General features: G+C 45.0%; 100 protein-coding genes, 2 pseudogenes and 2 riboswitches (2 of these 104 only partly in view). Of the genes and pseudogenes, 83 read left to right on the top strand and 19 right to left on the bottom strand.

Going from position 1 to position 115,343, the window contains the following annotated elements; translation table 11 throughout:
• From M1D59_RS21725 to M1D59_RS21700, 6 genes are all read left to right on the top strand, one after another.
• Window positions 1–183 carry the 3' end of a LacI family DNA-binding transcriptional regulator gene (locus tag M1D59_RS21725; protein WP_458117694.1) on the top strand. Its footprint begins 810 nt before the window's first position, so 183 of the gene's 993 nt are visible here — the last part of the coding sequence; its start codon lies beyond the left edge, outside the window; its stop codon occupies window positions 181–183.
• A 142-nt stretch (window positions 184–325) separates the two neighbouring features.
• Window positions 326–1,594, top strand: coding sequence for a sugar ABC transporter substrate-binding protein (locus M1D59_RS21720; protein ID WP_448155821.1), 1,269 nt, complete (start codon window positions 326–328; stop codon window positions 1,592–1,594).
• 81 nt (window positions 1,595–1,675) lie between these two features.
• Window positions 1,676–2,932, top strand: coding sequence for an ABC transporter permease subunit (locus M1D59_RS21715; RefSeq protein WP_458117693.1), 1,257 nt, complete (start codon window positions 1,676–1,678; stop codon window positions 2,930–2,932).
• A 3-nt stretch (window positions 2,933–2,935) separates the two neighbouring features.
• Window positions 2,936–3,775, top strand: coding sequence for a sugar ABC transporter permease (locus M1D59_RS21710; RefSeq protein ID WP_020453574.1), 840 nt, complete (start codon window positions 2,936–2,938; stop codon window positions 3,773–3,775).
• Window positions 3,776–3,810: 35 nt separating this feature from the next.
• Window positions 3,811–5,865 carry a beta-galactosidase gene (locus tag M1D59_RS21705; protein ID WP_026580391.1) on the top strand — a complete coding sequence of 685 codons (2,055 nt, stop codon included), beginning with the start codon at window positions 3,811–3,813 and terminating at the stop codon, window positions 5,863–5,865.
• Window positions 5,866–5,968: 103 nt separating this feature from the next.
• The gene (locus M1D59_RS21700) at window positions 5,969–7,243 is read left to right on the top strand and encodes an arabinogalactan endo-1,4-beta-galactosidase (RefSeq protein WP_458117692.1); all 1,275 of its coding nucleotides are present in this window, start codon (window positions 5,969–5,971) and stop codon (window positions 7,241–7,243) included.
• A 162-nt stretch (window positions 7,244–7,405) separates the two neighbouring features.
• On the opposite strand, the gene ald is transcribed toward M1D59_RS21700, so the two are convergent.
• Entirely contained in the window at window positions 7,406–8,536 is a 1,131-nt protein-coding gene (gene ald / locus M1D59_RS21695) for an alanine dehydrogenase (RefSeq protein ID WP_020453571.1), read from the bottom strand.
• Between the two features lie 313 nt (window positions 8,537–8,849).
• Between ald and M1D59_RS21690 the strand changes: the two genes are divergently transcribed.
• Together M1D59_RS21690 and M1D59_RS21685 are read left to right on the top strand one after the other, a co-directional pair.
• Window positions 8,850–10,274, top strand: coding sequence for an alanine/glycine:cation symporter family protein (locus M1D59_RS21690; protein WP_023856858.1), 1,425 nt, complete (start codon window positions 8,850–8,852; stop codon window positions 10,272–10,274).
• Between the two features lie 162 nt (window positions 10,275–10,436).
• The gene (locus tag M1D59_RS21685) at window positions 10,437–12,122 is read left to right on the top strand and encodes a methyl-accepting chemotaxis protein (protein WP_023856859.1); all 1,686 of its coding nucleotides are present in this window, start codon (window positions 10,437–10,439) and stop codon (window positions 12,120–12,122) included.
• A 28-nt stretch (window positions 12,123–12,150) separates the two neighbouring features.
• Here the strand turns inward: M1D59_RS21685 and M1D59_RS21680 are convergent, their stop codons facing one another.
• Window positions 12,151–12,537 (bottom strand): YxeA family protein, encoded by a 387-nt coding sequence (locus M1D59_RS21680; RefSeq protein ID WP_020453568.1) that lies wholly within the window; start codon window positions 12,535–12,537, stop codon window positions 12,151–12,153.
• Window positions 12,538–12,718: 181 nt separating this feature from the next.
• On the opposite strand from M1D59_RS21680, the gene M1D59_RS21675 reads away from it, so the two are divergent.
• From M1D59_RS21675 to M1D59_RS21640, 8 genes are all read left to right on the top strand, one after another.
• Window positions 12,719–13,426: a response regulator transcription factor gene (locus M1D59_RS21675; protein ID WP_023856861.1), complete on the top strand. Its 708-nt coding sequence runs from the start codon at window positions 12,719–12,721 to the stop codon at window positions 13,424–13,426.
• On the top strand, window positions 13,423–14,430 hold the full coding sequence (locus M1D59_RS21670; protein WP_020453566.1) for a sensor histidine kinase: 1,008 nt from the start codon (window positions 13,423–13,425) through the stop codon (window positions 14,428–14,430). The genes M1D59_RS21675 and M1D59_RS21670 overlap by 4 nt, the downstream gene beginning before the upstream one ends.
• A gap of 91 nt (window positions 14,431–14,521) precedes the next feature.
• On the top strand, window positions 14,522–15,286 hold the full coding sequence (locus M1D59_RS21665; protein ID WP_020453565.1) for an ABC transporter ATP-binding protein: 765 nt from the start codon (window positions 14,522–14,524) through the stop codon (window positions 15,284–15,286).
• Window positions 15,261–17,147 (top strand): FtsX-like permease family protein, encoded by a 1,887-nt coding sequence (locus M1D59_RS21660; protein WP_020453564.1) that lies wholly within the window; start codon window positions 15,261–15,263, stop codon window positions 17,145–17,147. Before M1D59_RS21665 ends, M1D59_RS21660 begins: the two co-directional genes overlap by 26 nt.
• Before the next feature lie 179 nt (window positions 17,148–17,326).
• The gene (locus M1D59_RS21655; protein ID WP_020453563.1) at window positions 17,327–18,415 is read left to right on the top strand and encodes an acyltransferase family protein; all 1,089 of its coding nucleotides are present in this window, start codon (window positions 17,327–17,329) and stop codon (window positions 18,413–18,415) included.
• Between the two features lie 183 nt (window positions 18,416–18,598).
• Window positions 18,599–18,826, top strand: coding sequence for a FeoA family protein (locus tag M1D59_RS21650; protein WP_020453562.1), 228 nt, complete (start codon window positions 18,599–18,601; stop codon window positions 18,824–18,826).
• The gene (gene feoB, locus M1D59_RS21645; protein ID WP_458117691.1) at window positions 18,823–20,835 is read left to right on the top strand and encodes a ferrous iron transport protein B; all 2,013 of its coding nucleotides are present in this window, start codon (window positions 18,823–18,825) and stop codon (window positions 20,833–20,835) included. The genes M1D59_RS21650 and feoB overlap by 4 nt, the downstream gene beginning before the upstream one ends.
• Before the next feature lie 15 nt (window positions 20,836–20,850).
• Entirely contained in the window at window positions 20,851–21,003 is a 153-nt protein-coding gene (locus M1D59_RS21640) for a FeoB-associated Cys-rich membrane protein (protein ID WP_023856865.1), read from the top strand.
• Window positions 21,004–21,027: 24 nt separating this feature from the next.
• Here the strand turns inward: M1D59_RS21640 and M1D59_RS21635 are convergent, their stop codons facing one another.
• Both M1D59_RS21635 and M1D59_RS21630 read right to left on the bottom strand, forming a co-directional pair.
• Entirely contained in the window at window positions 21,028–21,396 is a 369-nt protein-coding gene (locus M1D59_RS21635; RefSeq protein WP_101561280.1) for a VOC family protein, read from the bottom strand.
• 617 nt (window positions 21,397–22,013) lie between these two features.
• Window positions 22,014–22,973 (bottom strand): iron-hydroxamate ABC transporter substrate-binding protein, encoded by a 960-nt coding sequence (locus tag M1D59_RS21630; protein ID WP_020453558.1) that lies wholly within the window; start codon window positions 22,971–22,973, stop codon window positions 22,014–22,016.
• Window positions 22,974–23,146: 173 nt separating this feature from the next.
• Between M1D59_RS21630 and M1D59_RS21625 the strand changes: the two genes are divergently transcribed.
• The 4 genes from M1D59_RS21625 to yidA all read left to right on the top strand — a co-directional run bounded on the left by M1D59_RS21625 (window position 23,147) and on the right by yidA (window position 26,423).
• On the top strand, window positions 23,147–23,608 hold the full coding sequence (locus tag M1D59_RS21625) for a hypothetical protein (protein ID WP_020453557.1): 462 nt from the start codon (window positions 23,147–23,149) through the stop codon (window positions 23,606–23,608).
• Window positions 23,609–23,755: 147 nt separating this feature from the next.
• The gene (locus tag M1D59_RS21620; RefSeq protein ID WP_020453556.1) at window positions 23,756–24,406 is read left to right on the top strand and encodes an MtnX-like HAD-IB family phosphatase; all 651 of its coding nucleotides are present in this window, start codon (window positions 23,756–23,758) and stop codon (window positions 24,404–24,406) included.
• Window positions 24,406–25,455 (top strand): iron-containing alcohol dehydrogenase family protein, encoded by a 1,050-nt coding sequence (locus M1D59_RS21615; protein ID WP_026580381.1) that lies wholly within the window; start codon window positions 24,406–24,408, stop codon window positions 25,453–25,455. Before M1D59_RS21620 ends, M1D59_RS21615 begins: the two co-directional genes overlap by 1 nt.
• A 155-nt stretch (window positions 25,456–25,610) precedes the next feature.
• Window positions 25,611–26,423, top strand: a complete 813-nt coding sequence (gene yidA, locus M1D59_RS21610; protein WP_026580380.1) for a sugar-phosphatase — start codon at window positions 25,611–25,613, stop codon at window positions 26,421–26,423.
• Window positions 26,424–26,455: 32 nt separating this feature from the next.
• Here yidA and M1D59_RS21605 read toward each other — a convergent pair whose 3' ends face one another.
• A complete protein-coding gene (locus tag M1D59_RS21605; protein WP_020453553.1) occupies window positions 26,456–27,994 on the bottom strand; it encodes an ABC-F family ATP-binding cassette domain-containing protein in 1,539 nt (512 codons plus the stop codon).
• Between the two features lie 430 nt (window positions 27,995–28,424).
• Between M1D59_RS21605 and htpG the strand changes: the two genes are divergently transcribed.
• The gene (htpG, locus tag M1D59_RS21600; protein WP_023856871.1) at window positions 28,425–30,305 is read left to right on the top strand and encodes a molecular chaperone HtpG; all 1,881 of its coding nucleotides are present in this window, start codon (window positions 28,425–28,427) and stop codon (window positions 30,303–30,305) included.
• A 51-nt stretch (window positions 30,306–30,356) separates the two neighbouring features.
• On the opposite strand, the gene glpT is transcribed toward htpG, so the two are convergent.
• The 4 genes from glpT to M1D59_RS21580 form a co-directional block, all read right to left on the bottom strand.
• Window positions 30,357–31,715, bottom strand: coding sequence for a glycerol-3-phosphate transporter (glpT, locus tag M1D59_RS21595; RefSeq protein WP_020453551.1), 1,359 nt, complete (start codon window positions 31,713–31,715; stop codon window positions 30,357–30,359).
• 22 nt (window positions 31,716–31,737) lie between these two features.
• Complete coding sequence (locus M1D59_RS21590; RefSeq protein ID WP_020453550.1) at window positions 31,738–32,631, bottom strand: glycerophosphodiester phosphodiesterase; 894 nt, start codon at window positions 32,629–32,631, stop codon at window positions 31,738–31,740.
• Window positions 32,632–32,876: 245 nt separating this feature from the next.
• Window positions 32,877–33,812: an aldo/keto reductase gene (locus M1D59_RS21585; RefSeq protein WP_020453549.1), complete on the bottom strand. Its 936-nt coding sequence runs from the start codon at window positions 33,810–33,812 to the stop codon at window positions 32,877–32,879.
• A gap of 83 nt (window positions 33,813–33,895) precedes the next feature.
• Window positions 33,896–34,660 (bottom strand): DeoR/GlpR family DNA-binding transcription regulator, encoded by a 765-nt coding sequence (locus tag M1D59_RS21580; RefSeq protein WP_023856873.1) that lies wholly within the window; start codon window positions 34,658–34,660, stop codon window positions 33,896–33,898.
• A gap of 469 nt (window positions 34,661–35,129) precedes the next feature.
• Here M1D59_RS21580 and iolA point away from each other — a divergent pair, with 469 nt between their 5' ends.
• The 15 genes from iolA to M1D59_RS21505 all read left to right on the top strand — a co-directional run bounded on the left by iolA (window position 35,130) and on the right by M1D59_RS21505 (window position 51,886).
• On the top strand, window positions 35,130–36,599 hold the full coding sequence (iolA, locus tag M1D59_RS21575; RefSeq protein ID WP_458117690.1) for a methylmalonate-semialdehyde dehydrogenase: 1,470 nt from the start codon (window positions 35,130–35,132) through the stop codon (window positions 36,597–36,599).
• 68 nt (window positions 36,600–36,667) lie between these two features.
• A complete protein-coding gene (iolB, locus tag M1D59_RS21570; RefSeq protein WP_020453546.1) occupies window positions 36,668–37,483 on the top strand; it encodes a 5-deoxy-glucuronate isomerase in 816 nt (271 codons plus the stop codon).
• A gap of 27 nt (window positions 37,484–37,510) precedes the next feature.
• Window positions 37,511–38,488 carry a 5-dehydro-2-deoxygluconokinase gene (iolC, locus tag M1D59_RS21565; RefSeq protein ID WP_020453545.1) on the top strand — a complete coding sequence of 326 codons (978 nt, stop codon included), beginning with the start codon at window positions 37,511–37,513 and terminating at the stop codon, window positions 38,486–38,488.
• 31 nt (window positions 38,489–38,519) lie between these two features.
• Window positions 38,520–40,433 (top strand): 3D-(3,5/4)-trihydroxycyclohexane-1,2-dione acylhydrolase (decyclizing), encoded by a 1,914-nt coding sequence (gene iolD, locus M1D59_RS21560; protein ID WP_025810536.1) that lies wholly within the window; start codon window positions 38,520–38,522, stop codon window positions 40,431–40,433.
• Between the two features lie 13 nt (window positions 40,434–40,446).
• Window positions 40,447–41,349: a myo-inosose-2 dehydratase gene (iolE, locus tag M1D59_RS21555; RefSeq protein ID WP_035338067.1), complete on the top strand. Its 903-nt coding sequence runs from the start codon at window positions 40,447–40,449 to the stop codon at window positions 41,347–41,349.
• Window positions 41,350–41,361: 12 nt separating this feature from the next.
• Window positions 41,362–42,666, top strand: a complete 1,305-nt coding sequence (locus M1D59_RS21550) for an MFS transporter (protein WP_020453542.1) — start codon at window positions 41,362–41,364, stop codon at window positions 42,664–42,666.
• Between the two features lie 23 nt (window positions 42,667–42,689).
• Entirely contained in the window at window positions 42,690–43,724 is a 1,035-nt protein-coding gene (locus tag M1D59_RS21545) for a Gfo/Idh/MocA family protein (protein WP_020453541.1), read from the top strand.
• A 23-nt stretch (window positions 43,725–43,747) separates the two neighbouring features.
• Window positions 43,748–44,614: a sugar phosphate isomerase/epimerase family protein gene (locus M1D59_RS21540; protein ID WP_023856874.1), complete on the top strand. Its 867-nt coding sequence runs from the start codon at window positions 43,748–43,750 to the stop codon at window positions 44,612–44,614.
• 66 nt (window positions 44,615–44,680) lie between these two features.
• The gene (gene iolI / locus M1D59_RS21535; protein WP_023856875.1) at window positions 44,681–45,517 is read left to right on the top strand and encodes a 2-keto-myo-inositol isomerase; all 837 of its coding nucleotides are present in this window, start codon (window positions 44,681–44,683) and stop codon (window positions 45,515–45,517) included.
• Between the two features lie 21 nt (window positions 45,518–45,538).
• Entirely contained in the window at window positions 45,539–46,417 is an 879-nt protein-coding gene (fba, locus tag M1D59_RS21530) for a class II fructose-1,6-bisphosphate aldolase (protein WP_023856876.1), read from the top strand.
• Window positions 46,418–46,624: 207 nt separating this feature from the next.
• Window positions 46,625–47,563 carry a DMT family transporter gene (locus M1D59_RS21525; protein WP_026580373.1) on the top strand — a complete coding sequence of 313 codons (939 nt, stop codon included), beginning with the start codon at window positions 46,625–46,627 and terminating at the stop codon, window positions 47,561–47,563.
• Window positions 47,520–48,797, top strand: coding sequence for an ATP-grasp domain-containing protein (locus tag M1D59_RS21520; RefSeq protein WP_026580372.1), 1,278 nt, complete (start codon window positions 47,520–47,522; stop codon window positions 48,795–48,797). Before M1D59_RS21525 ends, M1D59_RS21520 begins: the two co-directional genes overlap by 44 nt.
• A gap of 1 nt (window position 48,798) precedes the next feature.
• Complete coding sequence (locus tag M1D59_RS21515) at window positions 48,799–49,365, top strand: prephenate dehydratase domain-containing protein (RefSeq protein ID WP_020453535.1); 567 nt, start codon at window positions 48,799–48,801, stop codon at window positions 49,363–49,365.
• Window positions 49,362–50,600 carry a DUF6421 family protein gene (locus tag M1D59_RS21510; RefSeq protein WP_458117689.1) on the top strand — a complete coding sequence of 413 codons (1,239 nt, stop codon included), beginning with the start codon at window positions 49,362–49,364 and terminating at the stop codon, window positions 50,598–50,600. The genes M1D59_RS21515 and M1D59_RS21510 overlap by 4 nt, the downstream gene beginning before the upstream one ends.
• Complete coding sequence (locus M1D59_RS21505; protein ID WP_025810541.1) at window positions 50,597–51,886, top strand: valine--pyruvate transaminase; 1,290 nt, start codon at window positions 50,597–50,599, stop codon at window positions 51,884–51,886. The genes M1D59_RS21510 and M1D59_RS21505 overlap by 4 nt, the downstream gene beginning before the upstream one ends.
• Before the next feature lie 30 nt (window positions 51,887–51,916).
• Here M1D59_RS21505 and M1D59_RS21500 read toward each other — a convergent pair.
• The 5 genes and pseudogenes from M1D59_RS21500 to M1D59_RS21480 all read right to left on the bottom strand — a co-directional run bounded on the left by M1D59_RS21500 (window position 51,917) and on the right by M1D59_RS21480 (window position 58,906).
• Window positions 51,917–54,044: pseudogene (locus M1D59_RS21500) on the bottom strand (cellulose biosynthesis cyclic di-GMP-binding regulatory protein BcsB).
• Between the two features lie 5 nt (window positions 54,045–54,049).
• Window positions 54,050–55,312 carry a glycosyltransferase family 2 protein gene (locus M1D59_RS21495; RefSeq protein WP_023856882.1) on the bottom strand — a complete coding sequence of 421 codons (1,263 nt, stop codon included), beginning with the start codon at window positions 55,310–55,312 and terminating at the stop codon, window positions 54,050–54,052.
• The gene (locus M1D59_RS21490; RefSeq protein ID WP_458117688.1) at window positions 55,305–57,035 is read right to left on the bottom strand and encodes a DUF2334 domain-containing protein; all 1,731 of its coding nucleotides are present in this window, start codon (window positions 57,033–57,035) and stop codon (window positions 55,305–55,307) included. Before M1D59_RS21490 ends, M1D59_RS21495 begins: the two co-directional genes overlap by 8 nt.
• On the bottom strand, window positions 57,025–57,864 hold the full coding sequence (locus M1D59_RS21485; protein WP_448155853.1) for a diguanylate cyclase domain-containing protein: 840 nt from the start codon (window positions 57,862–57,864) through the stop codon (window positions 57,025–57,027). Before M1D59_RS21485 ends, M1D59_RS21490 begins: the two co-directional genes overlap by 11 nt.
• Entirely contained in the window at window positions 57,845–58,906 is a 1,062-nt protein-coding gene (locus M1D59_RS21480; RefSeq protein ID WP_458118065.1) for a lipoprotein YdaJ, read from the bottom strand. Before M1D59_RS21480 ends, M1D59_RS21485 begins: the two co-directional genes overlap by 20 nt.
• Window positions 58,907–59,419: 513 nt before the next feature.
• On the opposite strand from M1D59_RS21480, the gene M1D59_RS21475 reads away from it, so the two are divergent.
• The 28 genes and pseudogenes from M1D59_RS21475 (at window position 59,420) to M1D59_RS21340 (ending at window position 87,510) form a co-directional block, all read left to right on the top strand.
• Window positions 59,420–60,358, top strand: a complete 939-nt coding sequence (locus M1D59_RS21475) for a sugar-binding transcriptional regulator (RefSeq protein ID WP_020453527.1) — start codon at window positions 59,420–59,422, stop codon at window positions 60,356–60,358.
• A gap of 125 nt (window positions 60,359–60,483) precedes the next feature.
• Complete coding sequence (gene deoC / locus M1D59_RS21470; protein WP_020453526.1) at window positions 60,484–61,155, top strand: deoxyribose-phosphate aldolase; 672 nt, start codon at window positions 60,484–60,486, stop codon at window positions 61,153–61,155.
• Window positions 61,156–61,236: 81 nt separating this feature from the next.
• Window positions 61,237–62,418 carry a NupC/NupG family nucleoside CNT transporter gene (locus tag M1D59_RS21465; protein WP_023856885.1) on the top strand — a complete coding sequence of 394 codons (1,182 nt, stop codon included), beginning with the start codon at window positions 61,237–61,239 and terminating at the stop codon, window positions 62,416–62,418.
• Window positions 62,419–62,448: 30 nt separating this feature from the next.
• Entirely contained in the window at window positions 62,449–63,750 is a 1,302-nt protein-coding gene (locus tag M1D59_RS21460) for a pyrimidine-nucleoside phosphorylase (protein WP_456283069.1), read from the top strand.
• 161 nt (window positions 63,751–63,911) lie between these two features.
• Window positions 63,912–64,178, top strand: coding sequence for a hypothetical protein (locus tag M1D59_RS21455; protein WP_026580364.1), 267 nt, complete (start codon window positions 63,912–63,914; stop codon window positions 64,176–64,178).
• A 354-nt stretch (window positions 64,179–64,532) separates the two neighbouring features.
• Entirely contained in the window at window positions 64,533–64,925 is a 393-nt protein-coding gene (locus tag M1D59_RS21450; protein ID WP_023856887.1) for a DUF5082 domain-containing protein, read from the top strand.
• 9 nt (window positions 64,926–64,934) lie between these two features.
• The gene (locus M1D59_RS21445; protein WP_020453522.1) at window positions 64,935–65,204 is read left to right on the top strand and encodes a YwqI/YxiC family protein; all 270 of its coding nucleotides are present in this window, start codon (window positions 64,935–64,937) and stop codon (window positions 65,202–65,204) included.
• Window positions 65,205–65,221: 17 nt separating this feature from the next.
• The gene (locus M1D59_RS21440; RefSeq protein WP_456283070.1) at window positions 65,222–66,814 is read left to right on the top strand and encodes a ribonuclease YeeF family protein; all 1,593 of its coding nucleotides are present in this window, start codon (window positions 65,222–65,224) and stop codon (window positions 66,812–66,814) included.
• A 15-nt stretch (window positions 66,815–66,829) separates the two neighbouring features.
• Window positions 66,830–67,609: a hypothetical protein gene (locus tag M1D59_RS21435; RefSeq protein ID WP_026580362.1), complete on the top strand. Its 780-nt coding sequence runs from the start codon at window positions 66,830–66,832 to the stop codon at window positions 67,607–67,609.
• Between the two features lie 824 nt (window positions 67,610–68,433).
• Entirely contained in the window at window positions 68,434–69,879 is a 1,446-nt protein-coding gene (locus M1D59_RS21430; protein WP_458117687.1) for a DEAD/DEAH box helicase, read from the top strand.
• 110 nt (window positions 69,880–69,989) lie between these two features.
• On the top strand, window positions 69,990–71,399 hold the full coding sequence (locus M1D59_RS21425; protein WP_458118064.1) for a glycoside hydrolase family 43 protein: 1,410 nt from the start codon (window positions 69,990–69,992) through the stop codon (window positions 71,397–71,399).
• Window positions 71,400–71,532: 133 nt separating this feature from the next.
• The gene (locus tag M1D59_RS21420; protein WP_458110611.1) at window positions 71,533–72,522 is read left to right on the top strand and encodes a choloylglycine hydrolase family protein; all 990 of its coding nucleotides are present in this window, start codon (window positions 71,533–71,535) and stop codon (window positions 72,520–72,522) included.
• A gap of 81 nt (window positions 72,523–72,603) precedes the next feature.
• The gene (locus tag M1D59_RS21415) at window positions 72,604–73,083 is read left to right on the top strand and encodes a hypothetical protein (RefSeq protein WP_231005418.1); all 480 of its coding nucleotides are present in this window, start codon (window positions 72,604–72,606) and stop codon (window positions 73,081–73,083) included.
• A gap of 329 nt (window positions 73,084–73,412) precedes the next feature.
• Complete coding sequence (locus tag M1D59_RS21410) at window positions 73,413–75,263, top strand: beta-glucoside-specific PTS transporter subunit IIABC (protein ID WP_458110613.1); 1,851 nt, start codon at window positions 73,413–73,415, stop codon at window positions 75,261–75,263.
• A gap of 40 nt (window positions 75,264–75,303) precedes the next feature.
• Window positions 75,304–76,713 (top strand): glycoside hydrolase family 1 protein, encoded by a 1,410-nt coding sequence (locus tag M1D59_RS21405; protein ID WP_458110614.1) that lies wholly within the window; start codon window positions 75,304–75,306, stop codon window positions 76,711–76,713.
• Between the two features lie 107 nt (window positions 76,714–76,820).
• Window positions 76,821–77,507 carry a response regulator transcription factor gene (locus M1D59_RS21400; RefSeq protein ID WP_020453510.1) on the top strand — a complete coding sequence of 229 codons (687 nt, stop codon included), beginning with the start codon at window positions 76,821–76,823 and terminating at the stop codon, window positions 77,505–77,507.
• Window positions 77,508–77,512: 5 nt separating this feature from the next.
• Entirely contained in the window at window positions 77,513–78,517 is a 1,005-nt protein-coding gene (locus M1D59_RS21395; protein WP_144499084.1) for a sensor histidine kinase, read from the top strand.
• Between the two features lie 101 nt (window positions 78,518–78,618).
• Complete coding sequence (locus M1D59_RS21390) at window positions 78,619–79,380, top strand: ABC transporter ATP-binding protein (protein WP_020453508.1); 762 nt, start codon at window positions 78,619–78,621, stop codon at window positions 79,378–79,380.
• Window positions 79,370–81,310 carry an ABC transporter permease gene (locus M1D59_RS21385; RefSeq protein ID WP_096748408.1) on the top strand — a complete coding sequence of 647 codons (1,941 nt, stop codon included), beginning with the start codon at window positions 79,370–79,372 and terminating at the stop codon, window positions 81,308–81,310. The genes M1D59_RS21390 and M1D59_RS21385 overlap by 11 nt, the downstream gene beginning before the upstream one ends.
• Before the next feature lie 438 nt (window positions 81,311–81,748).
• Complete coding sequence (locus tag M1D59_RS21380; RefSeq protein ID WP_026580359.1) at window positions 81,749–82,510, top strand: hypothetical protein; 762 nt, start codon at window positions 81,749–81,751, stop codon at window positions 82,508–82,510.
• Between the two features lie 181 nt (window positions 82,511–82,691).
• A complete protein-coding gene (locus M1D59_RS21375; protein ID WP_458117686.1) occupies window positions 82,692–83,384 on the top strand; it encodes a DUF7003 family protein in 693 nt (230 codons plus the stop codon).
• A gap of 23 nt (window positions 83,385–83,407) precedes the next feature.
• Window positions 83,408–84,082: pseudogene (locus M1D59_RS21370) on the top strand (DUF7003 family protein).
• Window positions 84,045–84,431 (top strand): hypothetical protein, encoded by a 387-nt coding sequence (locus M1D59_RS21365; RefSeq protein WP_306453686.1) that lies wholly within the window; start codon window positions 84,045–84,047, stop codon window positions 84,429–84,431. The pseudogene M1D59_RS21370 and the gene M1D59_RS21365 overlap by 38 nt, the downstream one beginning before the upstream one ends.
• Window positions 84,407–85,165, top strand: a complete 759-nt coding sequence (locus tag M1D59_RS21360; protein WP_458117685.1) for a hypothetical protein — start codon at window positions 84,407–84,409, stop codon at window positions 85,163–85,165. Before M1D59_RS21365 ends, M1D59_RS21360 begins: the two co-directional genes overlap by 25 nt.
• 14 nt (window positions 85,166–85,179) lie before the next feature.
• Window positions 85,180–85,653, top strand: coding sequence for a hypothetical protein (locus M1D59_RS21355; RefSeq protein ID WP_458117684.1), 474 nt, complete (start codon window positions 85,180–85,182; stop codon window positions 85,651–85,653).
• A gap of 190 nt (window positions 85,654–85,843) precedes the next feature.
• Entirely contained in the window at window positions 85,844–86,197 is a 354-nt protein-coding gene (locus tag M1D59_RS21350; protein ID WP_026580354.1) for a YxiJ family protein, read from the top strand.
• A gap of 25 nt (window positions 86,198–86,222) precedes the next feature.
• Complete coding sequence (locus tag M1D59_RS21345; RefSeq protein WP_245117641.1) at window positions 86,223–86,960, top strand: DUF2750 domain-containing protein; 738 nt, start codon at window positions 86,223–86,225, stop codon at window positions 86,958–86,960.
• Between the two features lie 82 nt (window positions 86,961–87,042).
• Complete coding sequence (locus M1D59_RS21340) at window positions 87,043–87,510, top strand: DUF2716 domain-containing protein (RefSeq protein WP_145654619.1); 468 nt, start codon at window positions 87,043–87,045, stop codon at window positions 87,508–87,510.
• 43 nt (window positions 87,511–87,553) lie between these two features.
• On the opposite strand, the gene M1D59_RS21335 is transcribed toward M1D59_RS21340, so the two are convergent.
• Window positions 87,554–89,695: an ArnT family glycosyltransferase gene (locus M1D59_RS21335; protein ID WP_458118063.1), complete on the bottom strand. Its 2,142-nt coding sequence runs from the start codon at window positions 89,693–89,695 to the stop codon at window positions 87,554–87,556.
• A 214-nt stretch (window positions 89,696–89,909) separates the two neighbouring features.
• On the opposite strand from M1D59_RS21335, the gene yhfH reads away from it, so the two are divergent.
• The 3 genes from yhfH to aceA are packed head-to-tail and all read left to right on the top strand — an operon-like array spanning window position 89,910 to window position 92,965.
• Window positions 89,910–90,047: a protein YhfH gene (gene yhfH, locus M1D59_RS21330; protein ID WP_023856901.1), complete on the top strand. Its 138-nt coding sequence runs from the start codon at window positions 89,910–89,912 to the stop codon at window positions 90,045–90,047.
• Between the two features lie 42 nt (window positions 90,048–90,089).
• Window positions 90,090–91,679 carry a malate synthase A gene (gene aceB, locus M1D59_RS21325; RefSeq protein WP_458117683.1) on the top strand — a complete coding sequence of 530 codons (1,590 nt, stop codon included), beginning with the start codon at window positions 90,090–90,092 and terminating at the stop codon, window positions 91,677–91,679.
• 14 nt (window positions 91,680–91,693) lie between these two features.
• Window positions 91,694–92,965, top strand: a complete 1,272-nt coding sequence (aceA, locus tag M1D59_RS21320) for an isocitrate lyase (RefSeq protein ID WP_105981315.1) — start codon at window positions 91,694–91,696, stop codon at window positions 92,963–92,965.
• 50 nt (window positions 92,966–93,015) lie between these two features.
• Here the strand turns inward: aceA and M1D59_RS21315 are convergent, their stop codons facing one another.
• Entirely contained in the window at window positions 93,016–93,174 is a 159-nt protein-coding gene (locus tag M1D59_RS21315) for a hypothetical protein (RefSeq protein ID WP_020453503.1), read from the bottom strand.
• A 204-nt stretch (window positions 93,175–93,378) separates the two neighbouring features.
• Window positions 93,379–93,483, top strand: a riboswitch (TPP riboswitch).
• Window positions 93,484–93,596: 113 nt separating this feature from the next.
• Here M1D59_RS21315 and tenA point away from each other — a divergent pair.
• The 9 genes from tenA (at window position 93,597) to M1D59_RS21270 (ending at window position 104,619) form a co-directional block, all read left to right on the top strand.
• A complete protein-coding gene (tenA, locus tag M1D59_RS21310) occupies window positions 93,597–94,283 on the top strand; it encodes a thiaminase II (RefSeq protein WP_101561298.1) in 687 nt (228 codons plus the stop codon).
• Complete coding sequence (locus M1D59_RS21305; RefSeq protein WP_020453501.1) at window positions 94,280–94,879, top strand: ECF transporter S component; 600 nt, start codon at window positions 94,280–94,282, stop codon at window positions 94,877–94,879. Before tenA ends, M1D59_RS21305 begins: the two co-directional genes overlap by 4 nt.
• Window positions 94,854–96,446: an ABC transporter ATP-binding protein gene (locus M1D59_RS21300; protein ID WP_458118062.1), complete on the top strand. Its 1,593-nt coding sequence runs from the start codon at window positions 94,854–94,856 to the stop codon at window positions 96,444–96,446. The genes M1D59_RS21305 and M1D59_RS21300 overlap by 26 nt, the downstream gene beginning before the upstream one ends.
• The gene (locus M1D59_RS21295; protein WP_023856906.1) at window positions 96,443–97,177 is read left to right on the top strand and encodes an energy-coupling factor transporter transmembrane component T family protein; all 735 of its coding nucleotides are present in this window, start codon (window positions 96,443–96,445) and stop codon (window positions 97,175–97,177) included. Before M1D59_RS21300 ends, M1D59_RS21295 begins: the two co-directional genes overlap by 4 nt.
• A gap of 181 nt (window positions 97,178–97,358) precedes the next feature.
• Window positions 97,359–98,192 carry a BglG family transcription antiterminator LicT gene (gene licT, locus M1D59_RS21290; protein ID WP_023856907.1) on the top strand — a complete coding sequence of 278 codons (834 nt, stop codon included), beginning with the start codon at window positions 97,359–97,361 and terminating at the stop codon, window positions 98,190–98,192.
• Between the two features lie 311 nt (window positions 98,193–98,503).
• Window positions 98,504–100,363, top strand: a complete 1,860-nt coding sequence (locus M1D59_RS21285) for a PTS beta-glucoside transporter subunit IIBCA (protein ID WP_458117682.1) — start codon at window positions 98,504–98,506, stop codon at window positions 100,361–100,363.
• Window positions 100,353–101,771 carry a glycoside hydrolase family 1 protein gene (locus M1D59_RS21280; RefSeq protein ID WP_020453496.1) on the top strand — a complete coding sequence of 473 codons (1,419 nt, stop codon included), beginning with the start codon at window positions 100,353–100,355 and terminating at the stop codon, window positions 101,769–101,771. The genes M1D59_RS21285 and M1D59_RS21280 overlap by 11 nt, the downstream gene beginning before the upstream one ends.
• A 167-nt stretch (window positions 101,772–101,938) precedes the next feature.
• On the top strand, window positions 101,939–102,391 hold the full coding sequence (locus tag M1D59_RS21275) for an AraC family transcriptional regulator (protein WP_023856909.1): 453 nt from the start codon (window positions 101,939–101,941) through the stop codon (window positions 102,389–102,391).
• A 146-nt stretch (window positions 102,392–102,537) separates the two neighbouring features.
• On the top strand, window positions 102,538–104,619 hold the full coding sequence (locus M1D59_RS21270; RefSeq protein WP_458117681.1) for a catalase: 2,082 nt from the start codon (window positions 102,538–102,540) through the stop codon (window positions 104,617–104,619).
• A 45-nt stretch (window positions 104,620–104,664) separates the two neighbouring features.
• On the opposite strand, the gene M1D59_RS21265 is transcribed toward M1D59_RS21270, so the two are convergent.
• Window positions 104,665–105,858, bottom strand: a complete 1,194-nt coding sequence (locus M1D59_RS21265) for a nucleoside transporter C-terminal domain-containing protein (RefSeq protein WP_065644354.1) — start codon at window positions 105,856–105,858, stop codon at window positions 104,665–104,667.
• A 134-nt stretch (window positions 105,859–105,992) separates the two neighbouring features.
• Window positions 105,993–106,094, bottom strand: a riboswitch (purine riboswitch).
• A 527-nt stretch (window positions 106,095–106,621) separates the two neighbouring features.
• On the opposite strand from M1D59_RS21265, the gene M1D59_RS21260 reads away from it, so the two are divergent.
• The 7 genes from M1D59_RS21260 (at window position 106,622) to M1D59_RS21230 (ending at window position 113,966) form a co-directional block, all read left to right on the top strand.
• The gene (locus M1D59_RS21260; protein WP_020453491.1) at window positions 106,622–106,918 is read left to right on the top strand and encodes a DUF4176 domain-containing protein; all 297 of its coding nucleotides are present in this window, start codon (window positions 106,622–106,624) and stop codon (window positions 106,916–106,918) included.
• A 2-nt stretch (window positions 106,919–106,920) separates the two neighbouring features.
• Window positions 106,921–107,559, top strand: a complete 639-nt coding sequence (locus tag M1D59_RS21255; protein ID WP_020453490.1) for a hypothetical protein — start codon at window positions 106,921–106,923, stop codon at window positions 107,557–107,559.
• Between the two features lie 18 nt (window positions 107,560–107,577).
• A complete protein-coding gene (locus tag M1D59_RS21250; RefSeq protein WP_458117680.1) occupies window positions 107,578–109,014 on the top strand; it encodes an alpha/beta fold hydrolase in 1,437 nt (478 codons plus the stop codon).
• Window positions 109,015–109,024: 10 nt separating this feature from the next.
• Window positions 109,025–110,143 carry a hypothetical protein gene (locus tag M1D59_RS21245; protein ID WP_326455351.1) on the top strand — a complete coding sequence of 373 codons (1,119 nt, stop codon included), beginning with the start codon at window positions 109,025–109,027 and terminating at the stop codon, window positions 110,141–110,143.
• Window positions 110,144–110,195: 52 nt separating this feature from the next.
• Entirely contained in the window at window positions 110,196–111,392 is a 1,197-nt protein-coding gene (locus tag M1D59_RS21240) for a hypothetical protein (RefSeq protein ID WP_458117679.1), read from the top strand.
• A 105-nt stretch (window positions 111,393–111,497) separates the two neighbouring features.
• Window positions 111,498–112,640 (top strand): hypothetical protein, encoded by a 1,143-nt coding sequence (locus M1D59_RS21235; protein ID WP_458117678.1) that lies wholly within the window; start codon window positions 111,498–111,500, stop codon window positions 112,638–112,640.
• Window positions 112,641–112,787: 147 nt separating this feature from the next.
• Window positions 112,788–113,966, top strand: a complete 1,179-nt coding sequence (locus tag M1D59_RS21230; RefSeq protein ID WP_458117677.1) for a hypothetical protein — start codon at window positions 112,788–112,790, stop codon at window positions 113,964–113,966.
• Between the two features lie 205 nt (window positions 113,967–114,171).
• Here M1D59_RS21230 and galE read toward each other — a convergent pair whose 3' ends face one another.
• Together galE and M1D59_RS21220 are read right to left on the bottom strand one after the other, a co-directional pair.
• Window positions 114,172–115,167, bottom strand: a complete 996-nt coding sequence (galE, locus tag M1D59_RS21225) for a UDP-glucose 4-epimerase GalE (protein WP_458117676.1) — start codon at window positions 115,165–115,167, stop codon at window positions 114,172–114,174.
• Between the two features lie 30 nt (window positions 115,168–115,197).
• Window positions 115,198–115,343, bottom strand: the 3' portion of a protein-coding gene (locus M1D59_RS21220) for a glycosyltransferase family 2 protein (protein WP_458117675.1). It continues 853 nt past the right edge of the window; the window shows 146 of its 999 coding nt (coding positions 854–999); its start codon lies beyond the right edge, outside the window; its stop codon occupies window positions 115,198–115,200.

Genomic DNA, 115,343 nt, shown 5'->3' with positions numbered 1-115,343 from the left:
AGCATCAACAACATCAGTGTGGCGAAATACGTATCTCCGCCGCTGACGACATTCCATATCGATATTAAAGAACTTTGCAAAAACGCCATTGAATTGCTTCTTGAACAAATACTTGAAAAGAGAAAAGCTGTAAAAACGCTATATATCGGTGCAGAACTGGTGGTCAGGAAAAGCACCAATTAAAAAAGGCGCGGGCTGTTCAAAAGCCGCGCCTTTTTCGTAAAACATTTTACTATAGTCAGTAAAATAATTGTTTACACTTTTTCTTAGACATGCTATATTGTTTTTGTAAAACGCTTTCAATCCAATAAAAGGAATGAGACAAATGATGAATATGAAAAAATATGTTGGAATCAGCAGTGTGATTGCTCTCAGTTTGTCTTTAACTGCCTGCGGACCTAAAGAGAGCAGCAATGAAGCATCAGGCTCGAAGCAAAAGGAACTCGTGGTCTGGGAAGATAAAGAAAAAAGCGAAGGCATTAAAGATGCCGTTGCCCAGTTTGAAAAAGAGCACGGCGTATCTGTCAAAATCGTCGAAAAGCCTTACGCAAAGCAGATCGAGGACTTGCGGATGGATGGACCGGCAGGAACGGGGCCTGATGTGTTAACGATGCCTGGAGATCAAATCGGAACAGCGGTAACGGAAGGTTTGATCAAGGAATTAAAGGTGGACAAAGAAATCCAATCGATCTATACGGAACCGGCAATGAGATCCCAGGTGACAAACGGCAAGGTCTACGGCCTGCCGAAAGCGGTCGAAACGACGATGCTCTACTATAATAAAGATTTGATTTCTGAAAAAGAACTGCCGAAAACGCTGGATGAATGGTATGAGTATTCGAAAAAAACGGCTGACGGCAAAAAATTCGGCTTCCTGGCGCTGTTTGACCAGATTTATTATGCACAGAGCGTCATGGGAGGATACGGCGGCTACATTTTTAAGAGCGATGCAGACGGCACTTATGATCCGGTTGATCTCGGCTTGAATAACAAAGGTGCAGTTGAAGGAGCCGAGTACATTCAGAAGTTTTATCAAGAAGGGCTGTTCCCTGCCGGAATTATTGGGGAGCAAGGCATCAATGTGCTGGAATCGCTGTTTACGGAAGGAAAAGCAGCAGCGATTATTTCTGGTCCGTGGAATCTGGAACCGTTCAAAAAAGCGGGCATCGACTACGGGGTTGCCAAGCTGCCTAAGCTGTCCAACGGCAAACATATGAGTTCTTTTGTCGGCGTGAAGAGCTACAATGTAAGCGCTTATTCGAAGAATGCCGATCTAGCGGAAGAATTAGCCGTCTTTCTCGCCAATAAAGAAAACTCAAAGAAGAGATATGAGATCACAAAAGAAGTTCCCGCTGTCAAAGAACTGGCGGATGATCCTGCCGTCACAAAAAGCGAAGCGGCTCAAGCTGTTGCCGAGCAATCTCAGTACTCAGAGTTGACGCCGAATATTCCTGAGATGAATGAAGTATGGACGCCGGCGGATGCGGCTCTGCAAACGATCGCAACCGGAAAAGCGGAACCGAAAAAAGCGCTTGATCAAGCCGCGGAAACGATACAAGGACAGATCAAAGCGAAGCACAGCGGCAGCAAATAAGCCGCAGCATTGGTGTCAAACTTGTCTTAAGTTTGGCGCCATTTATGATCAGGACGTCCATATAAAGAGGTGAAAGAGAAGGTGCAGCATCGCAAAAAAGCTTTACTATTATCAATCATTCCCGGTTTGGGCCAATTCTACAATAAACAATGGATAAAGGGTCTGTTATTCCTTCTTTTAGGCGTCTCGTTCTTTGCGGTTTTTGGCGATTTGCTGAATATGGGGCTGTGGGGCCTGTTTACGCTTGGAACCGAAGTGCCGCGCGATAACTCGATTTTTCTATTGGCAGAAGGCATCATCGCCGTGATTGTCACCGGTTTTGGGCTGGCTGTCTATTACGCCAATTTGCGGGATGCCTACCGAAACGGAAAGCGGCGCGATGAACAAAAGGAGCTCAGTTCACTCAAGGAACAATATCATAATTTAATGGCTCAGGGATATCCGTATCTCATCAGCGGACCATCACTGTTCATTTTGATTTTCGCCGTTGTTTTTCCGATTTTGTTCAGCTTTGCATTAGCTTTTACAAATTATAACCTCTACCATTCTCCGCCTGCCCACCTTGTCGATTGGGTAGGGCTTAAAACGTTTTCCGAAATTTTCACCGTTGATATTTGGCGGTCGACCTTTTTGGATGTTTTAGCTTGGACCATTGTCTGGACGCTTGTCGCTTCCACGCTCCAAGTCGGGTTGGGAATTTTGTTGGCGGTTGTCGTCAATCAGAAGGAAGTCCGCTTCAAGAAATTTTTCCGGACGATTCTGGTTTTGCCTTGGGCCGTGCCCGGCTTTGTTACCATTCTTGTGTTTGCCGGCCTCTTTAATGACAGCTTCGGTGCATTCAATCATCAAATCCTCGCCGCATTCGGTATCGATCCGATTCCTTGGATGACGAATGCCAATTGGACGAAGCTGGCGCTTATCCTCATGCAGGGGTGGCTCGGTTTTCCTTATGTGTTTATTGTGACGACCGGTGTTCTGCAGTCGATTCCGGACGACCTGTATGAAGCGGCGACAATTGACGGCGCGTCCGCGTTTTCGAAATTCAGGCATATCACAATGCCGCTGATTTTAATCGCAATGGCGCCGATTATCATCACGCAATTCACTTTTAACTTTAATAACTTCAACATTATCTATCTATTCAATGGAGGCGGTCCAGCTGTTCCCGGGTCAACAGCGGGAGGAACCGACATTCTGGTGTCCTGGATTTACAAATTGACGATGCAGTCGAGCCAGTACTCTTTAGCCGCCGCATTGACGATCCTGCTGTCGGTCTTTGTCATCTCGATCGCGCTGTGGCAGTTCAGACGGACAAATTCTTTCAAAGAGGGGGCTTAACATATGAAGAAAAGAAGATTCTTTCGGCTCCTTCTGACCTATTCTCTGTTGGTTTTTATGACAGCCGTTATCATATATCCTCTGCTTTGGACGGTGGGAGCCAGCTTTAATCCCGGCAACAGTTTGGTCAGTACTTCTATCATTCCGGCAAATCCGACATTGGATCACTATAGAGAATTATTTGCAGGAAAAGAGAGCCTTCAATACGGGCAATGGTATATAAACTCGCTTAAAATCAGCATCTTTACGATGATCGGATCAATTATCAGTGTTTCTTTTACAGCTTATGCTTTTTCACGGTTTCGTTTTAAAGGTAGAAAAAACGCTTTAGTTTTATTCATGCTGCTGCAAATGATTCCTCAATTTTCGGCTTTGGTTGCGCTCTTCGTTTTAGCGCAGATGCTCGGAATGATGAACAGCCATTGGCTGCTGATTTTGCTGTACATCGGCGGGCTTATACCGATGAACACGTATTTGATGAAGGGGTATATGGATTCCATTCCCATCGATTTGGATGAGAGCGCTAAGATTGACGGCGCTAGCAATACAAGGATTTTTCTGCAGATTATTATGCCGCTATCCAAACCGATGATCGCGGTCGTCGCCATGAACGGATTCACCGGACCGCTCGGGGATTTCGTTTTGTCTTCGACCATATTGCGGACGCCGGAGTCGTATACATTGCCGATCGGTTTATACAATTTAGTCAATGAAGTCATGGGAGCCAGCTATACGACGTTTGCCGCCGGCGCCATTTTGATCAGCATTCCGGTAGCCGTCATCTTTATCATGCTGCAAAAGAACTTTGTATCAGGGTTGACGGCAGGCGGAACGAAAGGATAGTCCGAGAAGAATATGGTCTAAAAAAGGAGAGTATTATGCCAAAAATTTATACGACACAAGCAAAATACATGCTTCACGGGGGAGACTACAATCCGGATCAATGGCTTGACCGTCCGGATATTCTTGCAGATGATATTAAGCTGATGAAGCTTGCCCATACGAATACATTTTCAGTGGGGATTTTTTCATGGAGCGCTCTTGAGCCGGAGGAAGGCGTCTATACGTTTGAATGGCTGGATGATATGTTTGAGAACATTCACCGGAACGGCGGACGGATTATAATGGCGACACCGAGCGGCGCCCGTCCTGCTTGGCTGTCGCAAAAATATCCGGAAGTGCTGCGCGTCAATGCGGAACGTGTCAAGCAGCTGCATGGCGGAAGGCACAATCATTGCTTCACTTCATACGTATACCGTGAAAAAACGAGAAAGATCAACCGCTTGCTGGCTGAAAGGTACGGCAGCCATCCTGCCCTTTTGATGTGGCATGTCTCCAACGAATACGGAGGAGAATGCCATTGTCATCAATGCCAGCACGCTTTTAGAGACTGGCTGAAAAAGAAGTACAACAATGATCTTAAATCTTTGAATGATGCATGGTGGACGCCTTTTTGGAGCCATACCTTCAACGATTGGTCACAGATTGAATCGCCGTCTCCGATCGGTGAAAATGCGGTGCACGGCTTGAATTTGGACTGGCGCCGCTTCGTCACTGATCAGACGATCTCTTTCTTTCAAAATGAAATCGTTCCGTTGAAGGAAATCACGCCGAATATTCCGATTACGACCAACTTTATGGCTGACACGCATGATCTCATTCCATTTCAAGGGCTGGACTACAGCAAGTTTGCCAAGCATCTGGACGTGATCAGCTGGGACGCGTATCCCGCCTGGCACAATGATTGGGAAAGCACAGCTGATTTGGCCATGAAAGTCGGCTTTATCAATGATTTGTACCGCAGCCTGAAACAGCAGCCGTTTCTTTTAATGGAATCGACGCCAAGCGCTGTCAATTGGCACAATTTTAATAAAGCGAAACGGCCGGGTATGCATCTCTTGTCTTCTATGCAGATGATCGCCCACGGATCTGACAGCATTCTCTATTTTCAATGGCGGAAATCCCGCGGCTCATCGGAAAAATTTCACGGTGCGGTTGTCGGCCATGACAATTGTTCCGAGAACCGCGTATTTAAAGAAGTGGCAAAAGTGGGGCAAACCCTTGATGAACTGTCTGAAGTCGTCGGAACGACCCGGCCCGCGAATGTCGCGATCCTCTATGATTGGGAAACCCATTGGGCGCTCGAAGATGCACAAGGATTCGGGATGAAAACCAAGCGGTATCCCCAAACCTTGCACGAGCACTACCGCGCGTTTTGGGAGCGTGATATTCCAGTCGACGTGATTACGAAGGAACAGGATTTTTCGCCGTACCGGTTGCTGATCGTTCCGATGCTTTACTTAGCAAGTGAAGAAACAATCGCGCGTTTAAAAGCCTTTGCTGCAAACGGGGGCACATTGGTGATGACGTATATTAGCGGAATCGTCAACGAATCTGACCTGACCTATTTAGGCGGATGGCCGCAAGATCTGCAAGAGATGTTTGGCATGGAACCTGTTGAAACCGATACGCTCTATCCGGGCGACAAAAATAGGGTCCGTTATCAAAACCGGTCCTATGAGCTGAAAGATTATGCGACCGTGCTGAAGCTGGATACGGCAGATCCCGTGGGATTCTATGAGGACGATTTTTATGCGGACACGCCGGCTGTTACAAGCCATTCATACAAACAGGGGAAGACGTACTATATCGGTGCGCGCTTAAGCAGCCAATTTCATCGGGATTTTTATGAAACATTGATCAAAGAGCTATCGATTCAACCGGCTTTTGATGTGAAACATCAGCCTGGCGTCTCCGTTCAAGTCAGACAGGATGAAGAAAATGATTATATTTTCATCATGAATTTCACAGAAAAACGCCAGCCCGTCGTGTTGGAGTCGGCCGTTAAAGATATGCTGACCGGAGAAACGCTGACCGGCGAAATCACATTGGAAAAATATGAAGCCAGAATAGCGGTAAAAACAAAAAAATAAGCCCGGGGGACATCCGCTTTAATGTGGGTGTTTCTCTTGAAAAAATAATGAAAGCGTTTTCTGTTTAGCGTGTGTCAATCATGAAAGGGGAGAAGCGAGATTCATGAAAAACGTGGTGGCTGTTTTTGTGGTGCTGATTGTTGTTTTGGGCGCACTTGGAACCGGCGGTCCGGCGGAAGCCGCCAGAGGTTCCAAGGCGGCAGAAAGCGGCCTTTTTGTCGAAAAGGTTTCAGGGCTTCACAAGGATTTTATAAAAGGGGTTGATGTTTCGAGTATCATCGCTTTGGAAGAGAGCGGCGTCGCCTTTTACAATGAATCCGGAAAGAAACAGGATATATTCAAAACGCTGAAGGAAGCAGGCGCCAATTATGTCCGGGTGCGCATCTGGAATGATCCCTATGATGCCAACGGCAATGGCTATGGAGGGGGCAATAATGATCTGAAAAAAGCGATTCAGATCGGAAAACGGGCCACTGCCAACGGAATGAAGCTGCTGGCGGATTTCCACTATTCCGATTTCTGGGCGGACCCGGCGAAACAGAAAGCGCCAAAAGCATGGGCAAACCTAAACTTTGAAGATAAAAAAACGGCGCTTTACCGATATACCAAACAAAGCCTTGAAGCGATGAAAGCAGCGGGCATCAACGTCGGCATGGTACAGGTCGGAAACGAAACAAACGGGGGTCTTGCCGGTGAAACGGACTGGGCGAAGATAAGCCAATTATTCAATGCGGGGAGCCAAGCGGTCCGGGAGACGGATTCGAATATTTTAGTCGCCTTGCATTTTACCAATCCGGAGACGTCCGGCAGGTACGCTTGGATTGCCGAGACGCTTCACCGGCACCATGTCGACTATGATGTATTTGCAAGCTCGTATTATCCATTTTGGCATGGCACACTGAAGAATCTAACATCCGTCCTGACATCCGTCGCGGATACGTACGGCAAAAAGGTCATGGTAGCCGAGACATCTTATACGTATACGGCTGAAGACGGAGACGGACACGAAAATACAGCCCCTAGAAACGGTCAAACGCTCAATTACCCGGTCACCGTTCAAGGACAGGCGAACGCGGTCCGTGATGTGATTCAAGCGGTCAGCGATGTAGGAGAAGCCGGAATCGGCGTTTTCTATTGGGAACCGGCATGGATTCCAGTAGGACCGGCACGCCAGCTTGAGAAAAATAAAGCGCTTTGGGAGACATACGGATCAGGCTGGGCCACAAGCTATGCCGCTGAATACGACCCGGAAGACGCAGGAAAGTGGTTTGGCGGCAGCGCCGTAGACAATCAGGCATTGTTTGATTTTAAAGGACGTCCATTGCCGTCTCTGAATGTATTTAAGTATGTTGATACGGGAACACCATTCAAAAATTGACTTGCAGCCGATTTCTCGGATGAAGGCGAACGCCGTTTGCCGGAAAGCGGTTTAAAGCAGAATGAAAAAAGGCCGGATGATATCCGGCTTTTTTTCGTGAAAGGACAGTCAGAAAGCGTAATTAAAATGTTTTCATTCAATTGACAGAAAGATAGGGTCCGCTTAACCAGCGGTTACCGTTTGAAATGCATCTTCTACAGATACGTATTCATATCCAAGGTCGCGCGCGACGGCCTTGTAGGTGATGCTTCCGTTTGCAACGTTGACGCCGAGAGCGAGCGCCTGATTTTCGGCGACTGCTTGTTCAACGCCTTTATTTGCGATTTGCAAAGCGTAAGGCATAGTGACGTTTGTTAAGCCGATCGTTGAAGTACGGGGAACGGCTCCCGGCATATTGGCGACTGCATAATGGACAACGCCGTGCTTCGTATAAGTCGGATCGTCATGCGTGGTGATTTTATCAACCGTTTCAATAATGCCGCCCTGGTCAATCGCCACGTCTACAACAACTGAGCCTGGGGACATCGACTGAATCATCTCTTCTGTGACAAGTTTCGGCGCTTTTGCACCAGGGATTAAGACGGCGCCGATGACAAGGTCAGAGTCTTTTACGGCTTCCGCAATGTTGAGCGGGTTGGACATAAGCGTTTGAATGTCTTTGCCGAACTGGTCATCGAGCTGGCGGAGGCGCTCAGCGCTCAAATCGATCAAAGTGACGTCAGCGCCAAGTCCGACTGCGATTTTGGCAGCGTTCGTACCGACCACTCCGCCGCCGATGATCGTAACCTTGCCGCGTTTTACGCCGGGTACGCCTGATAACAGGATGCCTTTGCCGCCTTTTGATTTCTCAAGAAATTGCGCGCCGATCTGTGAAGCCATGCGTCCGGCGACTTCACTCATTGGAGTCAGGAGCGGAAGCGTCCGGTTCACTTCGACCGTTTCGTAGGCGATGGCTGTGACGCCGCTGTCCACAAGCGCTTTCGCAAGCTCAGGCTCAGCTGCTAAGTGCAGATACGTAAATAAAACAAGTCCTTTTCGGAAATAGCCGTATTCAGAGCTGATCGGCTCTTTCACCTTCATGACCATATCCGCTTTTGCCCATACATCCTTCGCTTCAACCAAAATGTCTGCCCCGGCTGCTTTGTAGTCAGCATCCTCAAAGCCGCTTCCAAGTCCGGCTCCCTGTTCGATTAAAACTTGATGACCGCTTTTTTTAAGCGCGACTACTCCGGCCGGCGTAATGGCTACACGGTTCTCATTGTTTTTAATTTCTTTCGGAATTCCAATGATCATGATGTCGTCCCCCTCAAATGAAATATGATTCTACCGCTAGTATAAATCTCTGAACCGGCAAGAGCATCGTGTGTAAAATTAAAAATGTAAGCGCTTTTTTGTGAAATTTAACAAATTGGTGAACGTTGAATGAAGTGAAAGGATTGATATGAGGAGTTATCTATTAAAATTTTTTTCTTTAAAAAATAGTTTTGTTAAAAAAACAAATGTAAGCGATTACATTTTGTGTCGTTTCACAAACATAACCATATTTCGTTGTGATAGAATATCTCTTGCAGCTATGAAAGCGTTATCTTTGTTGGGAGTGAGTCATATGGATATCTTAGAAATACTAGGCAAGATTAATAAGGTATTATGGGGGCCGCCCAGTTTAATTTTATTATTTGGGACAGGCTTATTTTTAACGTTTGTTTTAAAAGGACTGCAATTTCGCCGCCTGATCTATGCGTTTAAGATCGGATTTGGCAAGGAAGACAGCAAAGACGCAGCTGCCGAAGGGGATGTGAGCCATTTTAAAGCTTTAATGACAGCGCTTGCCGCCACGATCGGAAACGGAAATATCGCAGGTGTCGCGACGGCATTGACACTCGGCGGACCGGGTTCGATCTTCTGGATGTGGGTTGTCGGGCTGTTGGGCATGGCAACGAAATACGCGGAAGCCTTGCTTGCTGTTAAATTCCGCGTAAAAAATGAAAAAGGGGAATATTCTAGCGGGCCGATGTATTATATCGAACGCGGACTCGGACGCAGATTTAAAGGACTCGCCATCGCTTTTGCGCTGTTTGGAGCTTTTGCCGCTTTGGGGATAGGCAACAGCGTCCAATCCAATACGATTGCCGATATTACAAAGAACAGCTTCGGTATCGAAAACTGGGTGACAGGGCTGATTCTCGTCATTCTTGTCAGCGTCATCATCTTCGGCGGCATCCAGCGGATCAGCACGGTTGCCAGCTTCTTTGTGCCGATCATGGCTTTTCTTTACATGGGCGGGGCGATCTTGATTCTGATTTTGAATTATGACAAGATTATTCCGGCTTTTGAGCTGATTTTCTATTATGCTTTCCACCCTGTGGCAGCAGCCGGCGGTTTCCTTGGAATTGCCGTATCTGAAGCCGTTCGGAACGGGGTGTCCCGCGGCATTTTTTCAAACGAAGCAGGCCTTGGGACGGCTGCGCTAATCGCCGGAAATGCGCGTGCAGATCATCCGGTAAAACAGGCGCTCGTCGCAATGACCGGGACATTTATCGTTACGATCGTGGTGTGTACGATGACCGGTTTAACCCTTATTATTACCGGTTTCTGGGATCCGTCTGGCGGCTTGATATCCGGCGTGGCCCATAATGCCAGCCTTGAAGGCGGGGCATTGACGAGCGCGGCATTTGCCTCAGTACTCGGCGCGGCAGGCGAATATATTGTGTCGCTGTCGGTGATTTTCTTTGGGTTCTCTACAATTGTCGGCTGGTATGTTTACGGAGAAAAATGCTTCGAGTATTTGGCCGGTTCCAAAGGAATTGCGAGCTACAGGCTGGTCTACATCCTCGCCTGCGGCATCGGGACGGTCGCCAACCTCGTCACCGTCTGGGCATTTGCCGATATGGCGAATGCGCTGATGATGATTCCAAACCTGATCGCCATCCTGCTGCTTTGGAAAGTTATCAAAGCAGAGACAAATGATTATTTTCATCACTTCTATGAACATACCAAATCGGCGGGTCCGCCAAGTAAACCAATTCATTAATCAATTAAAAGCTCTGCCTTCCAGGCAGAGCTTTTTCTTTGTTTACAATCATACAAGATCTCAAATTTTGACGAAAAATGTCGATACTATGAAATGAAGAAGATCTTTAATTTGAAAATTGCATTTTATCATTGATGACATAAAGGAGAAAGGATCACCATCATGAAAGTAAAAACCAAACTGCTGGGAATTATATCAATTTTAGTCGTTTCCATTATTGGAATCGGAGGTTCCTCTGTTTTTATGATTTCTTCTACGGTGAAAAAGAATGAAGAACTTAAGGACAAGATGGAATTTCAAAAAGAGATTAAGCATATTCAATATCGTCTGACCGGTTTGTCGAATGACGAAAGAGGCCTTATTATGACCGGAGATAATGAATACAGTGAAGGAATGAAGGACAAGGCCGACGATGTTTTAAAGAGTCTTGACCGCGCAGGAAAACTGATCCGGGAAGACACATACAAAGCGAACATCGAAGAAATTAAAGAAAATTTTAAGGCTTATTGGGGTTTAAATCAACAAGTTATACAGTCTTACGCTTCAAGCTCTAAAAAAGCTGAATCGATTCATTTCGGAGAGGAAAGAACATTAAGAAAAGAAGTCCTCGATCCGTCTGTCAACCAGCTGGTCGAAAGCCTGGAACAAGAGGTGGAAGATCTGAAAGCAGAGATCAGCGCCAACGGGACGATGAGCGAATGGGTCATCATCACTGTCACAGCAGTATCAGCCATAGTTGGAATTGTCTTGAGTCTGCTGCTCTTGAAGTCTATTCTGGTACCGTTGAGAAGCCTGAATCAGCAGCTTGGGGACATTGCCCACGGTGAGGCGGACTTAACCAAGAAAGTGATCGTCAAAAATAAAGACGAGTTCGGCCAGCTTGCAAATTCTTTCAATGCTTTTGTTCAGTCGCTGACGCAAATTGTGAAGCAGATCAGCAGTTCGTCTGAGCAAGTCGCCGCATCCTCTGAACAGTTGTCGGCAAGCGCGGAGGAATCGAAATCGACCTCCGAACTGATTTCGGAAGAGATGCAGGCGATTGCTGACAGCAATATGACGCAAAGCGAAATGACAGAAAAGAGCTCGGAATCGATTCATGAATTGCTGGACCGTTTATCATCCGTTGCCTCCAATACAGGCAGCATAGCGGATCTGTCGTCTTCGATGAGAGACAAAGCCGAAATCGGCTCCGAATCCGTTCATAAAATGCTCGAGCAAATGAACTTCATTGATAAATCCGTCGACTCAGCCGGCAGCGGCCTCGAGGCGCTCGTGTCCAGCACGGCGGAAATCAGCAACATTTCTTCGCTTATCACCGATATTTCGGAGCAGACGAATTTGCTGGCGCTAAACGCGGCAATTGAAGCAGCAAGAGCGGGAGAACAAGGAAAAGGGTTTGCCGTCGTGGCGGAAGAGGTCCGGAAATTGGCGGACGAAACGAATAAATCGGCGAACCATATTCAATCGTTAGTCACAACGATCCAAAATGAATCGGTAGAAACGGTGAATAATATTAAAGTCGTTCAAGAAAATGTCAGCTCCGGAATCGCTCTGTCCCAGGAGACAACCGGCAATTTCAACGAAATTTTGAACTTGGTGGAGCAGGTTGCTTCTCAAATCCAAGAAGTCGCAGCTTCTACTCAGCAACTGACATCAGGTGTCGAAATGGTTCAAAACACCATTCAAACATTAGCTTCCGGATCACAGGAAACGTCGGCTGGCACAAAAGCGGTTGCTTCCTCAACTCAGGAGCAGCTGGCTTCGATGGAAGAAATCTCTTATGCAGCAGAATCGCTGTCTCAATTGGCTGAAGAACTTCAAACCGTCATCAATCGATTTAAATATTAAGCAGAAAACCCCATCAGGCGATGGGGTTTTAATTGGTTTTCATGGCGGCTATAGCGCCCTCGGGGATTTCCTCTTCGTGTACTTCAGTCAAGCTTCCGGCTTTCGTTCCGTACGCCCATACTTTGATGAAAGCGCCGGGACGCAGTTTTTCGTCCGCCTCTGCTTCAATCTGCTGTTTGTGTCCGCTCGCGTCATATCCGGTTAATGTGTAGTTGTACTTTCCGTTATTCAGCTTTTCTGCATGATCTTCGGCTTTGAGATAATAAGCCTCAGGCTTTCCCTGGCCTTGTATGAAATGATCGGCCAGCGGCACAAGGCCCCCTGTCGCTTTCTGCAGGATAAAAACGCCGGCAATAAAAACGCCGGCAACGGCGATCAGAACCGCGGCAATCAGGCCGCCTGCCCGTGTCTTCATATACCTTCTCCTCTTTCATTCAGTTTGTGAATGGTATTATTTTATAAAAAAGGCGCAGGGAGAAGAAATTGATTCATATTACAGTACAATTACATGATTGTAAGGTAGGACGAAGCACGGCGGCTTTTGTTTATCAGACCGCTTCGTGTCATAATATATCCAAACAAAAGGAGAGACCGAGATGCAAAAAGTGATGATTGTAGAAGACGACCCGAAGATTGCCGATCTGTTAAAATCGCATATTGTCAAATATGGATACAACGTTCATGTCGTGAAAGACTTTGACCGTGTCATCGATGAGTTCAGAAGCACGGCGCCTGATCTTGTTCTGCTTGATATTAATTTGCCGAGCTTTGACGGCTATTACTGGTGCCGGCAAATCCGCCAGGAATCGATTTGCCCTGTCTTGTTTATTTCGGCGCGGACGGGCGAAATGGATCAGGTCATGGCATTGGAAAACGGCGGGGATGACTTTATCACCAAGCCGTTTCACGCCGAAATCGTGATGGCAAAAATACGCAGCCAGCTTCGCAGAGCTTACGGGGAGTATGCAGCAAAAGTGGAGGAACGGCTTCTCGAAAAAGAAGGACTGCGGCTGTATCCGGAAAGACTTGAACTGACATTCGGCGGTCAAACGGCTGCTTTGACGAAAAAAGAAGCCGATATTATCGAAAGCTTAATGGAACGCCACCCGAGGATTTCCGGCCGGGAAGATTTGCTGGCCAAACTGTGGGATGATCAGGCCTATGTGGATGAAAACACGCTTAATGTCAACATTACACGCGTCAGAAAAAAGTTTCAGGAGCTCGGAATTGAAGATGCGGTAGAAACAGTGCGGGGCGCAGGCTACCGCTTGAATATATCCTGGGTGAAGGCGGGAGAGGAATGAAGCTTTTTTTCAAAGAACACTATTTGTTGATTGCCGTGCAAGTGCTGCAGTTTATCACGATGCTGTCGGTGTACTGGCTTGATGGGTATCAGCACATCAGGCCGGCTTTTTACGCCGTTTTTCTCGGCTTTTTCTTTCTTGTCTGCTATCTTTTCTACCATTACTATACGCGCCGGAAGTTCTACAAACGGATGACGAGCGGGCTGGAATCATTGGATGACACCTTCAGGCAATCGAATCAGCCCCAATCCCCTCTTTCAGAAGCGCTTGAACAGCTGCTGAAAAGCCAGTACAGGCAATACCGTCAAGAATTAAAGAAGCTGGAGCTTGGACAAAAAGAGCATTTGACCTTCATGGATCAATGGGTGCACCAAATGAAGACGCCGCTGTCGGTCATCGAACTGACGGCTCAAAATTTGGATGAACCGGAATCATCAAGCATCCGCGAGGAGACCGAACGGATGAAAACGGGCCTCAATACGATTCTCTATATGGCCAGATTGCGGACGATCGAGCAGGATTTCCGGATAAAACCGGTCGCATTGGCGGATATCGTTCATGAGGTCAATCGTGAAAACAAGCGCTTCTATATTCGCAGTCAAGTTTATCCTAAGTTCAAGGAAGTCAAAAAAGGCATCACAGTCGAAACAGATGAAAAGTGGCTGTTTTTCATCATTTCCCAATTTGTCAACAATGCGGTCAAATACTCAGCGGGAAAAAGCAATACGGTTATTATTTCTATTGGTGAAAACGATTCGGAAGCGGTATTGGAAGTGACAGATTTCGGCGCCGGCATCCCGGATACAGATCAAAAGCGGGTATTCGACCCGTTTTTCACAGGAGAAAACGGACGCCGTTTCAGAGAATCAACCGGAATGGGTCTCTATTTGGCAAAAGCGGCGGCTGACCAGCTTGGACACCGGATCGAACTTGACTCACAAGAAGGGCAAGGCACGACAATCCGGCTGATTTTCACGGCTACACAAAACCTTACATCGATGTAATGAAAGTGAAAGAAGAATCGATAGTTCATCAACAAGAAATTTAGGTAAACTGATCACAGATCAAAAGTTAAAGGTGAAAGGGGATCTTGTGATGCTTCAGGTCAAACAAGCCAGTAAGATTTACGAAGGAAAAATTGCGTATCGCGCGTTAACGGATATTAACCTAACGATTGATAAAGGTGAATTCGTCGGCATCATGGGGCCGTCCGGAAGCGGAAAAACGACCCTATTAAATATGATTGCAACGATCGATGAACCGACGACGGGCGAAATATTGATCAGCGGCCAAAACCCGCATGTTCTCAAAAAAGAAAAATTGGCTAAATTTCGCCGCAGAGAGCTGGGATTTGTGTTTCAGGACTTTAATCTTCTGCCGACATTAACCGTTGAAGAAAATATCGTACTTCCTTTGACGCTTGACGGTGAAAAGGTCAGGGAAATGAAGCGGAGGGCAAACGATTTAGCTGAAAAGCTTGGAATTACCCACATTATGAAAAAGCGCACATATGAGATTTCGGGCGGTCAGGCCCAGCGCGCCGCTGTAGCCAGAGCGATGATTCATTCGCCGAAGCTTCTGCTTGCTGATGAGCCGACAGGCAACCTTGATTCAAAGTCATCCAAAGATGTGATGGAAATGCTTGAATCGATCAACCGCAACGAAAAAGCGACCATGATGCTTGTCACGCATGACCCTCAGGCGGCAAGCTATTGCAACCGGGTCGTCTTTATTAAGGATGGAAAGCTGTATTCGGAGATCAACCGCGGCGATAACCGCCAAGCGTTTTTCCAAAAGATTCTCGATACACTGTCCTTGTTGGGAGGGGATGCAAATGACCTTTCGTCAGTTCGCGTTTAACAACGTCATTCGCAACAAAAGGCTGTATGCCGCTTATTTTCTCAGCAGCATGTTTACAGTGATGGTTTTTTTCGCATTCGCGATCTTTGCTTTCCACCCGGTGATGACAAGTGATTCTTTGACCTCCGGCATCGGGCAGCATGTTTCCATTGGCCTGTTAGTCTCCAGCGGCATTATCTTTGTCTTTTCTTTCTTCTTTGTTCTGTACTCAATGAGTTCGTTTCTTCAATCGAGAAAAAAGGAATTCGGCGTTTTAATGATCCAAGGGATGTCTATGCGCCAAATTCGCATGATGGTATTTCTTGAAAATATGCTGATTGGGCTTTTTGCGACAATCGGCGGGATTGTGCTCGGACTTGTCTTCGCCAAATTGATACTGCTCACAGCGGAAAATGTGCTGATTATTGATAACAAGCTCGATTTTTATTTTCCGTTGATGGCGATCATTGTGACGTTTATTTCTTTTAACGGCCTGTTCTTATTTATTTCTTTTCTTGTGTCATTTGTGCTCAGGAGCGAGAAGCTGATTGTTCTGCTAAAAGGAAACAAAATCTCCAAAGGGGAGCCGAAAGCATCTGCCTTGCTTACAGTGGTTGCAGCTGTTCTGCTTACCGGAGGCTATTACACCGCTTTGATTGTCAAGAAAATAGGCGTTCTTGTGGCGATGGTTCCGGTGACGATTGTTGTCATTATCGGCACATATCTGCTGTTTACGCAGCTGAGTGTTTATGTGATCCGCAGGCTCAAAAAACGGGAAAGCCTGTTTTGGCGGAAAACGAATATGATTTTGTTTTCTGATCTGTCTTACCGGATGAAAGACAATGCGCGGACGTTTTTTATGGTGGCCATTATCTCTACTGTCGCGTTCAGTGCGATTGGGACGCTGTATGGTTTCCAAACTCTGCTGACAAACGGAATTAAAGATATGAACCCGCATACGTTCTCGTATAAACCGCCGAAAACAAACAAAGACACCGAACAAGACGTGGCTTTCATCAATGACACGCTAAAAGAACGAAATATCAAAACAGACAAAGCATCAGCTGTCCTTCAATATTTCGATGTCGATGGCCATGACATGCTGATTGTGAAAGAATCTGACTATAACAAGTTTGCCGATCTGGTCGGAGCCGACCACGTCAAGCTTGAAGAAGGGAAAGCCGCAGCTGCCGAGTATGATGTCAAGGTTGGCCTAGAGGGAGAAGACGACCAGCCGCTCCCTTCATCAATCCCTCTTGCAACCGGACAAAAGCTGCAGGCTGACAAAACGGTCCGTTCAAAAGCGTTATCTGAAAACAGTTATTATATTGTGACAGACAAAGATTTCGCACAGTTGAAAAAACCGAAAAGCGAAAACCGGTTCTATGCCTGGCAGGCAAAAGAATCTGACGGCATGGCTTTAGTGAAAGCCGGGGAGGTTCTGCAAAAGAAACTGGATCGGATTTATTTCGCGGCTGTAGATTATGAGGTATATGATATAAGCAAAGGGTATGGCCCGGTATTATTTGTTGGACTGTTTATCGGAATCGTCTTCTTCGTTTCAGCAGGAAGTTTTCTCTACTTCCGCTTGTACACTGATTTGGACGATGATAAGCAGAAATTCAAATCGATTGCCAAAATGGGCTTAACAGACCGGGAACTGCATAAAGTGCTGAACAGGCAGATCGGCATTCTGTTCTTCGCGCCTATCGCTGTTGCCCTTGTCCATGGAGCTGTGGCGCTGACCGCTTTATCGCATGCCTTTCAGTACAACCTCTTCAAGGAATCTGCAATGGTGCTCGGCGTGTTCTTCGCCATCCAGGTTATATATTACTTCATTGTCCGCTTCTACTATACAAAACAGATAAAAGCGGCGATTTAAAAAAGATTAGACTGCGTCTAACCGAAGCTTGTAGAGAAACCTGTGTTTTTCTACAAGCTTTTTTTATACTTGCAGCCGGAAAATTTGGGATAAACATACCTATGTATTTTGCCTCTTTCTTCATTTGGTTGATTATGTTAATTTGATATTATTTCAAATTTGAAAGAGGAGTGATCGATTTGCAGGTAAAAGAAATATTTGTTATTCGCTTTATTTCCTGCTTAAGCGTTGTTTTGCTTCATGCGATATCGATGGTGCTCATGGTGCGGGCGGACATGCTTGGAGATACGGTTTTCCGGGTTGTTGAATCTTTCAGGACGCTTCTGATGTTCAGTACGCCTGCGTTTATTTTTATTTCCGAATTTTTGCTCGCGCATGCTTACCCTGGCGGCGTTCCGGAAGGGTTTTTAAAAAAGCGGTTTAAAACGATTTTCATCCCTTTTCTATTTATCGCTGTTTTGGATGCTTTTATGACCGCTGGTCTGATGATGCAGCAATTTCATGCATCGGTCATTTTAAAAAAACTGTTGGCGAATATTTTCCTGGGGAATTTCATCGGTTATTTCATCCTCGTCATTTTTCAATTTTACTTGTTGCACATGTGCTTCCATTCATTTTTGCAAAAGGCGTCGCCTAAATGGGTGCTTTCGATTTCTTTTGCGGTCACAGCGGCTTATTTGAGCTATTTCACGTTCATTCAACCTCCGGTTGTACAGGAAGAGGCGCCGTTTCCTTTTTCATGGGTGCCGTTTCCCGGCTGGCTCTTTTATTTTTGTTTGGCCTATTATTGCGGCAAAAATTACGAGCGCTTTTTGGCATTGCTGGAACGATACAGGCATGCGGTATATGCAGCGGCTGCTGTGACCGGATGTTTCATTGTAGCGGTTTCCTACTTCGGACAAGACATCGCAGTGACGTCAAAGCGTCCGGATATCCTGCTTTATTCAACAAGCATCATTTTCTTATGCTTTCACCTGTTTTCAAAACTGAAGTCGGTGCCGAAGCTGATCATGATGATCAGCAACTATTCTTTTTCTATTTATTTATTGCACGCTTTTATCCTGATTTTCGGGTTGGTCATTTTAACGAGCTTTGAAAGCATCGGTACGGTTTCGGCTGTTTTGCTCTTGTTTTCGATCTCTACAGGCGTTGCGGTTTTCATATCTTGGGCCGTCAATAAATTGAAGTACGGCTATATGTTTGTCGGAAAAATTTACGTGCCGAAAAAGAGGAGAATCGAGCAAAAAGTGAGCCATCATGCCGGTTAACGACTTAGATTGATAGAGCGAAAAGCCAGAACGGCAGGTTGCACCGCCGGAGCTTTTCGCTTTTTTATATTCTCGCAAAAATGTTCCGGTTTTGACACATCTTCTTTTAAATGGAAGGTGGCTTATTGCCTATAATCATATTATGATAACGATTATCATTTTCATAATGTGGAGGCCTCAACAATGGTTTTAGCTGAATTAAAACAAAAAGAGAGAGCAAGAATCATAGATTTTTCAGAAGTGAATGAACTTGTTCAGCGCAGGCTCATACAGCTCGGGATGAAAGAAGAAGCTGAAATTTGCGTGCAGCGGAAATTGCCGTTTGGCGGACCGTTCATGTTTGAGTCAGGCGGACAGTGCCTCGGCATACGGCTTGAAGAAGCAAAAAAGATCAGGATTGAAAAGCTATGAACAGCCGGCAGATTGCCCTTTTCGGAAATCCGAATACGGGGAAAACGTCATTGTTTAACGCGCTGACAGGCTCCTATGAGTATGTCGGCAACTGGAGTGGGGTCACCGTTGAGAAAAAGGTGGGACTGCTCCGCCATAAACAAGGAATGATGGTCGACCTCCCCGGCGTTTATACATTGAGCCCGCTGTCCCGCGATGAAGGGGTCGTCACTGACTTCCTGCTCAACGAATCATTTTCAGACATATTGAATATTGTCGATGCATCCCAATTAAAGCGGAATTTGCACTTAACTGTGCAGCTCCTCGAATTTGGTCATTCGCTTACAATCGGTTTAAATATGATCGATGTCGCAGGACAGCGAGGCGTCTTCATTGATCATCAAAAGTTGTCTGCAGCGCTAGATGTTCCGGTGATTCCTGTGATTGCCCGCAGCGGCAAAGGGTGTGATGAACTGAGCCGGCATTTGCTTCTTGAAAAAGAAAAGAGAACGAAGCCGCTCGTCATCAATTACGGAAGCACAGTAGAAGAAGCGATTGGCCGGATCGAGTCGATCATACCGGAACGTCCCGGCGTTTTAAAACGGTGGATGGCTCTTCAATATTTGGAAGGCAACTCGAAAATGAAAGAGCAGCTGGAAGACGCGGCCGACAGCGAACGGTTAAAGGAAATTTACGAGGAGACAGAAAAACGCCTTCTTCAGGAACAATCCGCAAAATCGCTGCATCAGCATATTTACAATGAGAGAGAACGATGGATTGACCGCATCATGTCATCCTCTGTTGAATATCAGTCAGACCGAAAACAGACGCTGACTGAACGCGTGGATCAGATCGTTACGCATCCGGTGCTTGGCATTCCGATTTTTTTGTTGTTCATGTATCTCATGTTCATGCTGACGTTTGACTGGCTTGGTGTTCCATTGTCTGATACACTGGACGGTTTCATCGGCGGACCGCTGACGGAATGGACGGCTTCGGCACTGTCGGCAATGGGAGCCAGCCCGTTTATCGAGGCGCTCATTCTCGATGGGATCATTGCCGGTGTCGGCGGTGTCCTCGTTTTCGTCCCGCAGATTTTTATTCTGTTTTTCTTCATTTCGGTGCTCGAAGATTCCGGGTACATGGCGCGTGTGGCCATGGTGATGGACCGTCTGATGGAGGCGATCGGTTTAAACGGTAAAGCCTTTATACCGCTGATCATCGGCTTCGGCTGCAATGTTCCGGGCGTCATGGCTGCACGAACTGTAGAGCAGCCTAAGGAAAGACTTTTGACGATTATGCTGACGCCATTTATGTCCTGTTCGGCAAGACTTCCGGTTTATGCTTTGTTTGCAGGGGCTTTTTTTGCGGCTCATCAGGCTTTCGTCGTCCTGACCTTGTATGTGCTGGGCATTGCTGCGGCGCTGGTGCTGGCGAAGTTTTTATCCTCATCCAAGCTCAAAGAAGAAAAGTCGTTTTTCGTGATTGAACTGCCGCCTTATCGTTTGCCTCAAGCGCGTACATTGTGGCGGGCAACATGGGAAAAGGGCAAAGGTTTCGTCCGCAAAGCCGGGACTTACATTTTTGGCGGTTCTGTCCTCATTTGGCTTTTATCGTATACAGGGCCCGGTGGAACGGGCGTTGAGATGGATGACAGCTTTTTAGCAATGATTGGCGGAGTGCTCGCACCGTTGTTGATGCCGCTGGGGTTCGGCACATGGCAGGCAGCGGCATCACTATTAACCGGTTTTCTGGCGAAGGAAGTTGTCGTTGCTTCGATGAGCATCATCTATTTCGTACCTGAAGCCCAGCTGCAAGGCATGATGGCTGAGCAATTTACACCGCTGGCCGCTTACGGATTTATGGCTTTCGTTCTTTTATACGTACCATGCCTCGCGACAGTCGCGGTGATTAAAAAAGAAACAAACTCGAAAAAGTGGATGTTCCTGTCCATTGTTTACGGACTGGCCATTGCGTATGCGATCGCGTTCTTGATTTATCAGGGCGGACGATTGCTTGGGTTATCATAGGAAGGATGTGACGGCATGTTGTTTAATATCACGATCGGAGCGCTCATCTTCGGTTATGCGGCATGGACGCTTATTAAATTTGTCAGACGAAGCCGGAAAGGAAAATGCGCCGCCTGTGAATTAAATCGTACGTGTCAATCGGCTTGTGATGATGTGAAAAGCAGCTGAGGTGCTCAGCTGTTTTTTTGTTTTTTAGACTTGCATTTCACTCATCAAAGCGAGGGTATTTCCTTCGGTATCTTTAAAGAAGGCCATCCAGGTTTCCGTTTGCTCGATTTTCGCCGCCACATGCGGCTCTATTGGAAAAGAAACGCCTTTTGTAGCGATTTCATTATATACTGCCGGCAAATCTTCAACTTGAAAATAGATGACGGAGCTTGCATGAGCAAATTCATCTTTTTCCGGGAGACTGAGAAGAAGCCGCAACCCGCCGCACTCAAAGAAAGCCATACGATCTGTCTGAAATAAAAGGGACAAGCCTAATACATCCTGATAAAATGCCACAGCCCGTTCCAGGTCTTGAACCGGTACCCCAATTTGTCCAACCTTTTTGATTCCCATCATGATCCCTCCCTTTTTTGTCATTATTTTCATTTTGCGCAATTGATTCCAAAATATCTATTTTTCGCTGTGTTTTTTGTTTCACGTGAAACAGCGGGGGGCATGCGTGTTAAATCATTGTTTTCATGGATGTTTATTGTTAACATGGTTTCTGTTGGTTTAAATGGAAATGGTAGAGAGGAGGCGAACGTAATGAGTGAAAATCAAAAGGCTGAGCAGGAAAGAAAAGTTGGATATGAAGGGTTTGTGCTTCTTCTTTCACTCATCTTTATTTCCATCTTTATCACGACCTCATACGAGATACCGAGCAATCTGTTACTGATCATTCTTTTTTTCATTGGCAGCGGCTATTATTCTATTAGGCTTGTGAGCAAAGGTCTGTTGAGAAAAAAGAGGGGACTTGGCTTTAAAGCCGGGTTGTTTGCCTTTGTCGTTTGGATGGCATTATCTTTTCTGTTTCATGACATTTCTTATCCATTTACTTTGGAAGGGTTATCATTTCAAATATTGATGTTTTTTCTTTTCTACATTCCTTTTTTTTTATCTTTCAATTTGCTTTTAAGATTTCAAACATTCAAGAAAGAAAACAATAAAAAAAGCTGGAAATTCCAGCTTTTTTACTTATTCTCTTTCTCACGCTTCACCAGCATTTCCGTAATCAAATCAACCTGTTTGCTGACAGAGATCGGATCGTACGGGTAGAACGTGTCAAAGTCGTTGATAAAGACACGATTGTTTTTGACGGCGTCAAGGTTTTTCCAAATGGAAGACTGCTTGAGTTTGTCCAGCGTCTTGCTGTCGCCGTTCGGGTTATAGTCTGTTACAAACATGTAGTCGGCAGCATATTCAGGTACGACTTCCAAGGATAGTTCTTTGATGTCGCCTTTTTTGAAGATGTCCTTTTGAATCTTTTCAGGCGCTTTTAAGCCGAGCGCGTTGTACACGGCTTGGCCTCCGCGGCCGCCGTTGTCATTGAACACCCAGAATTGTCCTTTTTCTGTGTTTTCATAAATACCGAAAGTAGCCTTTTTATCGACGACTTGAGCGATTTTTTTCCTTGCTGATTTCGATTTCTGTTCGAAATCGGCAAGGAATTGTTCAGCTTCTTCTTTAGCTCCTGCAATGTCGCCAAACATCTTAACGGTTTCCTGAACATTTTTCGCCGTATTATAAGGAATCACAACGGTCGGTGCGATTTTGGACAGTTTGTCGTAATTTTCATCGTTCATGACAACAATTAAATCAGGCTTCAGTTTCATGACTTTTTCCACATTAATTGGGTCGCCTAAATCTGTCACATCTTTCATACGGTCCTTTAAAAACGGATTGGAGAAAGACCACGAGCCGGAGCCGACGACATTGGCGCCGACCGTGAACAGTTCACCGGCATAAAAGTCTGTCACGATGCGCTTTGGATGTGTTGGAATGTCTACTTTTCCACGCGTTGATTGATATGTTCTTGTCGTTTCTTCAGCCGCTTTTTCTTTGTTGCCGTTTGACGCATTGCCGCTTCCGCAGGCGCTGACCACGATACACAACAGCATAACTAAACCGATTATCAATAAGTTCTTTTTCACTTGACCCTCCTGTTGATATAAAGCATATGAAATTATCTAAGTGATAATGATTCGCATTATCAATGTAAATATAGCAAATGAATCCCTCTTTCGTCTATCACTTTTTTTGCTAAGTATGATTAGTGCTGTTTTGGTTAATTTGTTACTATAAACAGAAAAAGGATTGATGAAGTATGGCAGAAACGAACCCGGTGATCAAAAAACTGCAGTTCAAGGATAATGGACAGCCTGTACTGATCGTGAATCCGCCAGAGGCATACAGCGGCATCATGGCTGAATTTCAAGGCCATGTCGATCATCAGGCCGAAGCTGACCGGTACGATTTTGTTCAGGTATTCGCAGCGACCAACGCAAAGTTGCAGGCTTTAGCTAAAGAGGCTGAGCGTCATCTGGCGGAAGACGGACTGTTTTGGCTTTGCTACCCGAAAAAATCTTCGAAAGTCTACAAAGGATCGGACTGCAGCCGCGACACAGTAGCCGGACTGCTTGCGGACCAAGGCTATGAACCGGTTCGGCAAATTGCAATAGATGAAGATTGGTCTGCGCTCAGATTTCGCAAGGCGGAAAACATTAAAACGATGAAGCGCAAATTTGCCGTGACGGAAAAAGGTAAACAGCGTACAGATCAAGAATGATCATATATGTCTCTTTTCAGAGAGGCAGATGATTCAGCTTGTGAACGAAAGTACACAAAAAAGAAATAATATTATGTTCAATGTTTCACAAACTTTTTGTATAATGAATCTAATCTTTTAAAATACCATAGAAAAGAGGTATGCAGTATGAAGAAATGGGCATTTGTATCAGACTTTGATGGGACGATTTCCAAACAGGATTTTTACTGGATGGTCATTGATAAATATTTTCCGGAAGGCCGTGAATTGTTCAAGAAGTGGAAGGCCGGAGAATTAAAAGATATCGAGTTTTTGGGAACTGTTTTTGCTTCAATTCATCAAAGCGAGCAAAAAATCATTGATGACATTCATTCCATACCAATTGATGAATATGTGCCAGACTTCATTCAGCATGTCCAGAAAAACGGCGGCGATTTCTACATTTTAAGCGCCGGCACGAATTATTACATTCATTATATTTTAAAGAAATACGGGATTACAGACGTTGAGGTCTTTTCAAATAAAGGCTTTTTTAAAGAAGACAATGTTCATTTGGACATTGATGAGAATCATTGGCATTACTCTGAGCGCTATGGGATTGATAAATCAAAGGTCATTCAGAAGCTGAAAGAAGAGTACGAGACGATTTATTTTGCAGGTGACAGTGAACCGGATTCCCACCCGGCTAAATTTGCGGATGTAACATTTGCAAAGGATGCGCTCCAGGATTTGCTTCGTCAGCAGGGGGTGCCATTTGTAGCCGTTGAAACATTTGAAGACATTGAACAGTATCTTAAAGAAAAAGGGCGGATCGTCTAATGCCGCGCCAGGTTACCAGCATAGCCATTCCCGCGGTTTTGGACATTAGTGAAGGCGTGCTTGGCCGATTGGATGAGATATTGAGAAAACATCAGTTTGACAAGGCGATCATGTTTTTTGACGATTTTTCCTATCAGCAGTATGAACACTCATTAAAAGCCGCCTTTCAACATGTCAAAGTAGAAGCTGTTTTGCTGCCGTCCAACCTGGACATACAGGAGCTTTTGAAGCAGGCATTTTCAATCGGGAATTACGATGTCATCATTGCCATGGGCGGCGGGTATGTTGTCGATTGCGGAAAATACATCGCTTTTTCCAAGCGGACCCCGTTCATCAGCATTCCGACGTCGGCATCCAATGACGGGTTTGCGAGCAGCAATTGCTCGCTTCAAGTCGAAGGAAAAAAAACAACTGTGCCGGCAAGGGTTCCGTATGGAATCATAGCTGATTTGAGTATCATTCAAAAAGCGCCGGAGCACTTTATTTTGGCGGGGATCGGCGATTTGATGTCCAATATTACGGCACTTTATGATTGGGAGTTTGAAGAGTGGCAAGGGGTCAGCGATGTAAATGCGTTTGCGTCCATGCTCAGCAAGAAAGCGGTCAACAGCTTTGTCCGTACACCGATGCAGGATATTAAACAGCCGATCTTTTTAAAAGAGCTTGTCAGCTCTTTGACAATGGGAGGCATCGCCACGGAAATCAGCGGAAACAGCGCGCCGATCAGCGGTTCTGAGCACCTGATTTCCCATGCGTTGGACAAAATTGCGGAAAAACCGCAGATGCACGGCATTCAAGTCGGGGTAGCCACCTACATCATGGCTCATGTACAGGATCACCGGGCTGAGCGGATTGAAAAGGTGTTTACGAGAACAGGCTTTTTTCAATATGTGAAAACACTGAATCTGAACAAAGATGAGTTTCGCGAAGCGATCAATTTGTCGCACACTGTCAAGCCGAACCGCTATACGTACTTGCATGAAGCCGGCTATCGCGAAAAAGCGCTTCGCATCCTTGATGAAGATCCGATTCTGCAGGAAATATTTTAAGCAGGCCAAGCGGCTCGAAAAACGCCTTATTTGCTGTAAGGCGTTTTTTCCGTGGGCATCAGACGAAAATGACGGGGAAAAGCTGTGATACAATAAAGAAGGTATGGGTCATAAGTACGACGTTAGGGCTCGATTCTGATCAGGGAGAGTGTAAAATGTACAAACTAATCGCGATAGATATGGATGGAACATTGTTGAATGATCTTCATGAAGTAACAGAGGAAGTTCGGAATGCCCTGCATGCTGCAAAAAAGCAAGGCGTCAAAATCGTTCTCTGCACGGGCCGTCCTCTCGGCGGTGTAAGCCGCTATCTGGAAGAACTGAATCTAAATGAAGACGGCGATTATGTCATCGCCTATAACGGAGCGCTCGTTCAAAATACGCACACTCAAGAAGTCGTGTCAGAGCTGACACTGGGCTATGATGATGTGAAATCGTTATATGAGCTTAGCCAAAAGCTTGATACGCCGATGCATTTTTTTGATTCTGCTTATTTATATACGCCAAACCGGGAAATCAGCCCGTATACTGTTCACGAATCATACGTCACCAAAGTGCCGCTCCGGTTCCGGGCGATCGAAGAAATCCCGAAAGACCTTCTCGCGCCAAAGGCGATGTACATTGATGAACCGGAAAAGCTGGATCGGACGATCGCAGCAATACCGGAAGACGTCAAGGAACGTTATACAATGGTGAAAAGCTCGCCGTTCTTTTATGAAATTCTTCACCCTGCGGCAAGTAAAGGAAATGCCGTTCAGCAGCTTGCCGACATATTAGGCATCGCGCAAGAAGAAGTGATCTGTATTGGAGACAACGGAAACGACATGTCGATGATCGAATGGGCTGGATGCGGAGTCGCCATGGGGAATGCGATCCCTGAGGTAAAAGCTTCGGCCGATTATGAAACGCGTACGAATAACGAAAACGGCGTTGCTCACGCCATTCATGAGCTTGTATTGTCCAAATGAAAAAGCCGGTCCTTCGAAAGGCCGGCTTTTACCTATTTGCGGCGCCATGCTTCAATCCGCCAAATATGAGTCACCCAGTCTTCATAAAAAGACGGTTCATGGGAAACGAGCAAAATCGTTCCCTTGTAGTCGCAGAGCGCTTGCTTTAACGCACGCTTTGCTGATGTGTCAAGATGGTTTGTCGGTTCATCAAGAACAAGCAGATTGCTGTTTGAAAGCATCAGTTCCGCCAGCCGGACCTTTGCCTGTTCACCGCCGCTTAGCGTAGCAAGGGGCTGGCTGATATGCTTTGGCGTCAAACCGGATATCGCGAGCGTCTGCCTGATGTCTTTTTCCGATAGATCAGGAAAGAACGCCCGCAATTTTTCAAGCGGTGTATGATGAGAAGCCGGACTTTCCTGTCTGAAATAGGCCGCCTGTAAATGCTGTCCTGCTGTGACGGTGCCGCTAAGAGGCTTGAGATCACCGAGCAGCGTTTTAATGAGCGTCGATTTTCCGGCGCCGTTTTCTCCGGTAATGGCGATTTTATCGCCCCGTTTTACGGTCAGAGAAAGAGGCTTAAATAATGGAACGGTGTAGCCCGCCTCAAGATTTTCCGTTTTGAGTACGGTCATCGCCGGATTTCGCCCCGTTTTAAATGAAAAGCTGGGGACATAAGAATCTGTCGGTTTTTCGATTCGCTTGATTTTGCTTAATGCTTTCTCCCTGCTTTTGGCCTGCTTCGCCTTTCGGACCCTGTTCCGGTCGATAAACCCCTCTAGCTTTTTAATTTCCCTGTGTTGTTTGGCGTATGCGGCTTCAGCCTGTGCCCTGCTTTGCACATATTCCTTCAGAAAATATTGATAGCTGCCGGAGTACCGTTTGATCGTTTGATGCTCCAGATGGAATGTCACCGTCGTGATCTCATTTAAGAAGTGTTCGTCATGTGAGATCACGAGAAAGGCGTGCTTATAGTTTTTCAAATACCCCGTCAGCCACTCAATATGGGCCGCATCCAAATAGTTGGTCGGCTCATCCAACAGGAGCACATCAGGTTCTTCAAGCAGCAGTTTGGCCAACAGGAGCTTCGTACGCTGCCCGCCGCTTAAAGCCGCGACATCCTGATCAAGCCCGATTTCCGTAAAGCCGAGGCCTTGAGCGGCATCCTCAATTTTCGTTCCGATTTGGTAAAATCCTGAACTCTCCAGTTCGGATTGGAGCTCTCCGTATCTTTTCAAAATGGCCTCCAGATTGTCTTCGGCGTCGGCCATTTTTTCGGCAAGCCGATTCAGTTGCTTTTCGATTTCAAACAGCCGGTCGTACGCTTGCTCCATGTACTGAAGGATGGTTGTGCCTTTCGTCAGCTTGGCATGCTGTTCAAGAAAGCCGGCCCGAATGTTTGGCTGCCATTCAATGTTTCCGTGATCGGGCAGAAGGCTGCCTGTCAAAATCCGCAGCAATGTCGATTTTCCGGCTCCGTTTGCACCGACAAGGCCGGCGTGTTCGCCTTTCAGCAGGCGGAACCCGGCGTCTTGAAAGATAATACGGTCTCCATATATATGGGTCAGATTCGTGACATGAACAATACTCATGGTGATTCTCTCCTTCAGGCTTATTTTTTTTGAAAAAACAAGCCATCAAAAGAGAACAGCGTGAAGCCTCGCTATCCTGTCCGGCAAAAAAAGCGGGTAAGGCAAACTACACCTTACCCGCTACATATTTAAAATACAGCAAGAAAGGATGTCAAATCATATCAAACTGTTCCCGAGATGGCTTGTCTAAAAAAGGGCAGACTTCTCCCGTCTTTAAGCCAATTCTCTTTTAAGAACAGTTGATAAGATTTTCATTCCTTTCCACCTCGTTTTGGTCAAATTTACCTTCACAACACATTATATGAAGCGGAGTGCCGGTTGTCAAACCGCTGCCATATGAATTGACATCGTGCAGGCAGTGTGTTATTTAATTTGTGAACAGAATCGAACGATATATGTATATCATATGAGCAAAAGAGGAGAGAGACAGATGGCTAAAAAAGAATTTAAAGCAGAATCCAAGAGATTGCTGGACATCATGATCAACTCGATTTATTCCCAAAAGGAAGTCTTTTTAAGGGAGCTGATATCCAATGCGAGCGATGCCATCGATAAAATCTACTACAAAGCACTGACAGACGATTCACTGACGTTTAACAAAGATGATTACTACATAAAAATCTCCGCAGACAAAGAAAACAGAACGCTGACGATTGCGGACACCGGGATCGGCATGACGAAAGAAGAGCTTGAAGAACATCTTGGAACCATTGCCAAGAGCGGCTCGCTTGCGTTTAAACAAGAAAACGAATTAAAAGACGGGCACGATATTATCGGCCAGTTCGGCGTCGGTTTCTACGCCGCTTTTATGGTTGCGGACACCGTCACCGTCATGACAAAAGCCCATGGCAGCGATGAAGCGTATCAATGGGAATCAGCGGGGGCCGACGGCTATACGATCGAACCGGCTGCGAAAGAATCAGCGGGAACCGATGTAATTTTGAAGCTGAAAGAAAATACAGACGACGAAAACTATGATGAATACTTGGATGTTCATCGCTTAAAAGCGATCATCAAAACATATTCTGATTTCATCCGCTATCCGATCAAGATGGATGTCACCGTTAACAAGCCGAAAGAAGACGCTGAAAATGAATTTGAAGAAGTTCAGGAAGAACAGACAGTCAACAGCATGGTGCCGATTTGGCGAAAAAACAAAAGCGAACTGAAAGATGAAGATTACGAGGCGTTTTATACGGAAAAGCGTTACGGTTTTGACAAGCCGCTCGCTCACGTCCATACAAGCGTGGACGGCGCAGTGAGATATCATGCGATTTTATTCATCCCTGAAAATATTCCGTTCAACTACTACACGAAGGAATTTGAGAAGGGTCTTGAACTGTATTCGAACGGTGTGCTGATCATGGAAAAGTGTCCGGACCTGCTGCCTGACCACTTCAGCTTTGTCAAAGGAATGGTCGATTCAGAAGACTTATCGCTCAACATTTCGAGGGAGATGCTCCAGCATGACAGGCAGCTGAAGCTGATTGCCAAAAACATCAGCAAAAAAATCAAGAATGAGCTGAAAAGCTTGCTGAAAAATGACAGAGAAAAATACGAGTCTTTTTATCAATCGTTTGGCAGACAGCTTAAATTTGGGGTATACAATGATTTTGGAGCTCATAAAGATATGCTGAAAGACCTGCTGCTTTTCTATTCATCAAAAGAGAAAAAGCTGGTCACCCTTGATGAATATGTATCCAGAATGCCTGAAGATCAAAAATACATTTACTATGCGTCAGGCGACTCGTATGACCGAATTGAAAAGCTTCCTCAAACCGAGCTGGTTTCGGAAAAAGGGTATGAAATCCTTTATTTCACCGAGGACATCGATGAGTTCGCCATCAAAATGCTGGCGAATTATCAAGAAAAAGAATTCAAGTCGGTATCCAGCGGCGACCTCGGAATCGAAAACGATGATGAGCAAAATCAATCAGACGGGGACGACAGCCAATACAAAGACCTTTTTGAAGAGATGAAAAAGACCCTGGATGGAAAAGTGAAAAGCGTAAGGGCGTCAAAACGGCTGAAGACACACTCTGTATGCCTTGCCGCTGACGGAGAAGTCACCATCGAGATGGAGAAAATCTTAAACGCAATGCCTGACAACCAGCACGTAAAGGCTGATAAAGCATTGGAAATCAATACAAATCACGAAGTCTTCAAAACACTGCAGGATGCTTTTGAAAACGACAAAGATAAATTCAAGCTGTACACCGGCATCCTGTACAACCAGGCGCTGCTGATAGAAGGCTTGCCAATCGAAGACCCCGTCGAATTTACGAATGATATATGCAAAGTGATGGCATAAAAATAAAAAAGATACATCTCAGCTTTAGGCGAGATGTATCTTTTTTTGATGTTAATGTTTCACAACTTCCTGTCCCCGCACATTCCATGTCATCGCAAAGATGAGTGCTGCGATTGCACATGAAGCGGTTAAGAGCGTAAAGCCCGCATTCCAGCCGGATGCATCGACGATAACACCCATCAGCGCATTTGCCGTCAAGGTTCCGCCCAGGTATCCGAACAGACCCGTCAATCCTGCAGCCGTACCTGCCGCTTTTTTCGGAACAAAGTCAAGCGCCTGAAGACCGATCAGCATAACTGGACCGTAAATGAGGAATCCGATCGCGATCAATGATGCCATGTCGATCATCGGATTGCCGGCTGGATTGAACCAGTATACAAGCACCGCGATCAAAACACCTACCATAAAGACAAAGCCTGCCGGTCCGCGGCGCCCTTTAAACCATTTGTCAGAGATCCAGCCGCAAAGCAATGTCCCCGGAATCCCCGCCCATTCATACAGAAAATAAGCGACACTTGATTTGCTCATATCAAAGCCTTTTTCTTCGCTTAAATAGGTTGGCGCCCAATCCAGAACGCCGTAGCGGACGAAGTACACGAAAATGTTGGCAAGTGCGATCGCCCACACCCATTTATTATTTAATACATATTTAAAGAGGATTTCTTTCGTTGATAATTCCGTTTCAAATGTTTTCTTCGACTTGCTTGAATAATCGTTGCGGTATTCCTCGATTGGAGGCAGTCCGACAGACTGCGGCGTATCCCGGATCAGCCAGTAAGAAATGACGGCAACGGCGATGGCGACCAAGGCGGGCAAAATAAATACGCCTTCATAGCCTGTAGCAGATCCCGTAATGCCTGAGAAGATGGCGACGCCGGCAACGGCAATCGGCGCCATCAGTCCCCCGCCGACATTGTGGGCGACATTCCAAATAGCTGTTTTATTTCCCCTTTCGCTGACGCTGAACCAGTGGACAAGGACGCGTCCTGACGGCGGCCATCCCATGCCTTGGAACCAGCCGTTTAAGAACAGCATGATAAACATAATGGCGATCGATGAGGTGAAGAAAGGAACAAACCCCATCAACAAGCTGATGACAGCGGAAAGGATCAAACCGGCGGGCAGGAACATCCGCGGATTGCTCCGGTCTGATATCGTGGCCATCACGAACTTGCTCAGCCCGTAAGAGATGGATAGAGCGGATAAGGCAAAGCCGAGCGCCGACTTTGAAAATCCCTCTTCGATTAAATAAGGCATGGCAAGCGAGAAATTTTTGCGAATTAAATAGTATGCCGCATAACCGATGAAGATGCCGAGAAAAACTTGCAGTCTGAATTTCTTATATTCCGAATCAATTTGATCGTCCGGCATCCGCTCAATCGGCGGTGCTGGTTTAAACAGTTTTAACATGGTATACCCCTTCTTTATTCATTTACTTCTTTTCACGTAAAACATCGCGCAGCCGGTCCGGAAAGTTGGTGAACATTCCGGTCGCTCCCCAATCGAGCAGCCGCTTCATATCTTCTTTTTCATTCACGGTATAAGGATGGACCAGCATGCCGGTGCTTCGAATTTTTTGCACGTATGCCCGGTCAATGCGGTCAAAGTTCATGCCGAGTCCGACGCTGTAAGATTGATATTGTTTTAATTCGGCGTCAGTAATGGCAGCCGGTTTGTCGTACCATAATAATTGCACAAGCGGAATGTTTGGATTAGCGTTATGAATGATTTGTAAGCTTTCAGGACTAAAAGATTGAATGATGACTTTGCTTGAATGAATGTTTGCCCCGGTCAGTTTGTATTGCTTCAGAATGTCCAGGAGCTTTTCTTCCATATGATCATAGTCTTCCGGTGATTTTGTTTCGATATAGTAGCGCGCGCTTCTCCCGAATGTTTGGATGATTTCTTCCAGGGTAGGCACTTTCAGCCCAACGTACTCCGTTTTTGCCCGCTCAGGATATGCTTCGTTAAACCAGGAGCCTGCATCAAGCTGTTTGATTTCTTTCAGCGTATAGTCTTTGACAAAACCCGTACCATTGGTCGTGCGATCCAATGTCTCATCGTGCATGGCGACCAAATGTCCGTCTTTTGTCATTTGAAGATCGATTTCTATGTAATCGCCTTTCATTTTTTGCCCAAGCTTATAAGCCAAAAGCGTATGTTCGGGAGCATGACCCGATGCGCCGCGGTGTGCGACATTTAATAGCTGACTCGGATTGAGCTGCGGCTGGGAATGGCTTGCGGCCTCCGCATGCCCGCTGAGTCCAAAACCGGCGGCAACGATTGCAGCTGTTATAAGGAAGATGCTGCGGACAAGTTTTTTCATCAAATGATTTCCCCTTTCAAGTCGGTATGCAGAATGTTGGTTTCCGGTTTTTTTTCGCCTCCTTATGTGGACGAATAAAAAGAGAGATCCACAAAAAAACCCCTGGCACAAGAGGGTCTTATTGTGAATCTCCCATTCTCCGTCACTTGTATTAACTTCTTTCCTATCATACCAAAAATGGAAGCGCTGTCAATATGATTTTAAAAATAAAGAAACCTATCTTTTAAGATAGGTTTCCTGATTATTTAGCGGGCGAACAGCCGGTCGATGAAATCAATGTCCTCTTGAGACAGATTGACTTCTGCCGTTTTGAGGTTGTCGATCAGCTGATCTGCGCGTTTGGCGCCCGGGATCAACACATCGATTTCAGGTCTTGCCAAGTACCAGGCCAACACGATATGTGCGATGTCAACATTGTGTTTTTCCGCGATCGGCGCAAGCTGGTTCACTTTTCTAATGTTTTCTTTGAAGCGTTCGCCTTGGAAGTTTTCCATTTCTCTTCTCAGGTCGCCTTCCGGGAACGTTGTATCTTCGCTGTATTTTCCGGCGAGCAATCCGGAGACAAGCGGGAAGTAAGGAACAAATGAGATGTTATGCTCCTGTGTATACGGGAAGAATGTCGCCTCAGCTTCCCTGTTCAGCAAGTTGTATTCGCCTTGGAGCACATCCACCAATCCGTCTTTGTTCGCTTCTTTCAGCTGCTCAAGCGAAAAGTTGGATACCCCGATCGCTCTGATTTTGCCTTCCTGCTTCAGTTCATGGAGCGCTTGAACCGCTTCGTCTTTCGGCGTGTTCTCATCAGGGAAATGGATATAGAAAAGGTCGATGTAGTCAGTTTGCAGACGCTCCAGACTTTCTTCAACGGATTTTTTCAAAAATGCAGGGGAGTTGTCAAAGACAAAATCGTCGCCTTCTTTCTTATGGGCGGCTTTTGTCGCAATCACGACATCCTCGCGGTTGAATTCTTTGAGGACTTCGCCGATTAATTCTTCGGAACGGCCGATGCCGTATATGTAGGCGGTATCTAAAAATGTGACGCCGTTTCTGATCGCTTCCCGCACCAATTCTTTTCCCGTTTCTTCATTGAGATTCGGATAAAGGTTATGTCCTCCGACGGCATTGGTTCCCAAACCAATCGGGAATACGTGCAAATCTGATTTGCCAACTTTAACTTTTTTCATTGGATTCCCCTCCTGAAATGATATGTTGATCAATAAACTTGGCCGGCCGTTTGGATACAGCCGGTCAAGGGTGTCCACTTCAACTATACATGTTTTGCCAAATGGATTTCAATGTTGCGCTCTTTACAGTACTCGTGATATTCCTCATCCAGCGCCTGAGATGTGACGATCGCGTGCAATCTGTCAAACGGCGCGTACGTCAGCAAGGTCGACTTCCCGAATTTGGAATGGTCGGCCAGCAAGTATACTTGTTTTGCTTTTTCGGATATTTTCTTTTTAATTTCATATTCGAGCAGATCGGAGTTTGTCAGTCCATGGGTAAGTGTTGCTCCTGTTGCCGACATGAAAGCTTTATTAATATTATATTTATCCAATGTTCCCGGATCATCCATGCCGACGAAGGACTGCGTTTTCCGTTTGTAGTTGCTGCCGATGATGATCAAGTTTATATTTTGCATCGCGGCAGCAGCGTTGATAATGTCGAGGCTGTTCGTTAAAACGGTTACATTTTTATTTGGATCAAGAGTTTCCAATATGGATTGGGTCGTTGTGCCGGAATCGATAAAGATCAGGTCATGGTCTTCAATAAAACGTGAAGCGTAGTACGCGATTTTCATCTTGGCATCCTTGTTTTGAATGGTTCTGTTTTCAAACGGGATTAAGGCCGTTTTTTCGATCGCCGTTACGCCGCCGTAGACTTTTTTTATGACTCCTTTCTCGGTCAGCTTGTTAATGTCGCGTCTGACCGTGTTTTTGGAAACATTAAAGACCTGGCAAAGCTCATCAAGCGAAACGGTGCCATTGGTCAAAATATATTCTTCCATTTCTTTAATCCGCATTAACTTCATACCAAGTATCTCCTTCTAGTATATTTGGCTAAATATATATAATAAACCCAAAAGTTAACCAATAATTGTTTAAAAAATGATAACATTGGTGATTATTTTTTGCAAGATTTGTCCTGTTCCTTTTTATTATACAATGTTTTTCTAAATCATTTTAAGGTTTTCTATAAATCTTACAAAAGAAAAATTTAATGATTTTGATTGACTTATGGGTAAGACCGGATTAGAATATAACCAAGAAGTGACCAAAACGTGATAAAGTTGAGAAATTTCTGAGTGTAAACGTTTTATTGCGTTGCGGTTCTTTTGATAAAATCATCGTTCTATTCATTAATTTCTTTTGTAAGCGTTTAATTCCTGTTTTTTGCGAAAATCCGTTATGCACTGAAGAGCCGTTCGGCATTCATACATAATGGTTGGAACCTGCCCCATCTGTACCAGGAGATGTTTAATATTCAAGGAGGTTATAAGAATGGCAGAAATCAGAAAGTTAAGAAACTATATTAATGGAGAATGGGTTGAAAGCAAAACCGACAAATACGAAGATGTAGTCAATCCTGCGACGAAAGAAGTGCTTTGCCAGGTGCCGATTTCGACGCGCGAGGATATCGAATACGCAGCGCAAACAGCGGCTGAAGCGTTTAAGACATGGTCAAAAGTGGCCGTTCCGCGCCGGGCAAGAATTCTATTTAACTTTCAGCAGCTTTTGACTCAGCATAAAGAGGAGCTCGCCCACCTCATCACGATTGAAAACGGAAAAAACACGAAAGAAGCGTTGGGCGAAGTTGGACGCGGCATCGAGAATGTCGAGTTTGCAGCTGGAGCGCCATCCCTGATGATGGGAGATTCACTTGCTTCAATTGCAACCGATGTTGAAGCGGCGAACTACCGTTACCCGATCGGAGTCGTCGGCGGAATTGCCCCATTTAACTTCCCGATGATGGTACCGTGCTGGATGTTCCCGATGGCCATTGCGTTAGGAAACACATTTATTCTGAAACCTTCCGAGCGGACGCCGCTCCTGACGGAAAAGCTTGTTGAACTGTTTGAAAAAGCCGGACTTCCTAAAGGGGTCTTCAATGTCGTATACGGTGCTCATGATGTAGTAAACGGCATTCTCGAACACCCAGAAATTAAAGCGATTTCATTCGTCGGTTCAAAACCGGTCGGAGAATATGTCTATAAAAAAGGAAGCGAAAACCTGAAACGCGTTCAATCGCTGACAGGCGCTAAAAACCACACCATCGTTCTGAACGATGCCAATCTTGAAGACACGGTAACAAATATTATCGGCGCTGCTTTCGGATCTGCCGGCGAACGCTGTATGGCATGTGCAGTAGTGACGGTTGAAGAAGGGATCGCAGATGAATTCATGGAGAAATTGGTTCAGAAAGCATCTGAAGTCAAAATCGGAAACGGACTTGACGACGGTGTATTCCTCGGACCTGTCATTCGCGAAGACAACAAGAAACGCACACTCGGCTATATACAAAAAGGAGTTGAAGAGGGTGCGAGACTTGTCTGCGACGGACGTGAAAATGTGACAGATGAAGGCTATTTCGTCGGCCCGACAATCTTTGACAATGTCACAACTGATATGACGATCTGGAAAGACGAGATTTTTGCTCCTGTATTGTCAGTCATCCGTGTGAAGAACTTGAAAGAAGCGGTTGACATCGCCAACCAATCCGAATTTGCAAACGGCGCATGTTTGTTCACATCGAATTCGAATGCGATCCGCTATTTCCGTGAAAACATTGATGCGGGAATGCTCGGTATCAACTTGGGCGTACCGGCTCCGATGGCATTCTTCCCGTTCTCAGGATGGAAGTCTTCGTTCTTTGGCACATTGCATGCGAACGGAAAAGACAGCGTCGATTTCTATACGCGCAAAAAGGTCGTCACTGCAAGATATCCGGCGCCTGACTTCAATAAATTGTGAAAAAACCGAGCGGCGCGGTTCCCGCGCTGTTCGGATCATGTTTCAAGTTTGAAAAGGAGGCTTTATCCATGAGTCATTTGTTGCGCAAGCCGCAGGCGAATGAGCTGTCACAAGGCGTGAAGCTTGTACACGAAGTGAAAAAATCGAATTCGGATCTCAGTTATGTCGAGTTTAAAGTCCTTGATCTCGCACCGGGATCCAGCTATGAAGAATCGCTGAGCAAACAAGAATGCTGCATCGTCGCGCTTACCGGAAAGATTACCGTAACCGATCATGAACAGACATTTGAAAATATCGGCACGAGAGAAAGCGTTTTCGAAAGAAAGCCGACCGACAGCGTGTATGTGTCAAATGACCGCAAGTTCGGCATTACCGCGGTTACAGAGGCAAGAGTTGCCCTGTGCTATTCCCCTTCTGAAAATCAGCTGCCGACGAAACTGATCAAAGCTGAAGACAACGGTATTGAAAACCGCGGGAAATTCAGCAATAAACGAACCGTTCATAACATACTTCCGGATTCAGATCCTTCAGCGAACAGCCTTTTAGTCGTCGAAGTCTACACTGAAAGCGGAAACTGGTCCAGCTATCCGCCGCACAAGCATGATCAAGACAACCTGCCTGAAGAGTCCTTTTTAGAAGAAACATACTACCATGAACTTGACCCACAGCAAGGCTTTGTATTTCAGCGCGTCTACACAGATGACCGTTCTATCGACGAGACGATGACTGTTGAAAATGGAAACGTTGTCATCGTGCCGGCCGGATACCATCCTGTCGGGGTGCCTGACGGATACACATCCTATTATTTAAACGTGATGGCAGGGCCGACGCGGAAATGGAAGTTTCATAACGACCCTGACCATGAATGGATTTTGGAACGCTAACAATAAGGCAAGGAGAGGCTGTTGAAGATGAGGTATACGTTTAATGAAGAGAAAGAATTTGACATTGTAGCGATCGGCCGCGCATGTATCGATTTAAACGCAGTCGAATACAACAGGCCGATGGAGCAGACGATGACATTTTCAAAATATGTCGGCGGCTCCCCGGCTAATATTGCAATCGGCAGTTCCAAATTAGGATTGAAGACCGGCTTTATCGGCAAGATTCCGGATGACCAGCACGGCAGATTCATCGAAACCTATATGAGAAATACGGGTGTCGATACGTCACAAATGGCGGTTGATAAAGACGGACATAAAGCGGGGCTTGCTTTCACAGAAATTTTAAGCCCTGAAGAATGCAGCATTTTAATGTACAGGGATGATGTTGCAGATCTTTACCTTGCCCCTTCTGAAGTGAACGAAGACTATATTGCAAAATCGAAGATGCTTCTTGTGTCAGGTACGGCGCTGGCTAAAAGCCCTTCCCGCGAAGCGGTGCTGAAAGCCGTGCAGCTGGCGAAAAAGCATCAAGTGAAAGTGGTCTTTGAGCTTGACTATCGTCCATATACGTGGACATCTGCGGAGGAAACGTCCGTTTACTATACGCTTGTTGCCGAACAATCAGACATTGTCATCGGAACGCGTGATGAGTTTGATGTAATGGAAAATAAGAGCGGCGGCAGCAATGAAGAATCTGTTCAGCATTTGTTTGCACATTCCGCAGATCTTGTCGTTATCAAGCACGGTGTCGAAGGTTCATATGCATACAGCAAATCCGGAGGCATCTTCCGGGCGAAAGCATACAAAACGAAGGTCTTAAAAACGTTTGGAGCGGGGGATTCATACGCTTCCGCTTTCCTCTACGGACTCGTTTCAGGCAAAGATATTGAAACTGCGCTGAAATACGGAAGCGCTTCCGCATCCATTGTTGTTTCCAAGCACAGCTCATCTGAAGCGATGCCGACAGTCGCCGAGATTGAAGAGCTTATCGCGGCTCAGTCTTAAATGAAGAATATGAATAAAGGTGGGATCGTTTGTGGGCAAGAAAATACGTTTAACCACAGCACAAGCGTTAATTAAATTCTTAAATCAGCAGTACATCCATGTAGATGGTGAAGAAACACCGTTTGTCGAGGGGATCTTTACGATTTTCGGCCATGGGAACGTCGTTGGCATCGGCCAGGCGCTTGAACAGGATGCGGGTCATTTAAAGGTGTTTCAAGGCAAGAATGAGCAGGGAATGGCACATGCGGCAATGGCTTACAGCAAGCAGATGCTGAGGAGGAAGATCTATGCTGTATCAACATCAGTCGGACCGGGAGCAGCTAACCTTGTGGCCGCCGCAGGTACGGCGCTTGCGAACAATATTCCGGTTCTCTTGATTCCGGCTGATACATTTGCAACGAGACAGCCTGATCCTGTTCTTCAGCAAGTAGAACAGGAATACAGTGCGGCGATTACGACGAACGATGCTTTGAAGCCTGTTTCGAGGTATTGGGACCGGATTACGCGCCCTGAACAGTTGATGAGCAGTCTGATTCGCGCTTTTGAAGTGATGACAGATCCTGCAAAAGCGGGTCCTGCAACGGTTTGCATTTCTCAAGATGTTGAAGGGGAAGCCTATGATTTCGATGAAAGCTTTTTTGAGAAACGCGTTCACTATATTGATCGCAAAGAGCCGAGCGAGCGTGAACTGAAGGGAGCGGCAGAGCTGATCAAGTCGAGCAAAAAACCGCTCATCTTGGTCGGCGGCGGAGCGAAATATTCCGGAGCGCGCGACGAACTGATCGCCATGTCTGAAGCGTACAATATTCCGCTGGTGGAAACCCAGGCCGGAAAATCTACAGTGGAAGCTGATTTTGCCAACAACTTGGGTGGAATGGGCATCACAGGTACGCTGGCGGCAAACAAAGCGGCTCGCGAGGCTGACTTGATCATTGGAATCGGCACGCGCTATACCGATTTCGCGACATCATCAAAAACCGCTTTTGACTTTGACAACTCAAAGTTTTTAAACATCAATGTCAACAGAATGCAGGCATATAAACTGGATGCTTTCCAAGTCGTTGCCGATGCAAAAGTAACGCTCGGCAAGCTGCACGGTTTATTGGAAGGCTATAAGAGCGAATTCGGTTCGATCATCAAGGAGCTGAAAGACGAGTGGCTTGCTGAGCGTGACCGTTTGAGCAAGGTAACATTTAAGCGTGAAAACTTCACACCTGAAATTAAAGATCATTTTTCTCAAGAAATACTCAACGAATACGCGGATGTGCTGCAAACCGAACTGCCGCAAACAACGGCATTGCTCGCCATCAATGAAACAGTTGATCCGGACAGCGTCGTCATTTGTTCAGCAGGCTCTTTGCCGGGGGATCTGCAGCGGCTGTGGCATTCAAACGAACCGAATACGTACCACTTGGAATACGGCTATTCCTGCATGGGATATGAAGTATCGGGAACACTCGGCTTGAAATTGGCTCATCCTGATAGAGAGGTTTATTCACTGGTCGGAGACGGAAGCTTCCTGATGCTCCACTCAGAGCTCATTACAGCAATTCAATATAATAAAAAAATCAACGTGCTGCTCTTTGACAACTCAGGATTCGGCTGTATCAACAACCTGCAAATGGACCATGGAAGCGGCAGCTACTTCTGCGAATTCAGAACAGCAGACAATCAGATTCTCAATGTCGACTACGCGAAAGTGGCCGAAGGGTATGGAGCAAAAACCTACAAAGCGAACACGATCGAAGAATTAAAAGCGGCGCTTGAAGATGCCAAAAAACAAGATGTCTCAACATTGATCGAAATGAAGGTGTTGCCGAAGACGATGACGGACGGCTATGACAGCTGGTGGCACGTAGGCGTTGCAGAGGTTTCCGAACAGGAAAGCGTGCAAAAGGCGTATGAAGCAAAAGAAAAAATGCTGAAATCTGCAAAGCAGTATTAAAGGAGGCACCAGGATGGGCAAGACACAAATTCTATGGGGCATCGCCCCCATAGGGTGGCGGAACGATGATATTCCGGAAATCGGCGCGGGAAACACACTTCAGCATTTGTTGAGCGACATTGTTGTTGCAGGCTTTCAAGGCACAGAAGTGGGCGGCTTTTTTCCGGAACCGGCCATTCTCAATAAAGAGCTCGAGCTGCGAAATCTAAGGATTGCCGGCAAGTGGTTCAGCAGCTATATCATTCGGGACGGCATTGAAGAAGCAGCCAAGGAATTTGCGGCTCACTGCCAGTACTTGAAAGACGTCCATGCCGATGTTGCGGTCGTATCAGAACAGACGTACAGCGTGCAGGGCTTGGATAAAAACGTGTTTAAAGAAAAGCCTTATTTCACCGATGAAGAATGGCAGCGGCTATTTGAAGGGTTAAATCACCTCGGGGAAATCGCCGGCCGGTACGGCCTGAAGCTTGTCTATCATCATCACCTCGGCACAGGCGTGCAGACAGAGGAAGAGGTTGACCGGCTCATGGCGGGAACTGACCCGGCCCTCGTGCACCTTCTGTATGATACTGGGCATGCCTACATTTCAGATGGAAATTATATGAACATACTAGAGAAGCATATGGACCGTATTGGCCACGTTCATTTTAAAGACGCGCGCCTCAAGATCATAGAGAAATGCAAGCAGGAAGGAAAATCGTTCCAACAGGCGTTTTTGCAAGGGATGTTCACTGTTCCAGGCGATGGCTGCATCGATTTTAGAGAAGTCTATCAAACGCTATTAAAGCACGGCTATTCCGGCTGGATCGTTGTGGAAGCCGAGCAGGATCCCGATGTTGCCAACCCGCTTGAATACGCATTGATCGCCAGAAAGTACATCGATCGTCACTTGTTGAATGTCCCAGCAACCAATTAGGGGGGCTCTAAATTGAGCAATGGAAGTGCAGCAGTCTCACCATTCAATAAACGAACCGTCGCAGCAGCTTTGGCAAATTACATTGATGCAGGCTCCATTGTCGCAGGATCGGCAGGATTATCTTTATGGGTCAGTTACCTAAAGCTTTCTGATACACAGATCGGACTGCTCGGCGCGTTTAGCGCCAACGCCATCTCAGCGGCAATCGGAGCGCTGCTCGGAGGCTTTTTGGCCGACAAGATTGGCCGAAAGGCTGTCTATACGAACAGTATGCTGGTTTATGCACTGGGGATTTGTTTAGTATTGTTCGGCACCAGCTTTCCCTTTTTGTTAAGCGGTTACATTATTATCGGTTTATCGGTAGGAGCTGATATTACGGCTTCCTGGACGATCATCGCGGAGAACGCACCTAAGAAAAACAGGGCGCGTCATTGCGGGGTTGCACAGGTCGCATGGGCGGCGGGAGCGGTTGTGGTCCTGCTGCTGTCGGTCCTGCTCGGTGATATAGGCTTATTGGGCAATAAAATCGTGTTTGGGCATTTGCTCGTTATCGCACTGATCACATATGTTCTGCGGAAAAGGCTGCCGGAATCCGATGCCTGGCAGGGTCAATCCGAATCGGCTCAAGCCGTCAGGAAGCCGAAGGCGTCTTATCTCGATTTGCTTCAGCCTAAGTATTTGAAAAGCATTTTATTTTTAATGGGCGTGTACTTGGTTTGGAATCTGGCTGCAGGTGTCATGGGGTTTTTTATGCCTTACATTTATCAGCAGGTCGGCGATGTGTCAGCGACCATGGCAAACATTTTGCAGATGGGGCTGTTTATTTTCACCGGGCTTGGCGTCGCTTTTATCTTCATGCCGTTTGCAGACAAATACAGGAAGACAGTGTTTGGGATCTCCGCATTTGCAGCGGTGATCGGCTGGTCATTGTTTCTGCTTCCGGCAGAGGGCATGCCGATCCTCATCCTCTTTATCGTGATGATCGGCCTAAACAATGGGGCCGGGCAACAGGCCAATTATCAATTATGGGCGAGTGAAATTTTCCCGACGGAATATCGCGCATCTGCACAAGGATTGATGTTCTTCCTCGTTCGTATTTCAATCGGGGCTTGGAGCCTTTTCGTTCCAATGATCATCTCGAATTTTGGAATTGCATTTATGGCGGCCATTCTCCTTGGATGTGTAACGGCCAGCATGCTCATCGGGCTCTTTTTTGCACCGAATACATCCGGTAAGTCGCTTGAACAAATTCAGGAAGAGCTGTATGGGACTCCTCCGGCTCAAGCTGGGCAAGTGCAAACAAGAAAAATTATGTAATTATTTTAAAGGAGTGGCTATCAATGAAATTACGCATTGGTGTTATTGGTACAGGAGCAATCGGAAAAGAACACATCAACCGCATCACGAATAAATTAGCCGGCGGCGAAATTGTCGCGGTCACCGATGTAAACCAGGAGGCAGCTCAGCAAGTTGTAACAGACTACAGCCTGAATGCAAAGGTCTATCCGGATGACGACAGTCTCATCGCAGCCGAAAATGTAGACGCAGTCTTAGTCACAAGCTGGGGACCGGCACATGAATCAAGCGTTTTGAAAGCGATTAAAGCGAACAAATTCGTATTTTGCGAAAAGCCTCTGGCGACGACTGCGGAAGGATGCATGCGGATCGTCAATGAAGAAATCAAAGCGGGCAAACGTCTCGTTCAAGTCGGCTTTATGCGCCGTTATGACAGCGGTTACGTACAGCTGAAAGAAGCGATCGACAACCGGGTCATCGGCGAGCCTCTCATGATCCACTGTGCGCACCGCAACCCGGTTGTAGGCGACAACTATACGACAGATATGGCTGTTGTCGATACGCTTGTCCATGAAATAGACGCCCTGCACTGGCTGATCAATGACGATTACGAATCCGTTCAGGTCATTTATCCGAAAAAATCGAAAAACGCGCTCCCTCATTTGCGTGATCCGCAAATCGTCATCATCGAAACGAAAGGCGGAGTCGTGATCAATGCGGAAATCTATGTCAACTGCAAATACGGCTACGATATCCAGTGTGAAATCGTCGGAGAAGACGGAATCGTGAAGCTTCCTGAACCATCAAGCATCTCTCTCAGAAAAGACGGCAAATTCTCGACGGATATTCTCATGGATTGGCAGCGCCGCTTTGTAGACGCTTATGATGTAGAAATCCAAGATTTCATTGACTCGATCCAACAGAAAGGCGAGGTCAGCGGGCCGACTGCATGGGACGGCTATATCGCCGCCGTGACGACGGATGCCTGCGTAAAAGCTCAGGAATCCGGACAGAAAGAACCTGTGGCGCTTCAAGAGAAACCGAAATTCTATCAAACGTTTACAACTGTTCAAAAATAAAAACTTTCCGAGGAGTGAAAAGTATGAAATTAGCATTGGATCCATCGATGTATCGCGATGATTTAACTTTGGAGGAAACGGTCTATAAAACGGCGGAGCTTGGCTACGAATATATCGAACTATCGCCGCGCGAAGATTTTTGTCCATTCTATAAATATCCGAAAGTCGATTCAGCTAAAATCAAACAATTAAAGCGGCTTTTAAAAGATACCGGTGTTAAGCTTTCATCGCTCCTTCCGCTTTACCACTGGGCCGGTCCTGATGAAGATCGCCGTCAGGCAGCGGTGCGCAATTGGAAAAGGGCGATCGAAATTGCGGTTGAGCTTGAAGTCGATTTGATGAACAGCGAATTCAGCGGTTCAAAATACGATCCTTTAACAAGTGAAGAAAAATTTATCAAATCCATGGATGAGCTTCTGCCAGTCTTTGAAAAAGAAGGCATTAAACTCAATCTTCAAGCCCATCCATACGATTTTATCGAAACACACAAAGGTGCGATGGATATGATCCGAGCGCTTGACAAGGACTGGATCAATCTTGTCTACTCGACTGCGCACACATTCTTCTATGACGACGGAAAAGGCGACATCGAGACAATGTTTGACGAAGCCGGCGACCGCCTCACGCATGTTTTATTTGCAGATACTTATAATCATAAAGCGGCTCATGGCCTTCGCTACATCGTCAATCCGCCTGACGCGAAAGTAACGGTTCACCAGCATTTGGACATTGGCCAAGGCGAGGTTGATTTTGATACGATTTTCAGAAAGCTGAGAGAGATGAAGTTTGACGGAATAGCGACGAATGCCGTGTTTGCCTGGGTTGACGAAAGAGCGGATGAATCAAGCAGATTCATGCTTGAAAAGCTGAAACAGGAATTACTAGGATAAGCCCCTGAGTTCGGCGCCCTGCCGAACTCTCTCTTCACAAGGATATTTAGATAAGGAGAATCTAATATGAAGCTATGCTTTAATGAAGCAACGACATTAGAAAATTCAAACCTAGCAAAAGACCTCGAATACTGTGAGAAGCACGGATACGATTATATCGAAATCCGGACGATGGATAAGCTGCCCGAATATTTAAAAGACCATTCTCTCTCAGAGTTAGCCGAGTATTTTCAAACGCATCATATTAAGCCGCTGGCCTTGAATGCCCTTGTCTTTTTCAACAACCGCGATGAAAAAGGGCACCGTGAAATCATCGAAGAATTTAAAGGCATGATGGAAACATGCAAAACGCTTGGTGTGAAATATGTGGTCGCGGTACCGCTTGTCACCGAACAAAAAATCTTAAAAGAAGATATTAAAGCGAGCTCCGTCGAAGTGCTGACAGAGCTGTCAGACATCGCGGAGCCGTACGGTGTAAAGATCGCTGTCGAGTTTGTCGGTCATCCGGAGTGCACAGTCAATACGTTCAGCCAGGCCTATGACATCGTCATGACCGTGAACCGCGATAATGTCGGCCTTGTTCTTGACAGCTTCCACTTCCATGCAATGGGTTCGGACATTGAGGATTTGAAAAAGGCGGACGGCAAGAAGATTTTCATTTATCATATCGATGATACGGAAGACTTCCCAATCGGCTTTTTAAGAGATGAAGACCGCGTTTGGCCGGGACAAGGGGCCATCGACTTGGATGCCCACTTATCAACTTTGAAAGACATCGGTTTTTCGGATGTCGTGTCAGTTGAATTGTTCAGACCTGAATACTATAAGCTGAGCGCGGAAGAAACGATTCGAACGGCCAAAGAAACAACAGTTGAAGTTGTTTCAAAATACTTCAAGATTTAATACGGGATAGGAGGGGTGAACGTGGCTTTCGTTTCCATGAAAGAACTTCTTCAAGAAGCAAAGGAACATCATTATGCAATCGGTCAATTTAATATTAACGGCCTTCAATGGACAAAAGCGATTCTACAGGCGGCGGAAGAAGAACGGTCACCTGTCATCGCGGCCGCCTCAGACCGGCTCATCGATTATTTAGGCGGATTTAAGACGGTTTCCGCAATGGTTGCGGCTTTGATTGAGGAAATGTCGATCTCCGTTCCCGTCGTCCTTCACCTTGACCATGGCAAAAATCCGGAGCGCTGCAAGCAAGCGATTGACGCCGGTTTTAGCTCAGTCATGATCGACGGCTCGCATTCACCAATCGATGAAAACATCGCCATGACAAAAGAGGTCGTGTCATACGCCGGAATTCGCAATGTTTCGGTTGAAGCAGAGGTTGGCACCGTAGGGGGCATGGAAGACGGGCTCATCGGCGGGGTGCAGTATGCCGACATCGGTGAATGCGAACGCATTGTCAAAGAAACCGGTATCGATGCTTTAGCAGCCGCGCTCGGCTCTGTTCATGGAAAATATCAAGGCGAGCCTAATTTAGGATTTAAGGAAATGGAAGAAATCTCACGGGTGACGGACATTCCGCTTGTTCTTCATGGAGCTTCGGGCATCCCGGCTGATCAAATCGCTAAAACGATCCGTCTGGGCCATGCGAAAATCAACATTAATACCGAATGCATGGTGGCCTGGACCGAGAAAACGCGCAGCATGTTTAAAGACAATCCCGATTTATATGAACCCCGCGCCTATATGACGCCAGGGATCAGCGCAGTCAAAGAAACGGTCAAACATAAAATGAGAGAATTCGGGTCATCCGGAAAAGCGGTATGCACCCAAAAGATAGAAATATAATCTAGACCCGTATCGCCTCACTCACTTATCGAAGTGAGTGTTTTTTTTGTGCGCAGTATTTGTAAAGATATTCTAAAGGTTCAAAAGAATGATTGACTGTAATTGATATAATAGTTATAATTTCCCTCATAATACATTTTGATCAGAAAAGATTTTATTTTCTGAAAATAAATGACAGCAAGACAATAACAAAATCAGGTGAATGCTATGCGGACAAACGTTTTAAAGTATCGGGTTCATATTTTATTTATCGTATTATGTTTGATCGGCGGGACGACATGGGCTTTTCAAAAAGCCGGGTTGAGTGACAGCCTTCCATTTTGGTCCGCGGGCATGCGGTTTATGATCGCAAGCATTTTGATCGCGGCGTTTCTTTTGATACGAAGGCAGTTTGTGCTGTCAAAGGAACTGCTGGTGCTGTCGTTTTTGAACGGCATCATGTATTTTTCCGTTCCATTTGGATCTGTTTATTGGGCCTCTCTTTATTTGCCGAGCGGGTTGGTATCTATATTAGCAGCTAGCATTTCAGTCTTTGCCCTGATGATCAACCGCCTTGTCAAAGGGACACCGGCGACGAAATTGCAGAAATGGGGCATTTGCCTTGCGTTGCTCGGCATTACAATCGTGTTTGGCAATCAGCTGTTGATCAAAGTCGATGTTATTGAAATCGTCGCCATGATTGTGATTTTGTGTGCGATGTTTGGCTCGGCTTTTATTCAAATCAAAGTACAGCAGAAAATTCGTTCGCTTCCGATCTTGAGCTTTAACTCCCTTTCGATGCTGAGCGGCGGAGCGGTATTGCTCATCAGCAGCCTCATCTTTGAAAGCGGGACAAGAACGTTTTCCGGCGTGAGCCTTTATGCGCTGCTTTATTTAGCGGTTGTCGGCTCGATATTGGGTTTTTGGATCAACATTTATCTGCTTAAAAAATGGCACATCTCAAAAGCGACTTCCCACTTGTTTATCTCCCCCGTCATTGCGCTTTATATCGGATTTCTGTTTCTGGATGAAAAACTGAATGCGAATATTTATTTAGGAACGCTGTTTGTCATATTCGGTGTGATGTTCATCAACTTAAAAAAAGAAGAGAGGATCGCGAAAATTGACGATACGAAACAAAAACTTGGCCATCATTTGTCAAAATAAGCACTTGCCGTTTATTTTTGAAGAAGCTGAGCATTTAGGATTGAAGGTCACGTTCTTTTACAATTCAGCCGAAGATTTCCCGGGCAATCTTCCGGCTGTGGAACGCTGTGTGCCGCTGCCGTTATTTGAAGATGAAGAAGAGGCGCTGGAAATCGTCAAACAGACATTTGTCGAATTTCCGTTTGACGGCGTTGTGACACTGTTTGAGCCGGCATTGCCTTTCACGGCAAAAGCCGCTGAAGCTTTGAATCTGCCGGGGCTTTCTTTCACAACAATGGAAAACTGCCGCAATAAAAATAAAACCCGCAGCATCCTTCAGCAAAACGGCCTGAATACGCCGGTTTTCCACGAGTTCCATACGCTCGCTGATCTCGAAGACAGGAAACTGACTTATCCATTAGTTGTTAAGCCGGTCAACGGCTTTTCAAGCCAGGGCGTCGTCCGTGTTGATGATTGGAAGGAGCTTGAGGAGGCCGTCAGGAAAGTCGAGGCTGTTAACGAGACGGACCTTAATCGATTCGTACACGGCAAAACGGGCATCATAGCCGAGCAATTTATCGATGGGCCGGAATTTGTGATTGAAACGCTGTCGATTCAAGGAAACGTACATGTTCTTTCGATTGGATACAAAGGGAACAGCAAAGGTCCGTTTTTTGAAGAAGGCGTCTATATTGCTCCGGCTCAATTGAAAGAAGAGACGCGCCTTGCGATTGTTAAGGAAGTGACAGGAGCCGTTTCAGCGCTGGGCATTCATCAGGGGCCGGCTCATACGGAGCTGAGGCTGGACAAGGTCGGAACACCTTATGTTATCGAGGTGGGCGCCAGAATCGGCGGTTCAGGGGTTTCGCATTACATCGTCAAAGAGAGCACGGGCATCAATTTTATGCAGCTTGTCTTGCAAAACGCAATAAAGCCGCTGGAGAGCAGCGAGTTTAAAGAAGAGATCCGGCCTGTAAGGACAGCCGGCAATTATATCATTCCTGTACAAGGCTCCGGCACTTTTGAAAAAATCGACGGACTGGAAGAAGTCAAACAGAGGCCGGAGGTAAAGCGGGTGTTTCAATTTATTAGAAAAGGCGCGAAAATTCTGCCGTACCCGCATTTTTCCGGTTATCCCGGATTTATATTCACAAGCCATCATTCATATGAAGAATGCGCAGCTTTCTACCGGGAACTGGATGATGAGCTTCATATCATATATCAAAATAATTTGACGGGTACAATAGGAGGTTAAGATGATCTCGACTAAAGTGCAGGAAGAACAAGCCGTGATGATTGTCCATACGCTCGGTCCCAAAGGCACGAACTGCGAAAAAGCCGGCCTGCTTTGGCTCAAAAACAAAGGGGTCCGCGGGGAAGTCAGGCTTTATGAAACGTTGGAAGAAGCGCTCCCTCATGTTAAATCGACAGAAAATTCAGTTCTTTTAGGCTGTGCCGTTTACCCGTTTTTGCATCAAATTGTATTCGAGAATCTCGCTGACTTAAAGATCATAGACAGTTTTGTGATGCCGACATACAACATGGTTTTTGCCGCAAAACAGCACACGATGGCATCTGACATTCAAACCGTCGCTTCACACCCTGCTCCCGCCCATCTGGCGAAGCTGTTCAGCAGTCAAGTCCAATTTGTCACCAGCAATGCACAAGCGGCCCTGGCCTGCGCTTCAAACGCGGCTGACGGCTGTATCACGACGATTAAAGCAGCTGATGAACACCGTTTGAAAGTCATTCAAGATTTTGGAGAAGTGCCGATGTGTTTTACGATCCACGGGCTTAAATCAATCGAAGGAGGAAGCCGATGACGACATTGACAGGGGACATTGTAAACTTGGTCAACGAGCAGATTGTACCGAACATTCATGAATTACAGACGTACCAAAATGATAAAGGACAGATTACAGAGCGTCGCGAAAGGGCGGAACAGCTTCTGCTGCAATTGATAGAAGACGCTGGAACCATTTATGAAGCGGTTCACCTAACGGCTGCAAAAGAGGCGTTTAAACAGGACGTCTTGGATTGGATCGGACGCGGATTAGAGGAGACGCCGTATTTTGACCGGTTATTGACGGCTTACCGGGCTCCGAATGATCAGGAGACGACCTTTTTTGCGGCGCCGATCGTGACGCCGAATGGGCCACATGCGAAAGGCTGTTATTTTGAAGCCTTTTTGGCCGTTCGTGAAGAACCTGCCATGATGAGGCCGATAGAAGAGGAGCTGCCCCATCCTGAAAACGGCTGCCAATCCCTCAAGCTTCTCGCCGGAACAAAGGGGTTCACGGAAGAAAAATGTATCGTATTCTTCCCGGAAAATGTGAAAACAAAAGAGAACATTACATCACAGACATTCGCGATTTTCTATTTTAATAAGTTTTATCACATTTACCATGAGGATACGCTGAAAAGAGCGAGGGCCATTTTTGAACATGCGCCTTTCAAGTCGGCTCAGCTTTCCCCCGACCGCACATATGAAGCAAGGGTGCTGTGGGGCTACCTTCATGACTATTTTCATCATTGCGGAAAAAAACCTTTTCATCTGCATATTCAGGCGAAAATGAATTTTTTCGCAGGCATTTTAGAAGAAGTCAAGGTCGATTGCCAAGCGATCCTCACTTTGTGGGAGCGGCAATATGACGGCTGGGAGGAAATAATCGAATTTGTTTTGTATGAACGGCTGCTGCGCTATCCAAGCCAGCATAATGCAACGCGGAATTTTGATTCCGGGACAGGCTATTTTCTGTTCAGCTGGATCATTGAAAACGGCCGTTCCATTCAAAGAGGAGAAGAGAAACTCGTGTCGCTTGATCTTTCCCGATGCATGGACGATTTAAAAAAGCTTGTGGCTGAAATCGAACAGCTGGAAGAGATCGAGGATGACTCTGCATACAAAGAGGCGGCGGAACGCTATGTCAGACAATACCTGCCTCCCGGGCGTGAAGGCGAGCGGTTCAGCGTTCCGGAACAATATTTCATTGACGAGATCAATAAGAAAATCGAAACCGCCCGTCTTCGGTTTAAGCGGGAGAGACTGGAAGCGTGAAGCCGGCATTAAGCAAAATCGGAGAGAAAATGAATGAGAAGACAGGGGTCAGGGCTGTGATGAACGATATTCAGGAAGTCCTGGCCGGCGGAGATCGGTCATACATTAATTTAAGTGCGGGCAATCCAATGATATTGCCCGGCGTGTCAGCCATGTGGAAGTCGGCTCTTGCCAATCTGCTCGACGATGACAGGTTTTCTTCGGTAATCGGCCAATACGGATCGAGCTATGGAACCGATGAACTGATTGAAAGTGTTGTCCGCTTCTTTTCAGAGCGGTATCGCGCCGACATTCGAAAAGAGAATGTGCTGATTACAGCCGGAAGCCAGCAGCTGTTTTTTCTGGCGATTAATTCGTTTTGCGGAATGGGAAGCGGGTCTGTGATGAAAAAAGCCTTGATTCCGATGCTTCCCGACTATTCAGGATACAGCGGAGCGGCGTTGGAGCGGGAGATGATTGAGGGGATACCTCCTCTCATTTCGGTATTGGATGATCATACGTTTCGATATGAGCTCGACCGTGAGGCGTTTTTAGAGAGGATGAGGACCGATCCGTGCATTGGCGCTGTCTTGCTTTCACGGCCGAACAATCCTTGCGGAAACATCCTGCCTGGCGAACATGTAGCATTCATTTCTGACGCCTGCCGAGAAGCGAATGTTCCGCTGTTCATTGATTCCGCATATGCTCCGCCTTTTCCGGCGATTCATTTTATCGACATGGAACCGATTTTCAACGATCAGATTATCCACTGTATGAGCCTTTCAAAAGCAGGTCTGCCTGGTGAAAGGATCGGAATCGCCATCGGGCCGTCCCGGTATATTCAGGCAATGGAAGCATTCCAGTCTAATGCGGCGATCCATTCTTCGAGGCTGGGGCAGTATATGGCGGCATCTGTTTTGAATGACGGGCGCCTCGCCGACGTGTCGCTAAATGAAGTCAGGCCGTATTACCGCAATAAATTCAAGCTGCTTAAGGATACGCTTTTAGGCAAGATGCCTGAAGACATCAAATGGTATTTGCATCAAGGGGAAGGGGCGCTTTTCGGATGGCTGTGGTTTGAAGACCTGCCGGTGACTGATGCGGCGCTGTATGAGTATATGAAAGCCGACGGAGTCATCATCGTTCCCGGCTCATCTTTCTTTCACCACCAATCCCGCCCCATGGCGCATTCGCACCAGTGTATACGAATCAGCCTAACCGCGGCGGATGAAGATATCATAAGGGGAATCGATATTTTAGCTAAAATTGTGAAGGATGTATATGAGAAGCAGGTTGAATACTTATAAAAAAACAGGGGCTAGAAGCAAGCCCCTGTTTTATTCGTCAATCTTTCCGCCGCCATTGGCCTTTCTTTTTCTCCGCCTGGCGGTTGTCAAAATCAGAATAACCGCTGCCGCTATGATCACGATCAGGATGGCAATGTACATCACATGCTGCTGATTGCTTTCCTGTTTATCATCCGTCTTGGTTTCAGCTGATTTTGCTGTCAGCTGCTGATGGTTTGTAAACAGCTGATGGCTGTCCGTTTCATTAACGACGGTTGCTGCGAAGTCATTGCTGTTTAAAAAGTTGATCATTTCTTTTGTGACAGCTGTGCCTTGCCCTTTAAACGGCGCGAAAACAGCCATCGAGTAATTTGAATCCCAAAGCGATGTTTGAGTAAACGCGATTTGTTTCGTCGTTTCATTCAGCATTTGAAAAGATGACACATCAAATGCCCCGTTTTTCGCCGTCGGAACAGCCAATTCGGATGTTTTTTCCTTCAGCAGAGAGAATTGATCGACACTTCCGATGAAGATGATGTTTCTTCCTTTCATGTCATCCGGTTTGACTTCAGCGGATGTTTTCACTGTGAATGCCTGCCTGGCTTCGCTGCCGAAGGAGCCGACCACAAGTGAAAGTTCATGAAGCTTTGACTGATCCGCCTTGTCGGGCAGGATCATCAGCGTTTTGTTGTCCTGATCTCCCGCGTAGGGAAGCGGCCACTCTTGAAAATCGGCTGAAGCTGACGTGTCGCTGACATGGTAAGACAATGCACTCTGTTTATCGATGAAAATCCACTTGTCACCGTTCCCCGCATAGCAGGGGTTGTTCTCTTTCAACCCTGAAGTGGCAAATTGAATATCGATGTAACGGTTTTTTTTGCAAAAGTTTCGGATCGACTTTTAAAGAAACATGGTAAAAGCCGTTTTTGTCTTCTTTTCCTAAATCGTCAAGTCCGACGGAATGAGGCTGACCATTGATCATGACCTTCAGCTCCGCCTGTTCCGCAGCTAAGTCGCTTTGACGGGCCTGCTTTTGAATCGTCTCCGATTTTTTCATCGTAAGCGAAAGCTTTGCAGGTTGATTCTTGTCTAATAGCGCCGGTGCGGGGTAATAAAAATGCTCGGAAGATGTCTGTCCGGACCCGATTGTCAAATCCCCCGTCCCGAAATCCTCGAGTGTCAGCTTGCCGCCTTCCCGTTTATTATGCTGCTGAAGTTTGCCGATTGCCAGCGTGTCGCCGCTGAGCTGGGCGGCATACGTTTTATCGGTAATGACGCTGATCTTTTCAGAAAGAACATCATCAGATGATGCAGCTGCAAACAATACAGGCTGTTGCTTATCCTTTGCTTTGAGCATCCGTTCCGCAAGCAAAAGCTTGTCTTCTTTTGCTTCGAGCTTTGCTTGTTTCAACAGCTTTTTCACTTTGCCGCTCCAGTGATGCTGGACGCCGATCACAATCGTCGGCCTGTCGATTTTCGCCAGGTCAGATTCACCAAAGATCTTCGTGCTGATGCTATTGTCAACCGTTTTAAGGTAGGCTTCTGTTTTAACTGCAGCTTCGATTTCAGCCGAACTTGGATGGTCCGGAATGACGATTGCCGTTTTTTCCACGGAGCTGCCGGACTGGGCGAACGGATAAGGATAATGTTCGAGCGTCACTCCTTTAGATTCGTTCTTTTCCCCGATATTCAGACGGCTGTCCGGGTAAATTTTGATCCAGTTCCCGGAAGAGTCCTGTCTGACGCAGACGCCTTCATAAACCACTCCGTAGAACTTCAGTGATAGGCTGTGAAACCCTGGAGACGACTGGCTTTTGTTTAGTGTGAGTTTCAGCGTTTTCTTCCCGGCATTCCCTGCAAGCTTAACCGTTTTGACCGGTTCGCCATCAATCTCGGCTGTTAAAGAAGACGGTGAAATTAAAAGGTCTGAGGCCTCGTATTCAAGTGTGAGCTGCTGATGGGCAGAGGAGGCGCCCGCTGGAATTTGATACGTCAACTCGGCGCTGTCTTTTGCCCCGTACAAGGTTAAGAGATCGTTTGTAAGAACTTGCTGTTTGGCTTGTTCCCGGCTGTTTTTCCCGAGGATCGAGCCGTCTACTGTAACGTCTTTGGCAGCTGCAGCTTGTCCCGTCGCCGTGATCAGCATAAGGCTTGCCAGACATATGATGATATATTTCAAAAAAGTCACCCGCTTTTCTTTTGATTGTATCGTTCTGTTTTGTACCATTTAACCTCTTGCTTGAACAGGCGGTGCTTGATTTCGACGAATAAAGAATAAATCACGAGCGCAATCCAAGCCTGCGAGTATGTAAAGTACATCAGAAAAACGATGAAAAAGTTCTGCCTGTTCATTTCTGTTTTTTCGATGCTCAGTGTAATCATGACCTCCGTCATAAATAGAAAGAAAGCCAAAACCCATAAGATGATAGACAAAAAACCGAATGAAAGATGCAGATTATAAAATAAATTGATCACAAAAAGCGCATTTGACATGATGACACCAAAGAAAAACAAAAAATACGTAAAAAAGAAATAAAACAAATCAAAAATAATCCGTTTCCTCTTCAGCTTGAAAAATTGAGCCAAAAATTTCAGGACGACATACTGGTTGCCGCGCGCCCATCTTGTCCGTTGACGCCACCAGACTTTCCACGTTTCCGGCTCCTGTTCCCAAGTGACGGCCGCCGGGAAGAAGCGGATGTGGTAGCCGAGGTTGTAGACCCGGATCGTAAGCTCGGTATCCTCCGCGAGCGCCTGATCGTCCCAGCCGCCCAGCTGTTCGATAATGCTTCTCCTGATGGCGAAATTGGTGCCGGGGATCGTGGCGATTTTGAACCATTTCCATCTCCCGCCCTGTGCCATCCATTGGAAACAAATCGTTTCGATGTTGATAAATTTTGTGAGCAATGTTTTCGCCGCATTGATGACGCGGAATTTTCCCACCACTGCTCCGGCTTTCTGATCATTCATGAGCCCGAGGACAAGGTAATAAACAGCCATTTTTTCGGGCGTGTTGTCGGCGTCATACACACAAATGACATCTCCGCTTGATTCGGCAAAACCGCAATTGAGCGCCGTCGATTTTCCCTTTCCGGCATGCGGAGGTTTGGTCACGACCATTTTAATAAAGTCGTATTGTCTGGAAAACTCATCTACAATGTCGCCCGTCCGGTCAGATGAATTGTCGTTGATGACGATAATCTCCAGCCGGTCCTTCGGATAATAGAGATTCACCATCGCCTTCAGCGTCTGCCGAATCACGACCTCTTCGTTATGCGCAGGAATCAGAACGCTGACCTTCGGGAGATCCTTTACGTTCTCTTTCCACTTCGGCATGTTCCGTTCGAAGGTCATATAGTGGCGGAATCCGCCCTGCATCAGAAACATGTGATACAGAAGCATGACCCATATTAAGCTTAACGAGATTAGGAACAGAACATTACCCACGGTTTTTTCTCTCCTTAAAGATTCGTTTTTTTAATGTGGCTCTCAAGTAAAGGGTATAGCTCACAAACATGACAACAAACAAGAGCACAATGAGAGAGAGAATCCAAAGCGCCTTTTCCAGCGGGCTTTGCTGGTGATGATCGAAAAACGTCTCAATGGCGCTGACTTTGCTTTTAACTTGAATCGTTCCATCTCCGCTTGTGTGAATTTCCACTTTATCTGTTTTAACGGTTTGCTTTGTCTTTTTAATATCGAGCCATTCGCTGTTCGGAATGCGTTCCATTTGATCAACCAGCTCAGGGAGATATTTCATTCCAAGATAAGGATGATAAAATGCGCCGGCTACTCCGCCTTCAAAATCGATCATTTGAGAGATGCGTTCCTCGACTTTGCCGAGCGGATTTTGATCCGATTGATCAACATAGCCGATGGTCTCAGGATAGAGCGTCATCCCATGGAGTATTGCCGGTTTGGTAACAAAAGGCCCGGCGCCTGACGTTTTCCATGTTGTATCGCTAAGCTGAACCTGGCCGAACAAGCTTGTGAAATACTGTGAGGCGATCTGATAGCCGTGCTCTGACATCGTATAGTGCGGCGCTTCAAACGCGAGCGGATACAGCCCTTCTGCGGTGAGATCTTCAATAGCGTTCGTCAGCTTCTGCCGCGTGTACGTTTCCTCATTTTTTCTGAACGGCTTCAAATAGTTTTGATATGCTTCTTCATTCGGAAAGTTCTGTTCCTTTTGCAAAAGGGTCGCGGGCTCTTTCGCATTTTGCGATGTGATCGGCTGATCGGCTTTAGCATCCCAAAACTCGAATCCTTCACCGGTTTCGCTGTAGCGGTATGTATGGGTATACCCGTGAACAATTACACTGCCGCCCATATCCTGCAGCTTCCTCAGCACGTTGACAAGCTTCGGCTTTTCAGACATATAGACTTTGTCGCCCGTTTCAGGATTGACATATACCGGAATCACAGAAAGGATAAAAGGAATATTTCGTTTATGCAGATAAGCCCCGGCTTGGAGCAGCAGTTTTTCATCCGACATTGGGCTGATATCCTCAAGCCGCAAATATAACAGCGTGCTGTCCGGGGTTTCACCAAATGCCTGTCTGAGCTGCTTAGCGGCGAGGAGGTTGTTGTTGAGCAAATCGGTTAAACCGATGTACACGTTACTTTTGCCGGTTTTCCATGCGAATGGGTGAGCTTTTCCGTCGTCAGCTTTGTATGTGTACAACGCTTTTCCCTTCAAGCCTGATACCTCAAGGACACGAATTCCGCTTTCTAAAGAGGTATCGTGTTCCTCATTTGTGCTGCGAATCTGATACACATTGTCTTCGCTTTTCAGCGAAAGATCTGCAAATTGGCTGAACTGCCCGGCGTTAAAGCCGATCGCTGTCACAGGTTTTTGGAAGGAGCTGATCAGCTGCGCGAGCTTTTTGTTCAGCTTTTTTTTCGTTTGTCCGTAATAGATGACGCGGTCTTTTCCTGCCAGATCCGCAGCTTTGACATCCGCATCATTTACAACGGTCACATGGGATGTAAAATGGCCGGCGATAAGGTCGAGCATTTTCACATCGGTTGATTTTTTGCCGTCCAATGTTGAATAGATGATGAGAATGCCGCGCTTCTGCTGCTTTGCCCCGGCGGTGTCCGGAACATGAAAAACCGCAGCCAGGATAAGGACAGCCACGCATAGAAGTAATATCCGCTTACAGTTCATTCATCATCATCTCGTTTTCTAGTTCTTCTAAAAATTGCTCAGCAGTCTTTAAATCGTTTTGATATGATAAGTGGCACACGTGGAAGGTCAAGGTGACATACTTGCCGTTTTTCAGCTGGTATGTGTCCAGCTGTTTCTTCAGTTTTTCAAGGACGGCAGGCATATGCTCAGCAGGCGTGTGTGTCAGCAGGATGCCGAACCGCTCTTCGGCAGGCCGGAATTTTTTATCCGTTTCCCGGACACATGATCTGATTTGACTGCTGACAAATTGAAAGAGACGGTCGGTTTCTTTTTCTCCGTACAGGGATTTGAACTCTTTGAAATAATGCATTTGCAGCAGTAAAAAAACAAATGAGTTGCCATACCGCTCCGCCCGCTTGATTTCTTCCGAGAGCTCCAGCTTCATCCTCTGTTTATTATCAAAGCCTGTCACCCTGTCAATTGCAACGAAGCTATTGATCTCGTCTTGAAGGTGTTTGACAGAGCGGTGAAGTCCGATCGCGATGTCATGGATTCTCCCTGACATGAAGGAGAACAGCAAAAGCGCTATTCCCCAGATGACGAGGGTTTGCAATTCCGTTTCAGACGAAGCGTCTGTGTGAAGAAACATCATCAAAGTTCCGAGAACAAACAGGACGATGATCGTCCCAGCCAGTGCGTAAATCGATCCGAGCCATATTCCCGCTGCGATGATGGCAAGTGTGATGCAAATGACGAGAATGGATTCGGACTGCGGGGCTGAGACATAATGGATGAACAACGCAAGAGCTGCTGCTATTCCCGTCATATAAGCGAACATTTTTTGCGAATCATTGAATGATATTTTCATTTAAAAGCTTCCTTTCGGCTAATAGGGGCAGCAGGTTATCAAAAGAATGCGTATCATTTCCGCTCATATATCCCCCATAATACGTCTCAGACGAATCAAGAATTTCAAAATCATTCATTCGATCATACAGCGCTTTGATGACGTCTTGATCTTCGTTTTGGTTGATGAAAAATAATATCGCCAAAGCGTAGACGGATGGAGATTCGTATTGAACCGCCGGCTTTTTTGTATCGATCGAGTACCGGCCATACAGTTTGCCGCCGGTTTGAAACGTCTGTTTGAGCCAATCCGCTAATACAGCGGCTTTTTGATCCTTCGGCGGTAAATGCCAAGCTGTGTAAAGCTGATCAATGAGATTGACTTCATGGTCATAGGTGTATGCTTTCGTTTCTGTACTGTACACTTTCGGGAGAAAACCGTTTTTCAAAGGGGCGCGGTAAAGAATGTTGGCGTTCCGCCTTTCGGTATCCTTATCTATCACTCCGTTTTTTTTCAAGACGGATAGCGCATCTGGCATGATATAGGAAAGCGTGATATCCTTTGATGCGGATTGAGAGGCGGAGTCGTAAAAGTCCGTCAATATCCCGTTGTTCATGTTGTGCGTTTTTAATGCGGAACCGATGTTCAGAGCGGTTTGTTTATACTCGCTGTTTCCCCATAGAGCTGCCGCTTGATCGAGGCTCACCATGATTCTGAGATCATCGATCAAGGCGTTTACCCCGCTTGCCTGGCCGTTTTGGATTTGCCATGAGACCAGGTTGTTTTTCATAAGGAAGGATTCGGTCAGGTGCTGATATTGCTCATGAAAATGCTCGCCGTCTTTTTTACTGATCAAAAATTCCATCCACAAGCCAAGCGATTCCGACAAGTAAACAGGCTGGTCAGAAAAGCTGGTTTTAATCAGCCCCTGATCGCTCATTAAATGATGGTAAACGAAGTGTTCGGCAGGCTGCAGCGCTTCATCATTTCTGTCATCATCTGACTGATCTTCAGCTTTGATACAACCGACGGCCAGACTGGCCGATAAAAAGCACAGGATCATACCAATCCATATATACCTCACGGGTGCTTTCACGATAGATCACCCCGAATGTTTTTTTTGAGAATAATTTTGACTTACTTATTATAAATGAAAAAATGGAGATTGCTAGATTTTTTTGATCTTTTTGGACTATCCAAAAAGAGGACGTAAGTCCAATAATAAAATGTTTTTCCATCAATAGAAGGATTTTCGTATTGATTTTCATAAAAAAATACCAAAAGAAATAAACGGAGGACGTGAATGGATAGCCTGTGTGAGACCAGAGCAACCAGAAAAAATCTTGGTGAGGTATTGATTCAGCTATGAGATGAAACCGTGTTTTACCGGCGGACAAGCGCAGCTGAAGAACTGACAGCAGAAAAAGATGTATATATAAAGGATAAAGATATGATATGAACACATGTAGTGGCGCATGGGCCGGCACACTGGCCGTCTTTTTGCAATTCAGCTGGATGAGAAGGAGCATGAACCTATATAATATGGGTTAAAGCGTTACTAAAGGGGAGGAACGTGATGGACAAGGAAAAACAGCAATTGAGCATTGAAGCTGCGAGGCTCTATTATCAGTCTGACTACAGCCAGCAGCAAATCGCCGAACAGCTGCAGATTTCAAGACCGACGGTATCAAGGCTGCTGCAGTTCGCCAAGGAAAAGGGGTATGTCCAAATCCGCGTCATGGATCCGTTTGAAGATATGGATGCGCTCGGTGCGATGCTTGAGGAAAAATACGGGCTCATGGAAGCACATGTTGTTTTTTCGCCGACCGCGGATTATACGACCATCACGCATTATCTCAGCCGCTTCGGAGCCGAATACATGCACGGCGCAGTCAAGGACGGCGACATTGTCGGCGTCAGCTGGGGAACGACAATGTACCAAATCGCCCAAAATATGCAGCCCAAACAGGTGAAGGGCGCAGAGGTCGTACAACTGAAAGGCGGAATCAGCCACTCAAGTGTCAACACCTATTCGTCTGAAACGATTCAGCTGTTTGCCGAAGCCTTTCAAACGATGCCGAGGTATCTGCCGCTTCCGGTCGTGTTTGACAATCCGGAAGTTAAACAGATGGTAGAGCGGGACAGGCACATTAAGCGGATCATAGAAATGGGCAAACAGGCGAACATTGCGTTATTTACAGTCGGCACAGTCCGTGATGAAGCCCTGCTGTTCAGGCTGGGGTATTTTCATGAAGAGGAAAAAGCCCTTCTGAAAGAACGTGGAGTCGGCGATATTTGTTCGCGCTTTTTTGATGCGGAGGGAAACATTTGCAGCCATGCTATCGACTCGCGGACGATCGGCATTGAATTGGCTGACTTGAGGGAAAAAGAACGGTCGATTCTCGTAGCGGGCGGCAGCCGGAAAAAAGCCGCTATTCATGGTGCACTAAAAGGCAAATATGCCAATGTGCTGATTATTGATCAGCATACGGCGAAAGAGCTGCTAGATGATTAAAGTGTCCAGGAAGAACAGCCTGGATTTTACTTTATTTTCTATTGAACAAAATTTCATATGGTAATTTACATTTGTTCAAAAATCGGTTATGCTGAAACTATCTTATACAAAGGAAGTGCTAGTATATGACGATTGCAAATCTCATTGATCATACAGCATTGAAACCGCATACACAAAAATCCGAGATTGAAAAATTAATAGAAGAAGCGAAAACACACCAATTCGCTTCAGTTTGCGTCAACCCGACATGGGTTGAATTCGCCGCCAAAGAGCTGAAAGGAACGGAAATCGATGTTTGCACAGTCATCGGTTTTCCGCTGGGCGCCAACACGACAGAAACAAAAGCGTTTGAAACAAAAGACGCGATCGCAAAAGGCGCGACAGAGGTGGACATGGTCATCAACATCGCCGCTTTAAAAGACGGAGACGATGACTTTGTCGAGGCGGACATCCGCGGAGTCGTTGAAGCCGCAAAAGGTAAAGCGCTTGTTAAAGTCATCATTGAAACGTGTCTGTTGACAGACGAGGAAAAAGAGCGGGCTTGCCGCTTGGCTGTTGCTGCCGGTGCCGACTTTGTCAAAACTTCAACCGGGTTCTCAACCGGCGGAGCGACAGCGGAAGATATTGCCCTCATGCGGAAAACAGTCGGACCCGACATCGGTGTCAAAGCATCTGGAGGCATTCGAACAAAAGAGGACGTTGAAAGCATGATCTCAGCCGGAGCGACCCGGATCGGTGCAAGTGCAGGCGTTTCCATCGTCAGCGGAGCAGAAGGAAAAAATGAAGATAACTACTAAGATCCAGTGCAGCTGGAAGCGAAAGCTTCCTGCGCACAGACACAAAAATGTAAGCGAATACATCCTCAGGAGGATCAAAACATGAAATATCTTATCGGGCTCATCGGTTTATTTGTCGTCTTAGGGCTTGCATGGCTGGTCAGCAGCGGAAAAAAAAGAGTGAAGTACCGTCCGGTTATCATCATGATCGTGCTGCAATTTGCATTGGGATATGTTTTGCTGAACACGGGCGTCGGAAACTATCTCGTCGGCGGGTTTGCCAAAGGCTTCGGGTATTTGCTTGAATATGCCGCAGAAGGTGTAAATTTTGTCTTTGGCGGGCTGGTGAATGTGAATGAATCCACATTCTTCATCAGCGTGCTGCTCCCGATTGTTTTTATCTCTGCTTTAATCGGTATTTTGCAATATTGGAGAATCCTTCCGTTCATTATAAAATATATTGGTCTTGCGCTTAGCAAAATCAACGGGATGGGCAAACTTGAGTCATACAATGCCGTGGCCTCGGCGATACTGGGGCAATCTGAAGTATTCATTTCGTTAAAAAAGCAGCTGGGGCTGCTGCCTAAGCACAGACTTTACACGCTGTGCGCTTCAGCGATGTCAACCGTCTCGATGTCTATCGTCGGCGCCTATATGACGATGCTGAAGCCAGAATACGTTGTCACCGCGCTCGTATTGAACTTATTCGGCGGATTTATTATCGCTTCGATTATCAATCCTTATGAAGTCGATCGAGAACATGATATGGTAGAGGTACAGGAAGAGGAAAAACAATCCTTCTTTGAAATGCTGGGCGAATATATTATGGACGGCTTTAAAGTCGCCGTCGTCGTGGCCGCCATGTTGATCGGATTTGTCGCGATCATCGCAATGATTAACGGCATTTTCAGCGCCGCACTAGGCATATCATTCCAGGAACTGCTCGGGTTTATTTTTGCGCCGTTTGCCTTCCTGATGGGTATTCCATGGCATGAAGCGGTGAATGCTGGAAGTATCATGGCAACCAAGATGGTCTCAAATGAATTTGTCGCGATGCAGTCTCTCGCACAAGGCAGCTTCCATTTCAGCGGCCGCACCGAAGCGATTGTTTCTGTCTTCCTCGTCTCATTTGCCAATTTCTCATCGATCGGAATTATCGCCGGCGCTGTTAAAGGACTGAATGAGAAACAAGGAAACGTCGTCGCACGTTTTGGATTGAAATTGCTATACGGCGCAACGCTCGTCAGTTTCTTGACAGCGACCGTTGTAGGATTGATCTATTGATAAACATTGAAAAAAGGACTGGTGATCACAATGAGAATGGTTGATATCATCACTAAAAAACAAAATGGAGAAGAATTGACAACAGAAGAAATTCAATTTTTCATTAAAGGCTACACAGACGGCAGCATTCCTGACTATCAGGCGAGCGCTCTGGCGATGGCCATCTATTTTCAGGACATGACGGACAGAGAACGGGCCGATCTCACGATGGCGATGGTCAACTCAGGCGAAACGATCGATCTTTCCGCGATTGAAGGCATCAAAGTCGACAAACACTCAACAGGAGGCGTCGGCGACACGACGACGCTCGTACTTGCGCCGCTTGTTGCGGCTCTCGACGTCCCGGTCGCCAAAATGTCGGGCCGCGGCCTTGGACACACAGGGGGAACAATTGACAAGCTCGAAGCGATCAAAGGGTTTCACGTGGAACTTTCTAAAGACGAATTCATCAAACTTGTCAACCGCGACAAGGTTGCCGTCATCGGCCAAAGCGGAAACTTGACGCCTGCTGACAAAAAACTGTACGCCCTTCGCGATGTGACAGGCACGGTCAATTCGATCCCGCTGATTGCCAGCTCGATTATGAGCAAGAAAATCGCCGCAGGGGCGGACGCGATTGTCCTTGACGTCAAAACAGGCGCCGGCGCCTTTATGAAAACCGATGAAGACGCCGTCAACCTTGCGAAAGCGATGGTCCGCATCGGAAACAATGTCGGCCGCCAAACGATGGCTGTCATCTCCGACATGTCCCAGCCGCTGGGGTTTGCCATCGGAAATGCCCTTGAGGTGAAAGAGGCGATCGATACATTAAAAGGGGAAGGTCCGGAAGACTTGACTGAGCTTGTCTTAACATTGGGCAGCCAAATGGTCGTTCTCGCCAAAAAGGCAGAGACCCTTGACGAAGCAAGAGAGAAACTGATCGATGTAATGAAAAACGGAAAAGCGCTGCAAAAATTCAAGGGTTTCCTTCAGAACCAAGGCGGCGACAGTTCTGTCGCGGATAACCCTGAAAAGCTGCCTCAGGCTGCCTACAAAATCGACATTCCCGCCAAAGAAGCGGGCGTCGTGTCTGAAATCGTCGCCGATCAAATCGGCGTCGCGGCCATGCTGCTGGGCGCCGGCCGCGCAACAAAAGAAGACAAAATCGACCTCGCCGTCGGTATCATGCTTCGCAAAAAAGTCGGCGACGCAGTCGAAAAAGGCGAACCATTGGTTACCCTATACGCAAACCGCGAAAATGTCGATGACGTCATCGTAAAAGTCTACGACAACATTCAAATCGCTGAAAAAGCCGAAGCGCCGAAGCTCGTGCATACGGTGATTACGGAATAGAAGAGCATGCAGAAACAGCACATACCCTTGGGTGTGTGCTGTTTTTATGGGCCTTTTTTCTCATTTACCTATTTTAATCTTTCTTGTAGCATGAATACGTCTTAGGTGTCATCTTTTTACATGGACGGAAAGGTATAGATAAATAGGAGGTTTTTTTAAACGTGGCCAAACGTATTCTAGTATCTTCTGGTATTAGTGTTTTAATCTTTATCCTTATAGGTATATGCTCATTTATCCTATATGCCATACTGTCGCATTTTTACATGCAATCTTTTGTGACGGGCGAACCTTCCCAGGATGAAGCGCTGGGATGGGGGTATTTGGGTTTGTTGTTTATTTCATTCATATTGGCAATTTTGACAGGCATAATTGGCGGAATCATTTCCTTTTGTATATATTTTAAAAAATTCAAGAAATGGAGCAGTTAAAAGAGAACCGCCGGAAAATCCGGCGGTTTTTAAAAACGGATATTTTGAGAAAACCTTGGGTGTGTGCTGTTTGTTTAATGGCAAGATTTGAAGAAGGTCATTTGAACTAAGCACCTAATGCTATTTCAAAGAACATTGTGAGAAGCTTGAATGGATCAATTCAAGAAAATCCAAGAAAACCAAGTCCATTATCCTATTTACCTATTTTGGATGATATTGTAATATGAAAAAGGTCTGATTTATAAGAACGTTGGATTCAATCGGAAAGCAACAATATACCTAACCGAAATACTGTGGAATAAGCGAATAGTAACGTGCAGACGTTTATTTTCTGAAAAACGAGGTGAACCCGATATGTCAAACCATGCTGCTAAAATCGCTTCTTTGGAAAAAGATATTTCTTCTTTATCTCACAATATAAAGGATACACAAAGCAAAATCGCTGAACTGAAAAAAGCAAAAACAGCTATTACCGGTGAACTTCACACCCTTTCAAACAATGCCAATCTCATCAATCAGCCAGATATTACTTCGCATATATGGAACGGTAGACATACAAATCAATTTATCAATATAAGATCAAATATTGCACACAGCTATCAAAATATACAGAGAGAAACAGATGGTCTGATTTCACATATTGAGCAAGAGATTGAAAATCTTGAAATGCAAATCTCTAATATGGAGATGTTTCTAAGTATACAAAAACAACAGCTTACAGATATAAAAAAACAAGTCAATCATTGAGGTGAAAGAATGGCAGAAATAAAGGTAAAAGCAGAAGAAGTCAAAACGGCGTTTTCAAGCCTTCAGACAAAAATCAGCGCACTTTCGATAGCAGGTTCAAAAGCCGATATCACTAATTCTTCAATGGATGTAGTGAACAAAATAAAAAAAATCGAAAAGGAATACGAGCAGCTATTAAAAAAATACAAGGAGGCGCTATCTTCAGTTGAAAAGGACGCATGGTCAAACATTAAAGTCCTGATTGATACTGATAAAAACATCTCTCAAAAAATGAAATAAGGAGGGCTGGTTTTCTCTTGAAAGTTTTAGATGTCTCTGAAGTCATTGACGCGATAGACCAATTGATTAAGGAAAAAAAGCAAGAGGAAAAAGAAATCAATGCCATAAGGGAAAGTGTACAAAAAATTGCAGAGCTTGATGATGCATTAAAAGGAGAAGGCGGAAATGCGATCAAAGAACACTTTTCGGTTCTTCATCTTCCTGTGCTGCTTTATTTTCAGCACTTTATTGATCAATACATACAGAATTTAAAAGATATTAAAGCAAAAATCAGAACCTATGAATCAACAGAGGGTTTTGTAAAAGAAGAGTTTCTGACGCATGATGTCAAAAAGGGCTTAACAGAACTGAAACGTCAAACGAATGATACGGTTGATTCGATTAATGACGAATTTGATAAAATCAGCCAGTTGATTGGGGGCGGATCTATCTCTTTGGCGTCATTTAATGAGCATATTTCCGAAGCAAAAAAACATGTGAACAACACAGTGTCTGATTTAAAAGAGCTTGATCGTGATACTAATTCTATATTAAAACAATCGTCAAATTCGATCGCTCAGCTTTCCAAGCTCACTGAAAAAGTGAACACTTGGTCAAAGGGAGGCGCGATCCTATCTAAAAAAACGATTAAAGAGGTTGAAAACTACTTTTCTGAAACAGATGTCGTTAAACAAATGATTGACGAAGCCGTTGATTTAGCAGAAAAACAAGACGATCCGACAATGATGGGCAGAATCGCTGAATGGCTCGATTTAATCGGTACAGGAAACGGCGCTTTGGCTGTAACAAAAGGCGTCATAGCCGTGAATGTACTGGCGACGAAAATGCTTGAGCTTGAAAAAGACGGAAAAGGAAACTTCCGTGTGAAAGCCTCTCCGAAATGGACGCAGGGAGCTAACGGAAAATACGATTCCAAGGTGGCTCAGTTTGTTTACAATATCCTGAAAAAAGGCGATCCAAACTCAAGCAAACCAATCAAAAAATGGCTCGGCAAATTTCAAAATAAACCAAGCGGCCTTTTGAGAAAGATTGTTGGGTTGGGGCCTAACACAACAAGAATATCATATGAAAAGATTTTAGAAAGCCAAAGTTTCCTAAAGCATAAGCCAGAGGAACTGAAGAGTTATAAGACTAAGCTTGATGTGAAAGGGACTCTTGGGAAGTTTAAGGATGAAGTAGCTCCTGGAAAGTTAGTTAAAAGGGTTCCTGGTTTTGGAACTGCATTTTCTCTATTAACGAATTCATCTGAGTTTTTTAGTGATGAAAACAGAGATAAAAGCAATGGGGAAAAATGGGGAAGGTTCTCCGCAGGAATAGGAATGGATGTCGGAGTTGCGGGCTTAACAACTGGTGGAGCCGCGATAGGGTCCCTTATTTGTCCAGGTCCAGGAACCCTTATTGGAGGAGCGATTGGAGCAGGAATTGGTATTACCGGATCTATAGTTTCTGGAGATTCAGTGAAACAGTGGGGAGAAGACACAGGTGAATGGGTAGAAGATAAACTAAATGATGTGAAGGAATGGTCAGAAGAACAAGTTTCGAATATTTCAGATTCAGTATCAGATGGGTTTTCAAAGGCCAAGGAATTTGTGACTAGTTGGTTCCGTTAAAGAGGAGGAGTTTTAATGATTGATTCTAAAATTATATTAACAACAAATGAACTCGTTGCCGCATTGTTACTGTGTAGGTATGATAAAGCCGCGGAGGATATAATTAATGATCAGCTATTAATTCAAAATGAAAAAGATATTGAACCTTTTTCAACTCAAACTGAAAATCTTTTAAAACAAAGAGGATATTGGGCTGATGACACAGAATCTAATTTACAAAAAGGGTTAGAAAACTTAATTCACTTGCTCATTCAATCAAAGCGAAAAGTCCGCTGTATCCATCGAAAAAGGGTGTTGATTGTACACCATGTTCAAAATAATGAATTCATTGTGCAGGAGATTGAAAAACAAAATCATAGTTTTTCGATTTTAAGAAGCAGAGACCGATTTTTAGAAATGTTGAAAACATTTTATCATTCATATACGGATAAAAAACCAGAACATGAAATTTTTGAAATGGATGAAGATTCATTTGATGAGTTTCATGAGGTGGAAGCTGAAGTCATCAAGAGAATGGCGGAAGACCCGAAAACGCATCCGTCTATTAGTCAATTTTCTTTTGATTTTTTAGCGAACGATCAACAACTTGATAATATTTCTTTTGTTGAAAGTGACTATATTCAAAACCAAACAAGATTAGATCAAGTTGTGTTTTTATTAAAAAGCGACGATTTCATTTGGCATTTAGATTATGAGAATATTAAAAAAACCGGTTCTCTTTATCTTCAGCCGGTAGCAGTGGGTGAATATTTTGAGAAAATAGTGGCCGTTATGAATGAATTTTATGATTTATAGAATGTAGAAAGGACTAATTTTATGTTTTCAATAAAAAAAAGCTTCTTTTTTTGGTTAAGAAGCAACGTTGTTATATTATTGTTTATAGCTTTTTTGTTAGCAAGTTTGCCTTATAGAAATGAGAATGAGAGCGGTATCTCAATTTTTTTATTTGCTTTTGTATCTGAATGCTTCTTAATATTACTTTCTTTGGTATACGGTACTAAAACAAAAAAAACATATACCAGCCCACGAAAAAGAATACTTAAGAAGTCAAATGTTATACAAGGTATTTTAGTATTTCTTTTCATAAGTATCTTTTTTAGTTATGCATTAAATGATATGGTACCTTTTCCAAGTTCATTACTTTATATTTCATTAACTGTCAACTTAATAATGGCTATATACTCTTTAATCGCTCCCTCATGGGTAATAAAAATATATGAATACAATATATATGAAGTGCCGAATGGGTGGATAAGCGATTTGCTTCGGTTTTTTTTGTTTTTCGCATGGTCGGTTAACTATGAGGTTCAAGTTGTTTTATACCGGCTCCCATTTCTGTTGCAACGGTTAATGGGTATTATTTTTATATTTGTTTTGCTCATAAATATATTTTTGATTTCTTCAATGTTTTAAAAGGGAAATTGAATGTTTAAAAAACAGTCGTTTCTTTTATCATTCTTTTGTGTTAACAGCTTTATAAGTTAATTAGGGTGTTTCTTAGGGCTGCGATTATTACAGCCTCTTTTTCATGTCCTTTTGAAATCAGTCATGATTCGCGTATAATCACATTCATAACACCATCATTCACTGGAAATCATATGACCAAAAGGAGTTCATGCATGAACAAAGCCAGTTTTAAAGACTATGCATTAAGCGGTGATATTACGAAAGCGCTCGATCATTTAGGGTATAAGCAGCCGACTGCGGTGCAAAGCGAAGTGATTCCCGCGGCGCTTAAAAAGCGGGATGTTGTGGTGAAATCGCGAACGGGGAGCGGGAAGACGGCCGCGTTCGGAATTCCGCTTTGTGAGCTGACAGAATGGGAAGAGAACAAACCACAAGCTTTGGTTTTGACACCGACGCGCGAGCTTGCCGCTCAGGTTAAGGAGGATTTGACGAACATCGGCCGCTATAAAAGAATAAAAGCAGCGGCTGTTTACGGGAAATCGTCCTTTGAACGGCAAAAAACAGAGCTCAAGCAAAAATGCCATATCGTTGTCGGGACACCTGGACGCGTATTGGATCACATTGAAAAAGGGACCTTTCCATTAGAAAAACTGAAATACCTTGTCATCGATGAGGCCGATGAAATGCTGAATATGGGATTTATCGATCAAGTAGGAGCGATCATTCGCCATTTGCCTGAAGAACGGCTGACGATGCTGTTTTCAGCAACTTTTCCGGAGGATGTAGAGCATCTATCCCTTCAATATATGAAAGACCCTTTGAAAATCGAGATTCAAGAAGGCGGTACGACAACTGCAGATATCGAGCATCAACTGATCTTTGTAAATGAAAATGATCCATTTTCGCTTTTAGTGGATCTGTTCATTGTTGAGAATCCGGACAGCTGCATCGTCTTTTGCCGCACACAGGAGCAAGTGAATGAGTTGCAGCGGCGCTTAGCCGGTTTGGGTTATCCGTGCGCGAAAATTCACGGCGGCATGCCTCAGGAGGAACGTTTTGCCGTGATGAACCGCTTTAGACGGGGAGCGTTTCGCTATTTAATCGCGACAGATGTAGCTGCAAGGGGCATCGACATTGAGAACATCACACATGTTATCAACTATGAGCTGCCATTAGATCAAGAAAGCTATGTGCATCGTACCGGCAGAACAGGCCGAGCCGGCAGCCGGGGAAAAGCGATTACGCTTGCCAGTCCGCGTGAAAAAAGGATGATCGCTGACATTGAAGACTATATCGGTTTTTCCATTCCTATTATTGAGGCGCCGTCAAAAGAAGAAATTGTACGGGCAAAAGCGGCATTTCAAAAGAAAATCAATAGGAAGCCTGAGCTTAAACAGGACAAGAGCGAATCGTTAAATAAAGAAATTATGAGGCTCTACTTTAACGGGGGAAAAAAGAAGAAGCTGAGAGCTGTTGATTTCGTTGGGACGATTGCTAAAATTGACGGCGTCTCCGCTGAGGATATTGGGATTATCACGATACAAGAGCAAGGTTCATTCGTTGAAATTTTAAACGGCAAAGGACCGCTCGTCTTAGAAGCGATGAAAAACACAACCGTGAAAGGGAAATTGCTGAAAGTGCATAAAGCGAGGAAATAAACTTAGGCTGCCGACTTTGTCGGGAGCTTTTTTGTTCGTAATAAACCTTGGATAAGCAGCATATGATGAATTGTCAAAAAATGAAAGCGCTTCAAAAGAAAGGAGAACAAATGAATATGAGAAAGTGTTTCATCCAAGTCCTTGCATTGCTTTTCATCATGGCTGCATGTTTCGCGCCAAACCAAGCTTCTGCACAAACTCAAAAACCTGTATTTTCAGAAGTGGCGGTTCACGATCCATCCATTATTAAAGCGAATGGCACGTACTATGTCTTCGGCTCCCATTTAGCTTCGGCCAAATCGACGGACCTCATGAAATGGACGCAAATTTCCTCGAGTGTCCACGACGGCAATCCTCTGATTCCGAACGTATATGAAGAATTAAAAGAGGCCTTTGAATGGGCTGAATCTGATACGTTGTGGGCGCCTGATGTCACCCAGCTTGAGGACGGCAAGTTTTATATGTATTACAACGCCTGCCGCGGGGATTCTCCGAGATCTGCGCTCGGACTTGCTGTCGCGGACGACATTGAAGGCCCATACAAAAATAAAGGCATTTTCCTGAAGTCGGGAATGGACGGGATCAGCAATGACGGCACGCCTTATGACGCGACAAAGCACCCAAATGTCGTCGATCCGCATACATTCTTTGATCAAAAAGGAAAGCTGTGGATGGTGTACGGCTCCTATTCCGGGGGAATTTTTATTTTAGAAATGGATAAGAAAACCGGACTTCCGCTTCCGGGACAGGGGTACGGCAAAAAGCTGATCGGCGGCAATCACAGTCGGATTGAAGGCGCATACATTCTCTACAATCCTGAAACACAGTATTACTACCTGTACATGTCCTTCGGAGGGCTTGCCGCTGACGGCGGGTACAACATTCGCGTCGCCCGCTCAAAAAACCCTGACGGCCCTTATTATGACGCAGAAGGCCATGCGATGATTGACGTCCGCGGCAAAGAAGGAACGTTTTTTGACGATCGCTCAATCGAACCGTACGGTGTCAAACTGATGGGGAATTTCTCATTTAGCAATCAAAACGGCTATGTATCGCCGGGCCATAACTCTGCCTTTTACGATGAAAAAAACGGCAAATCGTATTTAATCTTCCACACCCGCTTCCCGGGACGGGGCGAGGAGCACGAAGTCCGCGTCCACCAACTGTTGATGAACAAACAAGGCTGGCCGGTTGCCGCCCCTCACCGCTATGCCGGAGAGAAGCTCGACAAGGTGAAAAAGTCAGATGTGATTGGCGCCTACGAATTGGTGCGTCATGGTAAAGATATATCCGCAGATATTAAAGAATCGAAAGAAATCCGCTTAAATCAAAACGGCAAAATAACCGGCGCAGCGGCCGGGACGTGGAAGAACACGGGAGACAACAAAATCGAACTCAAGCTCGACGGAAAAACATATGACGGCGTATTTTTGCGCCAGTGGGATGCATCTTCTGAGCGGAAGGTGATGACGTTTAGTGCGTTGTCTCGTGAGGGAGATGCTGTTTGGGGGAGTAAATAGTGTGATTAAAAATGCCCTCTGTTCTGGAGGTCATTTTTATAAATAACCCCTTTCATTTTGACGAATCTTTTCCAATTCGATAACATAAAAATAGTTCACGAAGTGTAATATCAAACAAAAAGGATGGAGCGCCATGTGTACAAGTATCACGTTGACGACTGCGGGTCGGGAGCATTTATTGGCGAGGACGATGGATTTTGATTTTGAGCTTAACGGGGAAGTGCTGTTGCATCCGCGTCGCTACAAATGGAAAAGTGAAGCAGACGGCAGCGAGCATGCCGGCCGGTATGCGTTTATCGGGATGGGCAGAAGGCTCAATAATGCGCTGTTTGCCGATGGTGTGAATGAAAAAGGATTGTCTTGCGCGGCGCTTTATTTCCCGGATTATGCTGTGTATGAAAGCGAGACGAAAGAGCAATGCCGCAATCTTGCGCCGCACGAATTTGTGACATGGGTGCTGTCGGAATGCGGCGATTTGGAGGAAGTGAAAAAAGCGGCTGTTTCCGTAAACATTGTTGAGAGAGAGGTCAGCTTGCTCAGTACGGTGACGCCGCTTCATTGGCTATTAACGGACCGCTCCGGTGCGAGCATCGTTGTTGAACCGGCGGCCGGAGGCATTCAAATTCATGATAATCCGGTCGGCGTGCTGACGAACAGTCCGGATTTTCCTTGGCATTTGACCAATTTGCGCAATTATATCGGTCTTCAGCCGGGACAGTTTGCCGCGAAAAAGATGGGAGACCTGACGCTGTCGGCTTTTGGCCAAGGTTCCGGGCTGTCCGGATTGCCGGGAGATTTTACACCGCCATCCCGTTTTGTCAGGGCGGCAGTTTTGAAAGAGCACATGAAGCCCGTGTCCAACGAAACAGAAGGCGTTTCTGCCGCGTTTCATATTCTCTCCAATATGAATATTCCCAAAGGGATTGTCATGACTGACAATGGCGAAGACGATTACACCCAATATACGGCGGTGATGTGCAGCGAGACGTGCAGCTACTATTTTCACCATTATCAAAACAGGCAGATTCAAAAGGTTTGCATATTACAGGAAGACCTGGACAGCAACGAAATAAAGGCGTTTCCGCCAAAGCAGGAAGAGACGTTTCATTCTCTTCAATCATAAACGAAAGAAGGAACAATATTGCAAAACAAAACAGCAAACAGACTCATTTTATTAGGCATTAGCTTACATAGCATATATTGGTTGTTTATATTATTTTTGTTTTTTCATTTCAAACATCAATTTGACGTTTATGCCGTTTGGAATCCGAATGTCACGGACGGATATATGGAGGCTGGGACTTTCGTGGCCGCGCTGAAGTTGATGATCTACTCAGGCACGTTGTTTAATTTGGCTCTCTTGTTCATTTTGTGCTTGTTGATTGTAATTTTAGTACAGTCGGTCATTTTTATTGCCCTGGAAATCACCGCTTACGTGAAAATCAAAAAAGATCCGTTTTCTCCATGGGGCTCTTTTATTTTAGCGATGGGCATTAAAAACATTTTCACAAACTTATCAGGGATTCCGTTCATGGCCGCCGGATTCATTCTTCATAAGCAGCAGGAACCGAAAGACGCAGTTGCACAGCCGGCAGCACGAAGGAAAGCAAGGCGAAACCCTGCATTGCTTATGAAAAAGGCGGCGAAAGCTAGAAAACATAGAAATAAAGGTATAAAGTCTTAGTTTCTAGTTTGCGTGTATTCTATTTTTTATGAGACAATTGTAATGAAAGCGTTGACATGAACAAAAACAGGTGCTACAGTATAGTTACAAACTAATATCAGCAAGTTTCTTAAGGATTGTTACTGCTTTTGCAGGCAAAACCTAAGTTGCGTACAGCTTTCTGGGACATCGTCCCATTCAAGCCGGCGTAATTTAGGTTTTTTTTATACCCAAAATGAGGAGGTGATGTGAGATTCCGAGGATTCATTGCGGTTCCAAGCCAATAAAAAAGCCGGGTGAAGGCGGCCACCTTCAGTCCGGCGGATTCCCCCAAAGGAGGAGGTACTCATATGGATTATAATAAAGTATCGAAGGACATTTTACAACTCGTGGGCGGTGAAGAGAACGTACTTAGCGTGATTCACTGCATGACAAGACTGCGTTTCAACCTTTATGACAATGCGAAGGCAGACCGCGCGAAACTGGAAAGTCTTTCGGCTGTAATGGGCACCAACATCAGCGGCGACCAGTTTCAGATTATCGTTGGAAATGATGTGCCTAACGTTTACAAAGCGATTATCGAAAACAGCGGACTGAGCGAGGGAAAGGCTGGCATGCAGAAAGCAGAAGGAAAGACAAATGTGATGAGCGCCATCTTTGATGTCATTTCCGGCGTATTTACACCGATTCTGCCGGCGATCGCCGGTGCGGGTATGATCAAGGGGATTATAGCGTTAGCCGTGACGTTCGGCTGGCTGAGCGAGAATAGCCAGGCGCACACTATTCTGACTGCTATCGGCGACGGTGCGTTCTACTTCCTGCCTTTATTGCTTGCGGTCAGTGCAGCGAAAAAATTCGGCAGCAACCCTTATGTTGCTGCGGCGATCGGAGCGGCGATTCTGCATCCCGATCTGACAGCGCTCCTCGGTTCAGGGGAAAGCATTTCCTTTATCGGATTGCCTGTAACCGCTGCCACGTATTCGTCGACGGTGATTCCGATTTTGCTTGCCATCTGGATTTCATCTTATGTAGAAAAATGGATTGATAGAATCACCCCGACTTCTTTGAAACTCATCTTTGTTCCGACTTTCACCCTGCTGATTGTCGTGCCCGTTACATTGATCACGGTCGGTCCACTCGGAGCGATTATCGGAAACTATCTATCTGTCGGTGTGAATTATTTATTCCAGCATGCTGGCCTCATTGCAATGGTTCTGTTGGCCGGAACGTTCTCTCTCATCATTATGACGGGAATGCACTACGCGCTGGTGCCAATTATGCTTAATAATATTACTCAAAACGGATACGACTACTTGATGCCGGCCATGTTTCTGGCCAATATGGGGCAGGCGGGCGCGTCATTCGCAGTCTTTTTACGCTCAAGAAATAAGACGTTCAAATCGTTGTCGATGACGACAAGCATCACGGCGTTGATGGGAATCACGGAGCCGGCGATGTACGGTGTCAACATGAGGCTGAAAAAGCCGTTTGTCTCAGCGCTTCTCGGTGCAGCCGTCGGCGGTGCTTTTTATGGTGTCACAGGAGTTGCATCCTACATTGTTGGAGGCAACGCCGGATTGCCTGGCATTCCGACATTTATCGGCCCTACATTCGTTCAGGCGATGATTGGCCTTGTTATAGCGTTTTTTGCAGCGACGATTATCGCTTATCTGCTAGGGTTTGAAGATGTGCCTTCACAGGAAGATGAAGTTCAGGCTAAAGACGAACCTCAAGGCAACGCGGCCGCCGAAGAAATTATTCAAAGCCCGCTGAAAGGCGAAGTCAAAGCATTGAGTGAAGTGGATGATGCGACATTTTCAGGAGAAGTCATGGGAAAAGGTGTTGCCATTGAGCCAGAAGAAGGCAAAGTGGTGTCGCCTGTATCAGGCACGATCACGACCGTTTTTCAAACGAAGCACGCCCTCGGCATCACTAGCGACAATGGGGCAGAAATTATTATCCATATCGGAATCGATACGGTGAAATTGAACGGTGAGCACTTTACCGTGCATGTCAATAAAGGAGACGCTGTAAAGCCGGGAGACCAGCTTGTCTCATTTGATATGGATGCGATTAAGGATGCAGGCTATCAGTTAATCACGCCGGTTATCATCACAAATACGGACCGGTACCAGTCGATCAAGCCTTTGAAAACAGATGAAAGCGTTGACATTGAGGAAGCGCTGATCGCGCTGGCATAGAGAGAGGAAAGCTCGACAAATTTGGATGAGGTGAAATGATATGACTGAACAAACGAAAAAATTCCCTGATGGTTTTTTATGGGGCGGAGCGGTTGCCGCAAACCAAGTAGAAGGCGCCTATAATGTCGGCGGAAAGGGGCTCTCGACAGCTGATGTGTCGCCGAACGGGGTCATGTATCCATTCGATGAGTCGATGAAGTCATTGAACCTGTATCACGAAGGCATCGATTTTTACCACCGCTACAAAGAAGATATCGCTCTTTTCGCCGAAATGGGATTTAAAGCGTTTCGGACATCGATTGCCTGGACGCGGATTTTTCCTAACGGTGATGAAAGTGAACCGAATGAAGAGGGACTCGAATTTTACGATCGCCTCTTTGATGAGCTATTAAAATACAATATTGAGCCAGTCGTGACGATATCCCACTATGAAATGCCGCTCGGTTTAATTAAAAAATACGGAGGCTGGAAAAACCGGAAAGTGATCGAGTGCTATGAACATTATGCGAAAACGGTTTTCACCCGCTATAAAGACAAAGTGAAATATTGGATGACGTTCAACGAAATCAACATGGTTCTGCATGCGCCGTTTACAGGCGGTGGCCTTGTATTTGAAGAAGGCGAAAACCAGTTAAATGCGATGTACCAAGCGGCGCATCATCTATTTGTCGCAAGCGCCCTTGCGGTAAAAGCAGGCAAGGATATTATTCCGGACGCTAAAATCGGCTGTATGATTGCCGCAACGACGACATACCCGATGACGCCAAAACCGGAAGACGTGCTCGCCGCGATGGAAAATGAGAGAAAAACGCTGTTTTTCTCGGACGTACAGGCACGCGGAGCTTATCCGGGCTATATGAAGCGCTTCTTTAAGGAAAATGGAATTGCGATTGAGATGGCTGAAGGTGATGAAGACATTCTGAAGGAAAACACAGTCGACTATATCGGTTTCAGCTACTACATGTCAATGGTTGCGAGCACGAATCCGAAAGATTTGGCAAAAACGGGAGGCAACTTGCTCGGAGGGGTTAAAAACCCGTACCTTGAATCGTCCGAATGGGGCTGGCAGATCGACCCTAAAGGAATACGCATTACGCTGAATACATTGTACGACCGCTATCAAAAGCCGCTTTTCATTGTTGAAAACGGGCTCGGCGCCGTCGATGTCGTCGAAGAAGACGGTTCGATACAAGATGACTACAGAATCAACTATTTGCGCGATCACTTAAAAGAAGTAAGAGAAGCGATCGCAGACGGCGTCGACTTAATCGGCTACACATCATGGGGCCCGATCGACTTGGTCAGCGCGTCCACCGCTGAAATGAAAAAACGCTACGGCTATATTTATGTCGACCGTGACAATGAAGGAAACGGCACGTTTGCAAGAACGAGAAAGAAAAGCTTTTACTGGTATAAAAAAGTGATCGAAACGAATGGCGAGAGTTTGTGATATTTAAAATGGCTGTCCTTTACAGGACAGCTTTTTTCTCTGTAGCGCATGAAAACGATTTGCTATACACTTGTCTTAGAAAAAAGACAAAAAGCGCGGTGAGGCAAATGTTTAAACTGCTGTTGATCGAAGACGATGAATCGCTGTTTCAGGAAATAAAAGAACGGTTAACCGGGTGGTCATACGAGGTGTACGGCATCGACGATTTCAGCGAAGTGATGCAGGAGTTTGCGGCGATTAAGCCCGATTGCGTCATTATCGATATTCAGCTGCCGAAATATGACGGGTTTCATTGGTGCCGGCAGATCCGTTCCCGTTCCAACGTTCCGATTCTCTTTTTATCTTCGCGCGACCATCCTGCTGATATGGTCATGTCCATGCAGTTTGGAGCAGATGATTATATTCAGAAACCGTTTCATTTTGACGTGCTGATTGCCAAAATCCAGGCGATTTTCCGCCGTGTTTACGACTATAATACGGAGCCTGAGATTCTGAAGAAAGCGTGGTGCGGTGCAACCGTTGATCCCGAGCAAAACCGCGTCAGCAATAAGGCGGGGTCGATCGAGTTGACGAGGAATGAAATGTTCATTTTAAAACAATTGATCGACCAAAAAAACAAAATTGTCAGCAGGGAAGAATTGATGAGAAGCTTATGGAACGATGAGCGTTTTGTCAGCGATAACACGCTGACGGTCAACGTAAACCGTTTGAGAAAAAAACTGGATACCTTGAACTTGGGGCAATATATTGAGACAAAGGTCGGCCAGGGCTATATGGCGAAAGAAGAAGGATGATGAGAATGCTGAAAGCGTTTTTGACCGAGAGGCGAAGCTGGATCGCCATATTTGTCTTGCAGCAGATCGTCTTTCTGTTTATCGCTTATGTCGATTCATCCATTCCTTTTGCATCGATTTTATATATGACCTATTTGTCTTCATTTATTTTTATCGTTTTTGTACTTGTCCGCTTTCGGAGGGAAACGAAGTTTTATAAAAGCCTGGAAGAATGGGATCACAATCTCGATGTGACAAACATTCGAGAGGCGGAAACGCCTTTCGAAACGATGATTGAAAAAAGCATAGCCGAACAAACGAAACAGTTAAAGCAAGAGGCGGCGCAGCATCGCCTGGCATTGGAGAATGAAAAAGATGAGCTCATGGCCTGGATACATGAAGTCAAAACGCCGCTTACCGCCATGCATTTGATCATGGAGACGATTGACGATCAATCATTAAAATCGAGACTCGACTATGAATGGCTGCGCGTTCACCTGCTGCTCGATCGCCAGCTTCATCAAAAGCGGATGTCATTTATCGAAAATGACTTGTCTCTTGAAGCTCTAGAGCTCAAACCTTTAATCTTTAAAGAACTAAAAGATTTGCAATCATGGTGCATTCCAAAAGGGATCGGGTTTGATATACAGCTTGAGGCCGGGGAAGTGCTCAGCGATGCGAAATGGCTGTCTTTTATCATGAGGCAGCTGCTGACAAACGCAGTGAAATACAGCGAAGCATCCGATATTTTGATTAAAAGCTATGAACAAGATGGCCAGGTGCATCTCGCAGTTCAAGATTTTGGACGGGGCATCGATCCAAAAGATATACCGCGTGTGTTTGACAAAGGTTTCACATCAACAACGGAGCATCATGATCAGGCCGCCACGGGAATGGGGCTGTACTTGGCGAAAAAAGCGGCAAAGCCGCTCCTGATTCATATCGAGGTTGATTCTAAACCGGGAGCGGGGACAACCTTTACGCTGATTTTTCCGAAGCGGAACGAATTTTCCCGTGTGCTTGGCGTGTGACAAAAGTGTCACACGCTTTTCTTTTTTGTTCGCTGAATCGAAGGAAAACGGCTGTCCTCCTTTCTATAATAAAAATATCCAGTCAAAAGGAGATTTTAAAAATGATGATTTTAGAAGCGAAAAAAATACGAAAAAGCTATGGAAATAAGCACAATAAACACGAAGTGTTAAAGGGAATTGACATTCAGATCCAAAAGGGTGAATTTGTCAGTATTATGGGCCCGTCAGGTTCAGGCAAAACAACATTGCTCAATGTTCTGTCCTCTATTGACCAGGTGAGCGGCGGAACGATTAACATCAACCAAGCTGAGATGACGAATCTGAAGGAAAAACAGCTTGCTGAATTCAGGAAGCAGCATTTAGGATTTATCTTTCAAGAATACAATTTGCTCGATACGCTGACAGTGAAAGAAAATATCCTTCTGCCGCTGTCGATTACGAAAATATCAAAAAAAGAAGCCGGTCAAAAATTTGAGGAAGTCGCGAAAGAATTAGGCATCTTTGAGCTGAAGAATAAGTATCCGAATGAAATTTCCGGCGGGCAAAAACAGCGCACATCAGCAGCCAGGGCGTTTATTCATGAACCGAGCATTATTTTCGCTGACGAACCGACCGGTGCGCTTGATTCGAAATCCGCATCAGACTTGTTAAACAAGCTGAGCCAGTTAAATCAAAAGCGCCGGGCCACAATCATTATGGTCACCCATGATCCCGTCGCCGCGAGCTTCTGCAGCAGAGTGGTTTTCATTAAAGACGGACAAATTTATACGCAGCTGAATAAAGGCGGACAAGACAGGCAGATGTTCTTTCAGGACATCATGAAAACGCAAGGCGTGTTAGGCGGGGTTCAGCATGAGTATTAATCAGCTGATCTTCCGCAACCTGAAAAAGAATATACGGAACTATTACCTTTATGTGTTTGCGTTAATCTTCAGCGTGGCGCTTTATTTTGCGTTTGTTACGCTGCAATATGATCCGGCGATCGATGAAGTGAAGGCATCGATAAAAGGCGCAGCGGCTTTGAAAGCAGCTTCCATTCTTCTAGTGGCAGTAGTAGCAGTTTTTATTTTGTATGCCAATACGATTTTTATTAAGCGGCGCAGCAAAGAAATCGGTTTATTCCAGCTAATCGGCATGAGGAAGCAAAAAATCTTCCGCATTTTAAGTTTGGAAAATGTCATGCTGTATTTCGGCTCTTTGGTCATAGGGGTGTTTGCCGGGTTTTCGATCTCAAAGCTCGTGCTTATGACTTTATTTAAAATAGTAGATGTTCAAGCTGAAACCGAATTGAATTTTTCCGGAGAAGCGCTTGTGCAAACTGTCATTGTATTCTGCGGAATCTACCTGCTGGTGATGGTGATGAATTATACGTTTATCAAAAAGCAAAGCATTTTATCATTATTTAAAGCGACATCAGCTACGGAAGATAAGGTAAAGAGAATATCCGTTTTTCAAATGATCATTGGTTTATTGGGCATCTTGTTTATTTTGTCGGGATATTACATTTCCACTGAGTTGTTCAGCGGAAAATTCAAGACCATAGATGAGCTGTTTTATGCGATGAGCTTTATTCTCGGTACCGTTATCATCGGAACGTACCTCTTTTATAAAGGATCGGTCAGCTTTGTCTCCAACATCATCCGCAAAAGCAAAGGAGGCTACTTAAATATTTATGAAGTGCTGTCCCTTTCATCGATCATGTTCCGGCTGAAATCAAACGCTCTATTATTAACGATCATCACCACTGTTACGGCACTGGCGATCGGTTTGTTATCCTTGTGCTATATTTCGTACTACTCTGCAGAGAAAGCCGCCGAACAAAATGTGGCGGCTGATTTCGCTATGACAAATCAAAAGGATGCAAAACGGTTCGAACAACTATTGGATGAAAACAACATTTCATACAGCAAAAAAGAAATTCATGTCATTCAGGCGACTTTCAATCTGGAACAAGTTGTCGAAGGGGATCCTGAAAATATGGCTGGTGACCCGGGGAAATTACCCCTCGCCGTAGTCAGCGATGCAGAGATTGACGGGATTGACGTGCACAAAGGAGACGTCATTTTCTCAGGATATAACGACCTTCTCCAGAAACTTATGGCTTTAAAAGAGACGGGGGCCATTAAGGTAAAGAGCGAGCATGAGACGATTCCATTAAACTATTTAGGGCTGAGAAAAGAGTCCCTCTTATCCTTCAACTTTACCAGCGGCGGATTGCCTGTAGCCGTTGTGGATGATGCGCTGTTTAAACGTCTGAGCCAAGACAAAGATCCAAAATTACAGCAGAAGTCGAGTCTTTTTTACGGGATCAATTTAAAAGATGAAGATCAGATTCAGCAGGCAAATGAATTGTTTGCAACAGTGAATCAAAACGATCAGCATTTATCGCTCCTCGATGCAAGCACAGCTCAAAAATCGCTTTTCGGACTTGCCATGTTTATCGTAGGATTTCTAGGACTTACGTTTCTGATCACATCAGGATGCATCCTTTACTTTAAACAAATGGACGAAAGCGAAGATGAGAAACCGAATTACACGATCTTGAGAAAACTTGGTTTCACGCGCGGGGATCTTCTGAAGGGGATACGAATCAAGCAAATGTATAATTTCGGAATTCCATTGGTTATCGGCCTGTCTCACAGTTACTTTGCTGTCCAATCCGGCTGGTTCTTATTCGGAGCAGAGGTGCGGACGCCGATGATCATCGTGATGGTGCTGTACACCGTTCTGTATTCTATTTTCGGTTTGCTGTCCGTTCTTTACGGTAAGAAAGTGATCAAGTCGGCGCTGTAGCTGAGCCGTGTGGAATCTCGGCCGCAGCATCAGAGACGAATGAAAGGGCTGTTCCCGAGGGGGGGCAGCCTTTTTTGCTTCGCTCAATGAATATAAAAAAATGTAATTTTTATTGGGTTTTAATCCCTTAAATATTTTAGGAATATTGTAACAGTTCTATGCATCGGTTAAAATATAGATAATAATGAAGCTAAACGATGGAAAAAGTGATCTATGCTGAAAAAGAGATACCGTTGATTATGAGTTTGTGATTCAACCATTTTGATACAAAAGAGCGATTGTTTGACGATACCTTGGTTAATTCCACAGCTTGCGGTTGTCCAGGTACAGAAACATTTAAAATAGTACTGGACAGGCGGCTGTATACATACGGAAGAAACGCTATGAATACTTGCTGTCAGTTGCAATAGAGAAGAAAGAGTTGAAAGGAGCTTTCTATTGGGCATTTGGGAAGAAGAACATAAAAACAAGAACATTATGATCGGTGATGACGGATTGGATATCCTTCACGATGCGGTAGAGAAATTCTATAAAATGTCCAAGGAGCATTTGGATAGGGAACCGGCTTTAGACGAATTTTTCGTAACATTGCTTCATGTATTGAACACAAATGGAGATTCATTTTTTCCGGAGCTAAACGAAAGACAAATTACAGATATAAAAGCTTCAACAAAAAAAGCTAAGTCCCTGTCAAAAATTGTGCCCGGCGCTATTATTGAGATTCCCTTAGAGGAGATAAATAAATACAGCTATGCATGGGTTTTGGAAGGAAACTTGGCAAAACGTAAAGATGATGATGTGCTAATTCAGTATTATGACATTTTTGTAGATCAAAAGCTGAGTAAAGCTATGATACGTGATTTACTAAAAGAAGAAAATAAGCTATTTGTAGCAAATACAAGTTACACTGGTTTTTTGCAGGATGATTGGAAGGTTGTTTCTAAAGCAACTCAAGATTTGTTGAAACAATATGATGAATCCAAATTAAGATTTATTACTTATGAGGAAGGAAAATATTTTATTAGTGAAGGAAAAGAAGGCTCTTTAGGTGGAGATGATGTATTAACAGAAGTAGATCAGAAAACAGGTAAGGCCATTTATAACCCCATAGGAATATTCGGCCATTTATGTATAGAGACGATTCTAATGAAGTATTCTAACGGCATTTCAATGGAAGATATCATTAAGTATGAAACATAAATAAATATCCAGTGTGTGGCCTGATATATTAACTAGGAGTAGCCATGGTAGCTGTTAAACGATCATAAAACACCATGAGCTTTCGGAATTGGATTAGTGGTAAGGCGTTTTAGACGAATAGCAATTTAATTACACAAAAAACCAAAAAGTGTTAGCAAAAGGCAAAACGGGGGTGATGATCGTGCTCAAAAATAAAGAAGCGATTCTTGCATTGCTTGATGATTCATTCAAAAAGGGAGAGTTTCCGTTGCTTGATAACGGAAATTTCGATTTCGTAAAAGGCAAACTTTCGGTATTTGTTGAAGGGGATAACTGGCTCTTGACGTTTCAGTTGTTCGGATTGTCAAAATTGGGACCGGCTATTGATTTTCATGCGATGGGCAATCAAGTAACCAATCATGAAGTAAGCTTTTTAGTTGATGAGCCGTTTGCGTTTTTGGACGAAAAAGGAAACAAATTAGAGTTGGAGGATGTGGAAACCGGCTTCACAAAAAATCCGTTTAGCGTTGTCCTTAGAGAGAAAGTATTTCATTTTTTCATTGAGCAAAAAGTGCAAGCAAATATTAATGCGGAGAATGAATGGATTACCTGTTTGAGGCAGATGAGTAAAAACCGTTTATTTCTCGACACTCTCTGGCTGACAAAACATGAACAACTCCAAACTGCTGATCTCCCGTTAATGTATGACCAATTGTATTCAACAGAAACGTGGATACATCCAGAAACAGAAAAGGATTTGCCAAGTCTTTCTCCTTTCTTTCAATCAATTGCCGAAGCAATATGCCGCAAAAAAGCAACATATCTATCAGACTATGCCAATGGAAATACAGAGTGGCCAATGTGGGCATCCACAGATTCTGTCGATTATTTTTAAAAAGTATTTAAGGGAGAAATCCATTGATTAAAAGCAGAGAAATTCTTAGTTTATTAGACGGTGAATTTAGTGAATTAAACAGACCGATTTTTGAATGGCGCGAATGTAACTATATCGGCAGTAAATGTACGTTAATGCGATTAAATAAAGATGATTGGTTACTTTCAATACAGTGCTTTCAAATAGATGATAAAGGGCCTTTTCTGTCTATTCATGCATACAGCAACAGTTTTTCAGACAACTACAGCTTAATCATTATGGACGACTTCTCTTTAACGACCAAAGCAGGTGAGCTGGTAACATATCATGAAAGTAATCTGGATCAATTAAGCGAAGTAGCCAAAATTGAAATTGTGGAGACTCTTTACTGTATAAAAGCTAACCAGAGAAACAGATACCAAAAACAGACAAAAGAAGGAGCGTGGAAAACATAATTTAGAAACTTGTTTGAAGATCCTTCTTTCAGAGAGGCTCTTTGGATAAAACCCGAAAATCTTCTGAATGAATTAGGACTACAATGCGATTATGAAGAAGTGTATGAAACAGAGAATTGGGAGTATCCCGATTATTTAACTAGCCCAAGTGAATTAGTTTCATTTCAATCATTTGCAGAATATCTTGAAACTGGACAAGGTCCGGTTTGTGCAGGGGTCCCAAATAATGATTGGAAACAGTGGGAAGATTACGATATCGACTAAGGCATGTTTAGAAAGCCTATGGGGAGAATCACATTCGATAACAAAAGAGGTGTTAGATGTGGAAAAACCTGAATTATCGGACTGTATCTGCAAAATGAAACAGGTGTTAAAAGGAGATTTGGCGAGAGAGGAACTTTCGGATTGGGCAGGGGGTTATGTATACGCTGACGATCCGGAAGTAGAAGATGAGAGGGTATGGAATTTGTTGATTTTACTAAGCGGATTCGATTTAAAGGATTCACCTGAAACATATTTGCATGATAAAGAGGAACTAAAGGATTGGATAGAAGAATACTGGAACGGCCCCATTGATGAGGTGAGAAAGTGCAGCAACGAACGTTTCGATTAGGAAAAATAGATATCTACTTTCCCGACTCTGTCATCAAAAAATATTGGTTTTATGCAGATGTGGCGGCATTATTGAATCAAGAAACGACAGAGCGGGCTGTCTCTCTCATTAGAAAAGAATTAAAACAAAGAGGACTCGGGAGGGTAGCTTTTGATTCAGAAGCCGATGGAACCTCAGTTTCCTATCGGGATGGCCAAAAAGTGTTTGAAGTGGCCGCGGTTATAAATGAACTGCATAATCCCTCCTTTATGGTTTCTCAAGAACTGCGCGACAGTTTTAAAGAAGAGATTGCGAACTATAAGATTCCTAAAGGACAAAATTATAAAATTGGGGATAAAATCATTGTGCCTGACAGCCATAACACTTACTTTCATATCATGCAGATGATAGATGAATATGAAGGTAGTGCGGTCTGCATTCTGTTCAATAAGGTTTACAAGGGAATGGACGAGGCGGCTTCAGCAGAAATAGGGAAAGACTTATTAAAAGAACATGTCTTCGCGGCAATGTGTTTACAAGAAAGCTATATTATCGATTATACCTTTAAGGTTATCAGCTCAAATCATGAGCCGCTCGCTCGTGTATTGTATACAAATCGAAGAAACCGTTTATTAGACGAAACCTTTCCGGATATATCCATTCAAGAATTGTTTGAGTTAGAACGGAATGCTGCAAATAGTGACTTTATGAAGGAAAGCAGACAAAAGCTATCATATCTGACCTGGATTAACTAGAAGGAGTGCGGTCCGTGTGTAAATTAAATACCGAGTCTTTGACGAGTATAGGAAATCTGGATGTGATCAACCTTCTGCATTACCATTCACTGTACTCATCCGATCTTCTGTCAAACAATGACCTCATTACATTTTTTGAACATCTCGATTTTAACCAGATTCTTATCGAAATTATGGGAACGCCCGATTTCATAGATGAAATGAACCCATTCATTGAAGATAAACAATTTGCTGTAAATGCCCTATCGAAAAGGCTCATCCACGTTGAGTGCATGTTGACTAAAGAAGAACTGCTAGAAAGACACAAGCTGACAGAATACCTCTCTTTTCTTGCTTCAATCAATGATTTTGTTGTTTTAGTAGCAGCCCCGGTTAACAATAAAAAATATTTTAATAGCGTGACTCAAAAGGTTGATGTACATATTGAATCAAAGGAGAAGGTCATCTGGTTTGAATTTGATGCGACTGATGTCTATGTCGTGGAATAATGCATCATCAAAGGGGCGTTTTTCTTCGGCGAAACATATTTTTTGCTCTCTTCCGGAATGTCGTATTCTAAGTCGAAGCTAAAGGTATATAAATGTGATTGTAAAAGGTGATGAGCAATATGTAGGCAATAATTGAGATCCACTTTTCTTTTGATAAAACAGAATTTTTACGATCTGCGGGTGAAGGACAATGAAGAAAAGATACAGATATTATCGGCTTGATGCTGATACTGTAAATCAACTGAAGGATATGGACAAGCGCTTGTCAGGACCGCTTCCGGCAGATTTGGATGCGTTTGAACAAGACGGGCACGGCTTGTCAGGGGATTTTTACGAGTATTTTGCGCTCGTCGCCGGCAGTTTAGGTTACGTTTTGGCGGATAAAAAAATGCCTAAGGTGCAACGCCAATCACTAGAAAAAACGTTTTTTGAAGTTTATCCAAAGAACAAAATCGAAAATTACCCTGAGACTTTTCATGTGGTTGCCATGCATGAAAATGTCAGGAGATTGTTGTGTTCGATTGTAAACCGCAGGAAGACTTGACCATAACCATACAGAGGTGACTATAGTGGAGTTGTCTAAACACGAAAAGCTTAATCTAGAAATACCCGAGTTTTCACCGGTTCATATTAAAGAAATTATCCGGTTTCAATACTACAAAGAATTTCATGAAGGAAAAGACATCAGCTCGATCGACATGACGGTTCTCTATGAAGATGAGAATGACAGCTATCATATTGATTTGACATTTAAGGAGGTTTCTTCTGTTCGGTTAACCGATTTTGAAAGCCGGCATGGCGGTTTCAAAATCGATCAATTAAACGCCGGCTGGGAGAATATCAATTATGTTGTTGAAGATTATGAAGACGGGACATTCCAATTTTATTGCCATACATATGATGTTTCACGCATTGAACGAATCGTGCCAAGGCTGAACAAAAAAGAAGTCGAGGCTTTATTAAAGGCTTCGAAAGAGAAGCGGTACGAGTATTTTATTAAAAGAATCGCCGACTTTGAAGAGGTCTGGTCATTATATGGCGACGGATGGGTGATGACGGAGGATGATCAAGGCGGCAAATTGATTCCGTTCTGGCCGGCAAAGGACTACGCCGAATTGTGCGCAGAACAGGAATGGAGGGAATGCACAGCCAGGCCGATCGATCTCGAAGAATTCGTGAATGAGTGGCTGCCGGGCATGAAAGAAGACGGGATTCAGCCGTCCATCTTTTTCAATTCAAAAGACGCGATTACATTGCCGGTCGATATTCTTTTGGAAGACATTTTGGCGGAATTGGAGAATTATTAAGGGTTAAACATCAACACCAGCAGAAAGCGCGCTATCAGAAGCCAACCTATACGGTTGAATGGGTAAAGGAGAACGATATCAAATGAGCTGGACCGTTTTAAGCAGCCGGGAAAATGATAAAGTGTGGACAAAGGTGAATCGGGTCGTCAAATGGAAACCCGGCCTTCAATGTTCAAGGATGAAGCCGCCGACGCCGTATATTGTCTATGATGTGTCCGCTGGGTTTAAAGAAGACGGCCGGTTCCTTGCCGATTTGGAGGAGAAGATGATCGGCGTCTTCAAAGCGTGTACAGATCCGCTGGAGACGATGTACGCGCTCGATTGGCGGCATGAAGGATATATGTTTCGTCCGCACGGACAGCTTCCTAAAGATGAATATGGGGATTGGCCGGTTCCGATCTTTCCAAATGGGGATTACTATTTCTTTTTCCAGCGGGATTTTGAATGGGGCGTGCTTGGCGACCCTTGGCGGCAAACGATGACCCTATATGGAGAAAAACTTCTTGACCATATTGAACATCATCCGCCGGTTATTTTTAGAAAAGCATAATCAAAAGCCCATCGGATGAGTCCGATGGGCTTCCTCATATTTCCTACAGCTCAACCTTGTAGAGTGTTTGCTGCTGTCCGCCGCCCAGGCCGCCCCTTGCGCCCTGTTGTGCGGAGCGGTCTGTATTGTTCGTGGTACTGTTGTATTCATCAGACGAAATTTCGGTTCCGTTTTCTTTAATCCAGGAGACGAGCTCACTGTTGCCTGAGTTGTCACTGATCAGAAAGTATTTTATTTTTCCTTCTTTGACGAGGTTTTTCAGCTCACTGATCGACAAGATCGGGTCTGTGCCGTTGAAGCCTCCGAGCGCCATGACATTTTCGTCGGCATTGATGATATACGGGGCTGCGGTTACCGTTGTCAATGTCGCGAACAGGTACTCTTCGCCGGTATTATTTTTCCGGAGGTATGTGAGCAATCCTGTGTCCACATCCGAGCTGAACATTCCGCCTCCGTTGGAGCTTTGCAGCTGAGGCCCTGATTCAGGAAGAACGCTGTTTCCTCCGTAAAGGATCGGTGTTGCCGACCAATAGACCGGTGTCAAAAGAAGCACGCACAAGCTGATGATGGTGAGCTGCCTTCCGAATGGATGACTTCGCTTCAGCGTCAGTAAGGCGATGCTGACACCCAGCCCCAAGAGGCCCATGACATACATCCAGGCGCTGCCGATTTGGCTTGTATATGCGTTTAAAATATACACTTGGAATGCTGCCGTTGTCAGAACGGCAGCCGGCAGCAGATAGCTTGCCCAGTCTTTGTGATTTTTGTAAAGGGCGTACATCGCGTACCATCCAATTCCTGACAGTGCGGCGATCGGCGGTGCCAGCATAATCAAGTAATAGTGGTGAAAGAATCCGGCGATGCTGAAGAACCCGGCAACAGGAACGAGCCAAGCAGCCCAAAAGATTGTTTCTTTCATTTCGCCTGCATTTTCACGGCGGCTGCGGAGCCAGCTGATGATCATGCCGAGCAGTCCGAATAATGCGAATGGAAGCATCCAGCTAATTTGGCCCGATAAAGCAGATTGGAAGAGCCGCAGGGGTCCTGCGTCACCGGTGCCGAACATGTTCATGCTTTGTCCGCTGCCTTGACCTGCACCCGGTCCGCCTCCGGTTGGCGGCTGACTGCCGCCGTTTGCTCCTTGAGAACCGTCATCGGTCGCGTTGCCCGCAGCCGGCGGCTGCATTGCACCGTTTTGTCCATCGGAGCCGTCGGATGAACGGCTTCCGTCTTGAGTTTGCGCATTGCCGTTGGTCGCGCTGCTTGCACCCGGCGGCTGCATCGCGCCATTTTGTCCATTGGAGCTGTCGGCTGCATTGTTCCCGTTCTGAGTGTGTGCATTGCCGTTCGGCTGCTGCATGTCTCCTCTAAAACCGTTCATATCGCCGCGGGCGTTGCCCGTCGTCTGGCCGAGCAGCCGCTCTGTGCCGTTGTAGCCGAAAGCCAGTTCAAGCACGGAGTTGGTTTGACTGCTTCCGACATACGGGCGACTGTCGGCCGATGTATAGTCGACAGCAAGCGCCCAAGAAAGCGAAACGCCGGTGAGAACAATAAGCGATAAAACAGCGGACACAATTTTTTTCTTCCAATTCGCATGGGCCGCGATGAGATAAAACAGCAAGAACGCGGGAAGCACCATGAATGCCTGAAGCATCTTCATATTGAACCCGAGGCCGATGAGGCCAAATGCAGCGAGCAGCCAGATCAGCCTGCCTTGTTTGACCGCCTTCATCAGGCACCATGTACCAAGAAGGAGCGTGAAGACGAGCATGCTGTCGATATTATTCGTCCGGCTTACGGCAACCGCGATCGGCGTCAGCGCCATCACCAGCGCTGAAATGCGGGCGGCTCCTTTTCCGAATTTCGGTTTAATCAGTGCGTATAGCAGATAGACGGAACCCGCACCTGCAAGCGCCTGCGGCAAAATCACACTCCACGTATGCACGCCGAAGATTTTCGCAAATATGGTCTGAATCCATAAAACGAGGGGCGGCTTATCTACTGACACGAATCCGGAAGAGTCGAATGACGCAAAGAAGAAATTGTGGAAGCTTTGCGTCATGCTTTTGACCGCCGCCAAGTAATACTGGTTGGCGGCATTGTCCTGCCAAATGTTATATGTATTCAGAATAAGAGCTGCCAACAAAATAAGAATCAGAATGACATCAAGTTGTTTGTTTTTTATTTTCATCATCACTTTCACCTCTTTATGTTCCCTATTCTAGAAGAAAAATATGAACAAGTTATGAATAAAAAGAGAACAATCTATTTTTGTTTGAATGGAAAAAAATAAATATTTTTTGGAAAAAGGTGTGTACTTTTTTCTTTTTGCGCTGTATACTGTACTACAACAGAAATTAAAAACATAAAACTGTTCTATAAAAAGGAGAGTGACACAAATGAGCTTGAAAAGTCCGATGGAATTTTTCAGAACGCTTCCAAAAAAAACTTGCCCTGAATGCGGTGAAAAGATGGAGGAGCAGGCTGAATCTTACTTTATGGAATGTGAGCGCTGTCTTTCCAAAAAAGGCGAGTAAGCAAACTGTTTTATAACAATGCATGTAAAGGGGTAGGGAGACATGAAAACAGAGGAGAAGAGAACTCAGATAACCGGATCGATGAATCCGCAGTATGAAGAGATTTTGACAAAAGAAGCGCTGGAGTTTATCGGACGTCTTGAACGACATTTCGGGGGAAGAAGACGGGAATTGCTGCATTTGCGAACGATCAGGCAGGCTGAAATTGATCAAGGGAAGAATCCGGGTTTTTTGGCGGAAACGAAGCACATCCGCAAGGCGGACTGGACGGTCGCGCCGCTCCCCCGGGATTTGGAGGACCGCAGGGTTGAAATCACTGGCCCGGTCGACAGAAAAATGGTCATCAATGCTTTAAATTCAGGAGCCAAAGTCTTTATGGCCGACTTTGAAGATGCGAACTCGCCAACGTGGAAAAACTGCATTGACGGCCAGGTTAATTTACGGGACGCGGTTCGCGGGACGATTTCCTTTACGAATGAACAAGGCAAACGCTATGAACTGAAAGAAAACCCCGCCGTCATCATTGTAAGGCCGAGGGGATGGCACTTGGAAGAAAAGCATGTGCTGATCGGCGGCAAGCCCGTGTCAGCAAGCCTGTTCGATTTTGGCCTTTATTTTTTCCATAATGCAAAAGAGCTGATCAAAAAAGGAAGCGGTCCTTATTTCTATCTTCCAAAAATCGAAAACCATCTGGAAGCAAGGCTGTGGAACGACGTGTTTGTGTATGCGCAAAACGACTTGCGCATTCCGCAGGGGACGATTAAAGCGACGGTTCTCGTTGAAACGATCCTGGCGGCTTTTGAAATGGATGAAATCCTCTATGAATTGAAGGAGCATTCAGCCGGACTTAACTGCGGCAGGTGGGATTATATTTTCAGCTTTATTAAGAAATTCAGGAACAGGGAAGACGTCATTCTTCCAGACCGCTCAGCCGTGACGATGACGGTTCCAAACATGAGGGCGTACTCCCTCTTGGCGATTCAAACGTGTCATAAACGCAACGTCCATGCGATCGGGGGAATGGCGGCGCAAATTCCCGCTAAAGACAAACCTGAGATCAATGAAGCCGCATTTGCCAAAATCCGCGAAGATAAGGAACGTGAAGTAAAAGACGGCCATGACGGAACATGGATCGCGCATCCCGGCATGATTCAAACGGCGCTCGATGTATTCAATCAGCATATGCCGTCGGCGAACCAGATTCATAGAAAGCGGGAAGACGTAAAGGTCGAGGAAAAAGACTTGCTGGAAGTACCGAAAGGCCGGATTACAGAAGCAGGCGTCCGTACCAATATCAGCGCCGGCATCCGCTATTTAGCTTCATGGCTGTCGGGCAGAGGCGCCGCTCCGATCGACCACTTAATGGAGGACGCAGCAACGGCGGAGATTTCCAGAGCCCAGCTTTGGCAATGGATTCGCCATCCGAAAGGGGTTCTTGACGATGGCCGGAAAGTCAACGCCGAAATGGTCAAGATGATGAAAGAGGAAGAAATGCAGAAAATCTTCGAAGAAGCCGGCATAGAACATTTTCGGAGCGGCCGGTTCGAAGAGGCCGGACAGTTATTTGAACAGCTGATTTTGGATGATGAATTCGCGGAATTTCTAACGATACCCGCTTATGAAAAAATATGATGGGGGAATGTGCGATGCTGAAAGAAAAACAACTCGCAGAAAGCTGGGAGCATGAAGAACGCTGGAAAGGGATCACAAGGCCGTATCAGGCGGCTGACGTTATTCGGCTGAGAGGCACGCTTGAGATTGAATACACGATTGCAAGGCGCGGCGCCGAAAAGCTATGGAAGCTTCTCCACACAGAGGATTTCGTCCCGGCGCTGGGCGCTTTGACCGGAAACCAAGCCATGCAGCAAGTAAAAGCCGGATTGAAAGCGATTTATTTAAGCGGTTGGCAGGTGGCTGCTGATGCCAATTTGTCAGGGAGCATGTATCCTGACCAAAGCCTTTATCCGGCAAACAGCGTGCCGGAAGTTGTCAAAAAAATTAACCGCACGCTGCAGCGCGCCGATCAAATCCATCATATGGAAGGGAAAGAAGACATCGATTGGTTTGCCCCGATTGTGGCCGACGCTGAAGCAGGCTTCGGCGGACAGCTGAATGTGTTCGAGCTGATGAAAGGTATGATTGAAGCCGGCGCCGCGGGAGTTCACTTTGAAGACCAGTTGTCGTCTGAGAAAAAGTGCGGGCATTTGGGCGGGAAAGTGCTGCTTCCGACGCAAACGGCGGTGCGTAATTTGATTGCCGCGCGCCTCGCCGCAGACGTGATGGGAGTCCCGACCATTCTTATTGCCCGTACGGACGCGAATGCGGCCGACCTGATCACAAGCGACGTCGATTCATATGATGCGCCGTTTTTGACGGGAGAGCGAACAGCGGAAGGGTTCTTCAAAACAAAGCCGGGTCTTGATCAGGCGATTGCGAGAGGTTTGGCGTATGCGCCGTATGCCGATTTGATCTGGTGTGAAACGTCTGAGCCGAATATTGAAGAAGCCCGCCGGTTTGCACAGGCGATCCATGAAAAATTCCCGGGCAAACTGCTCGCCTACAACTGCTCCCCTTCGTTCAACTGGAAGGCCAAACTGGATGACAACACCATCTTGAACTTCCAGAAACAGCTCAGTGAAATGGGCTATAAATTTCAATTTGTCACACTGGCAGGCTTCCACGCCTTAAACCACGGCATGTTTGAATTGGCCCGCCAATATAAGCACCGCGGAATGGCGGCGTATTCTGATCTGCAGCAGGCCGAGTTTGCCAGCGAAGTCCACGGCTATACGGCGACAAGGCATCAGCGCGAAGTCGGAACGAGCTACTTTGATGAAGTCGCCCAGGTTGTGACAGGCGGGACTTCATCAACCACTGCACTGAAGGGATCGACTGAAGCGGAACAATTTCAATCCTAAAAACGTAAAAAGCCGCCCGTCATGGGGCGGCTTGCTTGTTGTCTATCAAGTTAGCAATTGACATCATTGGAAGGGGCGGTAAAAGGGTTTTCCCTAATAACAGTCAGTGTCTGATGATTCTTGTTGTTTCTTTTGGCCGGCCGGTTGTCTTTGCTGAAAGAATAGAACAAATACACAGCCATTGTCAAAATCAAGATAAACATCATCATAAATATCCCCTCCAAATTTTTTTGTCTTCACTATATTAGACGAACAAGCCTGCAAAAGGTTTCAGAAAATTAACATTTTTCCATAAATATTTTTACCCGCTGCATCTTCTGTATGAAACCCGGCGGTTCTATACAAGAATAAAACTGAAAAACTCAGGTTGACATCATAATCATTGATGTGTAGAGTAAAAGTTAATGTAATAGGAAGTCCACTAGGGGAGCCGTAAGCCGGCTGAGACAAGAAGCGATCTTGGACCCTTTGAACCTGATCTAGTTCATACTAGCGTAGGGAAGTGGAGCCGGTGTCTTTATGATTTCATCATACAAAGGCCGCTCCATTTTGGGGCGGCTTTTTTGCGTAAAAAGCGGCTCGCTCCCCCTGTGCCTTCCTTATAAAACCGATTGCTGAGGAGGCTATCTACATGAGTTTTTCTGCAGAACTTCGCCGCGAGGCAAACCCTATTTTTGAAGCCATTTTTGAGCATCCGTTTGTATTGGGACTGGCGTCCGGCAAGCTGAAAAAGGAGCAGCTTATTCATTATGTGAAGCAAGATTACGAGTATTTGAACGCTTTTATTCAAATCTACGGAATTGCAATTTCCAAGTGTCAAAACCGGAAAGACATGGAGATGTTTCATGAGCAGATTTCATTTGTATTAAACAGCGAAGTGCACCCGCACAACAACCTGTGCCGGGCCGCGGGGGTGGAGTATGAATCTCTGCAGGGCTATCCGCTTGCGCCTTCTGCCCATCATTATATCCACCATATGCTGACGGCGGCGCACGAAGGCACGCTGGGAGAGATATTAGCCGTCTTGCTGCCTTGTCCGTGGACATATTGGGAGATCGGAAAAAAACTGATGATGGACGTTCAGCCTGACCCGTCGCATCCATTTTATGACTGGATCTGTTTTTACGGAGACAGAACCGATTCAATCACGACGAAGTTTTGCGCCCGCCTGGATGAATGGGCCGAAACAGCGGGCAAGGCTGAAAAAGAAAAAATGAAGGAGCTTTTTTTGCAAAGCTGTCAGCTTGAATACGGCTTTTGGGAGATGGCTTATACAGTTGAAGATTGGCCTGTGGAAATGGAGGCGGTGAGACGATGAATTGGAACATGAAAGAAGTCGTGATGGCAGTGATCTTGTCCGTTGCATGCGGCGTCATTTACTTAGGATGGTCCACCTTGTGGATCCCTGTTTCAGCAATTGTCGGGCCTGTCGGAGCGAACTTTATGTTCGGCATTTGGGTGATCGCCAGCCCGATTGTCGCTTATATCATCCGTAAACCGGGTGCGGCGCTGATTGCCGAGACGGCAGCTGCGGCGGTCGAACTGCTGACCGGAAGCCACTTTGGACTGTCAGCATTATTAATCGGTGTGTTCCAGGGAGCCGGTGCGGAAATCGCTTTTGCGATCTTTCGCTATAAGCGTTACAACTTGTTTACCCTTATGCTTTCCGGTGCGCTTGCCGCGGTCGGAAGCATGACATACAGCCTGATGGCGAACGGTTTTGCCTACTATACGACGCAAACGCTGATCATGACGCTTATCATCCAAATTATCAGCGGCATTGTACTCGGCGGCTGGCTGGCAAAAGCCGTTGTCGAAGCGCTTGCGAAAACGGGAGTCCTGAATCAGTATGAGATCATGAAGGAACAGCGGAAGAAGGATGATGCCGATGCGTTCATTTCTCGGATGCAGTAACCTTTCCGTCCGTTTTTATCATCGTCCTGAAACAGTCCTAGACCGGGTCTCGCTGTCGATTGGGCAGGGAGAGAAAGTGCTGATACTCGGTCCGAGCGGAAGCGGCAAATCGACACTGTTGTCCGTGCTTTCCGGCATCATTCCTGAACATGTCGAAGCTGAGGTCAGCGGAGAGGTCAATCGCAGAAAGAGCGCCGGCGTTATGTTTCAGGATCCGGATTCGCAGTTCTGCATGCTTCATGTTGATGAGGAAATCGCTTTTAGCCTAGAAAACCGGTCCGTCTCCCCAAAAGATATGGACGGCATCATCTCGGAGCTGATGGAGCAAGTCGGATTAAAGATAGATAAGAAAACGCCGATCGAAACCTTGTCAGGCGGTATGAAGCAGAGACTGGCATTAGCGTGCCTGCTCGCTCTGGAGCCTGAAGTGCTGTTTTTTGACGAGCCGACGGCGCAGCTGGACCCGGCCAGCCGGAAAGACATCTTTGCCTTGCTTCGTAACGTTTCACGAAAAAGCGGACAGACGATGGTGTTCATCGAACACGTGCTGGACGGCTGTATCGAGTGGATGGACCGCGTCATTCTTTTCAATGGAAAGGGACAGATCATCGCTGACGGAAAGCCGGAAGAAATCGTGAAACATTTTCAGCCGGAGATGAAAGCGGCGGGCATCTGGCAGCCGAAACTGTACCCTGCGGTATGGGAAGATGTCATCACACAAGATGATCATCCGCTCGCCGTCAAGCTCTCTTCTACATTGAAAATGAAAGAGGAGGAGGCGAAAAACAGGCCTACAGCTGACAGAGACATATTGATCCGCGCAGACGACGCGGCGATCGGCTATCGGAAAAAGATCGTTGCCGACGGCATCACCCTTGAGATTCCAAGGGGAGAATGGATTTCGGTCATCGGCGAGAACGGGAGCGGAAAGAGTACGTTTTTAAAAAGTCTGATCAGGCTTGAAGCCGTCAAAAAAGGGCGCCTTTATCTTGAGGATCGGGAGCTGAAGAAATGGTCCGACCGTACGCTCTATGAGAAGGCCGGCTTTGTTTTTCAAAATCCCGAGCTTCAATTTATTCGGGACACGGTGTTTGACGAGATCGCGTTCGGGGCGAGGCAGCGGGGATGGCCGGAGGACCGGGTCGAAAAGAAAACGGCTGAATTGCTGCGGGAATTCGGACTTGACGCTCATCAAAAAGTGCACCCCTTTACATTAAGCCTCGGGCAGAAACGGCGTTTAAGCGTTGCGACAATGCTTTTGTTTGACCAGGATCTGCTGCTGCTTGACGAGCCGACATTCGGTCAGGACGAAAGGACGGCGCAAGAATTAATCAAGCGGTTAAAGGAACGGCAGGAACGGGGAACGACGATTGTGATGGTGACGCACGACATGGACATCGTAGATGAGCATTCCGGCCGTGTCGTCGTGTTTCATCAAGGGAAAGCGGCATTTCAAGGAACGCCGTATCGATTATTTTCTGATCAAGGCCTCGTCCGCCGCTTTTCATTGATACCGCCGCTTCATTACCGGTTCATGCATGAAAGAAAGGAGAGGGTTCCCGTATGAAAAGCAATGGTTCACTTCTTTCGGCATTGAACCCGAGCGCCAAGCTCTTTTCCCACCTCCTGGTCATGTGCTTGCTCATGTTTGTTTCAAATCCGAAACCGACTCTATTCATTTGGCTGTTTGCGGTTGCCGTCGGAATTTTTTTCGGGGGATGGACTTTGTCTTATTTAAGTAAGCGGCTGTTGCCTTATCTCGTCTTTTTTATTCTCGTCTTTTGGATGATGGCCGCTTTTGGAAAAGGCGAGGAAACGATTTGGGAATGGGCCTGGTTCCGTGTCACCGAGGAAAGCGTCGGCAATGGGCTGACAATCGCGCTCCGGATGCTCGGCTTTGTCACATACGGTCTTTTGTTTACATCAACAACCGATTTGACGCAGTTTATTATGAGCCTGATTCATCAATGCAGGCTGTCGCCTAAATGGGCTTATGGCTTGCTGGCCGGCTTCCGTTTTGTCCCGCTTTTTCAGTCTGAGCTTTCGCAAATGAAGGCGGCGCACAAAATCAGGGGCTATAAGCAAAAAAACAGCTGGAAGGCGTTTATTCGCTATGCGCTGCCTTTGTTTTCGCAAGGCATCCGCAAGTCGGAAAGAATCGCCGTTGCCATGGAAGCGAGAGGGTTTACCGGTGCAAAAGACCGCACCTACTATCAAACAGCGCGGCTTTCCGGAAAAGACTTCGTTTATTTTGCGGGTCTGGCGTCAGTCACAGCGGGAATTTTGCTCATTTTTTAAGAGGGTTTTTTACAGGGCCGCACTGCGGCTTTTTTTTATAAATCGGGCATTCTGCAAAATGTAAATATTTCGGACGTTGACTGAAACATATTGACCTAGGCCAAAAAGATTGTACAATCAATGTGTACCATATGAAAAAAGAAATATAAAAAATCCCCTTACAAGATGGGAGTGGCGCGATGTGAAAATTGCCAAAGTGATCAACAACAATGTGATCAGTGTTTTAAATGAACAGGGTCAGGAATTAGTGGTCATGGGCAGGGGAATCGCTTTTCAAAAAAAGCCTGGGGAAGCGGTGGATGAATCGAGAATCGAGAAGATTTTCAGGCTTGATAATAAAGATGTATCAGAAAGATTTAAGACGCTGTTGGACGAAATTCCGATCGAATTTATGGAAATGTCTGAAGAAATTATCTCCTATGCGAAATTAAAGCTCGGCAAGAAGCTGAATGACAGTATTTATGTCTCGCTGACCGACCATATTCATTTCGCCGTCGAACGGCATAAAAAGGGTCTGGATATTAAAAACGCCCTGCTTTGGGAGACAAAACGGCTGTATAAAGATGAGTTCGCCATCGGCAAAGAGGCGCTGGCCATCATTGAAAAGAAGACGGGGACAGCTCTTCCGGAGGATGAAGCCGCTTTTATCGCACTCCATATCGTAAACGCCGAGCTGAATGAAGAAATGCCGAACATCGTCAATATTACGAAAGTCATGCAGGAGATTTTAAGCATCGTCAAATATCACTTTCATATCGATTTTGATGAAGAATCGCTTCACTATTACCGCTTCATTACCCATTTGAAATTTTTCGCGCAGCGGCTGTTCAGCGGAACCTATATGGAAAGCCGGGACGACTTTTTATTTGAAACCGTCAAAAATAAATACCGCGACGCGTATGTCTGCACTAATAAAATCAGACAGTACATCGAAAAAGAATACGGTCATCAGCTGACAAACGAAGAGCTTCTGTATTTGACGATTCATATCGAGCGGGTCGTTCATCAAAAATAGAGGATGATGCTAAAATGAAAGCGTTGACAATTGGATAAATGTATGCTACTTTTTACTTACATCAACTTATACAGGTTGTTAGGATTGTTACTGATCATGCAGGCAAAACCTAAATGACTGTGAGCGGGATTCTTATGCCCTTGTTTTTCACAGTGATTTAGGTTTTTTTATTTTCATCATGTCTTAAAACGGGATTGTTACTGTTCGGCAGGCAAAACCTAAACTAAGCCTTCTTTGTACTGGCTTTAGTTTAGGTTTTTTATTTTTTAACAGCTTGATAGGGCTTTAGGAGAGACAGGAGATGATCAACGATGGATGTTCAATCAATGGCAAAAGAAATTCTGGAGCGCGTCGGCGGGGAAAAGAACGTTGTATCGCTAGTCCATTGCGCGACAAGGCTTCGCTTCAAACTGAAAGACCGTTCCAAAGCAGACAGGGAAGCGCTTGAAAATACGGATGGCGTGGTAACCGTAGTGGAGAGCGGCGGACAATTTCAAGTCGTTATCGGCAATAACGTTCCTGAAGTCTATAAAGAAATCGGCCGGCTCTCTCAACTGTTGGAAGGTTCTGCGGCCGATCACAGCCAAAAAGAGAAAGGAAGCCTCGCCGGTAGATTAGTAGATATCGTATCTAGCATTTTCACTCCGCTGCTCGGTGTCATGGCAGGAGCAGGGATTTTAAAAGGCATGCTTTTGATTTGCACAAACGCCGGCTGGCTCTCGCCGGAAGAGACGACATATACGATTCTATACGCGGCAGCCGACAGCCTGTTTTATTTCCTGCCTTTGCTGCTCGCCGTTACGGCCGCCAAAAAATTTGGAGCGAACCCGTTCATAGCGCTGACGATTGCCGGGGCGCTGATCTATCCAACGATACTCGAACTGAAAAACAGCGGCGCCCAGACGGAGTTTTTCGGCATTCCGGTCGTCTTGATGAATTATACGTCGACCGTTATCCCGATTATCCTTGCCGTATTTGTAATGAGCTATCTTGAAAGATTATGTATGCGCTTTATTCATGAAAGCGTGAAGAACTTTATCACCCCTTTATTATGCCTGACGGTGATGGTGCCGTTAACTTTGATCGTATTCGGACCGCTCGGCGTTTACACAGGAAACGGGATTGCGGCGGCGATTCTGTCCGTTTTTGATTTCAGCCCGATTCTGGCAGGAGCGATTATCGCGGCCTTATGGCAAATCCTTGTCATCTTCGGCATTCACTGGGGGATCGTCCCTGTCATTTTGAACAACATTGCCGTCCACGGCAAGGACTACATCAAACCGGCGACGGCAGCCGCCGTCTTTGCCCAAACAGGAGCTGCGTTTGGTGTCATGCTGAAGACGAAAAACAAGAAGTTGAAAGCATTGGCAGGATCTGCTGCCGTTACCGGGATATTCGGGATTACAGAGCCGGCCGTCTACGGGGTGACACTCAGGCTGAAAAAGCCGTTTGTATGCGGTGTCATCAGTGCAGCGGCAGGCGGAGCCATTATCGGATACTCCGGCAGTGTCGCCCTCGCTTCCGGCGCTCCGGGCTTGTTGACGATTCCGATTTTTTACGGACCGGGCTTTCTCGGCTTTATCATCGGAATTACAGTTTCGTTTGTTTTATCAATTTTGCTCACTTACATTGTCGGCTTTGACGACCCTGTGGAGGAGACGAAAGAGCAGCCCGTTGAAAAAAGCGCCGGTGAACCAATTTGCAGCCCTTTGCAAGGAGAAGTCCTGCCGTTAACAGAAGTATCAGATAAGGTGTTCGCATCGGGAGCGCTTGGAGAAGGAATCGCGGTGCTTCCGTCAAAAGGCGTTGTCACCGCCCCTGCGGACGGCATCGTGACAACGGCATTTCCGACGGGTCACGCATACGGCATAACGTCGGATAGCGGAGCCGAGATTTTGATTCATATCGGAATGGACACGGTCAGACTCGATGGAAGGCACTTCAATTCCAAGGTCGAGCAGGGGCAAAAAGTGAAACGGGGTGATATACTCGCAGAATTCGATCTGGACGCTTTGAAAGAAGAAGGGTTTGACGTGAAAACACCAATCATCGTTACAAATTCCGGTCAATACACGGATATCATTCCAACGGATCAAAAACAGGTGAAAACTGAAGAACCGATCATCACTTTAATTTCATCACCATGGGAGGAAAATAATCATGAAATATAAAACATTAGCTCAATTTCCGGAAGAATTTTTGTGGGGTGCGTCTACTTCCGCTTATCAAGTGGAGGGCGCTTGGGATGAAGATGGAAAAGGGCCTTCTGTCATCGATGCGCGCGAAAGCTACCCGGAAGGGACAACCGATTTTAAAGTCGCAAGCGACCATTACCACCGCTATAAAGAAGATATCGCTTTGTTTGCGGAAATGGGCTTCAAAGCGTACCGTTTTTCGATTGCCTGGACGCGCATCATTCCGGACGGGGACGGCGATATTAATCCGAAGGGCATCGAATTTTACAGCCGTTTGATCGATGAACTCCTGAAATATGGAATCGAACCGATTGTTACGATGTACCACTTTGATCTGCCGAATGCTTTGCAGAAAAAAGGCGGCTGGTCGGACAGGGCCACGATTGACGCCTTTGAAAAGTATGCGAGAATCCTTTTTGAAAGCTACGGAGACCGCGTCAAATACTGGCTGACCATCAACGAGCAAAATATGATGATTCTCCACGGATCTGCACTCGGCACACTTGATCCAAACTTGGAAAACCCGAAAAAAGAGCTTTATCAGCAAAACCATCACATGCTTGTCGCACAGGCAAAAGCGATCAAGCTTTGCCATGAGATGCTGCCGGAAGCGAAAATCGGCCCTGCGCCGAATATCGCGCTCATCTATCCTGCTTCTTCGAAACCGGAGGACGTGCTGGCGGCTTTTAACTATAATGCGATCCGCAACTGGCTTTACTTGGATATGGCCGTATTCGGACGGTACAATACAACGGCATGGGCATATATGAAAGAAAAAGACTGCACACCGGTCATCGCCGAAGGAGATATGGATATTCTGCGGTCAGCCAAGCCGGACTTTATCGCGTTTAACTACTATACGTCGCAAACGGCTGAAGCGAGCAGGGATGACGGCAGCGACACGGCTGCCCGAGGCGGCGACCAGCATTTGCAGACGGGAGAAGAAGGCGTATACAGGGGAAGCAGCAATCCGCACTTAAAGAAAAACGCATTTGGCTGGGAGATCGACCCTGTCGGTTTCCGTTCGACGCTGCGCGAGATCTATGACCGCTATCAGCTGCCGCTGATCATCACTGAGAACGGCCTCGGCGCGTTTGATCAGCTTGAAGACGGAGATGTCGTAAATGACGACTACCGCATCGATTATTTAAAGGAACATATCAAGCAAATTCAGCTGGCGATCACGGATGGAGTCGATGTTTTCGGCTACTCCCCATGGTCTGCCATCGACTTGATTTCAACCCATCAAGGCTGTTCAAAACGCTACGGATTTATTTATGTGAACCGCGACGAATTTGATTTGAAAGACTTGCGCCGCATTCGCAAAAAAAGCTTTTACTGGTATAAAGACTTGATTGCTTCAAACGGCGAAACACTAGATTAAACAAAGAAAGAGGATGTTCAGATGATCTCTGAATATCCTCTTTTTTGTTGTGAAAATGATCATTTTTAAAATTTACAGAAAATTTTAAAAATGTAAATGTAATTAGTTTTAAAGCATGTTACATTCGAAACGTAACGAACAACAATCAGGAAAGGAAGAAAAAATCTATGACATTCAAAGTTGAAACACTTCCAAACTATCGTATTGCTTATATGCGACGAGTTGGTCCGTACGGTCCTGCCAATATTGAGGTAATGGAGGCATTAAAAAAATGGGCTAAGGAAAAAGGTCTTCTTGAGTCTGCCATTCTGTTTGCGATTCCACAGGATAACCCGGAAACAACATCTCCTGATCAGTGTAGATTTGATGCTTGTATTGTGATACCGCATGATTATCAAGTCGATGATTCAGTTTTTGAAGGGGAAATTTCCGGCGGAAAATACCTGATTTATGATGTTAAACATACAGCAGAAGATATTCAAAAAGCATATTCTGATATTTTTTCATCTCTGCAAAACAATGAATTTCAACTGGACAATAGACCAATAATGGAAAAATACACGGGTGATATGGTGAGCAACCGGTATTGTGAAATATGTGTACCTTTAAAATCGGTTTAATTCATTTTCTTGTCCAAACTTTGAATTTATTAAAATTACATTTCCCTTTAACGAGCGTTGCGTTTAACTCGCTGATAGACAGGGTAAATCATAAAATAGCAATCCAGATCAACTACATAGGGAATAAGAATGGGGAGGGATGACAAGTGAATAACAATGATGGCCGCCGCAAAGTCAATGAGCACAGCAAGGATCAACAACTTGAACAGTACCGGTCTGACAACCGGGGCAAAAAAATGACGACGAACCAGGGTTTACGCGTATCTGAAGACGAGCACTCCTTAAAAGCAGGCGTGCGCGGTCCGACGCTGATGGAGGACTTTCATTTCCGTGAAAAAATGACCCATTTCGACCATGAACGGATTCCGGAGCGGGTCGTCCATGCGAGGGGTTTTGGCGCGCATGGCTATTTCCAGGTTTACGAGCCGATGACGGAATATACGAAAGCAAAGTTTCTTCAAGATCCGTCAGTGAAAACACCGGTGTTTGTCAGGTTCTCGACTGTAGCCGGTTCCAGGGGCTCGGGTGATACCGTCCGTGATGTCAGAGGATTCGCGACAAAGTTTTATACAGAAGAAGGGAACTATGATCTCGTCGGCAACAACATCCCTGTTTTCTTCATTCAGGATGCCATCAAGTTCCCTGACCTGGTGCATTCCTTTAAGCCGGAACCGAATAACGAAATGCCGCAGGCTTCTACGGCGCACGATACGTTTTGGGACTTTGTCGCCAACAATGAAGAAACGGCTCACATGATCATGTGGGCGATGTCTGACAGGGCGATTCCGCGAAGCTACAGGATGATGGAAGGCTTCGGCGTTCATACGTTCAGGTTTGTAAATGAAGAAGGCAAGGCGCGCTTTGTTAAATTTCACTGGAAGCCCGTCCTTGGCGTCCATTCGCTCGTCTGGGACGAAGCGCAGACAATCGCCGGGAAAGATCCCGACTATCACCGCCGCGATCTTTGGGAAGCGATCGAAAGAGGCGATGAAGTGGAGTATGAGCTCGGCGTGCAAATGATTGACGAAGAAGACGAGTTCAAGTTTGACTTTGATATCCTTGATCCGACAAAGCTTTGGCCGGAAGAAATGGTTCCTGTTAAGATCATCGGTAAAATGACGCTGAATCGAAACCAGGATAACGTTTTTGCCGAAACGGAACAGGCCGCTTTCCATCCGGGCCACGTTGTTCCGGGAATCGATTTTACAAACGATCCGCTTTTGCAGGGCCGGCTCTTTTCCTATACGGACACACAGCTGATCCGATTGGGAGGTCCGAACTTTCATGAAATTCCGATCAACCGGCCGGTCTGTCCGTTCCATAACAACCAGTATGACGGCTATCACAGAATGACGATTAACAAAGGGCCTGTCGCTTATCATAAAAATTCGCTGCAAAACAACGATCCGGCGCCTGCTTCAGAAGAAGAAGGCGGATATGTGCATTACGAGGAAAAAGTCGAGGGCAAAAAAATCCGCCGGCGCAGCGAAAGCTTTAACGATCACTATTCGCAAGCGAAGCTGTTTTGGAACAGCATGTCTCCCGTTGAAAAAGAACATATCATTTCGGCGTTCCGCTTTGAAGTCGGAAAGGTCAAAAGCAAGGACGTCCGCCGCCAAGTCGTTCATATGTTTAACCGGGTTGACAGGGAGCTTGCCAAGCAAATCGCTGCGGGTGTAGGTGTAGAGCCCCCTGAAAAAGACGAAGGCTCCAATGTGACGTTCAAATCCCCTGCGCTCAGCCAGGAAAACACGGTCAAACTGCCGCAGACGAGGACCGTCGCCATTTTAGCAGAGCAAGGTTTTGATGATGAGGACCTCAGCCGGGTGTTGAAAGAGTTCAAAAAAGCCGACATCATTCCGGACATTGTCAGCTCGGCACTCGGCGTGATCAAAGGGACCGGCGGTACAGAAATAGAAGTCGGTAACACTTTGCAGACGGTCGATTCCGTGCTGTACGATGCCGTTTATATTCCGGGCGGCCAAGAAAGCATTGAACGCCTGCAATTGCATAAAGCCGCATCGGATTTTATCAATGAAGCATTCGGACATTATAAAGCGATCGGAGCCGCAGGCAAAGGGATCGATCTCCTGCTGTCCGCCGCCGGGTCCCACGCGGCAGCACAGCCGGGCATTATCACCTCTCGCGATGATAAGAGCAAAGACGACTTCGGCAAAAAGCTGGTCGAAGCGATCGGCGGGCACCGCCATTGGGATAGACAAGTTTAATAAAAAAAGAGGCAGGCTAAATGCCTGCCCTTTTACTCTATTTTTCTACCACACAAACAGCCCGACAATCCCCGCGCTCAACAGCGACACCGCTATTCCGCTGACAAGGAGCTTCCACACATTTCTTCCGATAATCGCTGATTTTTCTCCGTTAAATAAGGAATTGTACGTTCCATAGATCATTCCGATCGTACTGAAGTTGGCAAACGACGTCAAAAATGTTGTGGCCACGGCGGCTGTATGGGGCGAAATCGCATCTAGCTGCGTTTTTAAATCCATCATCGCGACGAATTCGTTTGTGGCGAGTTTCATCCCCATCAGCTGTGCGACATACATCGCGTCACCCGGCGCCAGTCCAAGCAGGAATGCGAACGGACTGAAGATGTAAGAAAAGATTTTTTGAATCGTCAAACCGTCCATGATCAACCCCAACATTCCGTTCAAACATGAGGTTAAAGCGACATATCCGATGACCATGGCGAGAATGACGATGACCATGTTCATTCCGACCATCATGCTGTTTGAAATCGTTGAGAAAAAGTCCTTTTTCTCTTCTTTTGGCGGTACGTAAATAATGTCTTCATCCTTAGTGACTTCTACCGGGTTTAAAATGCTGGCCAAGATCAACGCATTTAAGCAATTCAATGGAATCGCTGTAAATACGTATGTTGCAGGAACCATCGTTAAATAAGAACCGAGAATCGATCCGCTGATACTGCTCATGCTCATAATGCCGAACGTCAGCAGGCGGTTGTCCTTTAATACGGCCAATTGCCCGCGAATCACGGCGAGCGCTTCAGTATTGCCCAGAAACATCATTTGAATCGAAAAGAAACTTTCTAATTTAGGAAGGCGCGAGACTTTCGAAATCACCCAGCCGATCTTATCAATCATCCATGTTAAAATTCCGAAATAAGCCAGTATATCAAAAAATGTCACCACAAAGATAATCGGCAGCAAGGCGCTGAAGAAAAAGTCAACGGTTTCATTGCCCATCACGGACGGAAAGGCAAACGCAATACCGTCGCTTGCACAAGCGATCAGCCACGAAAAGAAAGAGGCGATCAGGTTGATGGCCCATCCGCCGATTTTTGTCCCAAGCATAAACCAAGTCACCAAAAGCTCAACGATGAAAAGGGAGAGAATCGGCCTCCATTTTACGCTTTTCTTTCGCGGGGAACAAAAATAAATCACGGACATGACAATGAAAATGCCTAAAATGTTAATGAGAAAATACATGATGCCAACTCCCGAATGTTTTTTGAAAATAAAAAAGCTCTTACTTTTCATGGGTTCCGATAAAGAAAGCATGAAAAATAAGAGCAAATAAAAAATAGATATATTGTTTGCGCAATACACTTTTTACATGATCAAATCTATTCAAACTTCCTTGTAGTCTGGCGATTTACGGTTGCCAGGTAGAAACAATCAGACCCTATTACTGATTATATACAAGAAGTGAGCTTCTATTATTTTGACTGTATTTTATCTCGAGATTGTGTAAAATTCAAGCTAAAAATATATTTTCACAATAATTTTTTAAATAAAGTCACGTCTAAAGAAGGTTGCATATTGAGAGATGCACAGCAAATCATCTGAGAGAAAGCCGGCTTTTCAAGCGGGAAGTCACCATGCACAGAACAACAGACGAAAAATGGAAGGTGATAAGATTCTTTTTATTAGAGGAGAAGCGTAAGCGATTGCGCTTTATATTTCATGATGCCGCCGCCTACTATGGCGGTTTTTTTGTGAAACTTTATCTGAAAGGTTCCGTAAGTATGATGAATCGTTTCAGTGCTAAGTGCTCACTGTAACATACTAATAACACCGACAAACCTTACATAAAGAGCGAACCTTAAATCAAAAGTCTTTGATTTGAATAGGTAAAATTTCACGGTACTTTAGTTCGTTGAATGAAATGATACCTTTTTGCTATGATTTTCCTATGTTTTTACAACTTGTATATATGTCCAATTTCAGAGAAAAAGAGGGATAATCAATTATGCTATTAAAAAAGAACTATCTTCCTGTCGGCAGTGTTGTCGGCTTACATAATGATTCAAGACGTCTGCTTATCATCGGGCGGCAAATGTTTTCTGAGACAAACCATGTCATCAGAGATTATGCAGCTGTCGACTATCCAAACGGTTTTACCGATCCGAAAGAGCAGCTAGTTTTATTTAATAAACAAGATATAGAAGTTGTGTACCATTACGGATATGTAGATCAAAAAGAATTGCAGCTTGATGAGTTGCTAACAGAAGCTGAAGCAGGAAAAAACGAAAATAAGGAGCAATGACGATGGGACATTTTCGCTTCAACAAAGAACTTTCACATAAGGCAGCGGGGACCATTAGTCAGCTGGAAAACGCTTTTAGCCATGTATTTGAGAACATGGTGTTTTTTCGTGAAGAATTAGACCGGCACAGCGGAAAAGCCGCCGCAGCGCTGCAGAAAAAAATGAGTGACAACATCAACTTTTTCAGTAAAGCGAGCAGCTGTTTATTATATTTTGCAGACAGTGTGCGGTGTTTTGCAAAAGCGGTCGAACTAACGGACGAATCCGACAAACCGGCCAATGTTCAGCCGCAGTCAAGATCGGAAAGAAACCATACATTTTCGGCTGAAAGAGTCCAAAGTGAAATAAAAGTAAACGGCGAATCGTTACACCAGGCAACCGGAAAGTTTGAATCAAATCTATCTACATTAGATGAAGTTTTGCACCATTTTGACACAATGCTCAGAGAAATGATGTATGAAACAGAGTTTCCGTGGGAAAAATTCGATGACGTCTGGTCTGATGCAAAGTCGCACATCAAATCGATCATGACGGAGCTTAAAAAAAGAGTCAAAGAACTTTCAGCAAATGCCAAAAACATCATTAAGGAATTAAAGCGCGTCGATAACGTAATCTCACAACAACTGCAAAGAGTGAAATGATGGAAGGGAACTAGAGTTATGGCATATTATAATAGAGAGCCAGAAATCACAAACATGATCAAAAGCCATGAAAGAAGAGCAAATCGAATGCTGCAGCACGCTCAATCCAGCCGTTTGCTTGAAGCTTTTAATAAAATATGGGTATCGATAGAAAATAAAGAACTTCCGAACTTTGTATCAAAAAACGTCATGAATTTTAATGTGGCGGATATCAAATCGGAAATCAACGATTGGATAAAGGATTTAAAAGATTGTCAGGAGAATGCCAGACGCAAGTTTGAGTCTATGGAAGACCCCTCACCGGAAGACATACAGAAACGCAACAATATTACGAGTGACGTCGTTCTTTTAATTAGCCAATACGAGAATCTAAAAAATGGCCTTGATCAGGTGGAACAAGATTTCAGCAATGTCGCCCGCACCCACCGCGCCCCAATGCGCGAAGCTTTGACAGATATCTCAATCTTGTATAATTCAGTTAATCATGTGAAAGGCGATTTTTCGGATTATAAGAATGTTTCTGTTTATGTGCATGGGATTGAGGATAGTGGGAAAGGTTTCTATGAAAGTGTACAAGAGGCTGCGCAGAAAGGAGATGTGATCGTCCGTATTGTAAAAAATGATAAAAATGAATATGAATATGAATATATCTATATTAATAGCGATGGAAAAAGTATTAAAAGAAAAACATATGAAGCTATAAAAAAAGAAATTAGCGAAGATAACTATAAAACTGGCCGTCTCCATATAGTTTATGATACAGATTATATGAATGAACATCGCCAAGCAACAAGTGACGACTTAGCAGAAAAGCTGAATGAGATGGGGCTGATGAATGATACAACAAAGATCGATATGTTTGGCCATAGCTATGGCGGGAGAAGATCACTGCAATTTGCGATGGATTACCCTGACCATGTGCGAAGCATCACAACAATCGGAACTCCATATGATAAAAACCTCTTAGCTACCGGTGCTAATAGAGCACGCTGGCTCGCAGACAATGCTGCAGGAAGGAATACTACTGATACGAGTGATTATTTAGATTTTAATGAAGAGAACAAAAACAATGATAGTGGAAAAGACTACAGTAATGCCTACACTGATATGGACAGTGAGGCGATGACTGAGGACATTAATCATTTGAAATCTGCCAACCCTGAGGTCTATCAAAAGCTTCAGAAAATGGACATTACCGCTGCGGCGGGATACAGAACAGAGGATACTGTGAGTTTTTCCCCTTACTATACCGCAAGCGGAAAACATAAAATAAACAGTGATGATATCGTTTCAGTCGAAAGTCAACACGGTGACATATTAGGCGATCTTATTGATGAAAAGCCAGAGTTTGAAGTGGAAGGTTCTGGTGTTACTGATTCTGGACATATTCATGAAATTAGGGACTCTGATTTTATCGACTTGATTCGAAAGGTTAACAAGAAAGAAGAGGAATAGGAGCAGTTCAATGATAAAAAAAAGGTTTATAAGTTTAAGCGCATTAATAGTGCTCTTGCTGGTGATCACTGGCTGCGGCAAAGATGATGTGCAGGGGGGCATATATGAAAAAGGCTTACCAAAAGAAGACAACCCCGCATTTAAAGAATTTATGAGATATGAACTTGGATTAGCAAGAGATGCAACATTGAGTTATCAAGACCATACTTATACGATTATGCGTAGTGATGTAGATGGACTACGTTATTATCAATATACGGATGAAGAACTTCGAGATTTTTACAGTTCGCTCTTTTCGGCTAAAAAGGATCTTTCACATACGCTATATAATTTACAAACAACTGAATTTCTAACTAAAGAAAAACTCATCCAAAATAAAATTCAACATAATCTGCCGGAAATGACATTAGATAAGAAGAATGTTCTAAATGTAAAAACAAAAAGCGGAGAAAAGAAGATAGAGTTACCATCAGCTGGAGGCAAAAAAGTAATTTTGGCATTAGAAGCTGTCAGAAAAGACAATATGCTTATACAAGTGATTATAAATGGAAAAACAGGAGACTCACAAACATATTATTTGTTTATAAAACAAGATCTTTCAAAACATCAGTTAGTGAAAGAAGATGAATTGCATACAATACTTGAGTCCGGGAAACTAAAAGATTATCTGTCAGTGTTTCCAAAAGTGACAGAGGATGGGGCATACCTTAAGTTATTCGACAACTACATTTTCGAAGAAGAGACAAACAAAGTCAGAAAAATTAAAGATACTGATATTCTAAGCGAAGATGGTAAGTATGTGTATATTAACGGAGCTAAACAAGAAGAAAACTTTATAATTTCCGATGGTATTCAACAGATACAAACAGTGGATAATTATCTAAAAGGAAATAAAAAGTATGAAGCGCAATTCAAACTGGATTACAAAAGCATTTCCAATGAACTGGGTTTTAAAACACCTGGTGTAAGTAGCGCGTCTATTCATTATTTCAATGAGAATTATGTAGTTTTAAGTTTATCATATCATGGAGTTATGGTAGGAACAGCAGGCTCTGTTAATGTGTTAATCGATTTACAAAAAAACAAACAACAGCCAACCGCTTACTTAGTTGATTTAGGAATTGAATAAGGACTGAGATCTTTGCTCAGTCCTTTTCTCATTTGACAGGTAGGCCATAAAGTTGGGCCAAGCCTTTAAAATCCTTGGAACTCACTCTACTAAAAAGGATAGAAACATTTCAATGAAAAAAAGATGGTTTATATGCTCAAGCATTTTTATTCTATGCCTACTGGTTATCATCGGGTGCGGCAAAGATGATATTCAAGAAGTCATCTATGAAAAAGGCTTGCCAAATGAAGACAGCCCTGCATTTAAAGAATTTATGAGACATGAACTTGGATTAACGAGAGATGTAACGTTGAGTTATGAAAATCATACATATACAATCATGCGCAGTGATAAAAAAGGGCTACGGTATTATCAATATACGGATAAGGAACTAGAAGACTTTTACAGCCCTTTTCTTTCGGCTAAAAAATATCTTGCAACAAAATTATATGATTTGAAGACCACTGATTTTCTAACTAAAGAAAAACTTATCCACAATAAAATAGAACGTAATCTGCCGGAAATGACATTAGACAAAAATAATGTCCTAAAAGTTAAAACAAAAAGCAGGGAAAAAAAATTAGAGTTTCCATCAGCCAAAGGCAAAAAAGTACATTTGGCGTTAGCAGCTGTTAGCAAAGACAGCATACTGATACAAGTAGAAGTATATGAAAAATTAAAAAATGATGACTTAGGAGACAGGCAAATATATTATCTTTTTTTAAAACGAGATTTTTCAAAACACAACATTGTAAAAGAAGAGGAATTAAATGCAACAATTGAATCTGGGAAACTGAAGGAATACTTATCCGTTTTTCCAAATGTAGCGAAGGATGGAGCATATCGTAAGTTATTTGATAAATACATTTTTGATGAAGAGAAAAACAAAGTTAGGATAATCAAAAACATTGATATTCTGAGCGAAGACCGTAAGTATGTTTATATTAACGGAGCTAAAGAAAAAGAAACAAATGTAATGCCTGATGGTATTCAACAGATACAAACAGTGGATAATTATTTAAAAGGAAATGAAAAATATGAAGCTCAATTTAAGCTTGATTTCAAACAAATTGCCAAAGAGATGGAGTTTAAAGCGGGTAGTGTGAGAATAGCTGATATTCATTATTTTAATGAAAATTATGCTGTCTTACGTATTTCGTACAATGGAAAACCGATTGGAAAAGCAGGTTCTGTTAATGTACTGATTGACTTACAAAAAAACAAAAAACAGCCAACGGCTTACTTAGTTGATTTAGGAATTGAATCATAGTCCTGACTGAAGAGGTTATATCCAGTCTTAATTTCATTTGACAGGCGAGTCGTAAATCAGCTTAAAAGAATTTCGGCGTTCGACAAAAGAATAGGAAGCGTTTTGATGAAAAAAAGAGAGTTTAAATGTTTAAGCATAGTCATGGTATGTCTGTTAGCAATAACCGCATGTGGAAAAGATGATGATTACGAAGTCACATATGAAAAAGGTTTTCCAAAAGAAGATAGTCGTCCTTTAATGGAATTTATGAAACATTATCTTTCTGAAGATATGGATCAAGAAATACAGAGAGTAAATGGGAGTGTTTTCTTTTCAACACTCGATACTCAAAGACGAGACATTGAATATTTTAAGTATACAGAGAATCAGCTAAAAGATTATTATAAGCCCATGTTTACAGAAAAAAATGCTAAAAAAACTCTACGTAAGTTAAACGAGAGAGAGCGTTTTGAAAAGTTATTGCATCATACAATTGAAAACAAAGAAAAATATGATCTTCCAGCTACAAAAATGTTGCCGAATAATCAACTTAAAGTCAAAACGACGGAAAATAAAACAACATTAGATTTGCCGTTGCTTTTGAAAAAATATGGATTAAAAAAATCCGATAACTTGGAAATCTATTTAAATATGGTGAATTCTAATTGCTTTGCTCTTGTCATTCAGGATTTCAGCATGAAAGAAAGTAACAACAGCACGATTGGGCTTTTCATAAAACAAGACTTAACAAATATCAAGACGACAATCATATCCCCCGAAAAATTTCCAGAGACTCTATCATCGGGGAAATTAGAAGATTATTATGATTTATTTAAAAAAGTAGACAAGAAAGTAAGGTATTTACTTTTATTTAATGACATGATACTAGATAAAAAAACAAATCAACTAGTAGATATTAAAAAGAATGACTATTTAAGTAGGGATGGAAAGTATGTATATATTAACGGTGCAAAAGATCATTTAGAAGACGGTATGCAACGCATTCAAACTATAGAAAATTATGCTGCCGGAAATGACAAATATGAGAAACAGTTCGAGTTAGATTATAAAACAATTGCACAGAAGTTAGACCTGAAAGAGAATGGCACAAGTATTGCCGAAATAAACTATTTTAATCAAGACTTTGCTGTTTTAAGTTTGAATTTCCGAGGAAAGTTTGTTGGAACGGCTGGGTTTACCAACGTGATAATCAATCTGAAAAATGATACAGCGTACTTAGTGGATTTGGATATTCACACGAAGATATAAGTTATATTATGTTTACCTAATATTAAGGGCACCTTCGACCAACTGCTTACTTAGTAAGACTGAAGCGTTTTTTTCTTAATACGAGAAGTATGTGTACCAACTTGTAAAACCTTTGGCATTCAATTAATTAAAAGGTGACAAAAAAGAATGGGAAACGATTTGATGAAAAAAAGACATATTATATGTTTGAGCATAGTCATGGTATTTCTACTGGCGGTCACTGGCTGCGGCAAAGATGATATTCAGGAAGTCATCTATAAAAAAGGCATATCAAAGGAAGACAGTCGTGGATTCATTGATTTTATGAAATCTTACCTTACCGGAAGTACAGATCAAAAAATCTTAGAAGTAAATGATGTTACTTTATTTTCAACAGTCAATCACCAAGGACAAGCAATTCGGTACTTTCAATATACTCAGGATCAGTTAAAAGAATATTATAAGCCCTTGTTTACTGCAAAAGAACCTAAAAAGACTTTAAATAAGTTGTACCAAATAGAACGCTTACAAAAATTGTTGCACCATCCTATTCAACACAAAGAAAAATATCATCTTCCTGCTATTAAAATGTTGTCGAACAATCAACTGGAAGTGAAAACAAAGAAAAATAAAAAAACATTGGATTTGCCGCAGCTATTGAAAAACTATGGAGTAAAGAAATCCGATGAATTAGAGATTAATTTATATGCAGTGAATTCTAAATGCTTTTCCGTGGTTATTCAAGATTTTAGTATGAAAGATCGTATTAATAGCACAATAGGACTTTTCATAACGCAAGACTTAACAAATATTGAGTCGACAGTTATCACTAAAGAAAAACTGCAAAACACATTATCAACAGGAAAGTTAAAAGATTACTATGATTTATTCACCAAGGTAGACAAATCGGGAAGATATTCGCTTTTATTTTTTGATGATATGATTATAGATAAAAGGACCAATCAATTAATTGATATTAAAAAAGAAGACTATTTAAGCGAAGACGGCAAATATGTTTATATTAACGGAGCAAAAGAAAAAGAAACAAATGTAATGGCTGATGGTATTCAACAGATACAAACCGTGGATAATTATTTAAAAGGAAATGAAAAATATGAAGCTCAATTTAAGATTGACTTCAAACAAATTGCAAAAGAGATGGATTTTAACGCGGGCGATGCAAGGATAGCTAATATTCAATATTTTAATAAAGATTATGTAGTTTTGTATATTTCCTATCACGGGAAGACGATTGGTACAGCAGGTTCTGTTAATGTACTTATCGATTTGCAAAAAAGTAAACAACAGCCAACGGCTTACTTAGTTGATTTAGGAATTGAATCATAGAGGGACTGAAGAGTTTTTATTCAGTCCTTTTCTTATTTGACAAAGGTAGGCCACAAAAGTGGGATAAGCCTTCTGTCATTTTTGGAATTCAAATAAAAACATTTCAATGGCCTGCCGATCATCACCAACTACCGCAAAGACGATGGAGAAAAAACCGCACCTCCATCGTTAGACACTGCCTAACGATAGGGGTGGAGTTCATTTTTCACCCTTGCCTCACCTTCTCCGACGTATACCCATTCGGATTCGCAGAGTGCCAGTTCCAGGCGTCGCGGATGATTGCGATCAGGCTGTTGTGCTTTGGAGTCCAGCCTAATTCTTTTTTGGCTCTGGAGGAAGAAGCGGCAAAAGTTGCTTGTGAGTCGATGTCCGTTTCTGTCAGCTTTGCGGCGATGAGAGGAATGCCTGAGACATATTGGGCGGCAAGGATGATTTGTTCAGCGGAGTAGCTTTCGCCATAGCTGAGATTGTAGATTCGGCTATCCTTGCCTTTCCGCAAGTGGCTGATGGCGAGCACGTGTGCTTCTGCCAAATCCTGAACGTGAACATAATCGCGGAAGCCTGTTCCGTTTTCAGGGTGATCTATGTGAACAAAAGGAAGGTGTCCGAGAGCGGTTCGCAGAACATTTGAAATGAGATGTGTTTCGCTCCCCCGGTCTTCGCCGATGATGGCGGATGGGTGGGCGCCGCACGCATTGAAGGAGCGGAGGATCACATATTTCAGGCCGTACGCTTTTTCCGCTTCCATCAGCATTTTCTCCATCATCCATTTGACCTTCCCGTGCGGGTGAACGGGTTCTGGTTCGGTTTTTTCTGTGACAGGGAGGTTCTGCGGACAGCCGTAGACCGCAGCGCTTGATGCAAAAACGATCCGGCCGACATCGTATTCTTTCATCACGTCAAGCAGTGTTTCCATGCCTGTCATGTTTTCGTTGAAAGAAGAAAAAACGCGATTCGACTGTAATGGAATAGGTGATGCTGCGAAATGCATGACGGCTTCAATGTCCTCATTTTCAAATACTTGCTTGAGAAAATGCCGGTCGCGAATATTCCCTTCATAAAACGCAGCTTCGGGGTGAACGGCTTCTGCGTGTCCCGTTGCCAGGGAATCCACAACGACGACTTTTTCTTTTTTCTCAATTAACGTGTAAACGGCGTGGGAACCGATATAACCGGCTCCCCCGACAACAAGTATGCTCATCGGAATCCCTCCTTTTGGATCTCTTATCTTCTACATGATATGGCGCTGCGGAGCTGCCGCCCGCCGCTGTTCTTCAAATCCGTATTTGCCGTCAATGATATATAGCGGCCTGTCTTTCACTTCGTCATAAATGCGGCCGATGTATTCGCCGATCGCTCCGAGGATGATCAGGATAA

The sequence above is a fragment of the Bacillus sp. PK6-026 genome, assembly GCF_054161455.1.
This window is presented reverse-complemented; position numbering and strand designations above follow the sequence as displayed.

Bases quoted from the DNA above. Each gene is read 5' to 3' on its own strand.
- M1D59_RS21720 (WP_448155821.1), top strand. From the start codon at position 326: ATGATGAATATGAAAAAATATGTTGGAATCAGCAGTGTGATTGCTCTC.
- M1D59_RS21710 (WP_020453574.1), top strand. From the start codon at position 2,936: ATGAAGAAAAGAAGATTCTTTCGGCTCCTTCTGACCTATTCTCTGTTG.
- M1D59_RS21705 (WP_026580391.1), top strand. From the start codon at position 3,811: ATGCCAAAAATTTATACGACACAAGCAAAATACATGCTTCACGGGGGA.
- M1D59_RS21700 (WP_458117692.1), top strand. From the start codon at position 5,969: ATGAAAAACGTGGTGGCTGTTTTTGTGGTGCTGATTGTTGTTTTGGGC.
- ald (WP_020453571.1), bottom strand. From the start codon at position 8,536: ATGATCATTGGAATTCCGAAAGAAATTAAAAACAATGAGAACCGTGTA.
- M1D59_RS21690 (WP_023856858.1), top strand. From the start codon at position 8,850: ATGGATATCTTAGAAATACTAGGCAAGATTAATAAGGTATTATGGGGG.
- M1D59_RS21685 (WP_023856859.1), top strand. From the start codon at position 10,437: ATGAAAGTAAAAACCAAACTGCTGGGAATTATATCAATTTTAGTCGTT.
- M1D59_RS21680 (WP_020453568.1), bottom strand. From the start codon at position 12,537: ATGAAGACACGGGCAGGCGGCCTGATTGCCGCGGTTCTGATCGCCGTT.
- M1D59_RS21675 (WP_023856861.1), top strand. From the start codon at position 12,719: ATGCAAAAAGTGATGATTGTAGAAGACGACCCGAAGATTGCCGATCTG.
- M1D59_RS21670 (WP_020453566.1), top strand. From the start codon at position 13,423: ATGAAGCTTTTTTTCAAAGAACACTATTTGTTGATTGCCGTGCAAGTG.
- M1D59_RS21665 (WP_020453565.1), top strand. From the start codon at position 14,522: ATGCTTCAGGTCAAACAAGCCAGTAAGATTTACGAAGGAAAAATTGCG.
- M1D59_RS21660 (WP_020453564.1), top strand. From the start codon at position 15,261: ATGACCTTTCGTCAGTTCGCGTTTAACAACGTCATTCGCAACAAAAGG.
- M1D59_RS21650 (WP_020453562.1), top strand. From the start codon at position 18,599: ATGGTTTTAGCTGAATTAAAACAAAAAGAGAGAGCAAGAATCATAGAT.
- feoB (WP_458117691.1), top strand. From the start codon at position 18,823: ATGAACAGCCGGCAGATTGCCCTTTTCGGAAATCCGAATACGGGGAAA.
- M1D59_RS21640 (WP_023856865.1), top strand. From the start codon at position 20,851: ATGTTGTTTAATATCACGATCGGAGCGCTCATCTTCGGTTATGCGGCA.
- M1D59_RS21635 (WP_101561280.1), bottom strand. From the start codon at position 21,396: ATGGGAATCAAAAAGGTTGGACAAATTGGGGTACCGGTTCAAGACCTG.
- M1D59_RS21625 (WP_020453557.1), top strand. From the start codon at position 23,147: ATGGCAGAAACGAACCCGGTGATCAAAAAACTGCAGTTCAAGGATAAT.
- M1D59_RS21620 (WP_020453556.1), top strand. From the start codon at position 23,756: ATGAAGAAATGGGCATTTGTATCAGACTTTGATGGGACGATTTCCAAA.
- M1D59_RS21615 (WP_026580381.1), top strand. From the start codon at position 24,406: ATGCCGCGCCAGGTTACCAGCATAGCCATTCCCGCGGTTTTGGACATT.
- yidA (WP_026580380.1), top strand. From the start codon at position 25,611: ATGTACAAACTAATCGCGATAGATATGGATGGAACATTGTTGAATGAT.
- M1D59_RS21605 (WP_020453553.1), bottom strand. From the start codon at position 27,994: ATGAGTATTGTTCATGTCACGAATCTGACCCATATATATGGAGACCGT.
- htpG (WP_023856871.1), top strand. From the start codon at position 28,425: ATGGCTAAAAAAGAATTTAAAGCAGAATCCAAGAGATTGCTGGACATC.
- glpT (WP_020453551.1), bottom strand. From the start codon at position 31,715: ATGTTAAAACTGTTTAAACCAGCACCGCCGATTGAGCGGATGCCGGAC.
- M1D59_RS21590 (WP_020453550.1), bottom strand. From the start codon at position 32,631: ATGAAAAAACTTGTCCGCAGCATCTTCCTTATAACAGCTGCAATCGTT.
- M1D59_RS21585 (WP_020453549.1), bottom strand. From the start codon at position 33,812: ATGAAAAAAGTTAAAGTTGGCAAATCAGATTTGCACGTATTCCCGATT.
- M1D59_RS21580 (WP_023856873.1), bottom strand. From the start codon at position 34,660: ATGAAGTTAATGCGGATTAAAGAAATGGAAGAATATATTTTGACCAAT.
- iolA (WP_458117690.1), top strand. From the start codon at position 35,130: ATGGCAGAAATCAGAAAGTTAAGAAACTATATTAATGGAGAATGGGTT.
- iolB (WP_020453546.1), top strand. From the start codon at position 36,668: ATGAGTCATTTGTTGCGCAAGCCGCAGGCGAATGAGCTGTCACAAGGC.
- iolC (WP_020453545.1), top strand. From the start codon at position 37,511: ATGAGGTATACGTTTAATGAAGAGAAAGAATTTGACATTGTAGCGATC.
- iolE (WP_035338067.1), top strand. From the start codon at position 40,447: ATGGGCAAGACACAAATTCTATGGGGCATCGCCCCCATAGGGTGGCGG.
- M1D59_RS21545 (WP_020453541.1), top strand. From the start codon at position 42,690: ATGAAATTACGCATTGGTGTTATTGGTACAGGAGCAATCGGAAAAGAA.
- M1D59_RS21540 (WP_023856874.1), top strand. From the start codon at position 43,748: ATGAAATTAGCATTGGATCCATCGATGTATCGCGATGATTTAACTTTG.
- iolI (WP_023856875.1), top strand. From the start codon at position 44,681: ATGAAGCTATGCTTTAATGAAGCAACGACATTAGAAAATTCAAACCTA.
- M1D59_RS21525 (WP_026580373.1), top strand. From the start codon at position 46,625: ATGCGGACAAACGTTTTAAAGTATCGGGTTCATATTTTATTTATCGTA.
- M1D59_RS21515 (WP_020453535.1), top strand. From the start codon at position 48,799: ATGATCTCGACTAAAGTGCAGGAAGAACAAGCCGTGATGATTGTCCAT.
- M1D59_RS21510 (WP_458117689.1), top strand. From the start codon at position 49,362: ATGACGACATTGACAGGGGACATTGTAAACTTGGTCAACGAGCAGATT.
- M1D59_RS21490 (WP_458117688.1), bottom strand. From the start codon at position 57,035: ATGAACTGTAAGCGGATATTACTTCTATGCGTGGCTGTCCTTATCCTG.
- M1D59_RS21485 (WP_448155853.1), bottom strand. From the start codon at position 57,864: ATGAAAATATCATTCAATGATTCGCAAAAAATGTTCGCTTATATGACG.
- M1D59_RS21480 (WP_458118065.1), bottom strand. From the start codon at position 58,906: ATGATCCTGTGCTTTTTATCGGCCAGTCTGGCCGTCGGTTGTATCAAA.
- M1D59_RS21475 (WP_020453527.1), top strand. From the start codon at position 59,420: ATGGACAAGGAAAAACAGCAATTGAGCATTGAAGCTGCGAGGCTCTAT.
- deoC (WP_020453526.1), top strand. From the start codon at position 60,484: ATGACGATTGCAAATCTCATTGATCATACAGCATTGAAACCGCATACA.
- M1D59_RS21465 (WP_023856885.1), top strand. From the start codon at position 61,237: ATGAAATATCTTATCGGGCTCATCGGTTTATTTGTCGTCTTAGGGCTT.
- M1D59_RS21460 (WP_456283069.1), top strand. From the start codon at position 62,449: ATGAGAATGGTTGATATCATCACTAAAAAACAAAATGGAGAAGAATTG.
- M1D59_RS21450 (WP_023856887.1), top strand. From the start codon at position 64,533: ATGTCAAACCATGCTGCTAAAATCGCTTCTTTGGAAAAAGATATTTCT.
- M1D59_RS21445 (WP_020453522.1), top strand. From the start codon at position 64,935: ATGGCAGAAATAAAGGTAAAAGCAGAAGAAGTCAAAACGGCGTTTTCA.
- M1D59_RS21435 (WP_026580362.1), top strand. From the start codon at position 66,830: ATGATTGATTCTAAAATTATATTAACAACAAATGAACTCGTTGCCGCA.
- M1D59_RS21430 (WP_458117687.1), top strand. From the start codon at position 68,434: ATGAACAAAGCCAGTTTTAAAGACTATGCATTAAGCGGTGATATTACG.
- M1D59_RS21425 (WP_458118064.1), top strand. From the start codon at position 69,990: ATGAATATGAGAAAGTGTTTCATCCAAGTCCTTGCATTGCTTTTCATC.
- M1D59_RS21420 (WP_458110611.1), top strand. From the start codon at position 71,533: ATGTGTACAAGTATCACGTTGACGACTGCGGGTCGGGAGCATTTATTG.
- M1D59_RS21410 (WP_458110613.1), top strand. From the start codon at position 73,413: ATGGATTATAATAAAGTATCGAAGGACATTTTACAACTCGTGGGCGGT.
- M1D59_RS21405 (WP_458110614.1), top strand. From the start codon at position 75,304: ATGACTGAACAAACGAAAAAATTCCCTGATGGTTTTTTATGGGGCGGA.
- M1D59_RS21400 (WP_020453510.1), top strand. From the start codon at position 76,821: ATGTTTAAACTGCTGTTGATCGAAGACGATGAATCGCTGTTTCAGGAA.
- M1D59_RS21395 (WP_144499084.1), top strand. From the start codon at position 77,513: ATGCTGAAAGCGTTTTTGACCGAGAGGCGAAGCTGGATCGCCATATTT.
- M1D59_RS21390 (WP_020453508.1), top strand. From the start codon at position 78,619: ATGATGATTTTAGAAGCGAAAAAAATACGAAAAAGCTATGGAAATAAG.
- M1D59_RS21385 (WP_096748408.1), top strand. From the start codon at position 79,370: ATGAGTATTAATCAGCTGATCTTCCGCAACCTGAAAAAGAATATACGG.
- M1D59_RS21365 (WP_306453686.1), top strand. From the start codon at position 84,045: ATGATTGGAAACAGTGGGAAGATTACGATATCGACTAAGGCATGTTTA.
- M1D59_RS21350 (WP_026580354.1), top strand. From the start codon at position 85,844: ATGAAGAAAAGATACAGATATTATCGGCTTGATGCTGATACTGTAAAT.
- M1D59_RS21340 (WP_145654619.1), top strand. From the start codon at position 87,043: ATGAGCTGGACCGTTTTAAGCAGCCGGGAAAATGATAAAGTGTGGACA.
- yhfH (WP_023856901.1), top strand. From the start codon at position 89,910: ATGAGCTTGAAAAGTCCGATGGAATTTTTCAGAACGCTTCCAAAAAAA.
- aceB (WP_458117683.1), top strand. From the start codon at position 90,090: ATGAAAACAGAGGAGAAGAGAACTCAGATAACCGGATCGATGAATCCG.
- aceA (WP_105981315.1), top strand. From the start codon at position 91,694: ATGCTGAAAGAAAAACAACTCGCAGAAAGCTGGGAGCATGAAGAACGC.
- M1D59_RS21315 (WP_020453503.1), bottom strand. From the start codon at position 93,174: ATGATGATGTTTATCTTGATTTTGACAATGGCTGTGTATTTGTTCTAT.
- tenA (WP_101561298.1), top strand. From the start codon at position 93,597: ATGAGTTTTTCTGCAGAACTTCGCCGCGAGGCAAACCCTATTTTTGAA.
- M1D59_RS21305 (WP_020453501.1), top strand. From the start codon at position 94,280: ATGAATTGGAACATGAAAGAAGTCGTGATGGCAGTGATCTTGTCCGTT.
- M1D59_RS21300 (WP_458118062.1), top strand. From the start codon at position 94,854: ATGCGTTCATTTCTCGGATGCAGTAACCTTTCCGTCCGTTTTTATCAT.
- M1D59_RS21295 (WP_023856906.1), top strand. From the start codon at position 96,443: ATGAAAAGCAATGGTTCACTTCTTTCGGCATTGAACCCGAGCGCCAAG.
- M1D59_RS21285 (WP_458117682.1), top strand. From the start codon at position 98,504: ATGGATGTTCAATCAATGGCAAAAGAAATTCTGGAGCGCGTCGGCGGG.
- M1D59_RS21280 (WP_020453496.1), top strand. From the start codon at position 100,353: ATGAAATATAAAACATTAGCTCAATTTCCGGAAGAATTTTTGTGGGGT.
- M1D59_RS21275 (WP_023856909.1), top strand. From the start codon at position 101,939: ATGACATTCAAAGTTGAAACACTTCCAAACTATCGTATTGCTTATATG.
- M1D59_RS21265 (WP_065644354.1), bottom strand. From the start codon at position 105,858: ATGTATTTTCTCATTAACATTTTAGGCATTTTCATTGTCATGTCCGTG.
- M1D59_RS21260 (WP_020453491.1), top strand. From the start codon at position 106,622: ATGCTATTAAAAAAGAACTATCTTCCTGTCGGCAGTGTTGTCGGCTTA.
- M1D59_RS21255 (WP_020453490.1), top strand. From the start codon at position 106,921: ATGGGACATTTTCGCTTCAACAAAGAACTTTCACATAAGGCAGCGGGG.
- M1D59_RS21250 (WP_458117680.1), top strand. From the start codon at position 107,578: ATGGCATATTATAATAGAGAGCCAGAAATCACAAACATGATCAAAAGC.
- M1D59_RS21245 (WP_326455351.1), top strand. From the start codon at position 109,025: ATGATAAAAAAAAGGTTTATAAGTTTAAGCGCATTAATAGTGCTCTTG.
- M1D59_RS21235 (WP_458117678.1), top strand. From the start codon at position 111,498: ATGAAAAAAAGAGAGTTTAAATGTTTAAGCATAGTCATGGTATGTCTG.
- M1D59_RS21230 (WP_458117677.1), top strand. From the start codon at position 112,788: ATGGGAAACGATTTGATGAAAAAAAGACATATTATATGTTTGAGCATA.
- galE (WP_458117676.1), bottom strand. From the start codon at position 115,167: ATGAGCATACTTGTTGTCGGGGGAGCCGGTTATATCGGTTCCCACGCC.